Annotated in this window: 84 protein-coding genes and 3 pseudogenes; 37 read left to right on the forward strand and 50 right to left on the reverse strand. The window is 66.6% G+C overall.

Annotated elements, in window-relative coordinates; all coding sequences use genetic code 11:
- Positions 1-206: 206 nt before the first annotated feature.
- The 3 genes and pseudogenes from ACVBEQ_RS21890 to ACVBEQ_RS21900 form a co-directional block, all read right to left on the reverse strand.
- A pseudogene (locus ACVBEQ_RS21890) lies at positions 207-1,246 on the reverse strand (IS110 family RNA-guided transposase).
- A 1,570-nt stretch (positions 1,247-2,816) separates the two neighbouring features.
- On the reverse strand, positions 2,817-3,926 hold the full coding sequence (locus ACVBEQ_RS21895) for a transposase (RefSeq protein ID WP_447152410.1): 1,110 nt from the start codon (positions 3,924-3,926) through the stop codon (positions 2,817-2,819).
- Positions 3,917-4,261, reverse strand: a complete 345-nt coding sequence (locus ACVBEQ_RS21900) for a hypothetical protein (protein WP_447152411.1) — start codon at positions 4,259-4,261, stop codon at positions 3,917-3,919. Before ACVBEQ_RS21900 ends, ACVBEQ_RS21895 begins: the two co-directional genes overlap by 10 nt.
- A 603-nt stretch (positions 4,262-4,864) precedes the next feature.
- Here ACVBEQ_RS21900 and ACVBEQ_RS21905 point away from each other — a divergent pair.
- On the forward strand, positions 4,865-6,430 hold the full coding sequence (locus ACVBEQ_RS21905; RefSeq protein WP_447155522.1) for a GmrSD restriction endonuclease domain-containing protein: 1,566 nt from the start codon (positions 4,865-4,867) through the stop codon (positions 6,428-6,430).
- Between the two features lie 1,398 nt (positions 6,431-7,828).
- Here ACVBEQ_RS21905 and ACVBEQ_RS21910 read toward each other — a convergent pair.
- Entirely contained in the window at positions 7,829-9,220 is a 1,392-nt protein-coding gene (locus ACVBEQ_RS21910) for an IS1380 family transposase (protein WP_447152944.1), read from the reverse strand.
- A gap of 543 nt (positions 9,221-9,763) precedes the next feature.
- Between ACVBEQ_RS21910 and ACVBEQ_RS21915 the strand changes: the two genes are divergently transcribed.
- Entirely contained in the window at positions 9,764-10,177 is a 414-nt protein-coding gene (locus ACVBEQ_RS21915) for a hypothetical protein (RefSeq protein WP_447155523.1), read from the forward strand.
- Between the two features lie 581 nt (positions 10,178-10,758).
- Here ACVBEQ_RS21915 and ACVBEQ_RS21920 read toward each other — a convergent pair.
- The 3 genes from ACVBEQ_RS21920 to ACVBEQ_RS21930 form a co-directional block, all read right to left on the reverse strand.
- A complete protein-coding gene (locus ACVBEQ_RS21920) occupies positions 10,759-11,121 on the reverse strand; it encodes a hypothetical protein (RefSeq protein WP_447155524.1) in 363 nt (120 codons plus the stop codon).
- 266 nt (positions 11,122-11,387) lie between these two features.
- A complete protein-coding gene (locus ACVBEQ_RS21925; protein WP_447155525.1) occupies positions 11,388-12,953 on the reverse strand; it encodes a GMC family oxidoreductase in 1,566 nt (521 codons plus the stop codon).
- 2 nt (positions 12,954-12,955) lie between these two features.
- Positions 12,956-13,492 (reverse strand): hypothetical protein, encoded by a 537-nt coding sequence (locus tag ACVBEQ_RS21930; protein WP_447155526.1) that lies wholly within the window; start codon positions 13,490-13,492, stop codon positions 12,956-12,958.
- A gap of 144 nt (positions 13,493-13,636) precedes the next feature.
- On the opposite strand from ACVBEQ_RS21930, the gene ACVBEQ_RS21935 reads away from it, so the two are divergent.
- Positions 13,637-13,963: a putative quinol monooxygenase gene (locus ACVBEQ_RS21935; protein WP_447155527.1), complete on the forward strand. Its 327-nt coding sequence runs from the start codon at positions 13,637-13,639 to the stop codon at positions 13,961-13,963.
- A 213-nt stretch (positions 13,964-14,176) separates the two neighbouring features.
- Here the strand turns inward: ACVBEQ_RS21935 and ACVBEQ_RS21940 are convergent, their stop codons facing one another.
- From ACVBEQ_RS21940 to ACVBEQ_RS21955, 4 genes and pseudogenes are all read right to left on the reverse strand, one after another.
- Complete coding sequence (locus ACVBEQ_RS21940; protein ID WP_447155528.1) at positions 14,177-14,437, reverse strand: type II toxin-antitoxin system Phd/YefM family antitoxin; 261 nt, start codon at positions 14,435-14,437, stop codon at positions 14,177-14,179.
- Positions 14,438-14,858: 421 nt separating this feature from the next.
- A pseudogene (locus ACVBEQ_RS21945) lies at positions 14,859-15,128 on the reverse strand (IS30 family transposase); the annotation flags it as partial.
- A gap of 109 nt (positions 15,129-15,237) precedes the next feature.
- Positions 15,238-15,489: a hypothetical protein gene (locus ACVBEQ_RS21950; RefSeq protein ID WP_447155529.1), complete on the reverse strand. Its 252-nt coding sequence runs from the start codon at positions 15,487-15,489 to the stop codon at positions 15,238-15,240.
- A 107-nt stretch (positions 15,490-15,596) separates the two neighbouring features.
- The gene (locus tag ACVBEQ_RS21955; RefSeq protein ID WP_447155530.1) at positions 15,597-17,756 is read right to left on the reverse strand and encodes a DUF2357 domain-containing protein; all 2,160 of its coding nucleotides are present in this window, start codon (positions 17,754-17,756) and stop codon (positions 15,597-15,599) included.
- Between the two features lie 139 nt (positions 17,757-17,895).
- On the opposite strand from ACVBEQ_RS21955, the gene ACVBEQ_RS21960 reads away from it, so the two are divergent.
- On the forward strand, positions 17,896-19,287 hold the full coding sequence (locus ACVBEQ_RS21960; RefSeq protein ID WP_447155531.1) for an IS1380 family transposase: 1,392 nt from the start codon (positions 17,896-17,898) through the stop codon (positions 19,285-19,287).
- 156 nt (positions 19,288-19,443) lie between these two features.
- On the opposite strand, the gene ACVBEQ_RS21965 is transcribed toward ACVBEQ_RS21960, so the two are convergent.
- The 3 genes from ACVBEQ_RS21965 to ACVBEQ_RS21975 all read right to left on the reverse strand — a co-directional run bounded on the left by ACVBEQ_RS21965 (position 19,444) and on the right by ACVBEQ_RS21975 (position 23,516).
- Positions 19,444-21,483, reverse strand: a complete 2,040-nt coding sequence (locus ACVBEQ_RS21965) for an MrcB family domain-containing protein (protein ID WP_447155532.1) — start codon at positions 21,481-21,483, stop codon at positions 19,444-19,446.
- 448 nt (positions 21,484-21,931) lie between these two features.
- The gene (locus ACVBEQ_RS21970; protein WP_447155533.1) at positions 21,932-22,162 is read right to left on the reverse strand and encodes a hypothetical protein; all 231 of its coding nucleotides are present in this window, start codon (positions 22,160-22,162) and stop codon (positions 21,932-21,934) included.
- Between the two features lie 76 nt (positions 22,163-22,238).
- On the reverse strand, positions 22,239-23,516 hold the full coding sequence (locus tag ACVBEQ_RS21975; protein WP_447155534.1) for a vWA domain-containing protein: 1,278 nt from the start codon (positions 23,514-23,516) through the stop codon (positions 22,239-22,241).
- A gap of 83 nt (positions 23,517-23,599) precedes the next feature.
- On the opposite strand from ACVBEQ_RS21975, the gene ACVBEQ_RS21980 reads away from it, so the two are divergent.
- A complete protein-coding gene (locus ACVBEQ_RS21980; RefSeq protein WP_447155535.1) occupies positions 23,600-24,160 on the forward strand; it encodes a helix-turn-helix domain-containing protein in 561 nt (186 codons plus the stop codon).
- A gap of 217 nt (positions 24,161-24,377) precedes the next feature.
- Here the strand turns inward: ACVBEQ_RS21980 and ACVBEQ_RS21985 are convergent, their stop codons facing one another.
- Positions 24,378-24,623, reverse strand: a complete 246-nt coding sequence (locus ACVBEQ_RS21985; protein WP_447155536.1) for a ribbon-helix-helix protein, CopG family — start codon at positions 24,621-24,623, stop codon at positions 24,378-24,380.
- 406 nt (positions 24,624-25,029) lie between these two features.
- Here ACVBEQ_RS21985 and ACVBEQ_RS21990 point away from each other — a divergent pair, with 406 nt between their 5' ends.
- Entirely contained in the window at positions 25,030-25,425 is a 396-nt protein-coding gene (locus ACVBEQ_RS21990) for a hypothetical protein (protein ID WP_447155537.1), read from the forward strand.
- Positions 25,426-26,025: 600 nt separating this feature from the next.
- Here the strand turns inward: ACVBEQ_RS21990 and ACVBEQ_RS21995 are convergent.
- A complete protein-coding gene (locus ACVBEQ_RS21995) occupies positions 26,026-26,238 on the reverse strand; it encodes a type II toxin-antitoxin system Phd/YefM family antitoxin (RefSeq protein ID WP_447155538.1) in 213 nt (70 codons plus the stop codon).
- Between the two features lie 632 nt (positions 26,239-26,870).
- Between ACVBEQ_RS21995 and ACVBEQ_RS22000 the strand changes: the two genes are divergently transcribed.
- The 5 genes from ACVBEQ_RS22000 (at position 26,871) to ACVBEQ_RS22020 (ending at position 32,794) form a co-directional block, all read left to right on the forward strand.
- The gene (locus ACVBEQ_RS22000) at positions 26,871-29,231 is read left to right on the forward strand and encodes an RCC1 domain-containing protein (RefSeq protein WP_447155539.1); all 2,361 of its coding nucleotides are present in this window, start codon (positions 26,871-26,873) and stop codon (positions 29,229-29,231) included.
- 259 nt (positions 29,232-29,490) lie between these two features.
- Positions 29,491-30,072 carry a TOPRIM nucleotidyl transferase/hydrolase domain-containing protein gene (locus ACVBEQ_RS22005; protein ID WP_447155540.1) on the forward strand — a complete coding sequence of 194 codons (582 nt, stop codon included), beginning with the start codon at positions 29,491-29,493 and terminating at the stop codon, positions 30,070-30,072.
- A gap of 129 nt (positions 30,073-30,201) precedes the next feature.
- Positions 30,202-30,669, forward strand: a complete 468-nt coding sequence (locus ACVBEQ_RS22010) for a FitA-like ribbon-helix-helix domain-containing protein (protein WP_447155541.1) — start codon at positions 30,202-30,204, stop codon at positions 30,667-30,669.
- Positions 30,666-31,064, forward strand: a complete 399-nt coding sequence (locus ACVBEQ_RS22015) for a type II toxin-antitoxin system VapC family toxin (RefSeq protein ID WP_447155542.1) — start codon at positions 30,666-30,668, stop codon at positions 31,062-31,064. Before ACVBEQ_RS22010 ends, ACVBEQ_RS22015 begins: the two co-directional genes overlap by 4 nt.
- 131 nt (positions 31,065-31,195) lie before the next feature.
- Positions 31,196-32,794: an amidohydrolase gene (locus ACVBEQ_RS22020; RefSeq protein WP_447155543.1), complete on the forward strand. Its 1,599-nt coding sequence runs from the start codon at positions 31,196-31,198 to the stop codon at positions 32,792-32,794.
- A gap of 312 nt (positions 32,795-33,106) precedes the next feature.
- Here ACVBEQ_RS22020 and ACVBEQ_RS22025 read toward each other — a convergent pair whose 3' ends face one another.
- Both ACVBEQ_RS22025 and ACVBEQ_RS22030 read right to left on the reverse strand, forming a co-directional pair.
- The gene (locus ACVBEQ_RS22025; RefSeq protein ID WP_447155544.1) at positions 33,107-33,319 is read right to left on the reverse strand and encodes a hypothetical protein; all 213 of its coding nucleotides are present in this window, start codon (positions 33,317-33,319) and stop codon (positions 33,107-33,109) included.
- Between the two features lie 478 nt (positions 33,320-33,797).
- Positions 33,798-34,403, reverse strand: a complete 606-nt coding sequence (locus ACVBEQ_RS22030) for a hypothetical protein (protein ID WP_447155545.1) — start codon at positions 34,401-34,403, stop codon at positions 33,798-33,800.
- 244 nt (positions 34,404-34,647) lie between these two features.
- On the opposite strand from ACVBEQ_RS22030, the gene ACVBEQ_RS22035 reads away from it, so the two are divergent.
- The 6 genes from ACVBEQ_RS22035 (at position 34,648) to ACVBEQ_RS22060 (ending at position 38,563) form a co-directional block, all read left to right on the forward strand.
- Positions 34,648-34,866: a hypothetical protein gene (locus ACVBEQ_RS22035; RefSeq protein ID WP_447155546.1), complete on the forward strand. Its 219-nt coding sequence runs from the start codon at positions 34,648-34,650 to the stop codon at positions 34,864-34,866.
- A gap of 166 nt (positions 34,867-35,032) precedes the next feature.
- Positions 35,033-37,018 carry an ABC1 kinase family protein gene (locus ACVBEQ_RS22040; protein ID WP_447155547.1) on the forward strand — a complete coding sequence of 662 codons (1,986 nt, stop codon included), beginning with the start codon at positions 35,033-35,035 and terminating at the stop codon, positions 37,016-37,018.
- A gap of 170 nt (positions 37,019-37,188) precedes the next feature.
- Complete coding sequence (locus ACVBEQ_RS22045) at positions 37,189-37,398, forward strand: antitoxin MazE-like protein (RefSeq protein WP_447155548.1); 210 nt, start codon at positions 37,189-37,191, stop codon at positions 37,396-37,398.
- Positions 37,395-37,724 (forward strand): type II toxin-antitoxin system PemK/MazF family toxin, encoded by a 330-nt coding sequence (locus ACVBEQ_RS22050; RefSeq protein WP_447155549.1) that lies wholly within the window; start codon positions 37,395-37,397, stop codon positions 37,722-37,724. Before ACVBEQ_RS22045 ends, ACVBEQ_RS22050 begins: the two co-directional genes overlap by 4 nt.
- A 229-nt stretch (positions 37,725-37,953) precedes the next feature.
- The gene (locus ACVBEQ_RS22055) at positions 37,954-38,184 is read left to right on the forward strand and encodes a FitA-like ribbon-helix-helix domain-containing protein (RefSeq protein ID WP_447155550.1); all 231 of its coding nucleotides are present in this window, start codon (positions 37,954-37,956) and stop codon (positions 38,182-38,184) included.
- A gap of 7 nt (positions 38,185-38,191) precedes the next feature.
- A complete protein-coding gene (locus tag ACVBEQ_RS22060) occupies positions 38,192-38,563 on the forward strand; it encodes a type II toxin-antitoxin system VapC family toxin (RefSeq protein WP_447155551.1) in 372 nt (123 codons plus the stop codon).
- Between the two features lie 49 nt (positions 38,564-38,612).
- Here ACVBEQ_RS22060 and ACVBEQ_RS22065 read toward each other — a convergent pair whose 3' ends face one another.
- Positions 38,613-39,218, reverse strand: a complete 606-nt coding sequence (locus tag ACVBEQ_RS22065) for a GNAT family N-acetyltransferase (RefSeq protein WP_447155552.1) — start codon at positions 39,216-39,218, stop codon at positions 38,613-38,615.
- Positions 39,219-39,289: 71 nt separating this feature from the next.
- On the opposite strand from ACVBEQ_RS22065, the gene ACVBEQ_RS22070 reads away from it, so the two are divergent.
- Positions 39,290-40,207 carry an SEC-C domain-containing protein gene (locus tag ACVBEQ_RS22070; RefSeq protein ID WP_447155553.1) on the forward strand — a complete coding sequence of 306 codons (918 nt, stop codon included), beginning with the start codon at positions 39,290-39,292 and terminating at the stop codon, positions 40,205-40,207.
- On the opposite strand, the gene ACVBEQ_RS22075 is transcribed toward ACVBEQ_RS22070, so the two are convergent.
- The 4 genes and pseudogenes from ACVBEQ_RS22075 to ACVBEQ_RS22090 all read right to left on the reverse strand — a co-directional run bounded on the left by ACVBEQ_RS22075 (position 40,201) and on the right by ACVBEQ_RS22090 (position 44,427).
- Positions 40,201-41,280 (reverse strand): hypothetical protein, encoded by a 1,080-nt coding sequence (locus ACVBEQ_RS22075; RefSeq protein ID WP_447155554.1) that lies wholly within the window; start codon positions 41,278-41,280, stop codon positions 40,201-40,203. The two genes, ACVBEQ_RS22070 and ACVBEQ_RS22075, sit on opposite strands and share 7 nt — an antisense overlap.
- Complete coding sequence (locus tag ACVBEQ_RS22080; RefSeq protein WP_447155555.1) at positions 41,277-41,861, reverse strand: helicase-related protein; 585 nt, start codon at positions 41,859-41,861, stop codon at positions 41,277-41,279. The genes ACVBEQ_RS22075 and ACVBEQ_RS22080 overlap by 4 nt, the downstream gene beginning before the upstream one ends.
- Before the next feature lie 232 nt (positions 41,862-42,093).
- A pseudogene (locus tag ACVBEQ_RS22085) lies at positions 42,094-42,987 on the reverse strand (DEAD/DEAH box helicase); the annotation flags it as partial.
- 168 nt (positions 42,988-43,155) lie between these two features.
- Positions 43,156-44,427 (reverse strand): cytochrome P450, encoded by a 1,272-nt coding sequence (locus ACVBEQ_RS22090; protein ID WP_447155556.1) that lies wholly within the window; start codon positions 44,425-44,427, stop codon positions 43,156-43,158.
- Between the two features lie 145 nt (positions 44,428-44,572).
- Between ACVBEQ_RS22090 and ACVBEQ_RS22095 the strand changes: the two genes are divergently transcribed.
- Both ACVBEQ_RS22095 and vapC read left to right on the forward strand, forming a co-directional pair.
- On the forward strand, positions 44,573-44,782 hold the full coding sequence (locus ACVBEQ_RS22095) for a type II toxin-antitoxin system VapB family antitoxin (protein WP_447155557.1): 210 nt from the start codon (positions 44,573-44,575) through the stop codon (positions 44,780-44,782).
- Positions 44,779-45,189 (forward strand): type II toxin-antitoxin system VapC family toxin, encoded by a 411-nt coding sequence (gene vapC, locus ACVBEQ_RS22100; RefSeq protein ID WP_447155558.1) that lies wholly within the window; start codon positions 44,779-44,781, stop codon positions 45,187-45,189. The genes ACVBEQ_RS22095 and vapC overlap by 4 nt, the downstream gene beginning before the upstream one ends.
- A gap of 8 nt (positions 45,190-45,197) precedes the next feature.
- On the opposite strand, the gene ACVBEQ_RS22105 is transcribed toward vapC, so the two are convergent.
- The 3 genes from ACVBEQ_RS22105 to ACVBEQ_RS22115 are packed head-to-tail and all read right to left on the reverse strand — an operon-like array spanning position 45,198 to position 47,262.
- On the reverse strand, positions 45,198-45,956 hold the full coding sequence (locus tag ACVBEQ_RS22105) for an ABC transporter permease (protein ID WP_447155559.1): 759 nt from the start codon (positions 45,954-45,956) through the stop codon (positions 45,198-45,200).
- On the reverse strand, positions 45,956-46,678 hold the full coding sequence (locus tag ACVBEQ_RS22110; protein ID WP_447155560.1) for an ABC transporter ATP-binding protein: 723 nt from the start codon (positions 46,676-46,678) through the stop codon (positions 45,956-45,958). Before ACVBEQ_RS22110 ends, ACVBEQ_RS22105 begins: the two co-directional genes overlap by 1 nt.
- Positions 46,675-47,262: a TetR/AcrR family transcriptional regulator gene (locus ACVBEQ_RS22115; protein ID WP_447155561.1), complete on the reverse strand. Its 588-nt coding sequence runs from the start codon at positions 47,260-47,262 to the stop codon at positions 46,675-46,677. Before ACVBEQ_RS22115 ends, ACVBEQ_RS22110 begins: the two co-directional genes overlap by 4 nt.
- A 176-nt stretch (positions 47,263-47,438) precedes the next feature.
- On the opposite strand from ACVBEQ_RS22115, the gene ACVBEQ_RS22120 reads away from it, so the two are divergent.
- Positions 47,439-47,984 (forward strand): nitroreductase/quinone reductase family protein, encoded by a 546-nt coding sequence (locus tag ACVBEQ_RS22120; protein ID WP_447155562.1) that lies wholly within the window; start codon positions 47,439-47,441, stop codon positions 47,982-47,984.
- Here the strand turns inward: ACVBEQ_RS22120 and ACVBEQ_RS22125 are convergent.
- From ACVBEQ_RS22125 to ACVBEQ_RS22175, 11 genes are all read right to left on the reverse strand, one after another.
- Positions 47,948-49,240, reverse strand: coding sequence for a Wadjet anti-phage system protein JetD domain-containing protein (locus tag ACVBEQ_RS22125; protein WP_447155563.1), 1,293 nt, complete (start codon positions 49,238-49,240; stop codon positions 47,948-47,950). The two genes, ACVBEQ_RS22120 and ACVBEQ_RS22125, sit on opposite strands and share 37 nt — an antisense overlap.
- The gene (locus ACVBEQ_RS22130; RefSeq protein ID WP_447155564.1) at positions 49,233-52,634 is read right to left on the reverse strand and encodes an ATP-binding protein; all 3,402 of its coding nucleotides are present in this window, start codon (positions 52,632-52,634) and stop codon (positions 49,233-49,235) included. The genes ACVBEQ_RS22125 and ACVBEQ_RS22130 overlap by 8 nt, the downstream gene beginning before the upstream one ends.
- Positions 52,631-53,266, reverse strand: coding sequence for a DUF4194 domain-containing protein (locus ACVBEQ_RS22135; RefSeq protein WP_447155565.1), 636 nt, complete (start codon positions 53,264-53,266; stop codon positions 52,631-52,633). The genes ACVBEQ_RS22130 and ACVBEQ_RS22135 overlap by 4 nt, the downstream gene beginning before the upstream one ends.
- Complete coding sequence (locus ACVBEQ_RS22140; RefSeq protein WP_447155566.1) at positions 53,263-54,762, reverse strand: DUF3375 domain-containing protein; 1,500 nt, start codon at positions 54,760-54,762, stop codon at positions 53,263-53,265. The genes ACVBEQ_RS22135 and ACVBEQ_RS22140 overlap by 4 nt, the downstream gene beginning before the upstream one ends.
- Positions 54,763-54,927: 165 nt before the next feature.
- Positions 54,928-55,581: a copper chaperone gene (locus tag ACVBEQ_RS22145; protein WP_447155567.1), complete on the reverse strand. Its 654-nt coding sequence runs from the start codon at positions 55,579-55,581 to the stop codon at positions 54,928-54,930.
- An 83-nt stretch (positions 55,582-55,664) separates the two neighbouring features.
- The gene (locus ACVBEQ_RS22150; protein ID WP_447155568.1) at positions 55,665-57,068 is read right to left on the reverse strand and encodes a tyrosinase family protein; all 1,404 of its coding nucleotides are present in this window, start codon (positions 57,066-57,068) and stop codon (positions 55,665-55,667) included.
- A gap of 165 nt (positions 57,069-57,233) precedes the next feature.
- On the reverse strand, positions 57,234-57,755 hold the full coding sequence (gene msrA / locus ACVBEQ_RS22155; protein ID WP_447155569.1) for a peptide-methionine (S)-S-oxide reductase MsrA: 522 nt from the start codon (positions 57,753-57,755) through the stop codon (positions 57,234-57,236).
- Positions 57,756-57,919: 164 nt separating this feature from the next.
- The gene (locus ACVBEQ_RS22160) at positions 57,920-60,190 is read right to left on the reverse strand and encodes an RICIN domain-containing protein (RefSeq protein WP_447155570.1); all 2,271 of its coding nucleotides are present in this window, start codon (positions 60,188-60,190) and stop codon (positions 57,920-57,922) included.
- A gap of 46 nt (positions 60,191-60,236) precedes the next feature.
- Positions 60,237-61,460, reverse strand: a complete 1,224-nt coding sequence (locus ACVBEQ_RS22165) for an acyltransferase family protein (protein WP_447155571.1) — start codon at positions 61,458-61,460, stop codon at positions 60,237-60,239.
- Positions 61,457-63,280 (reverse strand): glycosyltransferase family 2 protein, encoded by a 1,824-nt coding sequence (locus tag ACVBEQ_RS22170; RefSeq protein WP_447155572.1) that lies wholly within the window; start codon positions 63,278-63,280, stop codon positions 61,457-61,459. Before ACVBEQ_RS22170 ends, ACVBEQ_RS22165 begins: the two co-directional genes overlap by 4 nt.
- A gap of 515 nt (positions 63,281-63,795) precedes the next feature.
- Positions 63,796-64,392, reverse strand: coding sequence for a helix-turn-helix domain-containing protein (locus tag ACVBEQ_RS22175; RefSeq protein WP_447155573.1), 597 nt, complete (start codon positions 64,390-64,392; stop codon positions 63,796-63,798).
- 91 nt (positions 64,393-64,483) lie between these two features.
- Here ACVBEQ_RS22175 and ACVBEQ_RS22180 point away from each other — a divergent pair, with 91 nt between their 5' ends.
- The 8 genes from ACVBEQ_RS22180 (at position 64,484) to ACVBEQ_RS22215 (ending at position 70,978) form a co-directional block, all read left to right on the forward strand.
- The gene (locus tag ACVBEQ_RS22180; protein ID WP_447155574.1) at positions 64,484-65,464 is read left to right on the forward strand and encodes an NAD(P)/FAD-dependent oxidoreductase; all 981 of its coding nucleotides are present in this window, start codon (positions 64,484-64,486) and stop codon (positions 65,462-65,464) included.
- 34 nt (positions 65,465-65,498) lie between these two features.
- A complete protein-coding gene (locus ACVBEQ_RS22185) occupies positions 65,499-65,747 on the forward strand; it encodes a putative antibiotic biosynthesis monooxygenase (RefSeq protein WP_447155575.1) in 249 nt (82 codons plus the stop codon).
- Between the two features lie 127 nt (positions 65,748-65,874).
- A complete protein-coding gene (locus ACVBEQ_RS22190) occupies positions 65,875-66,153 on the forward strand; it encodes a hypothetical protein (protein WP_447155576.1) in 279 nt (92 codons plus the stop codon).
- 1 nt (position 66,154) lies between these two features.
- Positions 66,155-66,940, forward strand: a complete 786-nt coding sequence (locus tag ACVBEQ_RS22195) for a DUF4386 domain-containing protein (RefSeq protein WP_447155577.1) — start codon at positions 66,155-66,157, stop codon at positions 66,938-66,940.
- Positions 66,937-67,860: an ABC transporter ATP-binding protein gene (locus tag ACVBEQ_RS22200; protein WP_447155578.1), complete on the forward strand. Its 924-nt coding sequence runs from the start codon at positions 66,937-66,939 to the stop codon at positions 67,858-67,860. Before ACVBEQ_RS22195 ends, ACVBEQ_RS22200 begins: the two co-directional genes overlap by 4 nt.
- The gene (locus ACVBEQ_RS22205) at positions 67,857-68,684 is read left to right on the forward strand and encodes an ABC transporter permease (protein ID WP_447155579.1); all 828 of its coding nucleotides are present in this window, start codon (positions 67,857-67,859) and stop codon (positions 68,682-68,684) included. Before ACVBEQ_RS22200 ends, ACVBEQ_RS22205 begins: the two co-directional genes overlap by 4 nt.
- 110 nt (positions 68,685-68,794) lie before the next feature.
- Entirely contained in the window at positions 68,795-69,772 is a 978-nt protein-coding gene (locus ACVBEQ_RS22210) for an NAD(P)-dependent alcohol dehydrogenase (RefSeq protein WP_447155602.1), read from the forward strand.
- 96 nt (positions 69,773-69,868) lie between these two features.
- Complete coding sequence (locus tag ACVBEQ_RS22215; protein WP_447155580.1) at positions 69,869-70,978, forward strand: DNA glycosylase AlkZ-like family protein; 1,110 nt, start codon at positions 69,869-69,871, stop codon at positions 70,976-70,978.
- A gap of 17 nt (positions 70,979-70,995) precedes the next feature.
- On the opposite strand, the gene ACVBEQ_RS22220 is transcribed toward ACVBEQ_RS22215, so the two are convergent.
- Positions 70,996-71,748 carry a DUF998 domain-containing protein gene (locus tag ACVBEQ_RS22220; protein WP_447155581.1) on the reverse strand — a complete coding sequence of 251 codons (753 nt, stop codon included), beginning with the start codon at positions 71,746-71,748 and terminating at the stop codon, positions 70,996-70,998.
- A gap of 99 nt (positions 71,749-71,847) precedes the next feature.
- Positions 71,848-73,593 carry a hypothetical protein gene (locus ACVBEQ_RS22225; protein ID WP_447155582.1) on the reverse strand — a complete coding sequence of 582 codons (1,746 nt, stop codon included), beginning with the start codon at positions 73,591-73,593 and terminating at the stop codon, positions 71,848-71,850.
- Positions 73,594-73,788: 195 nt separating this feature from the next.
- Between ACVBEQ_RS22225 and pcaF the strand changes: the two genes are divergently transcribed.
- From pcaF to ACVBEQ_RS22240, 3 genes are read left to right on the forward strand one after another with little or no spacing between them, the layout of a single operon-like run.
- Positions 73,789-75,006, forward strand: a complete 1,218-nt coding sequence (pcaF, locus tag ACVBEQ_RS22230; protein WP_447155583.1) for a 3-oxoadipyl-CoA thiolase — start codon at positions 73,789-73,791, stop codon at positions 75,004-75,006.
- 52 nt (positions 75,007-75,058) lie between these two features.
- The gene (locus ACVBEQ_RS22235; RefSeq protein WP_447155584.1) at positions 75,059-76,267 is read left to right on the forward strand and encodes an acyl-CoA dehydrogenase family protein; all 1,209 of its coding nucleotides are present in this window, start codon (positions 75,059-75,061) and stop codon (positions 76,265-76,267) included.
- Positions 76,268-76,272: 5 nt separating this feature from the next.
- Positions 76,273-77,208, forward strand: a complete 936-nt coding sequence (locus ACVBEQ_RS22240) for a 3-hydroxyacyl-CoA dehydrogenase family protein (RefSeq protein WP_447155585.1) — start codon at positions 76,273-76,275, stop codon at positions 77,206-77,208.
- A gap of 6 nt (positions 77,209-77,214) precedes the next feature.
- Here the strand turns inward: ACVBEQ_RS22240 and ACVBEQ_RS22245 are convergent, their stop codons facing one another.
- From ACVBEQ_RS22245 to ACVBEQ_RS22275, 7 genes are all read right to left on the reverse strand, one after another.
- Positions 77,215-77,859 (reverse strand): alpha/beta hydrolase, encoded by a 645-nt coding sequence (locus ACVBEQ_RS22245; protein ID WP_447155586.1) that lies wholly within the window; start codon positions 77,857-77,859, stop codon positions 77,215-77,217.
- On the reverse strand, positions 77,856-78,809 hold the full coding sequence (locus ACVBEQ_RS22250) for a ring-cleaving dioxygenase (RefSeq protein WP_447155587.1): 954 nt from the start codon (positions 78,807-78,809) through the stop codon (positions 77,856-77,858). Before ACVBEQ_RS22250 ends, ACVBEQ_RS22245 begins: the two co-directional genes overlap by 4 nt.
- Before the next feature lie 114 nt (positions 78,810-78,923).
- Positions 78,924-79,568: a 3-oxoacid CoA-transferase subunit B gene (locus tag ACVBEQ_RS22255; protein ID WP_447155588.1), complete on the reverse strand. Its 645-nt coding sequence runs from the start codon at positions 79,566-79,568 to the stop codon at positions 78,924-78,926.
- Entirely contained in the window at positions 79,568-80,308 is a 741-nt protein-coding gene (locus tag ACVBEQ_RS22260; RefSeq protein WP_447155589.1) for a 3-oxoacid CoA-transferase subunit A, read from the reverse strand. The genes ACVBEQ_RS22255 and ACVBEQ_RS22260 overlap by 1 nt, the downstream gene beginning before the upstream one ends.
- Positions 80,309-80,311: 3 nt before the next feature.
- Complete coding sequence (locus ACVBEQ_RS22265; RefSeq protein WP_447155590.1) at positions 80,312-81,382, reverse strand: maleylacetate reductase; 1,071 nt, start codon at positions 81,380-81,382, stop codon at positions 80,312-80,314.
- Positions 81,383-81,393: 11 nt separating this feature from the next.
- The gene (gene pntB / locus ACVBEQ_RS22270) at positions 81,394-82,827 is read right to left on the reverse strand and encodes a Re/Si-specific NAD(P)(+) transhydrogenase subunit beta (RefSeq protein WP_447155591.1); all 1,434 of its coding nucleotides are present in this window, start codon (positions 82,825-82,827) and stop codon (positions 81,394-81,396) included.
- 6 nt (positions 82,828-82,833) lie between these two features.
- Entirely contained in the window at positions 82,834-84,390 is a 1,557-nt protein-coding gene (locus tag ACVBEQ_RS22275) for a Re/Si-specific NAD(P)(+) transhydrogenase subunit alpha (protein WP_447155592.1), read from the reverse strand.
- A gap of 268 nt (positions 84,391-84,658) precedes the next feature.
- Here ACVBEQ_RS22275 and ACVBEQ_RS22280 point away from each other — a divergent pair, with 268 nt between their 5' ends.
- Together ACVBEQ_RS22280 and ACVBEQ_RS22285 are read left to right on the forward strand one after the other, a co-directional pair.
- Entirely contained in the window at positions 84,659-85,486 is an 828-nt protein-coding gene (locus ACVBEQ_RS22280) for a class I SAM-dependent methyltransferase (protein WP_447155593.1), read from the forward strand.
- Positions 85,487-85,576: 90 nt separating this feature from the next.
- Positions 85,577-87,106 carry a M1 family metallopeptidase gene (locus ACVBEQ_RS22285; protein WP_447155594.1) on the forward strand — a complete coding sequence of 510 codons (1,530 nt, stop codon included), beginning with the start codon at positions 85,577-85,579 and terminating at the stop codon, positions 87,104-87,106.
- A 28-nt stretch (positions 87,107-87,134) separates the two neighbouring features.
- On the opposite strand, the gene ACVBEQ_RS22290 is transcribed toward ACVBEQ_RS22285, so the two are convergent.
- Positions 87,135-87,398 carry an SCO4848 family membrane protein gene (locus tag ACVBEQ_RS22290; RefSeq protein WP_447155595.1) on the reverse strand — a complete coding sequence of 88 codons (264 nt, stop codon included), beginning with the start codon at positions 87,396-87,398 and terminating at the stop codon, positions 87,135-87,137.
- A gap of 365 nt (positions 87,399-87,763) precedes the next feature.
- Between ACVBEQ_RS22290 and ACVBEQ_RS22295 the strand changes: the two genes are divergently transcribed.
- Positions 87,764-87,889: a hypothetical protein gene (locus tag ACVBEQ_RS22295; protein WP_447155596.1), complete on the forward strand. Its 126-nt coding sequence runs from the start codon at positions 87,764-87,766 to the stop codon at positions 87,887-87,889.
- Between the two features lie 42 nt (positions 87,890-87,931).
- On the opposite strand, the gene ACVBEQ_RS22300 is transcribed toward ACVBEQ_RS22295, so the two are convergent.
- From ACVBEQ_RS22300 to ACVBEQ_RS22310, 3 genes are all read right to left on the reverse strand, one after another.
- Positions 87,932-88,519, reverse strand: a complete 588-nt coding sequence (locus ACVBEQ_RS22300; protein WP_447155597.1) for a DUF1707 SHOCT-like domain-containing protein — start codon at positions 88,517-88,519, stop codon at positions 87,932-87,934.
- The gene (locus tag ACVBEQ_RS22305; protein WP_447155598.1) at positions 88,516-88,965 is read right to left on the reverse strand and encodes a PadR family transcriptional regulator; all 450 of its coding nucleotides are present in this window, start codon (positions 88,963-88,965) and stop codon (positions 88,516-88,518) included. Before ACVBEQ_RS22305 ends, ACVBEQ_RS22300 begins: the two co-directional genes overlap by 4 nt.
- Before the next feature lie 281 nt (positions 88,966-89,246).
- The gene (locus ACVBEQ_RS22310) at positions 89,247-89,591 is read right to left on the reverse strand and encodes a VOC family protein (RefSeq protein WP_447155599.1); all 345 of its coding nucleotides are present in this window, start codon (positions 89,589-89,591) and stop codon (positions 89,247-89,249) included.
- 265 nt (positions 89,592-89,856) lie between these two features.
- Here ACVBEQ_RS22310 and ACVBEQ_RS22315 point away from each other — a divergent pair, with 265 nt between their 5' ends.
- Complete coding sequence (locus ACVBEQ_RS22315; RefSeq protein WP_447155600.1) at positions 89,857-93,210, forward strand: S8 family serine peptidase; 3,354 nt, start codon at positions 89,857-89,859, stop codon at positions 93,208-93,210.
- Between the two features lie 88 nt (positions 93,211-93,298).
- Positions 93,299-94,120 carry a PIG-L deacetylase family protein gene (locus ACVBEQ_RS22320; protein WP_447155601.1) on the forward strand — a complete coding sequence of 274 codons (822 nt, stop codon included), beginning with the start codon at positions 93,299-93,301 and terminating at the stop codon, positions 94,118-94,120.
- The last annotated feature ends 916 nt before the right edge of the window (positions 94,121-95,036 follow it).

Raw genomic sequence — 95,036 nt, forward strand, 5'->3', positions numbered from 1 at the left:
GCGTTGCTCTCATCAGTGCCGGTGTCCCGGCGATTCGCAGCCGTCGAACGGGGCTGCTCTTCATCCCTTCGCCGCACAGGTCGGCGGCATGATGGGGTCCGCGGTGCCTGCTGGTCGGTGGGGTCAATCAGAGGGAGCGACCACGCCACGGGTGGGGGTCATGAACTGCACGACCCGCACCGGCCAGCTGTTCAGGTGGCGGCGTGTCATGCCGCCACCGGTCTGGTGCCCTGCAGTGCGCGGACCCGGTGGTCGCGCAGGGCGTAGAAGACGAATTCGAGCTGCCGGCGGGCGGCCGCGACGACCCCGATGTTGCGGCCCCGACGGTCGCCGACCCGGTCCCTGATCCGGCCCACCACGCTGGTTCTGGGCAGGATTTGCACGGATTCGATCGCGGCCCACCGGACCAGCCGGGAACCTTGCTTGGTGATCCGTCCACGGTGCACATGCTTGTCGGACTCGTGGTGCTTTGGGCGTCAACCCGGCCCAGCAGGTCAGTTCCTCCGCCCGCGTGAACCGGTGGATATCACCGATCTCGGCCACGAACACCGCGCCCAGGATCGGACCGATACCGGGGATGGCCTGCACCGCCACGAACCCGGGATCGCGGGCCAACCGGCCCCGGACCTGCCCGGCGAACGCGTCGATCTCGAAATCCAGCGCACTGATGATCCGCCGCAGCGAGTTGATTCGCGCTGCATAGGGCTTGGGCAGCTCAAGCCGGTCCAGCAAGTCGGTGCCCGCCAGGCCGAACAGGTCGGTCATCAGTACCTGGATGCCGCACTTGGCCAGCACCGCGTGGATCTGGGCCTTGCAGTTGCTGCGCATTCCGACCAGCTTGGCCCGATGCCGCACCAGCTCCCGCAGCTCCCGGGTCGCAGGCGGGGCAATCCACGCCTCCGGTAGCCGGCCCATCCGGAGCAGGTCGGCCAGAATCGGCGGCATCGCGCTGGTCATTCTTCACCCGACGGTACTCAAATGCCTTGACCCCCAACGGATGCGCGAGATGCACCTGCGCGCCGAGGTCCTGCAACGCGTCGACCTCCCAGTACCAGCCGTATGTGGCCTCGAGCACCACCTCGGGGGCTTCGCCGGCCCGGGCCATGACCGTGGACAACCGCTCCACGTCGTTGCTGATCCGGATGGACTCCAACGGATCGCCTTCGGCTGTCATCCGGACGATCACCGACCGCCGCCGGTGCCGGTCGATTCCCACGAATTGCCGACCGGAATAGGCTTCGCTCACAAGGGGCCTCCTTCGTCGAACGGACGTGAGCACCCGCCAGTGTCCACCCAACCCACTGCGGAGTCCCACGAGGAGCGAGGCCCCGCTCCTTCATCGCATCAGATAGGCGAAAGCGTTCCGAAAAGTGCCACCACGGAACATCTCCTCGTGATCATCTACCGGTGGAGGCTCTTGAACCCAAGGAGTCGAGTGATAGTCATGTGTCCTGCGTCGCGGTTACGTCCCGAGAAATCCACGGCGCAACGCCAACGACAACGCAGGCCGTCTTCTTGGCAGCGCACTCTGGGTGCGCGGCCGGACGGTGCGCGGCCGTACCGTCAGGTGGGTTGGGGGTTTTTCGAGCATCGCCGCCAGGGCGGGACTAGCCGCCAGTGGAAACCGAAAGGACACAAGCCGTGTCTCAGCGTCACCAGATGGCCTTGTCCGCGCCATGCCGTGCGCCTGGAAGGAAGGTCCGCGTACTTACAGGATCAGCAACCACAGATTTCGTCCAGCCGGACCACCCGCAGCCTTATGCGCACAGCGCCGAGCAGTCACAGCGGCTTGATGCCCGATGAACATATGGTCCATTCTCCTTCTGGTATTCATCGCTTTCTGCGTTTTCGCCGTCATCTACTCGACTTTGGACGACCGGAAGATTATGCGGTCGGGCACGCCGGCCGAACAGGAAGAGGTGCTGAGGCGACGTGCGGCCCAGAGAGAGAAAACTCAACCCGCGACATTGCAGCATGGCGAGCCGCGCCGGCAGATAATATGCCCGCATTGCCAGGAACGCGGGGGTGTCAGGTGTAAAGCAATTAAGAACAAGAAGGGCATCTCGGGTGGCAAGGCGACCGGTGCGCTTCTAACAGGTGGCATTTCCATGCTTGCGACAGGTCTCTCACGGAAAGAGGCCGCTACTGAGGCCTATTGCCAGAACTGCCACAGTACGTGGCAATTCTGACGGTGGTCGCGATTTCGCGATTTCGCGATATCTGAATTCTGGTTGAGTACTCGCCTGGGATAGATCTCGTAGGTCTTGTTGAGGCGAGGTCCGATAGGCTAGCAGGAGCCAGCATGGCAGATTCAGCACACCGCGAACGACTCACACGCCGTCCAACTACTTCCAGGTGGCTCTCGACGGGGGGCAGCTGCATCGATGGACGGCAATCCGGTGATTATTCGATGATGTTGGAAGCCCGCGGGGAGCGACTGTGGAATGCTCTCGTTCAATGTAGTCCGGAGCTCGCGGACACGTCGAATCCGTCGAGAGGTAGCCATCTCAGCGTGTCGAGCGGCTGACCGGCTTGCAACCTTGGAGTCACGCTGCAGCGCCGTCGCACTAGGCGATCTTAGTACGGGCCGTCAGCTGCTCATCCGATTGCACGTCGAATGCCGTCGCCAAACTGCGTGCCTATTTGTCGTCGCTTTATTTAAGCGCCTGGCCCGCAGGGTCCTTGTCGACAGAGCTGAAGCTCTCCTGATTCAGGCGTACCGCGCGACATTCATCGACGACACCGACGTAAGCCGGGTGAGCACTCCAACGGGAGTGTGAGGTGTTTCTGAGTTAGCGATACAAGATCGCGTTGCATTAGACAACATCGCGGGGTCCTTCTGGGTGTCGCTGTTGATCATGCTGCCGGTTCGCCCGGTGGTGGGCAAGCCGGGTCCGTCGGGCTCGTTCCAATCCCGCCTCGCGGTCTTTGCGGATCTGCTCACCACGGCCCGTGTGCTCGTCGTCCGGGGTCACGTATCCCACGCCGGCGTGCAGCCTGACGGTGTTCCAATGGACCTGTAACTGATCAAGTTCGGCGTGCAGCACGGCGGGTTGGGTGATCTTGAGCAGGTGCGGGAACTCGGCCTTGAGGTGTCCGAAGAATGTTTCGATCCATGCCTGGTCGGTCGGTGTGCCTGGTCGCCCGAAATGTACGGCGATCGCGTGCAGCGCCATGAATTCGCGGGTTGACCCGGACGTCATCTGCGGGCCGTTGTCCGACACTGCGAGCAGGATCGGGCGGTGTTCGTCGTCAACGGTCGGGTCGGCGACGGTCCGCCCGTCGGGGCGGTCGATCCGTGCCAGCACGTCGTCCATCAGACCCTCGAGCTCGAGCGCATCGGTGAATACCAACTGCACCTGGGTGGAGGTCTCCTCACCCGAGACGATGTGCGCCAGCCACTTGCGGGAAACCAGGTCCTCCACGATGGTGGCGGCCACTCCGGGGGCGGTGAAGTGTGTCGTGTCGTAGATCCAGATGGAGTTCGGTCGGTACTCCGCCCACTCCGGGAACGGCCGGCGATGCGACCGTCCCGGCCGTGGCAGTGGCCGGAAGTGCCTGTCGTGCAACGACAGAACCCGACGCACGGTAGATGGGGAGGCCCAGAACCTGTGCAGGTAGGAGCCGCGGTGCGCGAGCTTGCGGTGCGAACGGTCGATCTCGGCCCACTGCTCGAAGACTGCAAGGATCTCGGCCTCTTCGGCCGGTAACAACCCGTGCACCGGGGATCCGCCGGGTCGGCGGTCGACGAGCTCGCCGAGCCCCGCCCGGAGCATCCACCGGTGTGCCCGGACCCGGCCAAGGTCCAAGACGACCGCTGCCGCCGATACCGACCAGCCCTGCTCGACCGCCCGGTTGAGCAACTCGAGCAGGGCAGACTTGGTGGCCGCATCGACCCGGCGGGGAATGCGGCCACCTATTCCCAACCGCCTTTTCCCTCGACCAGCATCAGCTTCACGGCCATTTCTTTGACCGTTTCCGACAACCGCGCGATCTCCGCTTTCGCCGCGTCCAGTTCGACATCCCGGGTCCCGGGCTTGATACCCGGTCGGGACTCCGCCAGCGCTGGCAGAGCGCCATCCTTGGCGACCTGCCGGATCCGCACCACCGTCGACCGATCCACCTGCGCGGCGGCCGCGGCCTCCGCCATCGTGACCTCGCCGCGAATCACCTGCAGATAAATCTCGTACTTCTGCATCGGCGTCAGGAACCGCTTCGGCCGTCGCCCAGCCCGGTCCCTCGATCGACCTTCCTCGTCCATGGCCAGATCCTCCTCGCTCGGTCAACGACCCCACGAGATGCTGTCTGATACCAAGATCAATCTGTATCGCTAACTCAGGCGCAAACCAGAGTGTGCGCCTTTACGTCCGACAAGACAGCGGCCACGAGATCATCGAGGGGATGAGTGGTTCCGATCATTCTTACGTGCGCGCCGCCCTCCGACAGCTTCTCGACTACGTCGTCTACGGCCTTCATTCGGTTGTGACCCTGACCGGGCTCTTCACCTCCCCGCCCCGGACGAACTCGACCTTGGGCTCCTCCACCGGTACGGGATCGACTGCGTCTACCGGGGCGACGACGGACAGTTCAGTCGGCTGCGCGCTGATGAGGCAAGGAGAAGTCCCATGGCGCAGATGTGGACTGGAGCGTCGAGTTGGACAACCTGCATGGGCACCGGGTTGGTTCAGGAGCGGGCGGGCTTGGCGTTCCATCTGCAGCCGCCCGAGGAGCCGAATGGGTGATGAAACCCTCTATTGAGCAGCCTGTCGCTGTCGGAAGGTAGTCTCATCCTGGCAGTGCAGGCGGTGGGGTTTACATCCAGAACTGCGTTGCCAGGGGAATCAGGACGCCAAGGGGGCGCACCGTGGAGGACTTCGAGCGCGCGCAAACGCCAGGGCCGGCTTCAAGTGGGTCGCATCCAGCGCCCAATACTGCCCGACTAAGGAACCTGCTTCGCAAGATCATCATTGGCGTTGTCCTCGCGTTCGTCCTGCTCGTGGCTGTCGCCGCGCAGGCAACCAGCGGGTTGTTCGGTGTTCTTGTTGTTGTGGGCCTGATGCTGCTCCTATTGGGATTGATCGCCGTGCTGTTGGGCCGGCGATTCTGGACTATGGCTGCTCCACGCAAAGCTGGCTTGGTTCTCGCCGGCGCAGGACTGGCCCTCGCCGTGTTGGGTGGGGCGCTCATGCCTCCGACCGCGCCTGAACAGAACACGGCAGAGCCGTTGGCAGCCCCTTCCGCAGAGTCGACCTCAAGCGAATCGCCTACCTCGCTGAGCGTGTCCGCCACCCCAACAACGAGCAGTGGGTTGACCGTCGATCAAGCCAACGCCATCATCGCGGCCGCGCGCCCAGGCACCGCAATGGCGCTGCTGGGGACTCTCGAAGTCTCGGATGAGACCATGCCGTCCGGCTACGACAGGAAGCAATTCGGGCAAGCCTGGGCCGACGCGAATCGCAACGGCTGCGACACCCGCAATGACGTCCTCGCCCGCGACCTCACCAACGTCGTCCGGGAACCAGGCACGAACGGCTGCGTCGTCACCGGCGGCTCCCTTCAAGACCCCTACACAGCAACAACATTGCCATTCAACGCCAACCAGGGCTCCAAGGCGACCGTCGCGATCGACCACGTGGTCTCACTATCCGACGCGTGGGCGGCAGGCGCTCACAGTTGGGACGCGGCCAAACGCGAACGGTTCGCTAACGATCCGTTCGAACTTGTAGCGGTCAGCGCAGAAGCCAACGGATCGAAAGGAGACAGCAACGCGAGCGGCTGGCTGCCGCCGAACGGTCCCTATCGGTGTCAGTTCGTCGCTCACCAAATTGCCATCAAGGCGAAGTACAAACTGACGGTCCGCTCAGAAGAACGCACCGCGCAAGTCGGCGTCCTCAGCTCATGCGTCGATCAAGCACCGTCCGCAGACACAGCGGCAGCAGACGCATCCGCTCAGTCTCGCGCATCCGCTCAGTCACGAGCTGCCGCCTCGTCCGCGGCCGCGTCAAAGGCGTCCCAGGAATCAGCCGCTGCCGCATCGCAGGCATCTCAAGAATCAGCCGCAGCCGCATCGAAGGCGTCCGAGGAATCAGCCGCAGCCGCATCGCAGGCGTCCGAAAAATCAGCCGCGGCCGCATCGGAGGCGTCCGAGGAATCAGCGGCGGAAAAAGCATCCCAGCAATCGGCCGCAGCCGCATCGCAGGCGTCCGAGGAATCAGCCGCTTCAAAGGCATCGGAAGAATCAGCCGCAGCCAGAGCATCCGAGGAATCAGCCGCCGCGGTCACCGAGACAGCAGACCAAGACACGTCGGTGTACTGGGAGAACTGTACGGAGGCCTACAACGCGGGGGTATCGCACATTCTGATCGGTACACCTGGATACCGCCCTGACCTCGATGGCAACAGTGACGGCGTCGCGTGCGAGGGCCGGTAGCCGGCCCCTTCATTGACGGTCAAGACATGATCACTCGTGCCCTAGCATGGCGGTTGCCCTGCCAGCGGCATCAGCATCCGTCGTTAGGCCGCTGCAGAGTCTCTGTCCTGCCGGCAATCCGATAATGCGGGTAATCCTCACCTGGTGAGGTGGTGCCCGTCCGCGTGGCTCGCGTGCATCGCCGCTCTAACTGGATTGGTACTCAATGGAAGCGCTGCACGAATAGCCGAGTTTTGGCCGTATGTACACGGATCATCCCGACCGTGGCATGGCTACGCTTAACGGTTTCCACCGGCGACGCCGCGTCGCGGCTGGCTAGCCGTGCCGATCCGGTCGGAGTGGACCCAACACGCGCAGTGTACGAGCAGGGGAACCACTTTGTGCCGGGGTTACCCCCTGGGCGGCGCCAGTCCATCACGCATCTATTTTTACGGGGGTAGTGCCGATCTAGGGCTTTACGGCTAATTGGCGGCGCCTATATAGGCGACCGCCCGGTCAAGCATTATCCGTCGCCGGGCAGTCGCACCTTCCCCGAATGATCCTCAATTGGGTTGAGCGGGCCCACCGAATCTTCAACCCGAAGCCTAACTGGACTGATTAGTGTGCGCGGTCATTAGAAGGTTTGTAGTTCACTACTTCACCCACGCGGGTCAGTGGAATCTTGTACCCTCAGATTCGTTGTGGTTGGATACGACGCCTAGCGGCGAGCCAAAGTCGATGGGAAGCAAGAGACGCACAGTCGCCGCTGGTATGCCACCACTGAGCACGCGCGCCCGACCGCAACTCTCCTCGGACTCACAGACAGCTAGACCACCGAAACGCAGCATGCTTCATCGACCACTCCGGGGTATTTCCCAACGAGTAGAACGGCACCCGTAACTAGATAATGCGATAGCCCGTGCTTGCGCTCCCGGGCGAATGCTGTCGAAATCCGCTCCGCGGGAAGCGGAAATGGGCCGGGCATTATTTCAGGCGGGATCGACACGACCGACATCGAGGGGGTGCAATGATGCGGGCAAACCCGCTTAACGCTGCCTTTGATGGACCCTGTGCCGACGCACCCGATGCCAAACACCATGTCGTCTTTTACGCCGAACGCCAAGTCTGTCGGTGCTGTCATCTGGCGTACGGACGCGCCGGCGGCGGCAAAGCAACGGCGGGCGACGTCAGGAGCGAGGGCGTGGCATCGGTCGCGATTGCGGACGGTGCGCGAGTCTGGCTGTTCGTGATAGGGGTCCTGGTTCTGCTTGCTGGCTTAGCCCGAATCCACCGACCGGCTTGTTAGTTGATCATGGGGTTGGGGAGTTGATCTTGGGCTGGGTTTGATTCTGGTTCGGGCGTGCCTGGTCTGCCGGTCTGCCGGCTTCTCCTGTTTCTGATAGGGAAATGGGCGGGTTGTCAGGCGGCTGTGGCGGGTGGTCCGCAGGTTCGGGTGAACAGTTCGGTCCAGCTGGTGTGCCAGGGCCACCGGGTCGGTAGGTGCAGGGTCAGCGTTCGTGCGGAGCCGGCGATCCGGGCCGGGACGACGATCAGGGTGCGGCGGATCGTGCCGGTGGTCGCCTTCGCCAACTTTGGCCCGGACAGGGCTGCCGCCGCCCTGGTCAGGTTGAAGGCGATGACGGCCAGCACCAGCCAGGCGGAATTGGCTGCGAACGATTTCGACGGTAAATGGGCCAAGGCCGAGCCCTTGAGGTCGGCGTGGACCTGCTCGATGATCGCGTGCCTGCGGTGGGTCTTGTCGGCGGTCACGGTGTCCAGGGTGCTGGTGGTGAAGAACGCGTGGAACCGCCACGTGTCGAACAGGGTGGGTTGCCCCGCAGTGGCTTTCGGGTTGAGGTCCGGGATCCTGCGGACCACCAGGCGGCCCGGGACCTGCTCACTGTTCTTCCTCGAGGTGAACGCGGTGAACCCGATCTCGGCGACCTCGGCGCGGGAGATCCACCGACCCGAGGGTTCGTCGAACACTGCTTGCGGGTACTTGATCGTCGCCCACGCACCATCTGGGATGGTGCTGATCGCGGCTTTGATGTGTGTGCTCTGCCGCACCGTGATGGACACGTCGGCCTTCGCGCGGCGGGCCGCGGCGACCACTTTGTGGCCGTAGAACGCCGAATCCGCCCGCAGCAGCACCGGCCCGGCGGCGCCGGCGCTGCGGAGCCGTTTCACGGTGGCCAGGGTGTCGGCGACCAGCCGGGCCGCGCCGCGGGCGGACCCGCAGGACCCTTTCCGTAGGCGTTGCGCAACGATCACCGGCGCCGCTGTCGGCGTGCTGACCGTGCCGATGACGCAGTTCAATCCCCGCACCTGGGTGTAGCCGAACCCGGCGCCCTGCTTGGCGTGCCCGTGGACCTCGATGATCGAGTCGTCCATATCGGCCAGCGCGTACTCATCGATACCCGGCAGCAGCGGTACCAGCTGACCCAGCCCGATCAGAGTGCGGGACGCGACCGCGTCCAACTGCCGGACGTGACCGAACCGGAATGTCCGCAGGAACGACCCGAGAGTCGACGGTGCGTAACAGGCGTCGAAGACCCGGCGCATCCCACCGTGCCGAAGGATGGCCATGTCGTCGATGCTGTCCGCCCCGGCGACCATCCCCGCGACCAGCGAGGTGACCTTCACACCAGCGTTCGCGCCCTTGTCCGTCGGTACCGTCAACAACCGATCCGCCAGCGCTTGCAGACCCGCCCGGTCGGCCAAGGCGACCACCGGGACCAACCCGGCCGCGGCCAGCAGATTCGGCTCATCGAACACCGCGCGGCGCACCGGCCGAGCATGAGATGCTTTCACCTGCGAGATGCCCTTCGTGACGCTCGAACCGGGTCCTAGACAAATCCGATTCTTCCAGCGCACAAGGGCATTTCGCCTGTCCAGCCCACGACAACACCCAGGTCAATCGGTGGATCCAGGCTTAGCTGTGGGGCTGATGTCGAGGGTGGAGGCACCGAAGGTGGGTCCCATCGCGGGTTCCCAGGGTGACGCCGGGTATTCGATTGTCTGCGGATCACCATGGGCGGGAGCACCCAATGGAGTAGCAGAGAACTATACGGACCCGGCTTCCTTCGGTCGTTACACCCTGGACCCGTCCGCCGCTTACGCCCGGAGGCTGTGGGTACCCGCCACCGCCCAAGAGAGGCAACAGAAAGAGTCACAGCAACGGTCCCTATGCAATGAAGCCCGCGACAAGGCAACCGACCCGCCACGGAAGATGATCGCGATCGGTGCCGGCACCATGTTCGCTGCATTCCTTCGGAGTCCGTTACCACCGCGCCGCCGGCCCGGCACAACCAATCGGTCATCAGCTTCGCGCGACCAACCACGTGGGAGCATTTGATGCCCGCGTCGAACGTGAGGTTTTGCTTATTTCTGTTGGGTCTGGCTTTTCTACCGCTTGCTGCGGGCTTTGGCATCTTTCAGGTGGTGCGGGCGCCGGTACTGGGCGCTAAGGGCAACATCACGATGGTCTGCGGTTCGCCGTGGGGGGCGGCCCAGAAATGGACGATGTATGACTACGACGACTACTTCGACTTCGATGGCAACGATGCCGTCGCCGCCGAGAGAGCCGCTCTGGCGGTAGGAGCTCAAAACAACCTGTGTGTCGACGCCCGCGCGGACGCCAACAACGCGACACCCCGCACCATGGCCGCAGCGGGCATATTCATGATGTTCATGTCCGGCCTACACCGTCCGATCGGCCGACGTCGAATCAAACGGAAGGGAGAGGCTCCGAAGCCGACCGACGCATAGATGGGTCGCGCCCGAACACGGCATTGTTCCACCAAGACCTACCGGCGTCCGAATCAACTCACCGAATCGAGTGAACCAAATTCCGGTAAAACGCACCTCCAGATCCCGGGTGGCAAAAGACCAGCGGACAGCCATTGTCATCTACCCGGAACGCTCGATCGGTACGTCCTATTATGGGAACCTCAGAGTCCGATACTTCGGAATCGCGCAGCACTGCGACGCGCGGGCGCGGTTGCAAGTGCACGCTGGGCCGGTCACTAGAGCAGGCGGGCCAACTGATGCGGGAGCTTGAGCAGGAGCGACCAGCCGGCTCCGCACCGATGGAGCTTGTCCATCGGTTCCACCGACGTGGCGCGATCCTGCAGCCTTCGACCGATGGTGACGGCGCGAAGGCGCTGCCTGGATGCCGGAGAAGACCCTCGGCAAGCATTCGACGACTTGATGGCACCGGTTCGACCACGTCCGCCGGCAATGGGCGCTGCTGCACGACCTCAGCGGGCCGACCAGCGCGCTCGACCTGGCCGCCATCGGTGTCGACTACGCGGACAGCCTCGACCGGGCACGGGCACGGGCCGAGGTCATCACTTCGAGCTGATGTGCACGTCCTGCACCCACTGCAGCACGGCGGCGGCCGGCGTGTCCGCAGGTAGGTCCCGATATGCCAGCCCGCACGCGCACGGCGCTCCCGCCAGCCCGCGCCGTCGGAGTTGCTTGTGCTCGATCGCCGGGTGACGGGGGTCGAGAGCGTCGCAGATCCGCAGCCGCATCTCACCGTCGATCACGTGCCCACGCCAGCGCAGCAGCGGGGTCATCAAGCCGAGCGTGCTAATCGAGCCGGACATCTGCTCGTACCACCGGCCGCCCGGGTGACGGGTGCCGGGCGCTTCACCGTGGTCGACGGCGCGGGCAGCGTGGTACCGCTCCAGCTCCGCCAGGAACGACACCGGCACCTCGCCCGGCTCGGTCGGCTCCTAATCAAACTCGCTGAGCTGCGTTGCGCCGGGTGCCTTCGGATCGAACGGGCGCCCGCTGGCTGGCTGCCCACTGCGGTGCACCGCCACCCGGCAGGCAGATGAGCAGTAGCGGGCGTCGCTCCGTTTGGCGATGAACTCAGTGCCGCAGCGCTGACACGGACGCGAGGCCGGCGTCACGGCGCGATAGGTGCGCATGAGACCCAATGTCAGAGGTAATGACCCCCGTCTACCGGGTGTCAGAGCCGGCCGGCCGCCAGCTCCGAGCAGATTTGGTCGGCTTGCCGGGTGGCCAGCGCGACGATGGTCAGGGTCGGATTCGCAGCGGCGCTGGTCGTCATCACCGAGCCGTCGCTGACGAAAAGATTCGGCACGTCATGCGCCTTACCCCAGCGGTCCACCACGCCGTCCTCCGGCCGCTCGCTCATCCGGCAGGTGCCGAGGTTGTGGGTGGACGGATACGGCGGGGTGTGGTGCACCGAGATCGCCCCGGCCGCGCCGTAAATGGAGTCGGCGGCCGCGTAGGCGTGGTCCCGCATCGCGGCGTCGTTCGGGTGATCGTCGTAGTGCACGTCCGGCACCGGAAGCCCCCACTGGTCCTTGACATCGGGGTTGAGGGTGACCCGGTTCGACTCCTGCGGCAGGTCCTCGCCGACCAGCCACATCCCGGCGGTGCGCTCATAGGCGTCCATCTTCTCGGTGAAGCTGCGCCCCCACTCCCCCGGCTCGATGAAGCTGGCCAGGAAGGCCGGGCCCAGCGAGAGGGTCTCCATGTAGTAGCCACCGGCGAACCCGCGGGAGGTGTCGTGCTTCGCCTCATCGGCGACGATCCCGGCCATTGTCTCGCCCCGGTACATCCGCACCGGCTTCTCGAACTGCCCGTAGGCGGAGCCGGTCATGTGCCGCATGTAGTTGCGGCCGACTTGCCCCGACGAGTTCGCGAGGCCGTCCGGATGCAGGGAGCTGGCGCTCATCAGCAGCAGTCGCGGCGACTCTATCGAGTTGCCCGCCACGCAGACCACTTTCGCGGCCTGCCGATGCAGAGCGCCTGCGGCGTCGAGGTATTCGACGGCGTTGACGGTGCCGCTGTTGTCGTGGGTGATCTTCACGGCCTGGCTCAGCGGGCGCAGGTCGAGATTGCCGGTGGCCATTGCCCGCGGGATCTCACGGACCAGGGTCGACCACTTGGATCCGTGCTTGTCGCCCTGGAAGTTGAAGCCGTCCTGAACGGAAGCGGGTCGTCCGTCGTACGGCTCGGCGTTGGTGGCGTACGGGCCGGTCGCGTAATAGCGGTATCCGGCCTTCTCCGCGCCGTTGGCCATCACCGTGTAGTTGTTGTTCGCGGGCAACGGTGCCCGGCCGTGCCGGTGGGTGCTGCCCATGGCGATCTCCGCCTTGTCGTACCAGGGCGCGAGTTCCTCCAGGGTGATCGGCCAGTCAAGCATGTTGGCGCCGTCGAGATCGCCGTACACGCTGCGGATCCGGAACTCGTGCTCCATGAACCGCGGGGTTGCCCCCGCCCAGTGTGTGGTGGTCCCGCCCACGGCCTTGACAATCCAGGTGGGCAGGTTTGGGAAATCCCGAGCCAGCCGCCACGAACCGCTGGTGGTCCGCATGTCCAGCCAGGCCATCTGGCTGAACGCCGGCCATTCGTCGTTGACGTAGTCGTCGGCGGTCAGGTGTGGCCCGGCCTCGAGCAGGACGCACTTGACGCCCTTGGTGGTGAGCTCGTGGGCGATGGTGCCGCCGCCGGCGCCGGATCCGATGATGACGACGACGGGGTCGTCGTGCTCGATGGTCGCCATGGTCAGGCCTCCGCTCGGTCGACGAGCTCGGGACGCGGCTCGTCGGTGTACTCGGTGATCCTGGCCTTGGGTAGCCAGTCCAGGTCGTCGAACCCGCGGCTCAGGTAGCCGCCCTTGTCGTACGAGGGGCCCTCATAACCGAGCAGGTTCCAGACCTCGCGGTCCTCGTACAGGGCCACCACGGTCGTCGAGTGCACGAGCTTGAAGAAGGCGCTGTCCGCGATCCGCTCAACGGCGGCGGTCGCCTCGGTGTCGGACAGCGAGCCGAAATCGCCGCCGGCAATATCGTCCAGTTCGGCCAGTCCGGCCGCGACCAGATGATCGGCGTCGGCGTCCTGAACCTTCTTGGCGGTCCGCTGGTACGGGCTGTCCGGAAAGCTCGGGTGCGGGTAGGCCACCCGAAGCAGGCGGACGAGGGCGGCGGCCTGCTCAGCGCTCAGCGCGGTCCCGGTCGCCGTGCTCACGGAGGTGTCGCGCTGCAGCTCGACCGGCTCTTGCGGGTCCTGCCGATTTTCCTGGTCAACGCCGCTGTCGCCCATGAATTTCTCCTCGCCGGCCCGCACAACGGTGTGCTCGCCTGGGCACACGGTAACCGCGGTTCGGCTGGACGGCGAGCGGGTCGGTCGCGAATCTTCGAAGTGGTGGTTAGCCTGGCCCGACACCGCCGGCACGGGAGGAACCCGATGTACTTCATCGTCGTCAAGTTCAAGACCAAGCCCGAGTGGACGGAGAAGTTCGTCGAACTGGCCACTCCGTTCACCACGGCCACCCGCGCCGAACCGGGCAACCTGTGGTTCGAGTGGTCCCGCAGCATCGACGAACCGGACACCTTCGTCCTGGTCGAGGCGTTCGCCGACGACGACGCGGCCGCCGCCCACGTCAACAGCGAGCACTTCGCCACCGCGACCCGGGAGACCCTTCCGCAGGCGCTGGTGGCCACGCCCAAGATCGTGAGTCGCAAGGTTGACGGCTCGGGCTGGGATGAGATGGGCGAGATCACCATCAGCTGAGCCTGACTTGGCCGCTGAACGTCGTTCATACGAGTAAACCCTTACTGGAGTCGATCGGATGAGCGAGAAGGTTTGGAAGATCGGTTGGTTGCAGTGTCTGGACCGATCGGACGCCGAGGGTCTGCCCCGGGCGTGAGCAACACTCGGATCGCGGCCTAGCGGGGTGGAGCTTGGCGATAGGGCCGCTGCACCGGTCGACGATGGCCGCGAGTCTTAGCGACGTTGCTCGCAGATGAGTTCGGACACCGACCCGTCCGAGCGAGCTCTGGTGGCGCCGCGGGCTCTAGGCCGTGTCGTGCTCACCCCACTCAACAAACCACGCCGGGTGGCTCGGTCGATCTGCGGCGTCGAGTCGACGGCGACGATCCGTGCCACCGGAATGCCACCATCGGTAACGACGACGTTCTCGCCGGCAATGGCACGCTCGATCCAGCTCGAGAGCTCCTGGTGGAGTGTGGTAATCGAAACATCCATAACCCAAGAATAGAACTCGATCTGACTGATATGTACAAGGTAAGGGCGAGCAGCCGAGAATGGTCTACCGATCGATGGGCATTGCTCAGACCACCACAAGGTCTAGCAGCGAGGGCATATGCGCCCAAGGAGTGGGTGCATCGGCTGCCGAACGAGCGATCAGCGTCCACACGACCAGACGATTGCCGCTACCGATCGGCCCGACCACCGATCATCGACATCGATCAATTCGGCAGTAGCCCGCTCCGTTTGCGAGGCTCAGGCCGACGGAGATCGAGACCCCTTTGCGATCGTCGCTTGCCGGCGTCATCGCCGGCGTCCCGAGGCAATACCCCCGGCGCAGATCCGACACGGCTCAAGGCCACGCTGCCGTGCGGAACCTCGAGTCATCGACGTCATGCGGGAGTTGCCGAAACCGGCCTCAAGGGACATCGAAGTATTGCCGGAGCAGCCCGTTCATGTTCTCGTTGGAGCCCCGTTCCCAGGGTGCATGGGCGTGGCAGAAGAATACCGGCGTGCCTGTCGTGGCCGTGATGTGGCGGTGCGCCGCCAATTCCTTACGTTGGTCCCAGGTCAGTGAACGGCGCAGCGAAAGGGGAAGCGATTCCAGTACTGGCACCAACGCTTGCGTCATGTCCGCGGTGGTTCGACGCCGAGGCAGGTGGACCAGGATCACGAACCTGGTAGTCCGCTCGACGAGGGTCCGATCGCGGTCCCGCCGTTGCGGCCGATGATCAGATCGCCCTCCAGATGCCCTGGCTGGACCCGGTCATTGGCCTCCTCCGGGCGGGCGTCGATCATTACCTCGGGCAGCAGGTGGCCGGGCCGGCGGCGCTGGTAGCGCAGCGGTCGACGACGCCGCCGGCCGCTGCGCAGACTCTCCGTGGCGGTGCTGTCAGGCCGTCGCGTTCGGGCTGGTAGACGGCCTGGTAGAGCGTTTCCACGGCCAGATGAGGGGCCAGGCTGTCCGGGAACTGGACGGTCAACTCGTGGCTGATCTGGTCCGGGCTGTGCCGTTTGGCCAGGCGCCCGTCGACGAACTCCCGGAGCACCGGGTCTGCTTGGCGATCCTGGTCGTTCTGGGTCGCAGCCGGCGGGTCGCCGCCAGCCGGTTCGGGGTGTGTGGCAGGTACCCGCCGCCGGCCGGGTCGAGGTTGCGTTATGAGTCTTGAGTCGACAACACCAAGTCGAGCCAGCTAGTCGTGAACGGTGCACCGAACGGGCGTCCTCTCGGACGCAAAGCGTCCAATGTGACGGCGTCGAACCACATTGGCAGACTTAGCTCGTCGACCGGCGCCACGAGATAGGTGTCGCCTCTGGGTTGCGGATACTGCAGATGCTCCATCTGGCTGCGCGTGACTGCTCGCCAAGCGCCCGTTCGGATGACGAGTCGATACGTCCTCAGTGGATCTGGGCTGAACAACAGGAGTAGCTGTGCCGTGAGCTCGGGAGCGTCATCTACCACAGCGCCGGGTCGCGTGCCGCTCCGCACGTTGTAGAGGTGCTGCTCAGTTATCCATTGCCATTGTTGTTCGGAGCGTACGTATCCGATGAGTACTGGAGTGTCGGCGGGGGGCGTGGACAGTCCAGGCGCGCCGACATGCACCATGTCCGAACGGGGTCCTTGATATGCAGTCCTCACCCAGTAGCTCGCCCGTCGATGACGGGTGGCATCACCGGCCGCATGAATCATCGCGCGGCGAATGAACGACTTAAGTCTGTCGACATCCTGTTCGGCACAGTCTGGTCTCAACGGGAAGGCTCCGAGACCAGGTAGGAACTCCGTGGAGTCGAGCGCAAACTGACGTTCACGCGAGCCCGGAAACAGCACGTACGATCCGGCCGAATCGCGAATCGCGTCGCGGTAAGCGTGCATTTTTAAGAGATCAGTCCGTTTGCTTTCGCCATGTCTTTCGGCTTCCTCCTCGTCGGCAACCTCGCCCGTCTCAAACGCCCGCGCCCAATCGACCTTGTATTTCGCGTCAAAGTGGAGCCACATGCCGACTTCATTTGGACGACGAATAAGGAGACTTGCATCAGGGCGCATAGGGCGTGTCCAGCTACTCGCAGAGCCGAACTCCTTGTTAAACATCAGATCGGCCACGATGTGTTGGCCTTCAACGTTGCCGTCGTACTGCAAACGAGTCGAGCCACGAGCACTCAGCACAAGTGACATGCCCGACGGTGACTTGCGGAAGAGCTCTCCTTGCCAGCCCCGGGAGCCGCATGCGGCGGCAACCGCTTGTGCCAGCCGAGTAAAGGTCCAGTACTCGTAGAGTGTCGCGACGCTGCGACGTGAGACGAGCAGGGGATCTTCGAGTTTAATATCCAAACCTAATGAACCATCGATCAGAGCTGCTGCCGCTGCGACCTGTCGGTAGCCATCCCGTCGGCGAAGTACTTGGTTGTCGCTCGGGAACACTGAGAGCGGCCGGACGTCACGAAAGAGTGGATTGCCCAAAAGCTCGTCGAGCTCGTCGCGAACCCTCGCAGCCTCGCGTTCGCCTCGAATTCGTGCTGACCCTTGTAGGGCCTTAACATTGCGAAACACGCTTTCCGCCAGCGCTCGCCAGCTCTCCAGAACAAATCTGAGGAAACGGTTCGGCACGGTATCGACCGTCTCGACTGTCCTTGCGACGTACATGCGCGCCGGAAGAGAGTTCAAAATCATCGTCGGACTGTTCACGCGGCGTCCGGGAGCTGCGAGCTGTCGGCTTAGTGACGACGAGCCGCGCAATGACTGCCCAGCTCGCCGGGACTCGAGCGAAGGTTCCCAGGAACGATAGGGGCGGGCCAGCACATGTCCCAGCGCCCAACGAAGGTCAGTGCCGTCTAGGAGACCCTTCAGCACGGCGAATTGTTGATACAGCAGACGAGGCGAAGATCCCGGGGCCATACCGAAGCGGCCGGCGCTCGCCGCGAACCCCTGATGAAGAGCTTCAATTGCGAGCTCTGCAAGGTCGGAGAGCATCCGGCCGAAGGCCTCTTCGTCGGCGAATTTCGCACTCCGCACGTCGAATTCACCCGTTAGCAGTCCTTGGTCGGTCGTAACCTCCACGCGGATCGCTCCCACGGCTTCCCTTGGCATGAGGCGACCAGAACGACACGTGGCGTCATCGAAATCGAACAGTTCGGCGGGCTGAACCTCGATTACCTGCCCGGCTACATCAAACTCGAACCGGTAGGTGCGAGCCTCTCGAACGATGAGCGTGAACGTGATTGGATCTGTTTCTAGAGGTTCGACGGCGTTTGGGAGGGCCGCGACACGGAGGGTGCCAGACGCGCCGGCCCCCGTAAGCACCACCTGGAAGGACCTCACTACCTAGTCCGTGAAACTAACCTCGCGCTTTCACGGTAATTCCGGGATGCGCCGGGCGGGGTCATGGGAAAGGTGCTCTGACCTGCGATGATGAGGGTCTTCGAGGTCCAGATCGTCGCGAGAGCGGAGCACCTTTCTGATGCGGAAGTCTACCCGGTGGCGGCTGCCCACGGTTGATGCTGGAGGACGCCGGATCGTGTCCTCGGCCGGTGGGGTGTTGATGGTCAGGACGGCCCGCACCACTGGTCTTGATCGGGCACTGACCGCGGCGTTGGCGCCGTGGCGCAGCCCGATGGCCCGGCACGATCCGGGCAAGGTCGTGTTGGACTTGGCGGTCGCGTTGGCGTTGGGCGGTGATTGCCTGGCCGATATCGCCCAGCTGCGTGCGGCGCCGGACGTTTTCGGTCCGGTCGCATCCGACCCCACGGTGTCTCGGTTGCTCGACGTGTTGGCTGCTGATGCACCGAAAGCGTTGTCGGCGTTGGCATCCGCCCGGCGGTCCACGCGTGCGCGGGTGTGGCAGCTGGCCGGCGGAAACGCCCCGGACCACGGCGTCGACGCCGGTCGCCCGATCGTGATCGACGTGGACGCCACCCTGCTCACCGCGCACTCGGAGAAAGAGTCCGCGGCGCCAACCTTCAAACGCGGGTTCGGGTTCCACCCGATCGGGACCTGGGTCGATCACGGCCCGGAAGGCACCGGCGAACCGTTGGCGATGTTGCTGCGGCCGGGGAACGCCGGCGCGAACAACGCCGCCGACCACATCACCGTCGTCACCGACGCACTTGCTCAACTCCCACTGCCGAGCAATGGTTCTCGACCGGGCCGGCGGGTCCTGGTGCGGGCCGACGGGGCCGGCGGCACGCACGAGTTCGTGGGCTGGTTGACCCGGCGTCGGGTGCAATACACGGTGGGGTTCGGGCTGACCGAAGCCATCGCCCGGATCGTCGACGACCTCCCCGCGGCGGCGTGGACACCGGCGTACAACGCCGATGGAGAAGTCCGCGACGGTGCCTGGGTGGCCGAACTCACCGCCGTGGTGAACCTGCGGTCCTGGCCCGCGGGTATGCGGTTGATCGTCCGCGCGGAACGACCCCACCCCGGTGCACAGTTGCGGTTCACCGATTCCGGCGGGCACCGGCTCACCGCGTTCGCGACCAACACCCGGGGTGGGCAACTGGCCGCCCTGGAACTGCGACACCGCCGCCGGGCCCGCTGCGAGGACCGGATCCGGGCGGCGAAATCCACTGGCCTGGGCAACCTCCCACTCCACGGCTTCGACCAGAACCAAATCTGGGTCGCGATCGTGATGCTGGCCTGCGAGCTGACAGCATGGCTGCAAATGCTGGCCCTGAGCGACGGCGACGCCCGCCGCTGGGAACCCAAACGGCTGCGCTACCGACTGCTCTGGATCGCCGGGCGACTCACCCGCCGCAACCGACGAACCCACCTACGACTCGCCGCCGCCGCGCCCTACGCGCACCTCGCCGTCACCGCCTACCAGCACCTGGCCGCACTCGACCCAGACTGACACCCACGACCAGACCGCCAGACTCTTCGTTTCAGAAAACACCGGCCAGTGGAACCGGCGCCCCGCCCGGCGGACATGGCAAGCAAACCCACACCCTGGGCAGAAAGGACACCGAAAACGATCTTGAACCCGACCTCTCAGCCCACCACGCCCGCATCACGAAAGATCGAGGCTAATGAACTGATTGATCTCTCCTGATCTGAGCATGCGCTGCAGCTTCGCCATGGTCATCGTGAGGGTTGCCGGCGTGTCGCTGCTCGGGTCGTAGGTCGAAGAGACCTTCGGGTTGACCGCGAAATCTATCAGGCGTTGGAGGACCGGCTCTGCCCGGCGACGCGAACCGTGGATGCGCGGAAGGATCTTCAGCAAGACCAGGTGATCCAGAATCTCGTCATCGTGGACCCCCAGTGACTCAAGCGCCACCGCGAGGCGTTGGCTTTCGTAGTAGACGCGAAAGCCGAACTCATCGTCGGTTAGAGAAAGTTCCGCATGAAGCCGCCTCAAGACCGGCGCCACGTGCGCGGCCGTCGGGTGCCCGACGTGCCATGAGTCGTCCAAGACATAACCGACGAGAGCCTGAAGGAGCGCTACATCTGCGGGCTCAACCGGGGCGGGCCGCACCGGATCCACTGCCAGCTCTGACGTATGAGTCCGGATCTCGAAGGTCGTAGCCCGGTCCAACACCTTCGGCGAGAACTGATAAGTCGTTTCGTCGACGTTGACGGTGCCGATCACGAACACATTCCGCGGAACTGGAATGCGCTGCTCCTCGCCAGGGTGATTTCTCCATTCGCCGTCCGCGCCCCGCTGCAGGTTGGGCACAACCGCATCCCGGCTTTCGATTCCAGACAGGAAGTCGGAGAAGTAGCGCTCCACATGCGCAAGGTTCATTTCATCAAGCAACAGCAAGTACGGCATGTCGGGCTCAGCGGCGGCGGCGAGCATGAAGTCCAGTGTCGGTGGCACGAACCACGCGGATCGCCCACCGACCGTGGGGCGAAGAGCGTCCTCATATCCGAACAAGGCCTCAGGACCCGTCCAGTCTGGTCTCACCGCTACCGGCAGGAACCGACGCACGCGAGGACCTGCTCCGAACCATTCCCCCAGGCGAAGGGCGAGCTGCGTCTTCCCGCTACCTGACAAACCCGAGAGGATCACGAACGGTTTTGTCGCCAAGGCGGCGACCAACGCTTTCACGCGGTCACCTCGACCGGCCGCTACCAGCAGCCCGGAGTGGTCGACGCTCTTGCGGAAGGCTGAGGCAATATCCGCAAGTGTGACGTCCGCCGGCCTTCTTGGCGGCGATGAAGTGCTCGCTCCGGCGTCTATGTACGTGTCCGCGAGTTCAAGCACGGCGTCGAGATCCTGAAAGAGCTCCGAGTCATCGGGGATCTCGCCCTGGTTGTAAAGCTTATACACAATCGTGCTTGCCTCGTAGTTCCGTGCCAGCCCTCCCGCACCCAAGGTGACGTCGTTGCCAACAGCAAAGCCGCGCGAGGTCAGGTCTTCGCTGATCATCGGGCGGATGAACCGCGCCGTTGAGTCCATTTTTTCAAGCAGGTACGCGCGGCCGTGCTCACGAGTGAGCTCAGTGGTTCCCTGCGCCAGCGTCAGGTAGACACCGCTCATGTCCTCCCGGAACAGGAGCACGGGGTAGACCCCGCGTTGGGTCGTCGTCGTCTCTCGTTTGTCCAGAAACGCGATCCACGGAGCCGCGGCCCAGTTTCCTTGTCCGGCCGAACCCCGAACATTTACCTGGGCGCGAACGGCGAGCGGTCCACTTTGCTCGAGGGTTTCCACAATCGACCTGAGCGTGTCCTGAACCGGTGCGGACCCGCTGAACTGACTCTGCCGAGCGGTGGGGTAGGCCTCCATGAAGGAATCGATCAGATCGCCGATCTTACGTTGACCCGGCACCGTCTTCAGGACCACGTCATAGCCCGCATCCCGATATGCGGGTCGCAGCTGAAGGCCACCGTTGAACTCCGTGTTCTTGAGCGTGCCCTCCTCCGGGTGGTCGAACCCGTACGCGACGCCAGCGATCGCCTTCGGGTCGTATTCGCGACCATCCACGACTAGCGCGTACTGAGTTGCACGCCCGAAACTGTGTTTGCTGAGAAACGCGTCTCGACCAAGCTCGTCATACTCGGCGATCGCCTGTTCTATCGACTGTCGCGACAGCTTCCCTAGCGGCATGCGCGAAGCCTAAGCGTTGCTGAACGCCGCATCGCGTCTATCGAAGCGCGGCGTTCATTCGGTCGCGGATATTCAGCACTATCTCACCCGAACGGGCGGCCCCTGAGTGTCAGGCTGAGTTGAGGCCCGCGGTTCGTAGGAAGTCCGCCTGACACGAAGAGCGAGGATTCTGAGGTCGCAGTGACGGCAATGTTGATGGTCCAGGATGAAGTGATGAGTACTCCTGGTCCGCGTGAGGGTGGTCCCCCGACGTCGTCGGGCGTTCACCATCGCCGAGAAGCTGCAACACCTGTTGTCGGGTGTGCCGATCTGGGGTTCGATCCCACTAATGAAGATCGCTGCCACGACCTGTCCGCCGGGGCGCGTCGTCCAACGCCGATCGCCACGCAGCGCCACCACTGTGGCCGTCGCCGGAGTACGTGGATGCAGCGATGCTGCCGGCAACTGCTCAGCGAGCCGCGGCAGCGTGGATGATGAAGATCCCGGCGATCCCCGGCCGACCGTCGATCACGCCGCGGGCCAGGTGCCGCCGAACGGACAGGCCGGCGATGTTGTTGGGGACGAGGATCGTCACCGGGGCGAGGGGGTCGCTGGCCTTCTGCGCAGCGACCAGCTCGCGAAGAGCGGCGAGCGCCGCGGCTCCGTATGGCGTTGCTACCGCCTCAACCGTCTTGATCACCCCCGCGATCCACGAAACCCACCCGACTCCATCCCGCCACGAAAGCCAATTCACGGATACTTTGCAGAGCTTCTTGTCAGGCCGGTCGACCGCTGCCCCGCCGCCTTGACTTGCGGGTCGTATCCACCGACGCCCGCTTCGCGGCTCGGGACAGGTCCCCGGACAGGGCCTCGTTCTGGAGTTCATCAATGACGCTGATGTCCTCCGAGAGCGCGTCCATCATCGCCATCGGCGCACTGGCACGGGCAGCGAACAGGATGCCGCGAGCCTCATCCAAATGGCGGGCGGCGCCGCCGACGTCGCCCTGCGACATCCGTTCCGTGGCCGCCCGCTTGGCCCGCTGCGTCCGCTGGAACGCCAGCTCGGTCCGGACGACCGGGTCCGGAATCCGGCCGGCCGCCTGGTCACCGGGCAACACGTTGACGTGTACCGGCACGGTGATCGAATGGTGCACCAGGGTCGGCAATTCCACCCAGGTGAAGTCGAGACGGGCCATCTGCGCCAAGCCCAGTGCTCCAATTCCAGGCACATCGAAGGTCACCACGAGTCTTCGAGCCTCACCGGAATAGAAGGAGCCGAGCTCGATGAGAACACCATCCGGGGTGTCCACCACAGACATATCGTTGATCACCATGATTCGCCTGCACACCGGCGTCATCCGAATCAGGACTGACGCAGCCTGGACGGCTTGAGCAAGCAGGCCGTCGAGTTCCTGGGAAATCGCGACCATTGCTTCGTCGGCGTCCTCGCCGAACAGTTCGCTGCCGTTGCCGCCGGCGGCAATCGCGCTCAGCAGGGTTTCGTCGCAGCCGAGTCCGAAACCGAGCGTCGATGTGACGATGCCGGCGCTGCTCGCTTCGGAAGCGACGCCGCCCAACCTCGCCGGGTCGGTGACCCCGGCATTGGCCTTACCGTCGCTGATCAACAGCACCGTGCCGCCCGCGCCAGCATCGACGCCGTCGACGGCGCGGCGTGCCTCCTGCAGGCCCCGGAGGTAACCCGCGGAGAGGTTGGTCATGCCACCCGGCTCAATCCCGGAGATCCGGTTCTTGGCCTTTGCCTTGTCGATGAGCGGTGCTGCGGCGATCTCCACCCGCACGTGGTCGTCGAAGGTGACCAAACCGAACCGATCCGCCGGGTCGAGGCGATCCACCAAGTCGAGCAGCGCCTTCTTCGCGCCGTCGAGGCGTTCGCCGGCCATCGAACCACTTCTGTCCAACACGACCACGAGGGTCCGGGACGCGGCCCGCTGACCGGAATCAGCTATCGGTGCCGTCATCTCGACGAGCAGGGACACGTGGTCGTCACTCTCGAGCGCGATGACGTCGACGTCCAACTGAGTGCTGATGTGCATGGGATCCCCCTGAATGATCGCTACAGCGGCTATGCTCTCAGTATTAGAGTAATGCAGCTGTAAGCATTATGCAAGGAGCATCGATGGCCGAATCGCCTAAAACCGGCAGCCGACAGTTCGGCGACCTGCTCCGGCGGGCACGGGAGCGCCGCGGCATGAGCCGGCGCGATGTGGCGGAAGCGACCGAGCTGTCCTACCCCTACATCTCCCAGCTCGAGACCGGTTACCGGCAACCATCTCCCGCCGCGATCCAGAGCCTGGCGAGCGCGCTGCACATCTCCCTGGATGAGATGTTCGACGCGATGGGCAGGCGTCCGGCCGAAGCCAATCCTGCAGCGACAGCCAGTTCTGGCTGGACACCGAACAGGAATTACTCTGCGGGCGGATCCGGGGCCGGAAACGTCCGGGGAGTAGGCGCTGTCGCCTCCGCACCAGCCGCTCCTGTACCCGACACGATGGCCCCCCTCCCCCGGGACGAGGCCGCCGATGACGACGGTGCCTCCGCCGACGGCGTCATCGCGGAAGTCATGAACGTCCTGGCCGCACTGTCACCACAAGAGCAGCTTGAAGCGGTCGCAGAGGTTCAGGCGCGGGTGATTCAGGCGGTCATCGACGAGGGGGTTGCAAGCCGGCGCCGCTCCTGACCGCACGCACAGCAGTCCAACCGTCGGCCTCGGGCCGGGGATGCCTTCCGCAGCAGAAGCCTGCGGCGCAGCCCACCCTCTGCCGACCAGTCAGGTCATCAGTGCGGAGGGGACGGGCGCAACTATTCCCTTGCGGTTAGATCGCACATTGTTGAGCCAATTTCTTGTACGGCGTGCTCGGGTGAGGCGTGAATCAAGATTCTGACGTCGGGCAGGATCACCGAAAATGCTCAGCGTCCAGTGTCGCGTAGAGCCGATTACGATCATCGATGTCCACCAGTGGGCGCGTGCTCGGCGACCCGTAGGTGGGCAGCACCTCTTCGTCCTCACGCAGATCCGCATCGCGAGCCAAGAATTCCAGGAGGGCTTGTTCGACCAGGCTGGTGACGGTGCGGTTGGAGCTCTCCGCCAGCACACGGACCTCTCGCATCAACGAGTCCGAAAGGTTGATGGTGGTCCGCATGCCCAAGAGCATGCGTGTCGAGATGCACGAGCACAACGTTATTGGCCGGAGCAGCTCACTGACCCAACCGGGAGGCGCGGGTACCCGAGTAGCGCCACCCTTGCGTCCCACTGCCGCCTATGAGCCCCCACAGCAGGAGCCTCCCGGACACTCCGGTGATGTCTGTGGTGACAGGGACAATTGACACCCGCCTCCTCGAGAGCTTCTCCAACCGCTGAACCTCGGGGCCGCGTTCACGGGCCTTGACCGTCCGGGCCCCGAGTCAACATCCGGATCTCGCGGACCGGTCTCGGGGACGAACGAAGCGCGAGCAAGCCGTAGACGCCCGGATTCACTGGGAGGCGGCGACAGCGCCCCTGATCGCCGTCGCCTCCAGACAACCGCCACGCAGCCACCATGCGGGCCGATGAAAGATCAAGGCCAGTGGCTTCCAGTCTATTTGACCGTTATTGTCGAAATATTTGTAGTATTCAGGATGTCGGTGGAGGTTGTCGATGCTACAACGAATGTCCTGCTCCGGTCGAATGAAACCACTGCTTTCCCCTTGAGCGAAGTGGCTTTCATGGTAACAGTAGCGACCGTCACTGCGCCGTTGACTGGCGGGGCGCCACCGGCGGTTCCGACGGCCAGCGCAGCGGTGTTCGAGGTGCAACTCCTCGCGGCCAATGTCGCCCACACTGCTGCCGGCGTGATCGTGGAGCAATCAAGCCGCGTGTCTGGGAATGCAAGAAAAAACTGTACGGCGTTAACGGGTTGGCCGCCGGTGTTGATGGAAACAGTGAGCGTTACGGTGCCGTTCTGAACCACAGTCTTCACCGTTGGGCTCAACGTCATCGTTACGGGAGTCGTTGCCTGCGCCGGCGCAGCGGTCAGCCCTATGGAGAGACCGGCCGCGAGCACTGCGGCGGCCGCGAGCCGGATGAACTTCTTGAGAAGCATTTAGTACCCCTAGCTGTTGATTAGTTCCCCAACGCGGCGCAGGCTGCGGCGGCTGGGCAGTCGCGATGAACCTACCGGGCTTTCAATTACCTGCACATGGTACTAATGGCCCGATCGAATGGACGGTTGCATACGGTTGGTAGACGACACCAGGGGAATGACCGCAGCAAACATTTGCCGATGGAATCGCCGGTGCATCTGCACTGGAAATCCCAAAAACCTGGCGTGCCGTTGCGATACGCCCGGACAATGGGTCGCAGGCTCCCCCTATGACCGGAGCCTGCCGGTGTCGCCATCACCCAGTTCATAGACACCTGGAACACGGACTGCCAGCCATTCACCTGAAGCAGGGCGGCAGAGGAGATCTCCCGCACACTGGAAAGGAATTCGCGCACCCCAGCACTCAGCGAAGGTGAATCCTGCGCAGCTCATAACAGAATGTCAGTGTCGAGCAGGTAGGCAGTCACTGGGTCCCGAACATCGTGGCGATCGCGTCCGCGCTCATCTCATCGAAATCGCCCGGCACGACAATCTCAGGTAGGAAGCCAATTCTTGGGGCGAGCTTCTCATCACGAATGGGCACGACCCGAGCGATAGGTCGTCCGTCGCGGGTGAGGATGAATTCCTCTTCGACGAGATCTTCCAGGTGGGCTTCTGCCTCACCCAGGTCAACCATTCGGATCATCTGACGCCCTTCCGATCCGGGGCTACGCCCCTTGGAAGGCACATTGTCTCATTTGCCAGAGACGGCATGCACAATGCCGCAAAAGCGCGTAGTGCTGGTCGATCCGAGCCCGTCCGGCGGAATCCAGCCGCGTAAAGCGCTCCGAGGGTCGGGCGCACGATCGGCACGGTCCACTGCATGCTTGCACCGGAGACATCGTCGTGGGTCTGCAGACTGTCGTCCTCGTCGAGGGGTCAGCGACCTGCGCGCGGTGCCAGCTTTGGCCGACGCTGGGGTCGCGACCTGGCGGCCGAGGGCGTCGCAATCCTGCCCATGCAGGCTCCACCAACATCGGCCATTTCTGCGGCAATACGGCCAGCACGGGCTCAACCTGGGGCTGGCTGGCCTAGTCCAGATCGCGCATTGCTGAAGGGATGTGAGTGCGGCGCGTCGAGCAGTGCCGGGTCACGACACCTGTTGACCGGTAGATCCTCTGGTCCACGCTGGTCGACCACGACGGGACGTTGGCCTCTGGCGGTTTTCGGCCGCACGCGGTGTGCTGATGGGGTCGGCTGAGCGCCGGCCCGTCCGGCTACCCCTGGGCGGGCGGTCCGACGCCCCATAGATCCGGGGGAGGCCTTGTCATGAAGGCCGTTGTCCGTGTGTTGATCGCTGTCCTGTCACTGCTGGTTGTCGCCGCTGTCATCGCTCCGGCCGTGTCCGCCGCACCTGCGATCAGATCCGTTGCAGCCGCGACGGCGGTGAGTCCCGCCGTGCCGGGCACGGTGGTGATGGTGCCGCCGAAGCGGGTCGTTGATTCCCGGGTCGGTTTGCAGATCCTCGGCCCCGTCGGCGCCTTCAGCACGGCGGTGGTACGCGTGAAAGGGGGAGCCGGGATCCCGGACTCGGGGGTGGTCAGCGTCATCGCGACGCTGACAGTCGTGCGTCCCCAAGCAAGCGGTCACATCCGGATCTGTGCGGCAGAGACCAACTGTCCCAGCACCTCCGCCTTGAACTTCTCGGCAGGGCAAACCACCTCCAACATGGTGCTGATGTCGTCCGGACTGGAGAACGGAGTTGAACTGTTCAACGGGTCCGGCGGGGCGGTCCATCTGGTCGTCGACGTGACCGGGTACATCCCGTACATCCCGCAGCAACCTTCGACCGCCGCCGGTGCGGCGGTTCCCGTGTTCCCGACGCGGATCGCCGATTCCCGGGTCGACCAGCAGATTTCCGGCCCAGTGGGTGCGGCGAAGACGGTTGGTGTGCAAGTCGGTGGGCGGGGCGGCGTCCCGTCCGCCGGCGTGGCCGCGGTCATCGCGACGATCGCCGTCGTGACTCCTCAACGGTCCGGGTATTTGACGGCATGGAAGGCCGACACCGCCCGGCCGCCCACCTCGAACCTGAACTTCCAGGCGCATCACACCATCGCGAATACCATGGTTCTGCCTCTGAGTAAGGCCGGAAAAATCCAGGTCTTCAACGGATCCAGTGGCGCGGTGCACATCATCGTGGACGTCAGCGCCTACATCCGAGCGGGCACGCCAACCACCGCCGGGACGGTCGCCACGGTGACCCCAGCCAGAGTCGCTGATTCGCGGGTCGGGTGGCAGATCCCGGGGGTGGTGCCGGCGGCGTCCACAGTCCCCGTGAAGGTCACCGGTATCGGTGGTATCCCGGCCAACGGAGCGTCTGCAGTCGTGCTGACCATGACGGTCGTCGCGCCGCAGGCCGCCGGTTACTTCAAGGTGTGGCAGACAGGGGCGCCCTGGCCGGGGACGTCGAACCTCAACTTCGCCGCGCGTCAAACCGTCGCGACGACCGTGATCGCGCAGGTCGGACCCGACGGGCAGATCCAGGTGCGAAATGGGTCTCCCGGCGCCGTGCACATGGCCGTCGATGTCACGGGCTACACCCTGTCGACCTCCACCGTTGCCGGCGGCGCCGCATGGGCGTGGGGTAACGCAAAGTGCGACCAGGCCGGCCGCTGCGGCGCATTGGGTAACGGCGGGACCGCTGACAGTGCACGGCCGGTGCCGGTGGCAGGCCCGAACAACGTCAAGGCCGTGGCCGGCGGGTCGGCCGGCGGCTACGCGCTCCATGGCGACGGCACGGTGTGGGCGTGGGGCTCGGGCTACCTGGGCCAGCTGGGTAACGGCGGCACGGCCGACAGCAAGTTGCCGGTACAGGTGTCCGGTTTGAACAGCGTGAAGGCAATCGCGAGTGGGAGCTCCACCGGCTACGCGCTGCGGAACGACGGCACCGTGTGGGCGTGGGGCTACGGCGGTATGGGCCGACTCGGTAACGGGCGCACGGCCGACAGCACGCGACCAGTGCCGGTGTCCGGGCTGAGTGGCGTCACGGCCGTCGCCGCGAACCTGGCGACCGGGTACGCCGTGAGCGACGGCAAGGTCTGGGCCTGGGGTTGGGGACAGTTCGGGCAGCTGGGCAACGGGCGCACTGCGGACAGCGCGGTCCCGGTGCAGGTGCCCGGGCTCACCTCCGTCACCGCAATCACCGCGGGCGGCCACAACGGGTATGCCCTCCGCAGCGATGGCACCGTGTGGGCTTGGGGTCCCGGGTTCTCTGGTCAGTTGGGCAACGACGGCACCACCGCAAGCCTTGTCCCGGTTCAGGTTTCCGGCTTGACCACCGTCAAACTCGTCGCCAGTGGTCACAGAGCCACGTACGCCGTCCGCAGCGATGGCACCGTGTGGGCCTGGGGCGACAATTTCCAGGGCTCATTGGGTAACGGCAGCACCACGCGCAGCCTGGTCCCGGTGCGGGTATCCGGCCTCACGACTGTCACCGCCGTCGCCGGCGGCAACTCCAACGGCTATGCGGTCCGCGGAGACGGAACCCTGTGGGCGTGGGGGTCGGGCCTGTCTGGTCAGCTGGGAAACGGGAGTACCGCTGACAGTGCGGTGCCGGTTCGGGTGGCCGGACTGACCCAGGTCAGCGCGATCTCCGCCGGCGACGGCACCGCCTTCGCCGTCACCCGCTGAGCCGGTACACGACCGCAGCACAGGCGTGATGTCGATTGACGGACTGGCACTTGCCCTGCAGCACACAGAATCCCGGCGGCGGTAGGTGCTCACCTCGGTGTCGCCGGAAATGTGGTCACCACGCGTCGCCGGCCAGGAACAAGTCCTGGCCGGCGACGTCCCTGCCCGGAAGTAACCGGACGTGGGCGGCACCATCCCTGGTGAGGCACCTGCGTTAATCCCCCTCCGGCTCAGTCGGCCGACCGGTACGGTCCACGCCATGCCTGCCCCGGACGAGGTCGTCGTCGGTCTGCGGACTGTCGTCCTCGTCGAGGGGGTCAGCGACCAGCGAGCTGTGGAAGCCCTGGCGGAGCGCTGGGGTCGCGACCTGGCCGCTGACGGTGTCGCTGTCCTGCCGATGCAGGGCGCGACCAACATCGGCCAATTCCTGCAGCGCTACGGCCCGCACGGACTCAACCTGGGACTGGCTGGCCTGTGCGACCTCGCCGAGATGCGCTTCTTCCAGACCGGGTTTGGGCGGGCGGGGCTGGGGACGGTCGCCAACCGCACCGAACTCGAGCACCGCCGTTTCTTCGTCTGCGACGCCGATCTCGAGGACGAGCTGATCCGGGCGCTCGGTGTCGAGGCCGTGGAACGCGTCTTGGAAGAGCGGGGTGACCTTGCGTCATTCCGGAAGTTCCAGCAGCAGCCCGCGCAGCAGGGACGGTCGGACCAGGCCAGGCTGAGGCGGTTCATGGGCACCCGCGGCGGGCGCAAGATCGAGTACGCACCGGTCCTGGTTAACGCGCTCCCCCTCGCGAACATGCCAGCACCGCTGGCGAAACTGATGGCCGCCATCTGACCGAGCACCACTCGCGCTCGAGCTGGCCCGGACAACGACGAAACACCCGACCAGCCCGGTGCGCGGCATAGGCGCGACAGAGGCGGGTGGCTCCACGGCCAGCTGATCGAGACCAACGCCACCAACATCGTGAAGGCGGCAATCCCGGTCCCCGACGAGGAGCAGCAGATCCGGAACCTGGTCCGGCTCGAGCAGCACTTCCTCGAGCGCGGCATTGTCGGCCTCGGCGATCTGCTGGCCGCAATGGTCCCCGATCCGGTCAGCACCTTCCGAGCAGCTGGAGAGCCCGGGCTGCAGGCACAGACCTACGGTCAAGGCTCGCTGCTTGCAAACCAGCAGCACAAGCAGCAGACTGCAGCTGTGCCCAAGTCAATCACGATCCGAGATATCCCGGACGAGACCAGCGAGGAACTGGCCGCCCGCGCGGCGTTGACCGGTCGCTCGCTGCAGGAGTATCTGCGGGCTCGCCTCGTCACGCTTGCGCAAGAGCCGGACGCCGAGGTGTGGGTGGCGCGGGTTCGCGCCCGCAAGAACACCACGGGCAGCGCGCTGAGCGTGGATCAGATCCTGGCTCATCGCGACGCCGACCGGGCATGACACTCGTCGTTGACTCGTCGGTCGTGGTCGCTGCCCTGGTCGACCGAGGTCCCCTGGGGCACTGGGCCGAATCACTGTTGAAGGGCGATCACTTGGCTGCCCCGCACCTGATGCAGGCGGACGTCGCCAACGTGCTCCGAAGGGCGGCCCGAGCTGCCGAGATCTCAACGGACGTCGCCTCACTCGCGCATGACGACCTCCGATCGCTGCGCGTCGAATTGTTTCCTTACAGTCTCTGCGCCGACAGGGTGTGGGAGCTGCGTTCGACGGTTACCGCCTACGACGCGTGGTACGTCGCACTCGCCGAAACCTTGGACGCCACCTTGGCAACGCTCGATGAGAAGCTCAGCCGCGCAACGGGACCCCGATGCACGTTCGTCGTGCCGCAGGGCTGATCCCCTCAGGCCGCCATCTGACCGAGTGCCTCCCGCCGCAGCACCAGTCCCCAGCACGATCGAACCCAAGGCGCAGCACGCCCAGCAGACAGCGTTCAGTAGGTTCAGCTGCTCAGGCAAAGGAGCGAGCATTGACCAGCCAGCTGTTCTTCAACGCCAAGGTGTTCACCGGACGCGGCGAGGACGACTTCGCCTCCGCGTTCCGCATCACGGACGGCGCGTTCTCATGGGTGGGCAACCAGGCTGACGTCAGCGGCGAGCCGGGGATCGACCTCGAAGGCCGCACGGTGGTCCCCGGCTTTCTCGACGTGCACACCCACCCGGCGTTCTTGTCGACGCTGGTGGACGCGGTGATGTGCTTCCCACCCGCGGTCACTTCGCTGGCCGAACTGCTCGAGACTCTGCGAACCCACCCCAATGCCGGACAGGGGCCCGACGCCTGGATCCAGGGCTTCGGCTATGACGAGTCGAAATACCTGGAGGGCCGCGGGCCGACCACCGACGACCTGGACCAGGTCAGCGCCAGCCAGCCGGTTCTCGTCCAACGTTGCGACGGCCACTCCTCCGCCTGCAACCACCGGGCTCTCGAGCTGGCCGGGATCACCGACGACACGCCCGACCCGCCCGGCGCAAAGTACGGGCGGGACGCGAACGGGCGGCTCAACGGCCAGCTCATCGAGACCAACGCGACCGACACCGTCGCGGCAACGATCCCGGCCCCCGACGACGAGCAGCAGGTCCGCAACCTGGTCCGGCTGAACCAGCACTTCCTCGAGCGCGGGATCGTCGGGGTCGGCGATCTGATGGCCACCATGGTGCCGTCACCGCTCACCACGTTCCGCGCGGCGGAACAGCAAGGGCTGCAGGTGCAGTGCGCCCTTTACTACGCCTGGCCGGCGATCGCCGAGAACGGAATAAGAGACCTCACCGACGACGACCGGACCGGCCGCATCAAGATCGCTGGGCTGAAGCTGTTCATGGACGGCGCCTACTCGAACCGCACCGCGTGGACCGAGGACCCCTACCCCGACTCGCACGACCACGGCATGCACACGCTGACCGACGAGGACCTCCGGGCGGCGGTAAACTGGGCGCGCCGCAACCACATTCAGGTCGCCGTGCACGCCATGGGCGACCGGGCGCTGAACCACGTCATCGACATGTTCGGCGACGAGGAGCCCTGGATGGGCGACCTGCCGTCCATCAGGCTCGACCACGCCACCCTGTTCTCCCCCGCCATGATCGATCGGCTGAACGCCTCGGAGATGACGTTCGCGGTGGTCAGCCACTCGATCTTCCTGTTCGCCGAGTACGACAGCTACGAGCGGAACCTGTCCGAGAGCCAGTTCGAGATCGCCTACCCCATCAGGTCCTTCTACGAGCGGGTGCCGTTCACCGCGCTGTCCTCCGACACCCCCGCCACCGCCTGGGCTGACGCGGACAACGTCTTCGTGTCCATCAAGGCCGCCGTGACCAGACGGGCCTACAACGGCGCCGACATCGGCCAGGCGGAGGCCGTCACCGTGCCCCAGGCCCTGCTGCTCTACACCGGCCGGCCCCGGCTGGTCGCCCCGCTCGACGGTGTCGGGGTCATCGACACCGGCTACGAGGGAAGCTTCGTCGTCCTCGATCGCGACGTTTTCGCCATCGACGCGGAGGACATCGACCAGGTCCAGGTCGCCGAAACCTGGCTCCGCGGCGAACGGGTCTACCAGCGTCCGCTGGCTTGATACAACCTTGACTTCGCGCTGCGCAATGGAATTCCTGAACGACCTACGACGCCTCCGGCGGTCACGTCGCCGGGCGGGTAGTCCTGCGGGGACTTCCTACCCGGACGCACCAGCCACACACCTGTAAGCCGGAGCCAACATGCACGCGCCAGGTTTACCGACAGTGAGGGTGCTTCCCCACGCTGAGCGCGACCAAGGCCGTGCACTAGGAGCCAGTCCATGCGTCCATCCGCTCGACCGGCGCCCTTCGAGTCTGGGGATGCGTGTGGCGAGTGGGCGACGTGCCCACTTGATACACGCCTCGTCGCCTGTCTAGTCGACGCAGTACCCAACTCCGCCTGTGGTGCGCTCTATCTCAGCGATCGTGTGCGCGTCGCATGCCCAGCCCTTGATTGGGACGGTGTGCCAGTCCGCGGCGTGCGCTGGCGGCGTCGAGGTCGACGACCCGCCGTCGTCGCCGCGGAATACGCCGACGATGATTGCGACGAAGACAATGACCGCGACCAAGCCGACAGCCGCCTTCATCGTGCGTACTTCGCGTTGTTGACCGGTCGGATGTATCCCTGGCGATCGTTGGAGCAGGTGTAAGGGGCGGTCATGGTTCTCTTTTCTGTGCGTGGTGGGTGCGGGGGAGCGTGTGGCGGTTTCTGAACTCTGTACCGGGCACGCCCGGAAACACGTAGTCGTCGGTCTCAAGTCCGGACGACATCTCGCAGTGTCGTTGTCGTTGAACAGCGTGTCGCTTATGAGACAGGTCCCGGATCCGCCCAGGTCAGTGACCAGCGGTGCCGGCGATCTCGACGAACTCGCGATACGCGCGGGTGATGGAGTCGCTAATCTTCAGCGCTCACTGAGCGCTCTTTATGTCGGGCATTCGCCTCAGCAGAGAGAATCGCATACCTGGGTGATCGGCACACCAACAGCGATCAGGTCTTTAACCCAACGGCCGCAGCGAACGTTCCGGTGAGATGAAAATTACGCCTGCTTAATGAAGGCTTCATTCTCACCGAGTGACCATATAACCCTCGTACTCGATATCAAAGTTGTCAACGGCGATGTCAAACCGAACTATGTCTGATTCAAATTGTGGGGTTTGGTAGGAGTCAGTAATCGAACTACCAATGTCCATCGCATCGCCATACGCGAGAACAGCATCCTGAGGCGACTGGGCGAGAGCCGGGTCATTGCAGTCGTCCAACAGATCCGTCGCTATTTCGATCAGATCCGTGGTCTCGCTGATATCTTCGGCGGCACTCTCAAGTTCACTAGGCGCAAATGAGTAGCCGTCGCTTACGTCATGGAATGCTTCGCTGCTGTTGTGCAGTGCACCGGAGGCGGACGCCAAGAGTGCGTCGACACCCGACAGATACACCTCGCACCCGGCCTCGTCAACAGCCCGGTCGTCTACCGAATCCGCTTCGGTAACATCCGCCGGCGCTAGAGAGGTTGCTGGTACCTCACGGCTGGACAGGGACGAATTTGTGGTGTCTGACGCACCACTAACCGGCACAGCCGTCCCTGAATACAGGGTTGAGCAGGCGTTGAGACTTCCGAGAATCGCTACCGCGGACAGAAGGGCAGCGGACCTCTTTGCGGCAACTTGCATCATTGGGTCACCTTCTTTAAGTTGCAAATGAGACGATCTCGCCAATCGTCCATCACGCCTATTGGCTGTGACATGCGACACATCGCCGGATTCTCCCAGCTTTTCTTCGGCAACGGAACTGACGCGGCGAGATTCTCCGCGCGCCAATTCATGGCTTTCTGGGCTCTCCTCTGCCGATCTTGCGGTCGCCTGGCAGGAAATCCGCAGGCCGGCCCCCGGGACCGTCGCCCCGCTCGACGGTGTCGGCGTGATCGACGGTGTCGGTGTCATCGACCCCGGCTACGAGGGCAGCTTCGTCGTGCTCGACCGGGACATCTTCACCATCAACCCAGAGGACATCGACCAGGTGCAGGTCGCCGAGACCTGCTCCGCGGAGAACGGGTCTACCAGCGCCCAGCCAACTGATCAGCCGGGCCCAGATCCGGACAGGCGGCAGATCGATTCGCCACTACCGGACCGTTCATGACGAAAACCAGGTCCGAACTTGGCGACTCGATCGCGGAGTCCCTCCCGCGCGCGCCTCGCAGCCCCAGCAACGCGTTTGAGATCGAACCCGACCGTATGCGTTGATAACAGAAGAGCCCGCGTCGCCTCACGCGTCGACTCGAGGCACCCAAGCGAAGGAGTCGCGGATGGATTGGCTGACCGCACCGGTCGGGTTCGTGTTGTCCATCGTCACCGCGCTGCTGTTCGGGTTCCTCGTGCAGCGCATGCTCGGTCTCCGGCTGGGGCCGATCCGGTTGTTGCTGGGCGGCGTGTTCGCCCTGATCGTCTACCAACCGATCCTCGTCGCCATCGCCGATTCCGTCGCCGACATCGACCCGACGGACGGCCGGCTGGGCTGGTTCGTGCTGCTGGCGATGATGTGCACGATCCTGGCCGCGATGCTGTTCCTGGTGGTCGGCGAGGCCTTCCTGCCGTACGGATCGGTGCCGCTTCACGGAGTCTGGGGCCGCGGGCTGCGCGGTCGGCTCGCCCGCGCCCGCCGGATCGCGCAGATCGTGAGAGTCCTGTTCCGCAATGGCATGTGGCCCTACGCGAGCGGTCGACGGCGCCGGGCACTGAGCACCCCCACCGGTCGCACCGAGTTCGGTCGGCGGTTGACCGCGGCGCTGAATGAGGCCGGCGTCACCTTCGTCAAGATCGGCCAGATCCTGTCTACCCGGCGCGACCTGCTGGCCGGCGAGGTGGTCGACGAGCTGCAACGCCTGCAGGACGACGCCGACCCGGTTCCGTGGCCGGCGGTGGAAGCAGTGCTGGTCGCCGCGCTGAAACGGCCCGTCCAGGAGGTGTTTGCCGAGATCGACCAGCAACCGCTGGCCGCCGCTTCGGTGGGGCAGGTCCACTCCGCCCGGTTGCGCACCGGCGAAGCGGTCGTGGTCAAGGTCCGCCGCCCGGGGATCGAGCAGACCGTGGAGCGGGACCTGGACATCGCACGCTGGCTCGCCGGCCGGCTGCAGGGATGGACCCAATGGGCCGGGTCGATCGGCGCGGGCGAACTGGCCGAGGGGCTGGCCTCCGCACTACGCGAAGAACTCGACTATCGGGTGGAGGCCGCCAACGTCGAAGCGGTGATGGGCTCGGCCGCGCTCCGGCGTGCCCAGCATGTCTGGGTTCCACGGATCTACCGGGCGTGGTCCGGGTCGACGGTGCTGGTGATGGAACGGCTGGTCGGGACGAAGTTGACGGACGCCGGGCCACTGTTGGATGCCGCGCGGGGCGGGCGGGCCGAGGTGGCCGAGCAGGTGCTGGACTTCTTCATCCACGAGGTCGTCGTGGATGGGCTGTTCCACGCCGATCCGCACCCGGGCAACATCATGCTGCTCGAGGACGGCGACATCGGCCTGCTGGACTTCGGGTCGGTGGGGCGGCTGGACCAACTGCTGCGCGAGGCCATCCAACGGCTGCTGCTGGGCATCGACCAGGCCGATCCGCTGGCGGTGTCCGACGCCTTGCTCGAGATCGTGCCGCGGCCGGAGGAGGTAGACGACGCGCAACTGGAGCGCGATCTGGGCCGATTCCTGGCCCGGTTCGTCGTCGGCGGCACCGCTGCGTCAGGTGGTAGCGCGCAGATGTTCGGGCAACTGTTCCGCATCATCACCGCGCACCGGCTGACGATCCCGCCCGAGGTGGCCGCCGTCTTCCGAATGCTGGCCACGATCGAGGGCACGCTCACCGGGCTTGCGCCCGACTTCGACCTGATCACCGAGAGCAGGGGCATCGCCGCCACCCTGTACACCGAGCGCGTCACCCCCGCGCTGCTTAAACAGACTGCGCTGGAGGAGCTGGCGGAGCTGACGCCCATCCTGCGGCGGCTACCGCGCCGGCTGGAGCGGATCACCAACGCAGCGGAACACGGCCGGTTCGCCGTCAATGTGCGGGTGCTCGCCGACGAGCGAGGCAGGGCCACAGTCACCGGTCTGCTGCACCAGGTGCTGGTGGCCTTCCTGGCCGGCGTCACCGGGATCATGGCGGTGCTCCTGCTGGGCGCCGCGGGTGGACCGCAGGTCACGCCGACGATCGGCCTGTACCAACTGATTGGCTACTTCCTGCTGGTCATCTCGTTCATCCTGGGATTGCGGGTGCTGGCGCCGGTTTTCCGCCGCGGGGGTGGCTGAAGGCGGCGCGCCATTGGGGAATCGAGTTGGCGATATTCGACCGAAAACCGCCCAACGAACGTCGGAAATCGCCAACTCGATGGCCCCGACCGGCCCGGTTCGGCGGTCAAGCCCACCAGCGGAGCATCGCCCGCGACCATCACCACGAGCGTTACGTGTAACATCGACGCATGGCCGTCAGGGACCGTGTCGCCGAACACCGGCGGCGTATGAGAGAGCAAGGCTTCCGGCAGATCCAGGTGTGGGTGCCGGACGTCCGGTCCGACTCGTTTTCCCGCGCAGCCCACGAACAATCGCTCCTCGCCGCCGCGGCGGACCGGGCGGACGACACCCAGGATTGGATCGACGACGTGGCGGCGGCGGACTGGGATTCGGAGTGAGCCGGGGGGACATCTGGACGGCAACCGGCGGCGTCTACGCCTCGAAGCCCCGACCCATACTCATCGTGCAGGACGATCGGTTCGACGGAACCGAGTCGATCACCGTCCTTCCCCTCACGTCGACTGATGGCGGTTCGATGCCGTTGTTCCGGTTCCCCGTCGCGCCCGGACCGACGAGCGGACTGACAGCGGAGAGTTGGGTCATGGTCGACAAGATCACCACTGTCCGTCGCGCTCGGATGGACCGGTACGTCGGGCGACTGTCAGCGACGGAAACGGTGGCGATAGAACGACTGGTGATCGTGTTCCTCGGCCTCGCTTCCTGAATCGACAACCCGACGGACTCGCAGGCCTTCGAGGCGGAATACCGTGCCGTCGCGAATCCCGCCGGTCACCACCCCGCAGGCCAGGGAGCTCTTCGGCCGACTCGGCGCCATGAATGCCGCCTTCACGGGCCTGTTCGTCGACGTCGAGGCATAGGGGCCGCAGCCGCTCCCTCCCCCGGCGGTCATCCGACCACTGGCGCACCGACGCTATTGGCGCCACCATGGCGCCATGCCGAGCGTGCAGATCAAGGGTGTCCCTGAAGAGACGCATGCGGTGTTGCGGCAGCGCGCCGCCCGGGCGCACCAGTCTCTTCAGGAGTACCTGCTCGGCCTTCTGGTGCGGGAGGCGGCCGCGCCCACACTTGACGAGGTGCTGGACCGAGCGGACCGGCGAACCGGCGGCGACTTCAGCCCCTTACAGGCAGTCGAAGCCGTCAGGGAGGACCGTGATAGTCATTGATGCATCAGTGCTTGCCGTCGCGTTGGGCGATGACGGCGAGCACGGTTCGGCGGCGCGGGTGCGGCTTCGGGGCGAGGTGCTGGCGGCGCCCGAGTTGATCGATCCGGAGGTCATTTCGGTCTTTCGGCGGTTCGCCATGTCCGGTCTGATGACGTCCGAACGCAGCGAGGCGGCCGTGGCCGACCTGACGGACCTTGCCCTGCGACGAGCACCGCACCGCCTGCTCTTGCAGCGCTGCTGGGAACTGAGACAAAACTTGACGAGCTATGACGCCTGCTACGTGGCGCTCGCCGAGACCCTGGAAGTTCCGCTGCTGACCAGCGACCGCCGCTTGGCGCGAGCTCCCGGAACACGCTGCGCTATCGAACTTTTCGCCTGACCGAGGGACAGAACAAGCTCTCGCCGTGGTCCGCCACTCGCCCACCAACTCAGAAGTCGAGCCGCATCACCACACGGCGCAGCGTCGGGCGGCTGACCACGGACAAACCGGCGTCGGCGAACACGGACACGGTGCCGACCAGGAGTTCCTCGATGATCACGTCTTTGGTGGTGATCGGATAGCCCTCGATCGCCCGAGCGCCACGGTCCCGGGCGAAGTCCACCGCCGCCCGCGCCAGCGCGCGGCTCACGCCGCTCTTGCGGTATCCGCGGCGGATGAAGAAACATGTGACGGCCCAGACGGTGTCATCGGACTTGTCCTCCTCGCGACCCTGCCACGGGACGCGATTGTTGCGCAGCAGGCCTTCGTAGTGACTCCGCGGTTCGACGGCGCACCAGCCCGCCGGCTCGCCGTCACGGTAGGCGACCAGACCGCAGGTCGTCTCGGAATCGGGATGGCCGGCATCGGTCTGCTGACGGAGCCGGTCGGCGCGCTCCTCGGCGGGGAATCCGTTGAAATACTCCTTGCGGCGCAGCTTGAACCGTTGGCAATGGCACCTGGCCGCCGGGCCGGTCGTACCGAAGACCGTCTGGATGTCCTCCCAACTTGCCTCGTTGGCGGGGACGACGCAGATTGCCGGTTCGGGTGCCGTCATCCGAACGATTCTGCATTCAGGCAGGGCGGCGCGCTCCACAGCCCTGTCCGCCGGGCTGTAGGTTTCGCCCGATGCGAAGTGCCACAGCCGACGATCCGAGCGAACCTGCCGATGACGCTTGGGCGAACCCTCGAGTCGGCGCCCTTATCGAAAGGGCTGAGCAACGCCAGCTCTCCGGTGATCACGCCGGAGCGTTGGAGGTGCTCGACGAGGTTGTCGCCGTCCCGGGCGCCGATGCCGCCTACGCCATGGCCGTGCGAGCGGCATCGCTGTTCGCACTCGACCGAGGGGCCGAAGCCCGCTCGCAGCTCGACGTCCTCCGGAAGCACAGGCCCTTCTCTGCGATCGCCTTCCACCGGGCGGCGGAGGCCGCCGAGACGAGCAACGACCAACGGCTCGCGCTCCGGTGGTTCGACATGGCAGTCTCGCGGAGCGTCGATCTGGTCGCGCTGGGTGGACCGAGTGACGCCGCGATGACCGCTCAGATCGCCCTGTTGGTCATCGGGCGCGCGCGGGTGCGAAAGTCCCTGGGCCTTCCCCCGGATGAGCTGGACAGCGCGGCCTCGACAGCTCCGGATGCCGCCTATCCCAACGAGCTGCCGCCGGGCGTGGCAACTCCGAAAACTGTGGTGCGAGTGCTCTTCTGGCCAAGGGACGAGATCGGGTCGGCCGCGGCACGATGGCCGGCCCTGGTGCAGACAACGGAGGTCGAATCGTTCACCCGACGGCGGGAACTGGACAACCGGAGAATCGTGTCCGAGGACGGCGCACGCATTGTCATGGTTCCCATCACCGTTGCCGCGCTGGAGGAATACTGCGCGCGGACGAACAGTGACGCGCTCGACCCGATGACGCGAACGAACCTGCTCCAGGATAGATATGACGAGGGATTCAGAGTCGCGTGGCCGCCAGCGCGCAACAGTCGCTGCTGGTGCGGCTCGGGGGTCAAGTACAAGAAGTGCTGCGGCTCAGCCAGTTTCGACTATTGAGTTGTCAACGGCACCATCCGTACCGGCTGGCAACCGCGGCACCCCAACGCCGATTTGCCTGCCACCAGGACGCTGGTCGACCCGCAGGCCGGGCATCGCATCGGGGCGAATCTGCGGAGCGCCAGCAGCCAGTCGAGCTCGACCGGGTACCGACGATTCCCACGGCGGATATCAAGCTCCACGCGCATGCAGGGAACGCCGACGACGTGGAGGCGGAAGGGCAAACAGCTGACCGCCGACCTGTACTTCTCGTCGATCTCCGCGATGCGCCGGTCACGCTCTGCATCGGTGCTCGCCAAACGCGTGCCGTAGGCCGCTACCTTGTCCGCGGCCGCGGACGTCATCCGCCGCCGCAGCGAATCGGCCACCTGCGAGTAGTAGTCGCGCGCCCGGGCTACTTCTTCGCGATGGGACCGTCCGACGTTGCCCGCGAGCAGATCTCGCCGTTTCGAAGCCCGGCGACTGATCTCCCGATCAGCCTCGGCCAGCGCCGGTAGCAGGTTCGGATCATCCGGTCGCAGCTGGTCCCGCTCGGTGTGCTCGCCCGTGAGCAGCGCAGACAGCGCGCCCCCGATGTCGTCGGGATAGGGCAGGCAGGAGGGGATGTCGACCCAGCACTCGACTTGTTCCTGAAAGTGATCGTCGGTCGAGAGCGCGTACGTGACCAGCGAGCTCACCCGCAGGATCGTTCGCACTGCGGGCCTGGGTCCGCCGATCAGGTCAATCCGTCCGTGGTCCACCGCGAGCTGATCACGAACCCGCGTCTGCAGGTGATCCGCGTCCGGCGGACGCACCGACGGGCGGGCGAGCCGCAGCGCGCCGACATCACCCTCGGCGAGCACCGCCTCTGCGGCCGCGGCCAGCAGCGGGTGGCCCGCCGTGAGCAGCAGTGCACCGTCCTCCCGGGCGATTTCGGGGTCGGTGGTGACCATCAGGTCCTCCGACTGCTCGTGCCTGGCCTGCAGCGCCTCCGGCAGCAGCACCAGAGTCGAATCGCCAACCCGCTCGTGCATGCCACCCTCGGCACTGACGTACTGCAGCCAGAAGTCCAGGCCGCGATCGGTGACCGTCATGACGCGTCGCCTCCGACCAACTCGTCCATTCGGCCGCGGGCATGGATGTAATCGCTCCGGGCACCGGCCAGCCTGCCGCCGAGATTCTCGAGCCGGACGCGGAAATCGGCATCGTCCCTGGCGGCCAGAAACGCGTCGAACACCGATGATTCGAAATCGAAGTCGTCATCGACCCGGCCGAGGATCATGTCCAACTCACCGACGACCAACTCGAACAGGTTGATCTTCGCCTCCAACACCGACAGGATCTGCTGTTCGATGGTGTCCCTGGCGACCAGGTTGGTGACCAGAACGTCGTTGACCTGGCCGACCCGGTGCAGTCGGCCGACCCGCTGCTCGATCTGCATCGGATTCCACGGCACATCGACGTTGATCATCACGTGACAGAACTGCAGATTTCTCCCCTCACCTGCGGATTCTGTGCTGAGCAACACCGCCGCGGTGTCCCGGAACTCCGCCATCGCGGCCTCCCTTGCGGAGCGCGTGAGGCTTCCGTGATACACCGCCGCGGCGATCCCTTGCCGATCGAGCGCGGTGGAAAGAGCCGCGAGGGTTTCCCGGAAGGCCGTGAAGACGAGCACCTCGGCCCGCCTCGACGTGCGGTCGCAGTCGGTGCACCAGCGCAGTGACCTTCGCCGGGTGCTCGATCGCGCAGGCCCGTTCCGCCAGATCGGTCCAGCCCAGTTTCGACAAGGTCGGCGCCGCGGCCATCGGGCTCGACCCGGCCAACCTGGCCACCGACCGTAGCGTGAGCCGTCGTCCCGCCGGCGCTTCGCGTCCGTCGTCGCGGATTCGCGCGGAGATCGCCGCGTACAGCTCGGATTCCTCCGAGGTGGGGGCGATCAATGTCGTTTCGGCAAGTCGGTGCGGCAACCGCAGCGCAACCTCGCTGCGCCGGTGCCGGATGGTGACCGCGGATACCTTGCGGCGCAGCTCCGGCAAACGCCGCGGTTCGGGTGTGACGGCGTCGGAACCGTAGTTCTTCCGGAAGTCCGCAGGAGTGCCGAGCAGCCCGGGACTGACCAGACTGGTGAGTTCGTACAGGTCGGACAGCCGGTTCTCCACGGGCGTCGCGGTCAGCAACAACAGGTACCGGGACGTGAGTTCGCGGGCGAACCGGCCCGACGCCGAGCGCGGATTCCGCAATCGGTGAGCCTCGTCGACCACGATGAGATCCCAGGAGGCACTGAGCATCGCGGACTTTGTCGGATCCCGGCGGGCCGTGGCGATGGAGGCGACCACCACCGGCGATTCCTCCGAGCTGTCCCATTCGCCACGCCGCGGGACCGTCCTCGGCAGGCCGAACTTGCGCTCCAGTTCCTCCCGCCACTGGTCGACCAGACCGGCCGGGGTGATGACCAGGACGCGGCGCGCCAGCCCCCGCAAGCGAAGTTCGGACAGCACCAAGGCCGCCTCGATGGTCTTGCCCAGGCCGACCTCATCCGCCAGGATCGCCCGCCCGCGCATGCGTCCCAACACGGTGGACACGGTCTGCAGCTGATAGTCGAACGGCTCGAACGTCAGGGTCGGTCCGGACATCAGGGTGTCGAACCCTGGTCGGCTCCACACCGCCGCCGCCGCGTCGACCAAACTGATCCGGTCCGGCCGAATCCGTGCGCCGCCGAGCAGTCGCTCGACCAGGTGCCCATACCCCGCCGGGGCCGACATCACCCGAGCGGGACCGCCACGATTCACCTGCGCGTCCATCAACTCCGTCGTCGCCAGCACCTCGCGACCCCCTCTCGGTGACTGGCAGAACCTTACGATCGAGCACCGACAACGCCTTGGAACCGAGGGTCGACCCGCGCGGCGTCGGTCACATGGGTCCTACCAGTCACAGCACACTCTCTGGCAACAGCCGGATTCCGCTCGCCGTTACCCCCGCCGGTCGGCGGCACCCGACGCGCGACGACGCTCGCCGACACTGACCGGTAGTCGGGCGTACCCGTGGATCGCCAACCCCTGTCGAGGCTCGGGGTCCCCGGCCAGCCGCAAGCCCGGGAACCGCTGCAGCAACCGGGGCAGCGCGACCTGGGCCTCCAGTCGCGCGAGGGGTGCGCCCAGGCAGTAGTGAATCCCACCGCCGAACGACAACGGTGGCGGTCCCTTCCGCAGGAGATCGAGCCGGTCCGGATCGGCGAAGACGGCGGGGTCGCGGTTGGCGGCGCCGAGCAGGGTCAACACCCGGGTGCCCGCCGGTACCTGGAGGTCCCCGATGGTCAGGTCCTCTGTGGCGGTCCGACCCGTGAGTGTCTGCACCGGCGAGTCATACCGCAGCAACTCTTCCACCGCGGCTGGCACCGACTCGGCCGGCCCGGACCGGAGCAACTCGGCCTGATCGGGGTTGCGCAGCAGGGCCAGGAGCCCGTTGGCGAGCAAGCCGGTCGTCGTCTCGAACCCGGCCCCGAGCAGCAGGGCCGCAGTCGATATGACGTCATCCTCCGGCAGCGGGTCCTCCGCGTTGACCAACGCCGAGATCAGGTCATCGGCCGGCCGGACTCGTCGGGCCATGGAAAGCTCGGCCAGGTAGTCCCGGATCTGAACGGCCGCCACATCCGCCCTGTCGACCGCCACCGGACCCAGCATCTCCAGGACCGATGACCAATCCCGGATCAATCCCTGGAACATGGGCCGGTCCGGCTCTGGAATGCCGAGCAATTCACCGATCACCGTCACCGGCAACGGAAACGCGAATCGCTCCACGAAGTCAACAGAGCCGTCCAACTGGTCGCACAATTCTTCGGCGATCCGAGCAATTGCCGGGCGGAGCGCTGCCACCCGGCCGGGGGTAAAGGCCGCTGACACGGTTCGGCGCAGCCTGGTGTGCTCGGGCGGATTGAGCGTCAGCATGCTGCCGAACATCATTCGCAGCGCCGGATGCTCCTGCCAATCCGGATACCCCAACGCCGTCAACATGCGCGCCGGAAACTTGCCGAGCCGGTGGTCTTTGAGGACCGCGGCGCACTGGGCGTAACCGGCCACGACCAACGCGTTGTCCGGTCCCACCGCTGCGGGCGCGACCGTGTGCAGCCGCGCGTACAGCGGGTAGGGATCGCGCTGCCCAGCCGGCGTTATGAGCGCCGCCAGCGTGTCGGCCACAACAGAAGGATCGTCACGACGATCGGTTGCCGCCCCCGCGTGGGTCATGCAGCCATCGTGGCGTAACCGGACGTTTGTGTACACGGAGTATCACGAACACTGCCTTACGCCGGTCGGCTCCGGGAACGGCATCGACCATCCGATCGGCATGCCTGGAATCGGGCACGCCTGCGCTCAGGTGTACGATAGGTGTATGGCGCGGCAGCGAACAAATATCGAGATCGAGGACGACTATGTCAACGCGATCATGAGCCGCTACGGAATACGAACCAAGACTGAAGCTGTCGACATTGCGCTCCGGCATCTGGCCGGCCAGCCCATGACCCGGGACGAGGCCCTCCAGATGCGCGGAGCGCATGCCATCGAAGTCGTCCCCGCAGATGTTGCTCCGGGCACTGAATGATCCTCGCTGACACGTCGGCATGGGTTGAGTACGACCGGGCGACCGGCAGCGCGGTTGACCGTCGTTTGACGTTCCTTATCGAAGCGGATGGACCATTGGCCGTGACGGAGCCGGTGATGATGGAGGTCCTCGCCGGCTCGCGCAGCGATCGTCAGGAAAGGGACCTTCGCCGACTCCTGTTGAGCTTTCGATTGCTCGGTTTCGATCCCGCTGCTGACTTCGATGCGGCCACCCTCATCTATCGGCGTTGCCGCAGCGCGGGTATCACACCTCGAGGGATGATCGACTGCATGATTGCCGCAGTCGCCTGGCGTCGGGAAGCGGCGTTGCTTTCATTCGATGTTGATCTCGACCGAGTGGCACGGGTGGTTGGAATCGAGATGGATGCCGCGTCTCTGCGGGCATAGCCAACGACCTACCGATCCAGTTGAAGCCTCCCCCACAGGCTGACCGTCGCCACGCCGAACAGGATCGGGACCGACGGCACCACCAGCAGCGTCAGGGCCGACGTCGCCGGCTGCAGCGCCCACATCGCCGGGGCCACGAATGGCACCCAGGAGGCGAAGTCAGCCAGCACGGCCACCTGGGCCAGCACGAGAATGCCGACGGCAACGGCGATCCCGGGGAGCAACCCGCGACCGAGGGATGCGGCCCAACCGGCCGGCACCGCGATCGACGCGGTGAGCACACCCAGCGCGAACTGCCGCCCCAGCCCCGCGAACACGGCACCGTCGGGAGCGCCCAATCCGATCGCGAGCCCCACGGCGAGCAGGCCGACCGTCATCATCAGCGAGATGAGCAGGGACCACCCGGCGAACACCACGAGCTTCGCGGCGGCGAGCCGGCCGCGGGACACCGGCAGGCCGAAGAGTCCGGACACCGTTCCGTCGGCGAACTCGCGCCCGTACAACCAACTCGCACCCACCCCGAAGGCGAGAAGGCCGCCGGCAGAGGTGATCTGGGCTGCGCCCGACAGCAGCGCGGTCCAGTCACCGGACGCTGCCTGCGGTCCGAGCTTGGCCAGCAGTTGGATGTTGCCGCTCTTCGCCGCGAGCACCATCGTCGCCGCCAGACCGCACAGGCCGAACACGAGCAACAGCCCGGTCGACCACAGCACCCGGGAGGAGCGGGCCTTGCGGGTCTCGACGGCCAGGCCGTCCAGGAACGTGCTCATCAGATCCTCGCCATCGCGTCGTGTACCAAGGTGAAAAAGGCCCGCTCGATGTCGACGCCGTCGGGATCGAGGGTGCCGATCATCCGGCCCTCGGCGATCACCGAGATGCGGGTAGCGATCCGCGCCACCTCATCGAGATGGTGGCTGGACACAAGGATTCCGGCGCCGGCGGACGCCCGCAGCAGCAGGGCTTCGCGCAGCCGGATCACCGCGGACGGGTCCAGGGCGTTGGTCGGCTCGTCCAGGATGATCAGCTCGGGATGGTGCTGCAGCGCCCCGGCCAGCCCGAGCCGCTGCCGGTTGCCCTGTGACAGCCGCCTGGCTCGTACGGACGCGTACCTGCCAAGGTCGAGTTCGGACAGGATGGCCTCCACCATCGGTCCGCGTTGCGCGGTCGCCACTCCGCGGAGCCGGGCGGCGAGGTGCAAATTCGTCCGGCCGTCCAGTTCGCCGTAGATGAGCGGGTGTTCCAGTAGCGCACCGACTCTGGACCAAGTCGTCGGACCAGCGTGGGCGACGCTGCTGCCGAGCACCTCGACGCGACCGGACGTCGAATGCAGCATGCCGACCATCAGTTTCATCAGTGTCGACTTGCCGGCCCCGTTGAGGCCGACCAATGCGTGGATCTCCCCGCGGCGAACCGACAGGTCGATCTCGTGGACCCCCGCGCCGCCGTGGTAGCTGCGGGACACGTTCGTCAGGGACAGCGCGTTCTCGGTCATGACGACTCCAGGACGTCGAGGGATCGTTCGATGGCGTGGGAGAGGAGGCCGCCGTCGCCGGCGGAGGCCCAGCGGAGCAGCCCGGTCATCAGGGCGGCCATCACGGCGGCCGCCGCCACCGCGGCGTCGTCGGCATCCGCGCCGTCCGAGGCCAACTGGTCGGCGATCGCCGTCTCGGTGGCCGCAGTCCCGGCCCGGACGGCGGGCATCAGGCTGGGGGTCGCCGCGACGATGGCCAGCCGCTCGCGGACGGGTTCCTCGTCGGTGATCGGCAGGTTGCGCCACGCCGACCGAACCCCCCTGGCGGCGCGGCGCAGCGGCGGTAGCGACCGGGGCTGCTCGGCGATCGCGGCCACGATCAGCGGGTCGTAGGGGTCGTCGACCAGCAGTTGGTCCTTCGAGCCGAAGTGCCGGTAGAAGGTCATCTCGGTGACGCCGGCGGCTGCGGCGATCTGAGCGACCGTCGTCTTCTCGTAGCCGCTGCGGTTGAAGAGATCAGTTGCGGCAGCGAGGATCCGGGCCCTGGTGCGCTGCAGTTTCGCCGACCTGACCGGGGGCGGACTGACAGTTGGTGGCGTAGTCACAACCGAATGTTAGTCCCTAACATTCTGGGCGCGCAAGTACCAGCTCAGTAAGAGGGCGAAGAAGCTGGGCATGACCCGATCGGCACGTGATTGCCGATCGGTCAGTCTCATCAAGGCCTCAGAAGTCGAGGCGTATCAGTGCCGCTCGCGGGTTCGGAAGCCTGACGAGGCTCCCTGTGGTGCTGCAGACTGTGTTCGTGGGACAGATGGAGTTCGAGACCGCGCCGGCTCCGCACCGCTTCATGCGGACCATCGTCTCGACAAGGATGGGATCCTGGTGCGCAGCCCACCTTTTACACCATCTCGACCGGGCCGCTTACCGCTTGAGCCGCGGACGGTACACCGTGACCGCGCTCGTGTCCGGGCTACCGGTCGTCATGCTCACCACCACCGGGTGCAAGTCGGGACTGACCCGGACCGTGCCAGTTCTTGGGTTTCCCGTCGGTTCGGAGACTGCTGTTGCCGCCGGTAACTTTGGGCGTCACCAACAGCCAGGCTGGTGCCTGAACCTGCAGCACGACCCGAAAGCGATGGTTGGCATCGATGGCCATCTTGGCACGGTGATCGCAGAGGAGCTTGTCGGCGAACGCCGCGAGCAGGTCTGGCAGCGTGCGATGGCCATCTATCCGGGTGCCAGCAGCTATGCCGACCGGGCCGGTGACAGGAAGATCGGGGTGTTCCTCCTTCATGCCTCCGGCGATAGCAGAAGAGCTCTGGAATGAATCGCCGTCGGTGCTGACCTCACACCGCTACCGGCAGACCGCAGTTCATTGGTGATCGCCGAGAACCTGATCCGCTCCTGCTCCAACCGGACGGCCGGTCCGAAGGAATTCTCGACCAGGTCCTGGTACAGGTCCGATTCCGCGGAATTCAGCAGTTCGAGCCGCTCACTGGTTGGATCGGGTTCGCGCACCCACTGACTCTCGTGATCCAGCAGCGTCTTTCGGTCCATCAACAGCGACCGGGTCTGCGGGAACCGCCGGCGCATGACGTTGAGTATCGCGAAGCCATGGGTGTCCAGGTCGCCCCAGTAGTGGAGTTCCCGGTCGCCCAGCCAGCGGAGTGCAGTCAACCTGCCGACGGCATACCCGCCGCCGAAGACGACCGCGGCATCCGGCACCGCGGGGAACGCCAGGTAGGTGATCTCGTTCTCCACCACGTAGATCCGGGACACCGGCAGCGGGCGGGACTGCATCTCGTCCAGCCGCACCGTCAGCTCGCTGAATCCGCCGAACCCGGTGGGCACACCGTCCAGGAACCGGAACCGCAGGTACTGCGGCTTTGCCCGAAACCGATACCTGCGAACCAGGTCCGATCGCTGGGCGGACTGATCGATCCGGGCAGGCTCGAGCTGAGCGTCCAGCAGCCGCGCAAGAATGCCCCGCCGTTCCTCGATGAACTTGGTGTCGACCCCGGGCAGGTCGATCTGCCGCAGATACGGGCGGGAGCCGTCGACCGCGTCCGGACCCGAACCATGTGCGTCGGTCCAGAGCACGATCGACACCAGCCTGTCCCACTCCGCAGCGGCGTCCAGTACTTGATGCGGGTTCGCCAGCATCCAGTCCACCAGTCTTGGTGCCCTCTCTCGTTCAGCGCGGACCAGCTGCAGGTAGGTCGCTGCCTCACCCTGCACGCCGAGCACCGTGAAGACCTGCTCGCGTCGGTCGAGCCAGACCCGCCGGGGCAGCTCGTTGACACCGACCCGCCGTCCGCCGACGGAGTGGAAATCCAGGCGTAGGCCGCCCTTCTGGGCGCGCCGCCAACCGGACACCCACCTCAGCACATCGTCGTAACGGTCTGCCAGGTCGGTCGCGGTCGGTCCGCGCAACGGCACCGCCACCGGCTCCCACGGTTGCGAGGTCGCCATCGCCGTCAGCCAGGTTCCGGCCCGCCAGCGGCGGCGCAGGACATCGAGCACATCCGCGGGTTCGGTCCAGCGACCCGCTGCAGCAGTCCGGCCGGGTCTGGCATCAGCCATTCGCCGGGGACCCCGCCGCCCCTAGAACATGAGCGAGCTGGCGGGCGCGGTATTCCTCGATGGTCAGGTTCTGCAACCGCGAATAGTCGCCTGTCAGATTGTCGACGAATCCGACCGCGGCCACGTAGGGCTCGATCACGTGAATCTTCTGCAGCGGCGTCACGATCAGCAATTGCAGCCCCAGCTTGCGGAACAAATCGAGCGCGAATCTGGTGGACGATTCCGATCCCCGGCCGAACGCCTCGTCGATGACGGCGAACCGGAACGTCTTGGACCGCACTGCACCCCATTGCAGCTTGAACTGGTACGCCAGCGAGGCCGCCAGGATCGTGTAGGCAAGTTTTTCCTTCTGGCCGCCGGACTTCCCGCCCGAATCGGTGTAGTTCTCGTACTCGGCATCAGTTTCGCGCCACCGCTCGGAGGCTGAGAACAGGAACCAGTTCCGGACGTCGGTCACCCGGCGGGACCAGAGGCGGTCGGCCTCGGTCTGCCCCTGTCGGCCCTTGAACCGCTCGACGATGGCCTTCACCTGGAGGAACTTCTGCTCCGAATACTGGTCACTGTCGTCGGCGGACACCGCGTCGTCGGTGCAGGCCCGCAGATCGCTGCGGAACTCACGGATCTCGGTGTTCGGCGTCACCGCACGGTCCAGTCGGATGTACCGGTCCGGGTTGTAGTCGATCTCGTACAAGGAGTCGTTGATGGTCTGGATGCGCTCCTTGATCTGTTCCAGTTGCTGGCCCAGTTTGGACGAGAACATCGCGATATCGCGGATCGTGTTGGTGTTCAGATACGTCTTGAATTCCGATTCGAACCGCGGCAGGTCGTCCTGGGCGAGCCTTCTGTGCAGTTCGCGGTACTCCCCGGCCGACGCGACGGAGTTGTCGACGTCGGCGGTTTCCAGGGGATACTCGCGGCGGAACTCGGCCATTCGTCCGGTGATCTTGTGGGTCAGCGTGTTCTGCCTGCCCATCCGTGTTTCCATGCTGCTGGTCAGCTTGTCGGACAGTTCCGTCTGCAGCCGGTCCGCAGCGGCCGGCGTGTCCGGAACGGCATTCCCGATCCGTTTCTCGAGCCGCGGGAAGTCGGCGGCGGCCGGCTCCGCGGCCGGTTGCCCGAGCACATCCTGCACCGACGCCAAGGTGGTGACCGCGTCGGCGCGGACTCGACCCAAACCACCGATGCGGGTATTGATCGCACTCTTCTCGTCGTCGGCTGCCTCGATCTCGGCCTGCACGCCGTGCAGCTCCTCGGTCAGGCGCTGCAGTTCCCGCGATGACTTCTGCAGTTCGCGTTGCTCGGCGACCAGGCCGGAGATCCGGTTGACCAGGCTCTGCCAGTCGATCTGCGCGTAGTCGCGGCACTCGTCGAGCCGGGTCAGCAGGTCCCGCCGGGCGGTGGCCTCACGGGTTCGGATCAGCAGGTGGCGCTGCTTGTCCGACAGGGCGTTCAGCCGGCTCTGCAGACCCGTCATCTGGTCCAGCAGGGCGTCGATCTTCTGCTGGTTGTCCCAGCCCAGCACGTACGATCGGCGGTCTCCGATCGAACGCCGGTCGTCCTTCTCGTGCCGCTTGTCGCTCTTGATCAACCCCTCACGCGTGACGGCATTGCGTTCGCGCCGGAACTCGGTCATGTTGTCGACGCAGACGTAATTCGCCCGTCGGAAGAGTTCGGCCTCGAGCCACCCGTAGAACGGTGTCGATTCCTTGATCACCAGGGATGCGTACAACGGCAGCGTGCCTGCGTCGACGGATGGACGGGGAGCGGGTTTGACGCCGGCCACCATCCGGAAGTAGACGAGACGGCTTTTCAGGTGGTGGTCGTTGATCCAGCCGGACACCAGCTGGTAGTGCCGGTCCGGGACCAGAAGGGACAGGCCGAAGCTGTGCAGCACCCGCTCCGCCGCCCCTTCCCATTCGTGTCGGTCTTCCCGGACCGCGATCAGCTCACCGGCGAACGGCAACTCGTCCTCGTCGATCTGCAGCGATCGCGCAAGCAACGAGCGCAGTTCGAGGCTGGCCCGCGGGATGTTGTTGCGCCGCTCGTGCAAGCTGGCCAGCTCGGCGCCGAGCTCCGCCGCCTGCGCGTCCAGATCCGACTTCTCGACCGCCAGTGCGGTGGCGTGATCATGGAATTCGGCCAGTTCCTCGTCGGTGCGCAGCAGGTCCGACGCGATCTCGGCCCGACGGTCGGTGAATTGTTCCATGGAGCCGACGGGCGCGAGACCGGCATCGGCGAGTTGCCCGGCGAACCGCTGGTCGGTGAGCTGCCGTTGATCCCGCTGCTGGATCGCGGCGGCCATCTCACGCTCGATCTCTGCCAGCCGGTTCCCTCCGTGCCCCGCCCGTTCCACCTCCAGACGGCTGGCGGTGGAACGCAAGTCGGCCAATCGATCGGTGACTGCCGCCAGTTCGTCGGCACGCCCGCGGAGGTCTTCATCGACCGCGGCGATCTGCGTACGGAGCAGGTCCTGCTTGAGGTTGGCCAGGTAGAACGGCAGGGCGGACCGCTCAGCAGACAGCTCCTGGATCTGCTGCCCCAGCGCGTCGTACTGGTCGCAATCGGCCAGCAGCGGTTCGAGTGCCGTGAGCTGCGCACGGGCCTTGAGCACTGCCTCATGTGACCGGGTCAGGTCCTCGAAATGCGCGACCAGCCGGTCGATCCACTGGTCGGCGTCGAAGGGTTCGAGCATGTGACTGCGGACGAAATCGTTGAGATTGCCGACCGACTTCATCGACACGGTCTGGTGGAACAGGTCCATCGCCTGCTCTGATTCGATGCCGAGTTGACGGCGGAAATCCCTGCCGTATTCAGGGAAATGATCGTGCGTGCGAGCCCCGGTCTTGCGCAGCCGCCGCTTCAACGCGGCGATGTCGGCGCCGAAATCCGCGAAGTCGGCGGTGATGGTCATCGCCCGGTCCGCGACGACGAAGAACCTGTCGGGTTGCCCCGTCTGACCCTCCCGCAGCCAGAAGACCTGTGCCAGAGTGACTTCCTGGCCGTAGGCCTCGTTGCTGAAGGTGCCGAGCAGCACCGAGAACGTGCTCCCGGAACGCACCCCGATGGGACGGGACGTGCCGCTGACCTCGTTGCTCTCCGACTTGTGGAATCCCAATACGTACGAGCGCAGGCTCCGTTCCCGGGTTTCCGCCCCGGCCGCCTTGTTGTAGGAAATGCGGTTGGCGGGTAACAGCAAGGTCGTGATGGCGTCCACCATCGTTGACTTGCCAGACCCGATGTCACCCGTCAGCAGACCGTTGCTGCCGCCCAGATCCAGCGTCCACACGCGGCGATTGAATGTTCCCCAGTTGAAGATCTCGAGGCGGTGCAACCGGAAACCAGCGCGGTTCTCGGGATCCTCGAGCGTCACGGCAGAAAACAGGCCATCCGTCATCCCGTATCCCCTGCCTCTGTGGCACTGTCGATCCGTTCGTCGCCGTGGATCTCAGCGACGTACCTGGCCAGTTGCTCATCGAAGCCGGCCAGCCACTGGGCATCGACGAAGGCCTTCAGGATCCTGCGGACCTCGTATGCGTCGGAGTCCCGGACCCGCCGGAGGAATCCGAGGTCGACGACCTTGGTGAGCGTTGCATCGATCTGGTCGACCAACCGCGCCTCGTTGTTGCTGCAGCCCAGGAATACCCGCGTCAGCTCGACGATCTGCGCCCTGGTCAGCACCAGCTTGGTGTCTTCGCCGCGAGCGTCGAACTCGGCCAGCTTCTTGCGCAGCAGCGCCAACAGCAAACTCACATGGAAGGACAGTGAGCGACGCGCGACCAGCCGCGGAATGGATGGTGCGTCACTGTTCTCGTCGTCGGGTCGGGAGCGGAGGAACGCGTACCCTTCCGCCTCGTCCACCACCACCGTCAGCCCGATGGTGGCGACGTAATCGCGTACGTGGGACTGCAGCGGCAGCAGGTGCCGCCAGGCCTTCTCGTGGCTGTCGCGGTAAACCACACCCTTCATCAGGCTGGTGACGACCAGCGACAAGTCCAGCTCCGACCGAGCCAATGCAGGGCTGGTCATGTTGTGCCCCGGTGGGTAGCAGTGCTGACAGGTGCGGTGCTGACAGGTGCGGTGCTGACAGGTGCGGTGCGGGTGAACGTCACCCTGGGAATGGTGGCGACGCGCGCGTTGCCGTCCGGGTCCGACCAGTGCACCTGTTCGGTGACCTGATCGTCGAAGACCACGGCGAACAGCTCGTCGGTGAGGGAGAGATAGGTGACGAGCTCGGACAGCCCCTGCTCCAGCGGCTGCGCTGCGATCACATCGGCCAGCCCGACCTGCGGTCGCCGTTGCAGCGACCGCCGCACCGTCTGCGAGAGCCGGGCCGGGTCGACGAAGAACTGCTCGTACAACACCGAGGCGTCGAACTCGTCCTCGCCTGCCGTCACCGACGAGCTGTCCATCGCCATTTTCGCCGACGAGGAATACAGCGGCCGTTCCATCGGCAGCGCGACCGTCGGTGCGACGCCGTCGATCTCCGTCGTCAGCTCGACCGGCCGGACGTGCCGGATCCGCAGGGCGTTGGCTTCGATGCTGCGCAGGATGTCCATCACCCGGCGGTTCTCCAACCACACCTGGTCGTCCAGGAACCGCCTGAGCTGTTCGGACAGCAACCTGACCGTTGCCTGGGTACGTTCCCCCGCGTCGAGCCAGTCGTAGTGGATGGTCCGCATCCGCGGGTCTGCCGACCCGATCGCGGCCAGCGACTGCACCCGCTCGAGAAGCTCCGTGAACTCCAACTGCTTGCTGGTCGAGAGCAGGAAATCATAGAAGGCGTGGAAGCTCCGCCCCTGATCGGACTCGGAAATGCTCGCCCTGTTGCCCAGCACGTCGTCCAGCAACTCGCCCTTGGACCCGGACCACCCGGCGATCCGCTCCCGCAATTCACGATCCAGCCGGCGGAAGTTGTCCTCGACCTCACGGAAATCCGCCAGCAGTTCCCTGGCCGTTGTCGAGAACTGCTGATAGCGGTCGCGTTGCGCGGCATCGTCGAGAACGTCGAGATGGCCGGCACGCAACCGTTCGATATCGAATTCGATCTCGTTCCGGCGACGCATCAATTCTCCGATCCGGACGTCCGGGTCGGTCTCGGCGCCGAAGGCCATCTGTCGCAGCAGCTCGAACACCGTGTTCAGCCGCGACTCGGTGCCGACGAACGACCGGGCCTGGAGCGACTCCACCCAGCCCAGCGCTTTCTCCACCGCGGGCGTGGCGTCGAAGTGCGGCTCGTCAGACCCCACCGGGTAATACTTGCGCAGCCAACCCACCTCGGGCCCGGCCCAGTCGTCGAGGTAGGCCTTCGCAGACTTGGGGAAGGTGCCATCACCGAGCCGACTGTTCAGCGTGTGCAGCTCGTCGTCCAGACGGCCGACGAGGTCGGCGGCCGAGATCGACCGAACGTTCTCCTCGACGAACACCCGGCCGAGGAAGGACAGCACCAGCGGCGCATTGTCCGCTCGGAGTAACCGCCACGCCGGGCTGTGCCGGCGCAGCGCGTCCAGATCGTCGTAGCGCACCGCCACCTCCTTGCCTTTGCACCGTCCCGACGCTCTCTCCGGGGTTCGCCGTCTCAGCTGTGGTGCTGATGGTAGGGCGGTGGTCCGACAATGCGGTCGAGGCGTGCCCCGGCGCAACACGGTGAAGCCTGGCCGGGGACTCTGCAGACTGTGAGCCGTCGAACCTCAAGCCCCGACGAACGCGAGGACCAGGCAGGCCGCAGCCGTCAGCGCGATGCCGGCGGCCAGGCGGCGCGCAACACGGACCGGCCGGTGCGCCACCCGCTCCGCGATCAGGCCGATGGTCAGCACGATCATCAACAGCAGTGGGTGCCCGGTGAGCGCCATCGCCACCATCGCCGGGCCGCAGGACACCACGCACCAGCCGCTGTAGGCCACCCCGGCAGTCAGCCGCCCGCGACCGTCGGCCACCCCGCGCGGGATCCGTATTGCATGACATCGGGCCAGGGCAGACACTTTTGACGCCGAGAGCTGCCAACCCGCGACGAGCAACCAGGCGACGCCGAACGCGACCGGTGAATTCCCCGCATCCAGCACCGGACTCACCGTGACCAGCCCGACGACCAGCACGCCGACCGCCGTCCAGATCAGTAGGGCACCGGTGAGGGTCTCGGCGATCGCGTGCGTTCGGGCCCGTCCGACGCAACACTGCGCGACGTGCCGGACCCGGGGCACCATCGCCGGTCCCATCATCGCCACCACCATCAGCAGCCAACTGCCGGCGGCGACCAGATAGGAGTCAGTGCCGGAGTGGTGTCGGCCCTGCAGTGCGCCGGGCATCCGGAGGATCAGCACCCAGGCCACCGCGGATACCGCCACGAGCCACCACTCCGGATGCCGCGCAGTGAAACGCGCTGCGCTGAAACTGATGTGGTCACGTGGACGGACCCGGGGCGGCGCCGTCATTGGTAGGCGATGCTGATGCTGCCGACCTCGATCGGGTCGATGTCCCTCTCGGCCGGCCGCCCGTCGTCATGCACGGGCCCGACCGGCTCGAAGATGACGTGCACGTCGGCCGGGTCCCAGGTGCCGTCGTCCCGCAGGGCCTGCACGATGTCGGTGACGTCGAACGCGTAGCCCAACGGGCTGCCCTCGCCGCCGCGACTGCTCTCGATCCCGAAGAAGGAGACCAGCCCCGCGAGTTTGCTGTCGTCGGCGACGTCACCGACATAGACCCCGTAGCTGATGCCGGGGTTGACCTCTCCGGTGATGTCCTCGACTGTCAGGAAGACCCGTTGCGGATCGGCATCACCGCGTCGGGCGTTGCGGAATTGCCGGGAAACTGCGCCGACCTGCATCGGGGCATCCACCCGTCCACCGCGCAGTTGCACCGCTCCCCTGGTCCCGACCACCTCCGGCGGCAGGTCGGGCGGCGGTGCTTCCGGGACCAAGGTGCGCCTCCTCGCCCGCCGTTCCACTCCCGGCGTGGGTGGCGCCGGTGTGCTGACGTCGTCATAGCGATAACCGAGTTGGTTGACGGTGTCAACGCATCCGTCGGCATTCACCTGCGCGGTGACGCCCGGCGCGGTGCGGAAGTCGAATTCCAGGGCCGCCCAGCCGGTGGGATCTGCGGCGTGGCCACGCACTTCCCAGTACCGGTCGATGTTGCAGTGGTGCAGCCAGAACACCGGATCGAGCCCGGCGGTGGCGAACCGCCACATGTTCCCGCCGACGAAGCCGTGCACGTCGTTGTGCGGGGTGCCCTCGACGCCGCCGGCGACCGCGCCGGGTTCCCGGAAGTGATGCCACCCCGACGCGGTGCCGCCGAAGGTCGCGATACCGGGAGCCGACGCACTGAAGGGCTGCGTCAGCACCCCCGGGCCGGGCACGGTCTGCACCGGCGCCAGGCCGGCGGTCCGGTCGTTGACCTCGGGAAGTCGGCTGTCGTCGTACAGCGGGTTGTCGCGGACGCCGTCCCACAGCTTCGGTGCGGCGAATTCCGGGGGCAGCTTCTCGGTGCCGGGCCGGCCGTAATTCCAGTAGGGCAGCGCCCAGGACTCGGCGATCTCCGCCGGGACCTCGGCGATCCCGGGCAGCAGCGAGCGGATGATCTGCTCGAAGTAATGCAGGTACCAGCGGTGCCACGGCAGGAAGTACCAGCAGTTGTGCTGGCATTGGCTGCGGAACTGGTCGGGCGGCGGGTCGGTCTCCGCTCCCACGCCGTGCACCGAGGCCTGGTAGGCAAGGCTTCTCGGGTCCTCGGCCGGCAGATTGCGCATCTCGCCGATGGCCAGGGCGTAGGCCCGCAGGACGGGGTCCCACTCCTGGCCGAACGAGTACACGTCGCGTCGTTCGATGGTCTGCACCAGGCCCCCTGTTCCGACATTCCGGTCGAATCAGGATAGAGCGGGCCGGTGGTCGGCGCAGGGTGTGCTCAGTCGGTGCCGGTAGACGATCGAGTCGGCGGCTCCGGTCGCTCCGCGGCTTCGGGACGAACCGTTTCCGCCGACTCGATGGCCGTCATGCAGGCGTCAGCGCTGGACGCTGTCCTCGCGCTTCGGCAGCTTCCAGCCCGGCCGCACGAAATGGCAGGTGTAGCCGTTCGGGTAGTTCAGCAGGTAGTCCTGGTGCTCGGGCTCGGCCTCCCAGAACGGACCGGCCGGGACCACCTCGGTGACGACCTTGCCCGGCCACAGGCCGGAGGCGTTCACGTCGGCGATGGTGTCATCGGCGACCCGGTGCTGCTCCTCGTCGGTGTAGAAGATCGCCGACCGGTAGCTGGCGCCGACGTCGTTGCCCTGCCGATTCTTCGTGGTCGGGTCGTGCACCTGGAAGAAGAACTCCAGCAGGTCGCGGTAGGACGTCTGCGTCGGGTCGAAGATGATCTCGATCGCCTCGGCGTGGGTGCCGTGGTTGCGGTAGGTGGCGTTCGCGTTCGTCCCGCCGGTGTACCCGACCCTGGTCGACACCACACCCGGGCGCCGGCGAATCAGGTCCTGCATGCCCCAGAAGCACCCTCCTGCGAGGATCGCCTTCTCGGTCGCTTGGGTCATCGTTGCTCCTTCGTTTTCCGCGCGAACGGTGCGCTGCGCGTTCTGCTGCGCGTCGCCGACCGCCACTCGGTCGGGCCGGCCACCGCCCGTCGCCTCTGTGCCAACGCACGCGCGTGGCCGGTCATTCCGGAACAATCCGCCCGGAGCCGAGCCGGCGCTGGGGCTCAGCGTTGTGGCGTCAGTCGGAAGGACTGCGAGGCGGTGCCATCACAGCGCTGTTGCTCCAGCCGGGCTCCGTTGGTCACCGCACCGGAGACCAGGTCGAGGCACTTGCCGCTGTGCCGGGCAACGAAGGCATAGGTGTCCGCACCCGTGATGACCTGTCGCCATTGCTGGTTGGCTGCCCGGGTCGGAGCCCACAGTTGGGCCCGCGCGCCGGCCGTGGTCGCTGCCGTGCCGCCCGCAATGTCCCAGGTCAACAATGGTGCGTGCCGGCCGATCACCCGTACGTAGCCGTTCCCGGCGTCCCGTAATTGCCAGTGCTGGTTCCGGCTGGCGTCAGAGCCGCATTGCCATTGTTGCAGCGGTGTCCCAGTGGCCGTCCCCCACTTCGTGTCGTCCACGCACTTGTCGCTGTGGGCGGACCGGATGGAGTACCAGGCGCCCGGGCTGAACCCTTGCGTCGTCGTCACGGCCGTGGTCACCGGGCGCGCAGCAGATGGCGCGGACCGGTTCCCGGCGGCATCGATGGCGGTCACCGTGAACTGGTACCTGGTGGCGGGGGTCAATTCTCTGACGGCCAGCGTCGTGCCGACCGTCGTTCCCACGGGCTGTCCATCGCGCGTGACGGCGTATCCCGTGACGGCGGTGTTGTCGGTGGCGGGTGGCCAGGACAGAACGGTTGACGTCGACGTCGTGCCCGATGCGGCGACCACCGGCGCGGTTGGTGCGGTGGTGTCGGAGGTGGCCGTCCAGGTGAGGGTCGACAGCGAGTCCGCTGGAGCCGAATAGGGAATCCGCTGGCCATTCCAGACGACGTTCAGCTGTTGATCGCTGCCGCTCGTGTTGTGGACGACCAGGGCGATCGACGAATCGGGATTACGGAACGCGACGGTGCGGACGAGGCCCGCGTCGTTGCTGGAGATGCGCACGGCACCCGGTCGAACAAAACGGCTGAAGTGGCCGAGCGTGTAGAACTCGGCGTTCCGGGTGACGGTCGAGCCGTCGACGGCGAGGACGCCGGAGCACTGCCCAGCGGGATCGTTGCCGCACCCTCCGTTGGTCGGTCCGCCGGCCGGATCCAGCGCGACGTTCCAGGTGATGACGCCCTTTGCCCAGTTGCGGGTCGCACCCAGCATCACGTTGGCCGCGTGCCAGCGGAAGGTGTCGGCGAAGTATCCGGCGAAGGATTGGCCGGTCGGGCGCCAGCCTGAACACTCCGTCAGCCACACCGCTTTGTCCGGGTACGCGTTGTGCAGTGTGGTCTGCGCAGCGACATCGCCCGCGTAGCAGTGGTAGCCGGTTCCCGCCAGCCAGGTGGACGCGGAACTCCGCAGCAGGTCGTGCGGATAGTTCGGCTCTGCCGGCACTCCCAGCGAATTTGCAGTGTTCACGTCGGCGGGATGTTCGGCCCAGTTGTGGTCGTAGCCGATCAGCTTCACCCGGGACAGGCCGGCCCGGTGCAGCATCGGTCCGAGTTGATTGATGACGGCCGCCTCCGTCGCGACCGGCATATCCGTTCCGGGATAGCCGTCGGGCCGCCGGTTCTGCGGCTCGTTTTGCACGGTCAACGCATAGATAGGCACTCCGGCTGCTTCGTAGGCCTGAACGGACTTCAGGAGATAGCGGGCGTACGCGGTCACGATCCGAGGGTCATTGATCAGCCGTCCGCCCATGGACGACCTGTTCGCCTTCATCCACGCCGGCTGCCCCCACGGGGTGGCGATCACCTTCAGTGCGGGGTTGAGGCGGCGTGCCTGCCGGAGCAGCGGCAGTATCTGTTCCTCGTCCCGGGCGATGCTGAACCGCGTCATGAATGGGTCCGTCTGGCCGGCCGGCAGGTCATCGAAGGTGTAGTGGTCGCCTTCGACGAAATCCGAGGAACCGAGGGGCTGCCGCAGCAGGCTCAGCCCGATTCCACCGGATGGACTGAACAGCGACGTCATCACGCGGTCTCGCTCGTCCGCCGGCAGGCGGGACAGGACCCGCGCCGAGGAATCGGTGATCGAGGCACCGAAGCCGTCGACGGTCTGCATCTGTCGACGTGCGTCCACCCTGATCGTCGCGCCGCCTGCCCCCCCGCTGCTGGTGAAGGCGATCGGAGAACCACCTTTGGCCAGTAGCAAGCCCCGGTCGCCGGTGGTCACCCACGACGACACGACGGGCCCGGTGGTGGCCTCGGCCTGACCCGACACCAGCACCCCTGAAGCGATCAGCACCATGACCACGACCTTGATCGCGGTGTCCCGCCACCGCCTGTCCTGCGAAGTCACCATTGCGTCACGGAAAGTCACACTATCAGTACTCACGGTAATGACCCCGTCATGAGCTCGCAGTGAGCGGTCGCGACAACGGGTCGCTGATGTCGTGCGCGTAGTAATTCCTGGGCCGACCGTCGGACCGGTACACGTCCAGCAGTTTCATGCCGTACCGCTCGATGGTCGCAGAGGTCAGCTTGGCAATCAGGATGGCCAAGGTGAGGACGACCGCGAAGGTGGCCAGAACGCCTCCCGGGCTGCCGGGGTCGGGCAGCACACCGGTGGACCGAACCAGTCGCATGATCGGCTCGTGCACCAGGTAGATGCCGTAGCTCAGCGCACCCACGCGAACAAGGGGACTCCAGGTGAGCCACCGCATCGCGGGCCCGTCGTTCAACACGATCGCGGCGACGAAGGCGCACGCGGCGACTCCGAACGTGAGATCGATCCACTTGTCGGTGTTACCGGGCATCTCCTCACGGAAAACGGTGCCGGCCAGCAGGATCGCTGCGCTGCTGAGGATGAGTGCGACCCGGCCGAAGCGCCGCCGGACGCGGGCACCCGCGGCGACCAGGACGGCCAGCACCAGACCGCAGGCAAAGAGCGGGGCCTTCGCCAGCGGATTGAACCAGACCGACCACGCGTCCCCCGGCTGCGGCGACACGTGGATCGCCCAGGTCAACCACAGCACACCGGCGACGATCATCGCGGCCGGCAGCGCGAGCAGCGCAGCGACCTGGCCGCGGCGTCCTGCCCCTGCCGCGATCCGTCCGACCAGCGGAATGCTCAGGGCGACCAGCAGATAGAAGTGGAACTCCACGGCCAGGGACCAGGCGGGACCCACGGTCCAGAAGATGTACTGGTCGCTGTAGACCTGGGTGAAGGTGACATGCAGGATCAGATCCTCCCAGTGCCCGGGCGGGCCGGGGTTGTTGATCACCCAGACGACGAGGATGACCACCAGGTAGAGCGGCACCAATCGCGCGGCGCGTCGCAGCAGCATCATCTTGGCGGACCGCTGCGGGCGGTTGGCGAGCAGAGAGGTGGCCACCGGGAGCCACAGCACGAAGCCGGAGATGACCAGGAACAGGGCGACGAGCGCGTCCGTGCTCAGCATCAGCTCGTGTGCGAATCCCGTCCAGGAATAGGACTCCGATCCGGCGACCTTGTTGTTCTGGTACGTGTGAAATCCGAGAACTCCCACCGCCGCGATCGCACGCAGAGCGTCGAGTGGATAGCGGCGGGTTCCCGACTGTGCCTGCGGTGCAGACGTGACCGGCGTGCTCATGCGGTTTCACCCACCAATCCGTGGACGGCCTGCGCGGGTGCCCTGCGCGGAGTGACGGCCCAATGCCGCTCACCCATCAGCTGCTTGATCTGCGCCACCCTGCCGATCAGGTTTTTGGCTTCCTGGTAGAACATCGCCGAGCAGAGCGCATACACCCACCACCACCGACGGTGCTGCCGGATCTCCGGTACGCCGAGCCGATAGGCGAACAGGACCTGGATCGGTCCGCAGGTGAGGGTGAACAGGGTGATGATCAGCAGTGCCGGCGAATTGAGCGGCAAAGACCCGTCACGCCACAGCGTGAAGGCCAGCACAGGCCACATCAGCGACGACAGCCACGGGTAGATCTCCCGCCAGCCCAGCAGAAATGCCATGCCGAACCGTTGCCTGGGTGGGAGGGCCGGGTCGACAAAGGCGCCACGGACATGGGTGAACGACACCTGGAACCATCCCTGCGCCCACCGCATCCGTTGCTTCCAGAGCGCTCCGGCGGTCTCCGGCGCCAGCTCCCGGCTGACCAGTCCCGGGTCGTTGACGATCTGCCGTCCCTCCCGGACCGCGCGGATCGAGGACTCGATGTCCTCGGTCAGAAACCTTGTCCGCAGACGTGTCTCGCGCAGCACCTGGGTTCGCCAGAAGCCGTTGGATCCGCCGAAGACGCCGAATCCGTGCACGGACTGCCGTCCGGGATGGCTGACCGCATAGATCTGCTCGAATTCGACGGCGACCAGTTGTGCGACCCGACTGTCGGAACCGTTGCGGATGACGCAATGGCCCTGGACGATGTCGACGCCGGATCCGATCCATCTCCAGGCCCGCTCGAATGCGCCGGTCATCGGGTGGTGGTCGGCGTCGAAGATCCCGACGAATTCGCCCTCGACCCGGCTGATCGCCGCGTTAACGTTCTGCGCCTTGGACGTGCTGTCCGTCACCGGCAGGAGCAGCAGGTCCGGGTGATCCTCGGCCAGTCTGCGCAGCTCCTGTTCCACTGGAAGTTCGTGCGGCGTGTTGTAGGCCAGAATGATCTGCAGGCCGCCGCTGTACCGCTGGCCCAGGAATGCCCGAAGGGTCTCGATGATGGTGTCCGCCTCGTTGGGCAGATAAGCGGCGATGATGGCTGTCGCCCGCGGTGCCGGCCGGCCACTGGGCTCCGGCAGGGACGGCGGGTTCAACGCGTGGAGCGCCTCGGCCCACTGCATCACCACCATCGTGCCGAACCCCGCCACCAGCACCCAATAGACGACGGCGGAGATGTCCCAGCCCTGCCGGTAGCCGGCGACCATGATCAGAAACGGCACCAGCAGCGACAGGACGAGCGAGAGCGAGACCTGAGCACCGGTCTTGCTGCGCCGGCCGCTCGACCGCCGGTCGGTGATCAGGTCGTCACGGACCATGAGGTCCCGACTGCTCAGCGACTCGTCGGCCCGACGGGTGGCCAGCACGGCAGCATCGGTCCGCCGCCCGTGCTCGGCCCAACCTGTTCCGACCTCGACATGGAACCGGCGATCCGCGACTGCCAGCGGCGAGCGAACGATCTCCTTGGTCATCAGCTCCATCCGGCGAAGTTGCCGCCGGCGGCCGCTGTCCCGCATGCGGACGACGATGCGATCGGGGCCCTCCTGGAGGGCTGTCTCACCGGCGGGCAGCATCCTGGCCACCCTGGCCGCCGCAGCGGCGGTGACTGCCTCGACGGCACCATCGGTCCCGTGCAGCGGGGAATGACCGGCCGTCACCGTGATCACCCCGACCGAGCCGGACGGCCCGGTGGCCTCTACTTTCGCACGGGCCGAAATCGGCTCGCGCTTATCAACCACACTCATCAGATACTCCGAAATATTCGCGCACAATTGCGCCCACGACGGCGAGATTTACGCAGCGTCGCGCTTCTCCGGACAAAAAAGGGTCGTGGTGATCGCCGGTGACTACACCGAAGGCGGCCGGTCCACACCAGGCGACCTGGCCTCTATGCCGGGTCGCGTGCTACTTGCCGCCCCCCGCGGCTGTAGCTCTCCGTAAGATTAGGGACAACCCAACGGCAAGGCAATAGTGCGTCACGTCACCCGGCTGGTGGTGCAACTTGGACGCTTCGTAACCGTCGTGTGCTATTTCTACCCCCAATGAGGCAACCTGCGCCTGGTCACGACGTCAGACCGAAGATTGTCGTAACACGTTCGGCGTACCTCACACGCGGCAAGGTTTCGGATCTGTTTCGGTCCGCTTCATCAGTGCTTCAAACAGTTCGCGGACGAATTCACACCGGCGAATACATCACTTGAAGCGCCCCGACCTTGAAATGGACAATTCCCGCGAAATTACCCGCCGCGGGAAGGCTTGATCAGTCCGGATTTCCTTGCCCACGCGGCGCGGCGCGGACATGAACGCGTTCGCCCTGCCGGCCGAGCAGGCTCAGGATCTCGACGGGTCGGTTGTCGGCCGGCCCGAACCAGTGCGGCAGCCGGGTGTCGAATTCCGCGACTTCACCCGGGCTCATGGTGATGTCGTGCCCCGCAAGGATCAGCCGCAGTTTCCCGGACAGCACATACAGCCACTCGTAACCCTCGTGGGTGCGCAGTTCCGGCTCGTTCTGCTCGGGCGGGATGATCGCCTTCCAGGCCTGCACGCCGCCGGGCTGCCGGGTCAGCGGGACCACGATGCGGCCGTTGCGATTGCGCGGGGTGAACCGCACGCGGGGGTCGCCGACCTCGGGTGAGCCGACCAGTTCGTCCAGCGGGATCTGGTGTGCCTGCGCGATCGGCAGCAACAGCTCGAGGCTCGGCTTGCGCTGCCCGGCTTCCAGCCGGGACAGGGTGCTCTTCGAGATCCCCGTCGCTGCAGCAAGTTCGGTCAAAGTGATGCCGCGCTGCGCCCGCGCCCGTTTCAGCCGCGGTCCCACCTGGGCCAGGGCGGTGGCGATCGCGGTTGAGCAGTCCATGCGGGCCAGTCCACTCCCCGTTCCCGGAATTGGCAACAAACATTGTCAGATCCGGGGCGCCGGCGAACCCTTGTTGCAGGAGGTGATCGCCATGGAGGCGAATCAATTCGACGTGGTGGTGGTCGGCGGCGGCGCGGCCGGATTGAGCGCGGCGTTGGTGCTCGGCCGGGCGAGGCGCCGGGTCGCGGTGATCGATGCGGGGGCGCCGAGAAACGCTCCCGCGGCGCACATGCAGGGGTTCCTGTCCCGGGACGGGATGCCGCCGGCCGAGCTGTTGGCCGCAGGGCGGGCGGAGGTGACCGGCTACGGCGTCCGGACCATCCAGGATCAGGTGGTCGGGATGGACTTCGGGTTCGTTGTCCGGTTGGCCGGCGGTGAGGTGCTGACGGCGAGGCGGATCCTGGTCACGACCGGCGTCCGTGACGAACTCCCTGACATCCCCGGGGTCCGCGAGCGGTGGGGCCGGGACCTCCTGCACTGCCCGTACTGCCACGGTTGGGAGGTCCGCGACCAGCCCATCGGGGTGCTGGGCAGCCACCCCGGTTCCGTGCAGCACGCACTGCTGGTCCGCCAGTGGTCCGACGACACCGTGTTCTTCGCCCACACCCACGAGCTGACCCCCGCAGAGCGCATGCAGCTGGAAGCACGGGGTATCCGGGTCGTCGATGGGCAGGTCGCGCGGCTCGTCGTCGCGGGCGACCACTTGACCGGCGTGCAGTTGGCCAACGGCAGGGTCGTCGAACGCACCGCGGTGTTCGTCCGGCCGGTCAATGTCCCGCACTCTGACGGCCTGCTGCCCGGCCTTGGCTGCGCGATGGATGAGGCCGGTTTCGCCGTCGTCGATGCCACCGGCCGGACCAGCGTCGCCGGCGTCTGGGCGGCCGGCAACGTCGTCGATCCCCGGGCCCAGGTCATCACCTCCGCGGGAGCCGGGTCCGCGGCCGCCATCGCCATCAACGCCGACCTGGTCCGGGAGGACGTCGAACACGCGCTTTCGGCGCGGGACGACGCCTTCTCCGCAGCCGGCGAGGCCCGTCTCACCGAGTCCGTGCTCGGCGACCGCCGGCACTGACTTGACCCCCTATCTGAATCTGAGGAGTCCCATCATGTCCACTGACCACCCACGACCCACTCCCCCGCCGACGAAACATCAACTGGCGCTGATAATCTGGCTCGCCGTCTTCCCCACCTTGACTCTGCTCAACCTCGCCCTCGGCGGCCTGCTGAGAGACACACCGATGGTGATGCGGACGTTCGTCCTCGCCACTGTGGCGGTGCCGATCGTCATGTACGGCGTCATGCCGCGACTCCACCGGCTCCGCGCGCGACTGGTGGCACGCCAGGCCGCGTCCTGAGCCCGTCACCGAACTCATCACCCGAATCATCAACTGTGGTGATGCCCGGTCATCACATCGCTCCCTAACTTTCACCCCAGCACAACATCCGCACAGCCGCGGAGATGCACAGGGTGAAGGAGGCGGGATGAGCAAGGAATGGAGCGCCGACCGAGGCGGCCGGTACGAGATCCGCCTCGAGGGACACCTCGTTTCGCGCTGGACGACCTGGTTCGACGGGCTCACCGTCACCAACGACCGCGATGGGATCACGGTCATCTCCGGCGACGTTGCCGACCAGTCCGCCCTGCACGGCCTGCTGCAGAAGGTCCGGGATGTCGGCCTGCCGCTGATCTCGGTCACCCGCACCGACGAATCCACCGTCGACCGATCGGCGTCGACACACCACGAACCCGAAGGGGAATGACATGGCAACCACCGCACCCACCGCGACAACCGCGACACAGAAGCGAGTACGGATGGATCCGCTGAGAAGAACCTCGCTCGTCGCCGGCGGCTTCTATCTGTTGTCCTTCGTCTCCATTCCGACCCTCTGGCTGTACGGTCCGGCGCGGAATGCGGACTTCGCGGCCGGCGCCGGCTCCGACAGCGGCCTTCTGCTGGCCGCATTCTTGGAAATCATCGTCGCCGTCGCCTGCATCGGCACCGCGGTGTCACTGTTCCCGGTGGTGAAAAGGCAGAACGAGGCCACCGCGCTGGGCTTCGTCGGCACCAGAACCCTCGAGGCAGCAGTCATTTTCGTCGGAGTCATCAGCATGTTGACGATCGTCACGCTGCGGAAGGACGCCTCCGGAGGGGATCCCGCGGCGCTGGCGGTCGCCGGGAAGACGTTGACCGGCATCTACGACTGGACGTTCCTGCTGGGCCAGACGCTGATGCCCGCGCTGAACGCACTCCTGTTGGGCTCCTTGATGTATCGGTCCCGGTTGGTCCCGCGGCTGATCCCGACGATGGGCTTGATCGGCTCCCCGATCCTGCTGACGTCGATCACCCTGGCCATCTTCGGTGTGCTGCCGAAGATTTCCGTCCTGAGCGGCATCGCCACCATCTTCATTGCCGGCTGGGAGTTGTCGCTGGGCATCTACCTGGTCGTCAAGGGCTTCCGTCCCACCCCGATCACTGCCGCGATCACCGCAGAAAACGCCGCAGCCGACCAGCGCGAATCCTCCGTCACCGAAAGGCAGATCCCGTGATCCAGGTCGAGAATCTCAGCAAGCGTTATGGCGACAAACTCGCGGTCGACGACCTCACCTTCACCGTCCAACCGGGAATTGTCACCGGTTTCCTCGGCCCGAACGGCTCCGGCAAATCCACCACCATGCGGATGATCGCCGGGCTCGACAAGCCGACCGCCGGCCGGGTGACGGTCAACGGAGCCGACTACCGGGCCGCTGCCGCCCCGATGGCAGAACTGGGTGTGCTGCTCGAGGCCAAGGCCGTGCACACCGGCCGGTCCGCCCGCAACCACCTGCTGGCGCTCGCCCAGACCAACGGCATCTCCGCCCGCCGGGTGGACGCCGTCATCGACCTGGTGGGCCTGCGCGAGGTTGCCGGCAAGCGGGTCGGCGGGTTCTCGCTCGGCATGGGCCAACGACTCGGCGTCGCCTCCGCGATGCTGGGCAACCCGCAGACCGTGGTGTTGGACGAGCCCGTCAACGGCCTCGATCCGGAAGGTGTCCGCTGGATGCGGACCATGCTGAAGGAACTCGCCGGTGACGGACACACGGTCTTCGTGTCATCCCATCTGATGAGCGAGATGGCCCAGACCGCAACACGTCTGGTCGTCATCGGCCGCGGCAGGCTGATCGCCGACACCACCGTCGACGACTTCGTCGCGAGCGCCTCGCATCACTCGGTCACGGTCCGCACACCGGAGGCCGCTCGGCTGCGCGAACTCCTCGCCGGCCCGGACGTCAGCGTCATTTCCGAGCAGCACGACGTGCTCGGCGTCGACGGGCTGACCGCGGAACACATCGGCACCATCGCCTGGCAGAACCAGGTCCCGATCTTCGAACTCACCGTCCGGCAGGCCTCCCTGGAAGAAGCGTTCATGACGCTCACCAACGACTCCGTCGAATACCGTTCCACCGACACCGCAGGAGCGACGTCATGACCGCGACACTGACTGCCGGTACTCCCTCAACTACTACTCCGTCGACCGGCCGGCTGCGCGTCACCCCGCTACGGGTTGTGCTGTCCGAGTGGACGAAACTCCGGTCGCTGCGGTCCACCGTCTACACCCTGTTCGCCGCGGTTGTGCTGATGATCGGCATCGGCGCGCTGTTCACCGCCGTCACCATCAACCAGCCCGGCGGCATGGAACCCGGCCAGACCGCGATCTCTACCTCGCTGACCGGAACCTTCTTCGCCCAACTGGCCATCGGCGTGCTCGGCGTCCTGCTGATCACCGGCGAGTACAGCACCGGCATGATCCGCGCATCGCTGACCGTGGTCCCGAAACGGCTGCCCATGCTGTGGGCCAAGCTGACCGTGTTCGCCGTCGTGGTCTTCGTGATGATGCTGGTCGCCAGCTTCGTGGCGTTCTTCGTGGGGCAGGCACTGCTGAGCGGGCAGGGCCAGGACGCTTCACTGTCCGATCCGGACGCGCTGCGGTCCGTCATCGGTGCTGCCCTGTACGTCACGGTGGCGGGTATGACGGCCCTCGCCCTGGGTGCGCTCCTGCGGAACACCGCCGCGGCCATCACCACGTTCGTCGCGGTGTTCTTCGTCGTCCCGCCGCTGACGCTGCTGCTGCCGTCCTCGCTGACCGACCACTTCGTGCAGTACCTGCCGTCCAACGCCGGCTCGGTGCTGACCGGCGGGAGCGGTCCGGTCGCCTACCCGCTGGAGCCGTGGACCGGGTTCGCCGTGATGTGCAGCTACGCCGTCGTCCTGCTCGGAATTGCCGCCTGGCGGCTGCGTCGGGCCGACGCCTGAGCGAAACGCCCATTCGAGTCGCCACTTGCGTGCCCTTCGCGTGCCTCGGAACGCACGCAAGTGGCGACTCGATGCTTGCAACACTCTCACCCATGACCTCGGAGGATGACATGAAAGCAATGGTGCAGGAGCGGTTCGGCCCGCCGGACACGCTTCGGTTCATGGAAACTGAACGGCCCGAGATCGGTTCGAAGGACGTTCTTCTCGCGGTACACGCCGCGGCTGTCAACCCGTATGACTGGCACATGATCCGCGGCGATCCGCGCATCGCCCGGCTGATGGGCGGCGTGGGCCTGACGAAGCCGAAGGCACGGATCGCCGGGGTCGACGTCGCCGGCGTGGTGGAGGCCGTCGGAGCCGAGGTCCGTGGCCTGAAGCCGGGAGATGAGGTCTTCGGCAGGTGCCGAGGGGCCTTTGCCGAATTCGCCGCCGCCGACGCGGCGATGCTGGTGCCGAAGCCGGCGGGCCTGACATTCGAGCAGGCCGCGGCGATTCCGATGGCGGCGGTGACGGCGCTGCATGCGATCCGCGACGCCGGCCGCGTGCAGAGCGGCCAGCGGGTCCTGATCAACGGCGCCGGTGGCGGCGTGGGGAGCTTCGCCGTTCAGATCGCCGCCGCGTCGGGCGCAGAGGTCACCGGCGTCTGCAGCGCACGGAACGTCGAGCTGGTGAAGTCGATCGGCGCGGCGCATGTCATCGACTACGCGGCGGGCGACTTCGCCGACGGGTCGGTCCACTACGACCTGATCCTAGACAACGTCGGGAACCGATCCCTCCGCGATCTGCGCCGAGCCGCGACGCCGAAGGGGATCGTGCTGGTCAACGGCGGTGGATCCCCCGGCCGGGTGATCGGCGCGGTGGGAAGTCTGCTGTCAGCGGCGGCGGTCAACCTGGTCGTCAGTCAGAAGATCGCGTTCGTTCCAACCGGCGAAACGCGCGACGACCTGCTGACCGTCGCAGGAATGGCGGCCGCCGACACCCTACGGCCGGTGATCGACCGAACGTTGCCGCTGGCCGACACAGCGGCGGCACTGCAGTACGTGGAGGCGGGACATACGAGCGGGAAGGTCGTCATCACGGTTGCCTGACATCGCTCGCATCAGATCGAGATGGTGAAAGCGGTCCCTCCCCGGCATCGGGAAGGACCGTTCTCGCCATCTCGATCGGGGAATTACCCTTCCCCGGTGACCGTCCACCAGTTGTCCAAGCGCGACGCGCGGCGGATCGCGGTCCGGGCGCAGCTGCTGGACGAGCGCCGGCCGACGGACCTGCTCGACGTGGTGAGCCGGCTGACCCTGCTGCAGCTGGACCCGACCGCTGCGATAGCCCCGAATGCGGATCTCGTCGCATGGAGCCGGCTCGGCTCGGCCTACTCCCCCGCACACCTGACGGCAGCGTTGACGAACCGCCGACTGGTCGAGCTGCAAGCGATGATCCGCCCCGCCGAGGACATGGCGCTGTACCGCGGGGACATGGCCGCCCGGCTGTCGCTGCCCCGCAACGAGTTGCCGGCCTGGCGCGCGTCGGTCCGCGACTGGGTCGACGCCAACGATGCGTGCCGCCGTGACATCCTCGGCCGGCTGGAGCGGTCCGGGCCGCTGCCGTCGCGCGACCTGCCGGACACCTGCGTGGTGCCGTGGAAGTCCACCGGGTGGACGAACAACCGCAACGTGACACAGATGCTGGAGATCCTGTCCGGGCGGGGCGAAGTCGCGATCGCGGGGCGCAGCGGGAAGGAACGGCTCTGGGACCTGGCCGCGAGGGTGTACCCGGACGACCCGATCGTCCCGAGCGACGAAGCGCTGAGGATCCGCAACGAGCGACGCCTGAAGGCGCTCGGCATCGCCAGATCACGGACAACAGCCCTGCCCGTCGAACCGGCGGACGTCGGCGAGGCGGGTGAACCCGCCGTCATCGAGGGCGTCAAGGGGACGTGGCGGGTCGACCCCGCCCAGCTGGCGCAACACTTCTCGGGCCGGGCAGCGCTGCTGTCACCGTTCGACCGGTTGACCCACGACCGCAAGCGCACGGTGGAACTGTTCGAATTCGAGTACCAGCTCGAGATGTACAAACCGGCCGTGCAGCGCCGCTGGGGGTACTTCGCACTCCCGATCCTGTACGTCGACCGACTCGTGGGGAAGCTCGACGCCGCCGCGGACCGGAAGGCCGGAATACTGCGGGTCACCGCCATCCATCAGGACGTGCCGTTCGACAAAGCCACCGCTGCTGCCGTCGACGAGGAGATCGGCGACCTGGCCCGCTGGCTCGGGCTGGACATCGCCCGGCCCGATTGATTCGACGACAACGCCATTCAGATACGTGACGCGGAAGCCGTACGCGCGGGGACATCGCCGGCGTGTTCGGTGTCAATCCTGCGCACCCTGACGGCCAGCGCGGTGACGAATGCCCAGGCCGCCACGGCGGCGATCGCATACCGGATGCTCGCGCCGTCCTGGCTCGGCCAGCCCGCCAGCAGAGCCGAGGCGATCGCGGTGACGACACAGTAGACAGCCCAGCCGCTCTCACCGGACGCGGCGAACCGGCGGGCGAACACCAGGCACGCCGCGACCAGGCAGCCGAATGCCAGGGCGAAGCCGACACCGTGCAGCATCGAGTGCGTACTGAGCTGGTCAGGGTTGCCCGCGGGCGCTCCGGCGGGGAAGCCCTGCGACGGGTCGGGCGGGAAGATCCCGGCGACGACCAACCCCGCGCCGTAGCCGCCGATCAGCAGCGGCCCCCAGGTCCGGCCCCGGCCGGACGCGAGAGTCCGACCCCGGCCGGACGCGAGAGCCCGACCCCTGCCCGACGCGAGCGCCCGGCCCCTGCCCGACGCCAGAGTCCGGCGCAGCCCGACCGCGAAGGCCAGCACGAGCAATCCGCTGATGATGAAGTTGGCGATCTGAATCCAGCCGGTGTCACCCAGGCTGAGCAGGCTCAGCGGCTGCCGGGCGATGTCGAAGCCCTCCACGGTGAAGACCTGCGCGGCAGCGACCAGCACGAACAGCGGGCCGGCGAGCACTCCGCAGCGCAGCAGGCCTGCGGTGCTTCGGCGGATATTCGACATGACGACTCCTTCGACGATCGGCGCGCGGTGTTTCCGCGCTTGTCACGACGTCGAACGGTCCGACCGGACATCGACATGCCGCCGAAGTCTGACCAACAATCACCCGGTGGGGTCGCGGATCTCCTTGATCACGAACCACCGACCGATGGGCACCGCCGACGGTGCCGTCCGGAACGGCGGATCACCGGCCCGGTTCACCCACTCCACCAGCGCCGTTCCGTTACTCCACTTCCCACCGGCCAGCACGTTCACATCCCCGCGCAGCGGCCACAAGTTCGTCGGTGAATCGGTGCCCCCGGCAAACACCAGATCCACGACGTGATCCATCTGGTAGGCGGGATCGATGGTGATCCCGTGAAGCGCGAGGTTGTCGACGAAGGCCTTCACCTCGCCGCCGCGCGAGTTGCCCTGCTTCTTGAGGGTCATTCCGACATACGGCCAGTTGTTGACGCCGAGCCCGATGTCAACGTTGTCGTTGGTGTATTCACGATGCGGGAAGCGCGCCGCGGCTTTGCGTTTGCCGAACTCGGCCTTCGGGAGCCGAATCGACGACAGGTAACGGTTGGGCGGCTTCCACCAGATCAACGGAATCGCCGTCGACGGGCTCTTACCGGTCTGCGGTGGCCCGTCGGAGAGCGCCAGCGCGGTGAACGGCATCTGCTTCGGCGACTCCTTCAGGAATGCGATCAGCGCTGCCGTGACGCTGCCGGGCTTGGCTTTCACCGACTTGTTCAGCACCTCGAACGGGGAACCCTTCGTCCCCCGGATCGGCACCTGACCGCCGATCGTCGTCGGCCAGCGGAACATCTGGAACGGGGCGGTGAGTTCGACGCTGTCCGCCGCATCGTCGGGCGGTGCGTCGCCCTTCCCGCCGAGGATCGGCAGCAGGTTGGCGGAACCACGAAGCTGCCCCGCAGCAGACAGCACCAGGCCGAGCGACGGTGTCACCACCGGATTGAGATCGAACTCGGTTTTCGACAGCCGGCCGTCACGGAAGATCAGCGCGATCGAGCTGCCCTTGAAATCCAGCTGCGGCGCAACCACGAGGCTCAGCGCTGTCGACAGCGTGGCGGTGACGTCGAAAAACCAGGAGAAGCCGACGGCACTGAGTGTCAGGGCGAAGGTCGGGTTGTAGTTCAGCTCGACATTGCCGGTGAGCGCACCCTGTTGGAGGGTGAACCGCACGAAATGATCACCCGCCGCCTGGCTACCGATCTCCTTGCCGATCTGTTGCCCGATCAGCCCGCCCAGCGGCCCGCCGAGTACCCCACCGACAGCGCCGCCGATCGTGGCACCGGTACCGGCGCCGATTTTCTCGTCCTTCCGGGTTTTCTCGACATCACCCGCGTCGAGCAGACCCTCGATCGGCGACAGTGTGACCGACGCGTTCGCCAGCCGCACCGGCTGATCCGCGGACACCGACACGGTTGCCTGGATCCCGCTCTCACCCAACGGGATCGCCGGCGACTCGAGCTTGCCGACACCGAGATTGAACTCCGAGAAGTCCTCCTTGGTGAGCACCAGCGTCTTCGGATTCTGGAGAAGCGGAATCCGCAGACCGGCCCCGGGAGGCGGCAGCAGCACCGGGGCGTCGTCACCCGGTCCTGCCGGGACGGTACCGGGAGCGGGTGGGGCAGGGCCGGGCGGTGCGGCGCCGGCCGCCGGGGCGGGGGTGTGCCGCTGGACGAGGGTCCGGACGGCCCGGTTGCCGACCGTCCGTTGCAGATTCAGCAGCGCCCGCGCGGCAGGAGACGGATGCCCGCCGACATCCTGGCGTGCTTCGGGCACCGAAGATCGCGGCCGCTTCTCCTCGAAGGCTTCCTGCGCCCGGGCGTCGGTACTCATTGCTCTTGATCGTTGCCGGTGGGGCTGGGCGATGTCGATGCCGCACGAAACGCCGACGGTGCAGACCGCGGTGCCCCTTCGGGCAGCATGGGACAGACCCGCGACGGGCGACCCCGCCGTCAGTCACCACCGACCCGGCACCGGCCACCGGTGGCAGGATCCAGGGAGGCCCACCGAACGAACGGAGGAAAAAGCATGACAACCGCCCCAGCATCGTCCACGGCGTACCTGGTCGCGGGCGTGCGCACACCGTTCGGCCGGTACGGCGGCGCGCTGGCGGCGGTGCGACCGGACGACCTGGCCGCGCACGTGCTCCGCGAGCTCTGCGGCCGGTTGCCGTCGGTGGACTGGGAGAACCTGGACGACGTGCTGCTCGGCTGCGCGAATCAGGCCGGCGAGGACAACCGCAACGTCGCCCGGATGGCCACCCTGCTGGCCGGGCTGCCCGTGTCGGCGCCCGGTGCCGCCGTCAACCGGCTCTGCGGCTCCAGCCTGGACACCGTCGCAATGGCTGCCCGCGCGGTCCGATCCGGTGACGCCGACCTGGTGCTGGCGGGCGGTGTGGAGAGCATGAGCCGCGCGCCGTTCGTCATCCCGAAGGCGGCCTCGGCCTACTCCCGGTCCGCCGAGATCTACGACACCACCATCGGCTGGCGGTTCGTCAACCCCGCGATGGCCGAACAGTTCGGCACCGACTCCATGCCCGAAACGGCGGAGCGGGTGGCCGCCGAATACGACGTCCCCCGCGAGGACCAGGACCAGTTCGCCCTGCGCTCGCAGGAGCGGACCGCCATCGCCATCGCATCCGGCCGGATGGCCCAGGAGATCACCCCCGTGCCGGTACCCCAAGTCCGTGGCGAGGACATCACCGTCAAGGCTGACGAGCACCCGAGGGCGACGAGCCTGGAAGCACTGCAACGCCTGCGGCCGATCTTCCCCGGCGGCACCGTCACTGCAGGCAACGCCTCCGGCATCAACGACGGCGCCGCTGCGGTTCTGATCGCCTCGGGACGCGCGGTCGAGCAGTACGGGCTGACCCCGCTGGCCAGGGTGACCTCCGGTGCGGCGGTCGGCGTCCCACCGCGGATCATGGGCATCGGGCCGGTGTACTCGACCCGGAAACTTCTGCAGCGCAACGGTTTGACGATGGCGGACATCGACCTGGTGGAACTGAACGAGGCGTTCGCCGCGCAGGCACTGGCGGTGGTTCGCGAGCTCGACCTCGCCGACGACGCCGAGCACGTCAACCCCAACGGCGGCGCCATCGCGCTCGGCCACCCGCTCGGAGCGAGCGGTGCCCGGCTGGCGCTGACCGCAGCGCTGGAGCTCCATGCGCGTGGCGCCGACCGTGCGCTCGCCACGATGTGCATCGGCGTCGGCCAGGGAATCTCCGTGCTGCTGGAGTCCCCGTGAGCAGCCACCCGACCGACTCTGCAAGAAGAAACAACCCAGGGAGACAGTCACCATGACGACCACCATCGATCCGGCGGCAACAACCGGACCCGCCGACCTGACCGAGCGCGCGCGGGACTACCTGAACCTTGACTCCCTGTTCAGCGCCGAGGAACTGGCGCTGCGCGACCGGGTTCGTGCGTTCGTCGACGCCCGGATCAAGCCGAACATCGCCGAGTGGTACGAGACGGCCGTCTTCCCCCGCGAGATCACCACCGAGATGGGCGGTCTCGGTCTGCTCGGGATGCACCTCAAGGGTTACGGCTGCGCCGGTCGGAGCGCCGTCGAGTACGGCCTGGCCGCGATGGAACTGGAGGCCGGCGACTCCGGACTCCGCACCTTCGTCAGCGTGCAGGGTTCGCTCGCGATGAGCGCGATCCACAAGCACGGCTCGGAGGAGCAGAAGCAGCGGTGGTTACCGGGCATGGCCAAGGGCGAACTGATCGGCTGCTTCGGGCTGACCGAACCCACGGCCGGCAGCGACCCCGCCGGGATGAGCACCTACGCCCGGAGAGACGGCGCCGATTGGGTGCTGAACGGCGCCAAGCGCTGGATCGGTCTCGCGTCGATCGCCCACGTCGCCGTCATCTGGGCGCAGACCGATGAAGGGATCCGCGGCTTCGTCGTCCCGACCGACGTGGAGGGCTTCATGGCCACCCCAATCGAACCGAAGTTGTCGATGCGGGCGTCCATCCAGTGCGACATCACCCTCACCGACGTACGCCTGCCCGCGGATGCGGTACTGGCCAACGTGGTCGGGTTGAAGGGCCCCTTTTCCTGCCTCAACGAGGCCCGGTACGGGATCATCTGGGGCGCCATGGGCGCGGCGCGCGACTCTTATGAGGTGGCCCTGCGGTACAGCCAACAGCGCACCCAGTTCGACAAGCCGCTGTCGGGATATCAACTCACCCAGCAGAAGCTCGTCAACATGGTGCTGGAGATTCAGAAGGGCCTCTTGGTTGCGCTGCACACCGGGCGCCTCAAGGACGCGGGAACGCTGTCCCCGGAACAGATCTCGTTCGGGAAGCTGAACAACGTCCGCGAGGCCATCGCGATCTGCCGGGAGGCCAGGACAATTCTCGGCGGAAATGGCGTCACCCTCGAATACTCCCCGCTCCGGCACGCGAACAATCTGGAGAGCGTCCGCACCTATGAAGGCACGGACGAGGTGCACACGCTGATCATGGGGCAGGCCATCACCGGCCTTCCCGCGTTCCGGTAACAGGCATGCCGCTCAACTCAGATGGACGGTCGGACGCCGATCCCGGCATCAGCACGCTCAGGAACATCCTGGTGGTGGGCGCCGGCGCGATGGGCTCACAAATCGGGATGGTCTGTGCGCTGGCCGGTTTCACGGTGACCGTCACCGACCCGGATCCCGCCGCGCTCGAACGCGCGGACAACCAGCTGCGGCAGCGGATGGCGCGCGACGTCGAGAAGGGCCGCCGCACCTCCGCCGACGTGGACGCCGCGTTCGACCGGCTGACGTTCACCACCGCCCTCGAAGCCGGAGCCGCGGACTACGCGATCGAAGCTGCCGTGGAGAAACTCGACGTCAAACGCGCCTTGTTTTCTGAACTCGACAGAAAAGCGCCAGCACATGCCATTCTCGCGACGAATTCCTCCAGCATCGTCTCCTCCCGAATTGCCGATGCCACCGGAAGACCGGACAGGGTCTGCAATCTGCACTTCTTCAACCCGGCGCTGGTGATGACCTGCGTCGAGATCGTGCGCGGCCCGCAGACGTCCGACGCGACCGTCGAGACGTCACGTCGACTGGTCGAGGCGCTCGGCAAGGTACCCGTCGTCCTGAACAGGGAGATCCCCGGTTTCATCGCGAACCGCATCCTCAATGCCGTCAGGGAAGAGGCGATCTTCCTGCTGGAGAACGGCGTCGCCTCCGTGCAGGACATCGACACCGCGTGCCGCACCGCGCTCGGCTACCCGATGGGGCCGTTCGAACTGATGGACCTGACCGGGATCGACATCGGGTACCTCACCAAGCAGGACCGGTTCGCCGATACCGGTGACCCCAGAGATCAACCCAGCAAGACTGTCTCCGAGCTCGTCGAACGGGGCGAGCTCGGGCGGAAGACCGGGCGCGGGTGGTACGAGTACGACGACAGCGGCACCCGGACGCCGCGGCCGTACCCACACCGGTAGAGCGGCTCAGCGGACCTCCCGCTCCGGCCGGCTGATGATCGTGGCGATCTGCGGTAGCACCGCGGGGTCGATCTGGTGACCGCCCCGATGCGGCAGCTCCACCACATCGGCGTTCCGCTCGCGGAATTGACCCGCGAGCTCGGACGTCATCCCGGCCGGGATCATCGGGTCCCGGTCGCCGTTGGAGATCACCACGACGGTTCCGGTGAGATCCGCGGCCGGCGGGTCGGCGAACGGGATCATCGCCGACAGCAGCGCGGCGGCGCCGATCAGCCCGGGGTGCTGCAGCAGCACAGCCGAGGCGATGTTGGCGCCGTTGGAGAAACCGACCGCAACCAGCGATCCCTCTGCGATGCCGTACTCGGCCGAAGCCGTCCGGACGAATTCGGCCAGCTCGTCCGCCCGGCGGCGCAGATCATCCTCGTCGAAGACGCCCTCCCGCAGCCGCCGGAAGAACCGCGGCATCCCGTTCTCCAGCACCGATCCGCGCACGGACAGCACCGCCGCGCCCGGCGACAGATTCTCGCGCAGCGGCAGCAGGTCGTGCTCGTCGCCGCCGGTGCCGTGCAGCAACAGCAGTGGCGATCCTGCTGCCGACTCGGTGGCGGGCAGGAAGACGTGCGGCCGGTCGAGGCTGGTCTCCGCGCTCACGGGACGTCCACGTCGAGCTGGAGCGGCGGCAGCGCGGCGGCGATCTGCTCCCGATCCGGCTCCAGCCACGGCGGCAGCTTGAGCTTGCGGCCCAGCTCGAGCAGCGGCTCATCAACGGCGAAACCCGGTGCGTCGGTTGCGATCTCGAACAGCACGCCGCCCGGCTCACGGAAGTAGATGGACTTGAAGTACTGCCGGTCGAGGATCTGGGTGACCGAGACGCCCTTACTCATCAGCTCCTGCTGCCAGCTGGTCATCGTTTCGAGGTCGGGTGCCCGGAAGGCGATGTGGTGCACCGTTCCGCCCGCCTGCAGGCCGCGGTCGGCGACACCGGCGGACACGTCGATGAGGGCGCCGGAGCTGCCCTCCGCCATGCCGAAGCGCGACCGGTCTCCCTCCTCGGAGGTGAAGTTCATGCCGAGCAGGTCGGTCAGCATGTGCGCCGACGGATCCAGCTGCCGCTCGGACAGGGTGACGGCATGCAGGCCGCGGACCGCGTGCTCTGCCGGGATGTCGGCGACGCCGTCCCACCCGGACCGGTGGTCTCCGTCGGAGGCAACGAGGTCGATCACCATGCCGTCGGGGTCGCGGAAGGTAAGGACCTCCTCCTGGTCCCGGGTCCGCGGCGCGTCGGCATCGATCTCGAGCCCGGTCAGCCGCTGATGCCACCAGCCGAGCGAGTTGCCCGGCACGCTGAACGCCGTCGCGGTGGTCATGCCCGCGCCCTGCCGGCCCTTCGGCACCCCAGGCCATGGGAAGAACGTGATCAGGCTGGACGGGCTCCCCTGCTCGTCGCCGTAATAGAGGTGGTAGCTGTCCGGCGCGTCGAAGTTCACGGTCTGCTTGACGAGCCGCAGACCGAGGGTCCTGGTGTAATAATCGACGTTCCGTTGCGGGCTGGTCGCGATCGCCGTGACGTGATGTAAACCCTGCGGACTGACCTGCGTCATGCTCTGCTCCTTCGTCGGTGGTCAGCCACTCGTGGCCGGCCGATCGTCCAACTAGTTTCTACCGAAACTACTTGGTGCCGGGTCAACGCTGTGGTCCGCCAGGTCATTCCCCGATCAGCTGATACGTGACAGCCTGAGGCCGGTGAGCCCACTCAGCATCTCGACGGTGCTGTCCCCGAACAGCTCACGGACGGCGAAGCCCGACGCGGTGACGTCGAAGACGGCGTGGTCGGTGTAGACCCGGGTGACGCACCGGACTCCGGTGAGCGGATAGCTGCACCTGACCACCAGCTTGGGGCGGCCGTCCCTGGTCAGCAGATCGGTCATCACGAACACCTGCCTGGCCCCGATCGCCAAGTCCATCGCGCCGCCGACCGCCGGGATGGCGCCGGATTCCCCGGTGCTCCAGTTCGCCAGATCACCGTTCTCCGCTACCTGCAGGGCGCCGAGGACACAGACGTCCAAGTGGCCGCCGCGCATCATTGCGAACGAATCGGCCTGGTGGAAATACGCGGCGCCGGGCAGTTCGGTGACCGGCATCTTCCCGGCGTTGATCAGGTCCGGGTCGACCTCCCCTGGACCCGGTTCCGGCCCCATCCCGAGCATCCCGTTCTCGGTGTGCAGGACGATCTCCCGGTCGGCCCGCAGATAGTTCGCGACCGCCGTCGGTGCGCCGATGCCCAGGTTGACGTAGGACCCTTCCGGGATGTCCGCCGCGATGCGGGCCGCCAGCTCATCCCGGGAGATGCGTTGCGGCATCAGGCTTCCCCGCCGGCCGGTGCAGTACCGGGCGCATCCGCGGCGCCGACGAAGACGCCGCCGCGGAGCCAAGGCCGCTCCCCCACCGGGACGACCCGGTCGACGTAGATGCCGGGCGTCGCCACACATTCCGGGTCGAGCGCACCCAGTTCGACAACCTCGTCCACCTGCGCGATCGTGACGGTCGCGGCGGTTGCCATGATCGGACCGAAATTGCGCGACGTCTTCCGGTAGACCAGGTTGCCCCAGCGATCACCGCGCCACGCGCTGATCAGCGCAACGTCGGCGTGGATCGGGTACTCCAGCACGTAGTCGCGCCCGTCGATCGTCCGCGACTCCTTACCGGCGGCCAGTTGGGTGCCGACACCGGTCGGGCTGAAGAAGGCGCCGATACCCGCTCCGGCGGCGCGGATCCGCTCAGCGAGATTGCCCTGCGGCACCAGTTCCAGTTCGACCTCACCGGCTCGGTACAGCCGGTCGAACACCCACGAGTCGCGCTGTTTGGGGAAGGAACACACGACCTTCCGCACCTGTCCGGCGGCCAGCAGCGCGGCCAGTCCGGCGTGACCGTTGCCGGCGTTGTTGCTGACGACGGTGAGCCCCCGGGCGCCGTGGGCCCGGAGCGCATCGATCAGTTCCACCGGCTGCCCCGCCCGGCCGAAACCGCCGATCATCACCACGCTGCCGTCCTGGATGTCGGCCACCGCTTCGGCGATCGGAGTCCGGACCTTCGAGATCATCGGCTACCCCGCCGGCCGCGGTTCGGACCCGGCCCAGGCCGCGCCCAGCAACCGCTCGAGGGTCTCCACCGTCACCGGGGCGGGGTTGTCCGCCGGCACCGCAGGGAGGATCGCCGCCGCTGCCGCACGGATGTCCTGCTCCCGGAAGCCGATGTCCCGCAGGGCCTTGGGCGCGTCGAGCCGCGCGCGCAACTCCTGGAGACCGTCGATGGCGGGGTCGGTGTCGAAGGCCGCGGCGAGCCGGCGCTCCGCGTCCGCTGCGGCGGGGGCGTTCAGCGCGAGCACATACGGCAGGACGATCGCATGCGTCTGGGCATGCGGGAGGGCGTACTTCCCGCCGAGCACGTGGCAGATCTTGTGGTGCAGCCCGGAGCCGGCTGAGGAGAACGCGACGGCGGAAAGGTAGGCGCCGTAGAGGGTCTGCTCCCGGCCGGCCAGGCCGGTGGGGTCCGCGACGACCGCCGGCAGGCCCAGCCGCAGGGCGCGGATCCCCTCGGCGGCGAGCGCCTGGTCGATCGGGTCGGTGCGCGACGCCCACATGGAGTCGACGCAATGTGCCAGCGCGTTCAGCCCGGAGGCCACGCTCGTCGGTACCGGCAGCGTGAGCGTCAACTCCGCGTCGTAGACCACCGAGCGGGGCAGCACACGCGGGTCGACACCGGTGGTCTTCGTGGCTCGTTCCGTCAGCCCCCAGACGGTGGTGCCCTCGGAGCCGGAGTACGTCGTCGGTACGGCGACGATCGGCAGGCCGGTGGTGAGCGCGATCGCCTTCGCCAGCCCGGTCGTCGACCCACCGCCAATGGCGAGCAGGGCGTCGACGCCGTGCCAGGCGGCAGCCGCCCGGGCTCTCTCGGCGACTTCGACGGGCACGTGCATCGCGATGTCGTCGTAGAGGACCGTCGCTTCGATACCCGCGCTGACGCGCTTCGCCAGGTCGCGCCGGGAGCTGGTGGCGATCACCATCACCGACCGTGCGCCCAACCTGGAGATCTCGTCGGCCACCCGATCGGTGGCCTCACCGGAGGCGAAAACCACGCGCTGCGGGAACGTCTCGTGTTCGAAGCGGACGCTCATCGCGGGCGCGCTCAGCTCCTCGAGGCGGCCAACTCGGGCGCGGATTCGCCCACCGCGTGCGCCACCCGCTCGACCTGTTCCTTGGCGTCGCCGAACAGCATGGACGCGTTGTCCTTGAAGAAAAGCGGGTTCTGCACCCCGGCGTACCCGGTTGCCATGGACCGCTTGAACACCACGACGTGCTTGGCCTTCCAGACCTGCAGCACGGGCATGCCGGCAATCGGCGAACCCGGATCCTCCTCGGCGGCGGGGTTCACCGTGTCGTTGGCCCCGATCACCAGCACGACATCGGTGTCGGCCAACTCGTCCTGGATCTCGTCCATCTCCAGCACGATGTCGTACGGCACCCGCGCCTCGGCCAGCAGCACGTTCATGTGCCCGGGCAGCCGGCCGGCGACCGGATGCACGGCGAACCGCACCTGCTTGCCCATCGCCCGGAGCTTCTCGGTGAGGTCGGCGACCTGGTTCTGCGCCTTCGCGACCGCCATCCCGTACCCGGGCGCGATGACGATCGACTGCGATTCCTCGAGCAGTTCGGCCAGTGCCGCGGTGGTGGTCTCGTGGTAGTCGCCGAGGTCCTGATCGCCCGTCGAGGTGCCGGACTCGGTGCCGAAACCGCCGAGGATCACCGCGATGAACGACCGGTTCATCGCCTTGCACATGATGTAGGACAGGATCGCGCCGGAGGATCCGACGAGGGCGCCGGTGATGATCAGCAGGTTGTTGCTGAGCATGAAACCCGCTGCCGCGGCGGCCCAGCCGGAGTACGAGTTCAGCATCGACACCACGACGGGCATGTCGCCGCCGCCGATCGCCGCGACCAAATGCAACCCGAGCAGCAACGCGATGACCGTCATCAGCAGCAGCGCCCAGATGTTCGGCGCCGCCACGAACCAGGCCAGCAGCCCGGCGCTGACGATCAATGCGCCCAGGTTCAGCAGGTTCCGGCCCGGCAGGGTCAGCGGCGCGGACTTGATCTTCGCGGACAGTTTCAGGTAGGCGATGATCGAGCCGGTGAACGTCACCGCGCCGATGAAGACCCCGAGGAACACCTCGACGACGTGCACGGTGTCGCTCGAGTCGGTCTCCGTCAGGTAGGAGTTCACCCCGACCAGCACGGCCGCCAGACCCACGAAACTGTGCAGGATGGCGATCATCTCGGGCATGTGCGTCATCTCGACGGTGCGCGCCACCCGGGTGCCGATGACGGCGCCGATCAGCAACGCCGCCGCGATCAGTCCCGCGGTCAGCGCCGGATTCTGCTGGGTTTCCAGCAACGAGAGCCCGACCGTCGCGGCCAGCGCGATGACCATCCCGATCTTGCCCGCGGTGTTGCCCGCCTTTGCGCTGCGCTGATGCGACAGACCCGCGAGCGACAGGATGAACAGCACGCCGGCGATGAGGTACGCGGCCTGGATGAGGGAATGCAGGGTTTCTCTGTCCATGGCTGCTCAGGCGTCCTTCCGGAACATCGAGATCATCCGGCCGGCGACCCCGAAACCACCGAAGATGTTGATCGAGGCGACCGTTGCCGCGATGAAGGCGAGCACCACCACCAGCACGTTCGTGCTGCCGAGTTGCAGCAGCGCGCCGACCAGGATGATGCCGGAAATGGCGTTCGTCTGGGCCATCAACGGGGTGTGCAGCGACGCGCTGACATTGGTGATGACGTAGAAACCGACGAAGACCGCCAGCACGAAAACGGTGAAATAGCCCAGGAAGCTGGGCGGCGAGAACGTCACGGCCGCACCGACCGCCACCGCCGCCAGTCCGTACAGCGCGTACCGGCGTTGTTGCCGGCGTTGCGCCCGCTCGGCCAGTTCTTCCGGGGTCAGGCTCGGAGCGTCGGGCACCGCCACCTCGGGGGTGGGCTTCGGGGCGGCGGACACCTGTACCGGCGGCGGCGGCCACCGCACCTCACCGGCCTCCGTCACCGTGATCGAGCGCTGGACGATGTCGTCCATGTCGAGGGTCAACTCACCGTCGCGGCCCGGCGTGAGCAGCTTGAGCAGGTTGACGATGTTGGTGCCGTACAGCTGCGACGTGTGCGCCGGCATCCGGCTGGTGAAATCGGTGTAACCGATGATCGTGACGCCGTTGTCCGTGACGACAGTCTGGCCGGGCACCGTCAACTCGCAGTTTCCGCCGCCCGACGCGGCCAGGTCGACGATGACGCTGCCCGGCTTCATCGCGTGCACCATCTCGGCGGTGATCGTCCGCGGGGCCCGGCCGCGGACCAGCGCCGTGGTCACGACGATGTCCGCCTTCGCCGACTCCTCGGCGTACATCCGTGCCGTCAGGGCCGCCTGGTCCTCGGTGAGCGCCTGCGCGTACCCGTCCTTGGAAACCTCCTGCACAGCGCCGCTCGCGGACACATAGGTGGCGCCCATCGACTCGATCTGCTCGGCGACCTCGGGCCGCACATCGAACGCCCGGACCTGCGCGCCGAGGTTGCCCGCCGCGCCGATCGCAGCGAGGCCCGCGACCCCCGCGCCGATGATGAACACCGTCGCCGGCTGCGTCTTCCCCGCTGCGGTGACCTGGCCGCTGAACATCCCGCCGTAGGACTCCGCAGCCTCGATGATCCCGCGGTAGCCGGAGATGTTCGACATCGTGGACAGCACGTCCATCGACTGGGAGCGGGAGATCCGCGGGATCGCGTCCAGCGACAGCCCGGTCACCCGCCTGGCCTGCAGGGCGGCGATCAGCTCGGGATGATCTCCGGGCGCCATCCGGGAGATCACGGTGCCGCCCTCGCGGAGCCGGCCGATCTCCTCAGGTGTCGGTTCATCCACCTTCGCGACGATGTCGCACTGCCAGACGGCGTCCCCCGAGGTGATGCCCGCGCCCGCCTCCCGGTAGGCGTCGTCGGGGAACTTCGCGTCAGCACCGGCGCCGGTCTCGACGTCGACCTGGTAGCCGAGCGCCAGCAACTTGCCGACGGTCTTGGGCGTGGCGGCCACCAGCGTCTGTCCGTGCCGGCATTCCTTGGGTATCCCGATACGCACCGGCCGTCTCAGTCCTTCCATCGAAGCGTCTGCGACCTCAGTATCGACCACAGCGTGTGCGTCGTTCCCGATGGCGGGCCGATGCGTCGGCCGGAGGGCAGCGTCGCAGGAACCTACCGTGAAACGCGCCGGGCCGGTGGCCGGGACACGTGGTCACCGCCGGCCGCCCCTCACGCGCGCGAAAACCGCTCGGCGACCGGGCCTTCCCATGGGAGGGTCGGAGCCCGGTGACAGGAAAGTCGCACACCGACCTGAGGAGGGTGACCCGGTGCAGGTGCCGCGCGATGTCCTCGAGCACTACCAGCAAGGCCTTGAACGTGATCGGTTGTCGAGCGGTGCAGGACGTCTCGAGGCGCTCCGCACGGAACAGCTCCTGCGGGGATGGCTGCCGTCCCCTCCCGCGGTCGTGCTGGACGTCGGCGGTGCGGCGGGCCGCTATGCGCTGCCGCTGGCGGCTGCCGGATACCAGGTTCACCTACTGGACCCGGTCCCGCTGCACGTCGAGCAGGCCGCCCGCGCCAGCCGTGAGGCGACCCACCCACTTGCGTCCGTGCAGGTCGGTGACGCCCGCGCGCTGCCGTTCCCGGACGCCTCGACCGACGCGGTCCTGCTGCTGGGTCCGCTCTATCACCTGACCGAGCGGGCGGATCGGCTGACGGCGTTGCGGGAGGCACGGCGGGTACTGGCACCCGGCGGAGTCGTCGTCGCGGCGGCGATCAGCAGATTTGCCTCGACCGCGGACGGCGTTGCCCGCGGACTGCTGCGCGACCCGGACTTCGCCTCCGTCGTCGCCGGCGGCGTCGAGAGCGGTGTTCACCTCAACCCGTCCGGCCACCCCGACTGGTTCGCGACCGCGTACTTCCACCGCCCCGAGGAGCTGGCCGCCGAGGTGGCCGAAGCCGGGCTGCTGCCCGACGGCCCGGTCGGTGTGGAGGGGTTCGGCTGGTTCGCGCCGGACATCGAGGCCCTGCTCGACGATCCGCAGACCAGGGCGCGGGTCCTGGAGGCGCTCCGCCGGGTGGAACGCGAGCCTGCCCTGCTCGGTGCCAGCGCGCACCTGTTGATCGCCGGCCGGCGTCGTCCGGCGGCCGGTTGAGCGGTGCCGGCCTTTTCCCAGCCGGCGATCTTCCGCCCGTCACAGTTGGCAATTAGGGTCTGCTGATCCACCGAGCGGGAGGCACGCGTAATGCGAGTTCGCAGGCAGTTGTCCGGGGCGTTGGTGGCGGTACTTATCGGGTCGGGCGCCCTCGTCCTGTCGCCGGGCGCCACGGCCGCCCAGCCTTCCGATGACCGGACCGCATCGTCCTTCGGAGGGCCGAGATACACGGCAGGCGCCCCGGGTGTTGGCGATCCGTACTTCCCATTCGCGGGCAACGGCGGGTACGACGTCAAGCACTACGGCTTGGACCTGAAGTACACGCCGCCGCATCCCGACCCGGCACCGCTCGTCGGCAAGCTCAGGGGTGTCGCGACGATCGACCTGGTCGCCACTCAGAACCTCGACCGCTTCAACCTGGACCTGCGCGGGATGGACGTCCGGTCCATCACCGTCAACGGGAAGCGACTCCGCGAGGTGGGCTCCTCGGCGGCCGGCGCCAGGCACGGCGGCCCGGCCTACTGGCAGGTCCAGGACGACGCCGCCCGCGTCTGGGAGCTGACCATCCAGCCCCGGCCGAAGCTCAAGAAGGGTCAGAAGGCGCGGGTCGTCGTCACCTACGGCGGGCAGACCACCCGGCCGACGGACATCGAGAATGCGCTGTACGGCTGGGTGACCAACCGCGACGGCGCAATGGTGGTCAGCGAGCCGGAGGGATCGATGACCTGGTACCCGGTCAGCGACCACCCGACCGACAAGGCCACCTACGACTTCAAGATCACCGTGCCGAAGGGCAAGGTCGCCGTGGCGAACGGAATCCAGGCGCGCAAGCCCGTCACATGGCGGGGGTGGACGACCTGGTTCTGGCACGCCCCGGACCCGCAGGCCAGCTACCTGACGACCGCCTCTGTCGGGGACTTCGAACTCCGGACGACCAGGACCGCAGGCGGGCTGCCGATCATCGACGCCGTCGACACGGACCTGACGACGGCCAACCGCGACATCACCAACACCAGCCTCGCGCTACAGCCCGAGATGATCGCTTTCCTCGAGAAGACCTTCACGCCATACCCATTCGTCGCGTTCGGGTCGATCGTGGACGACGACACCGTCGGCTACGCACTCGAGACACAGACCCGCCCCGTGTATTCGCGGCGGGCGAGCGAGGGCACTGTCCTGCACGAGCTCGCGCACCAGTGGTTCGGCGACGCGGTCAGCCCGCGGCGGTGGCAGGACATCTGGCTCAACGAGGGCTGGGCGTCCTACGCGGAGTGGCTCTGGAGCGAGAACCAGGGCAGGGACACGGCGCAGGCAAGTTTCGAGGACGTCATGGCGCGCCCCGCCGACGACGCATTCTGGAAGGTCGCGATCGCCGACCCCGGGCCGCTGGGCCTGTTCGTCGGTGCGGTGTACGACCGCGGGGCAGCGACCCTGCACGCACTGCGGCTCGAGGTCGGTGACGAGGCGTTCTTCGCCGGCGCGAAGCTCTGGCTGACCCGCTACGACAACGCCACCGGAACGACCGAGGACTTCCAGGAGGTCTACGAGGAGGTGTCCGGCAAGGATCTCGGCGAGTTCTTCGACGACTGGGTGCGGACCCCCAGCAAGCCCGAGATCTGACCCAGGTACGCGCCCGGACCCGTTACGTTCAGCGGGTCCGGGCGACGGTGGTGCTGTTCCGCAGTGCCAGCAGACCGCGCACCCCGACCACCGCGACCACCGTGCCGATGGCCAGTGCGGTCCCGATCAGCACCGCGTGCACCCACAGGAATGACGTCGCGGTCGATGACCCGATCGCGCCTTGCCAGGCGCGCTGGTCCTGCCAGATCGCGACCGTGAACCGGGGCCAGACCGCCCAGTTGAAGAGCCCGGCCAGCACTAGGAACGTCGACCATCCGCGCGTCAGGATCACCGGTCGAGTATGCCCACCAGCGTTGGTCGCGCGGGCGCAATCGCTATAGGCGCACACCCCCGTCGCCCTTGAACCGGGTGGCGCCGTCGCCACCGGTCCGTGCACGGTTCTTCATCCACGGTGTCGCGACCGTGGAGCCGGAACCTCCATCTCGATCACCCGGCGCGACCAACCCGGACCACCGACAGCAGATTGAGTCGGCGACGCCCCGGACCCACCCCGCACCCGGTCGAGATGGCGACTTCGGCTCTTGCCAGGGCCGAAGAGGAGCCGCAATCGCCATCTCGATCCCGCGGCGCGACCGACCCGGACCAACACCACTCACCGACCGATAGAACCAACCGACAGAGGAGTCACCCTCGACCTTGATCTCCCGCCGCAACCTGTTCATCGGCGGGGCCGCTGCGACCGCGACTGTCGCACCCGGGGACGTGCGCCGGAAGATCAAGCCGCTGATCGGCATGGAGCAGTTCGGCGCCGGTTTGCTCTGACCGGCCGCCCGATGGGGCAGCGCTGATCGACCTGCGGGTCGGTCAGCGGTGCTGCCAGTGCTCCGGCCGGTCCCACGGGCCGGGGCGCCGCCCCGGGCCCTGCCCGTATCCCGACCGCTGTCCGTATCCGGACCACTGACCGCTGTTGTATCGCTGCCAGTGCCTCCGACGGTGGCCGCCCACCGAGAGTGCGAAGGCGAGCCAGATCAGCGGGAACAGGAACAGTGCGTGAGTCAGCACGCCGATCCAGAAGAGCCCCACCACAACGGCCACGGCGATGAGCCCGCGCGGCGGCCCGCCCCGCGGAGGACCCCACGGCCGCGCCGACCGGTCCTGACTGCCCTGGGGAGGGGACCATCGCCCGTACCGTTCAAGGTTCCCGCCGACCGGCGCGAACGCCCGCTCGTCCTCCGGGAGGTCGACGAACAGCGCCGGGAACTCGTCGAGATACGTTGCTTTATAAGCCTTTCCCATTCGCTCGTCGAACTCGTCCGGCTCCAGCCGTCCGTCGGTGAAGTGCTGGGTGAGCCGGTCCACAGCCTTTTGCCGGTCCGTCGTGCCGGCCCGCATCCGGGGCGGCGTCATGCCCGAACCCGGCAGGTCCGCACCCGTCATGCCCAACCCAGTCATGCCCGATCACTGCCCTCGGAGCCGTCCGGGTCCTCGCCCAGAATCCGGTACAGGTCCGCCCTGGTTCGGGCCAGGACCTTGCGGGCCTCGGCCATCTGCTCGGGCGAGCCGGTCCGCGCGACATGCACGAATGCGGCGCCGACCTGGAAGATCAGGTCGCCGAGCTGGGTGTCGTCATTGCTCGGTGCAACGCCCTCCCACAGCGACGCGAACTCCTCGGCGCGTTCCGCGGCGACCCGGCGACCATCGTCTGTCAGTCCGTACACCCGCCTGCCGTCCTGCTCCTGCGCGCGGACCAGTCCCTCGTCCTCCAGTTGCTGCAGTGTCGGGTAGACCGATCCGGGGCTCGGCTTCCACGCTCCCCCGCTGCGCTTCCCGATCTCCTGGATGATCTGGTATCCGTGCATCGGCTGTTCGGCGAGCAGGGCGATCACCGCGGAACGCACGTCACCACGGCTCGCTCGCGGTCCGCGACTGCGCGGGCCACCCCAGCCCTCTCCCCCGGGAGATCCCCAGCTCCAGCCGCGGTGCCCCTGCCACGGCGGTCGAGTGCCACGTGGCGGGCCAAAACCGCTTTCTGCCAACGTCTTCCGGAGCCAGCCGGGCAGGTCCCACTCTGTTCCGCCACCACACGCGTAAGCGGTCATGTCGTCCTCCTGACGATCAGTCGCGATACATCGACGATATATCGTTCGATCGATCTGTCAAGACTTGCTGAGGGCGGAGATCAGCCCTGCTGCATCAGCCCGATCACGTTGCCGTCGGAATCCTTGACGCTCGCGATCAGCCGGCCGCCGCCCACGTCGCTGACCCCCTGAACTTCTTCGGCACCCGCCTCCACCAGCGCGGCCAGTGACTGCTTGATGTCGCTGACGGTCCAGTAGCTGACCGGCCCGGTCATGCCCTTCTGGTGGCCGTGCGGATCGAGACCCAGCTCGAGGCCGCCCACGCTGAACTGCACGTAGTAAGGCTGGTCCATGACGGGCTGCTCGCCGAGCAGGCCACTGAAAAGGGCCTTTGCGCTGTCGAGATCACGCACCGGGTAGATCACTGTCTGCAGTTTCGAGCTCATTTCTCCTCCTCGGAGTTCGGTTGCGGTGGGCTTCGCTTGCCGCGCCGCCATCCTTCTGACGAATGCCGTGCGCGGAATGTGACAGGCGGGCGCGGCGCCGATCGGACAGACCCTGCCGCACCGATCGGACAGACCGATGCCGCACCGATCGGATGAGTCATCGAGGTGGGCCGGGTATCCGTTCGTCATTCGCAATTCGTATTTCGAAGCCCTTTGCTGCCTCCGCATGGGTGACAGCACGTCCGTCCAGGGAGGGAGCACGGAAATGCATCAACAAAACTGGGTACGACGACTGATGCTCGGCACGGGGGTGGTTGCCGCACTGTCATTGGCGGTGGCGACACCCGTGGCCGGTCAGTCGGCGGCCCACGCGCCGAATTTGGCGCAACAGGCACCACCGACGGATCCGCAATCGGGAGACCCGGGGGAAGGGTTCTCCGGATATGTCGGATACCTGGGTGACGGTGGTGGCGGGGCCGCAACGGTCGACGAGACAGCCCCGAAGACAGAGCCTCTCGGGCCGATCGGCAGCACTGACGGGCACAGCCCGGACGTCCCGGGTGCGACCGGCACCGCAGAGGCACCGGAGCGCACGGCCGTCGCCATTCCCGCGGCTCCGGCCCCCGCTGAGGTGGCCGCCGTGGAGTCCGCCGTCGCCGCGGACGGCGCCGCGAGGGTCATCGTGCTGATGCGCGCACCGGTGCAACTCGAGGCCGGCTTGTCGGCGTCCGAGGTCGGCGCCCAGCGCGCCGCAATCGCCACGTCCCTCGACGGATTGGAGGACACCCTCGCCGGCACCGGCTCGAAGAAGCTGAGCGAATTGGAGGTCGTTCCATCCGCGGTGTACCAGGTCACGGACGCCGGGCTCGAGGCGTTGCTCGCCGATCCGGATGTCGCATCGGTGACGCTCGACGGTCAGGTGTCCGCGGAACTCGCGACCAGCACCGGCGTCATCGATTCCGACCTGCTCAATGCTGCAGGCGTTCTCGGCAACAACTTCGACGGCAGCAGCACGGGCGCCTACCAGGTTGCGATCATGGACTCCGGCGTCGACGGTCAGCACAACGCCTTCGCCGGGCGCATCGTGCGGCAGGCCTGCTTCGTCACCGACTCGTCCTGCCCCGGAGGGACCAATTCATCCGTCGGCGCCCCGTCCGGCGAGGAATGCACCCATTCCAACGACTGCGACCACGGCACGCATGTCGGCGGAATCGCGGCCGGTTCATTCTTCGCAGGTGGTCACGAGGGGGTGGCCCGCGGCGCGGGCATCGTCGCTGTCAAGGTGGCACAGGACAACCCTGCCAGTGCCCGTTGGACCGCCTTCTTCTCGTCCATCGACAATGGCCTGCAGCACCTGATCAACCTGAAGAACACCACCAACCCGAACCTTGTCTCGGTGAACCTCAGCATCGGCACCGATGCCGTGTTCACCGCCGACAACCCGGCCTGCAATGCCGTTGATCCGACGACCAACATCCTGTTCGGTCAGCTGCAGGCGCTCGGCGTCGCGGTGGTCGTGGCGGCGGGCAACAACGGCAGCAACACCGGAATGTCCTTCCCGGGCTGCCTTCCCAACTCATTTGCGATCGGCGCGACCACTGACGCCGATGCGCCGGCGGGCTTCACCAACTCGAACGCAGGTCTGCGCTGGTGGGCACCGGGTGTCAGCATCGACGCCGCGATTCCGACCGGCGACAACCACGGATTCAAGGACGGCACGTCCATGGCGACCCCGCATGTCACCGGGGCGTTCGCGCTGCTCCGGGAATGCGTTGACGGAAACGGTGTGCCGTTGAGCAATGCCGCCGTCGCGGCGAACCTGGACAACACCGGTGTGAATGTCACGCGCAACGGCGTCACCCGGAAACGGATCAACGTCCTCGATGCGGCGACCCGGACGGTCAACAACAATGATTTCGCCTTCCCGGAGGTGTTCGCGGGTGCGGGCCCGATCAATGATTTCGATTTCAACGTCTGCGCGGATTCGGAAGCCGGCGAGCCCGGGCCGTTCAGCGTCGACAACAGCGTCTGGTGGCAGTGGACGGCCCCGTCCGTCGGGACCGCGACCATCTCCACGGAGGACAACGGGTCTAACGTCACCACCTTCGACACCCAGTTGACGGTCTACACCGGCAACACGCTCGGCAGCCTGACGCCGGTCGCCTTCGACGACGACTCCGGCACCGGCCTGCGCAGCCTGACGGTGTTCCCGGTGAACGCCGGGACGGTCTACCGGATCAAGGTGGACGGGTTCGCCGCCACCAACGGTCTGCTCAACCTGCACATCCAGCAGGGCCCGCCGCCGCAGTGCTTCGGCGTCCCGGCGACCATCGTCGGCAGCATCAACGGGGAAACCATCAACGGGACGGCCGGCAACGACGTCATCGTGGCCGGTGACGGCAATGACGTCATCAACGGGCTGGGCGGGAACGACCGGGTCTGCGCCGGGAACGGCAACGACACGGTGAACGGTGGCCCAGGCGCGGACTTCGTCCTCGGTGATCCCGGCGCCGACACGATCAACGGCGACGCCGACGACGACACACTGGTCGGCAATGCCGGTGGCGGTGACGTCAACGACACCGGTGACACCATCAACGGCGGAACCGGCAACGACTTCATCGACGGCTGGGTCGGCAACGACCGGCTCGACGGCCAGGACGGTAATGACACGCTGCTCGGCGCGGACGGCAACGACCGGCTGATCGGCCGGTTGGGCAACGACAGCTACAGCGGCGGTACAGGTGTCGACACCGCGACGTTCGGGGCCTCCCCCGCCGCCGTCTCGGTGAACCTCACCGCCGGAACCGCGTCCGGTGAGGGCACAGACACCCTCAACGGGGTCGAGAACGTCGCGGGATCGTCGTTCAACGACGTCATCGTCGGGGACACCGCCAACAACGTCCTCGACGGCGGGCCGGGTAACGACCGGGTCGACGGACAGGTCGGCAACGACGCCGTCCGCGGCGGCACCGGCAACGACCGGCTGATCGGCCGGGCCGGCAACGACAGCTACAACGGCGGGACCGGGGTCGACACCGTCAGCTTCGGGGCCTCGCCAGTAGGCGTCGCCGCCAACCTGACCACCGGCACCGCAACCGGTGAAGGCAACGACACCCTTGCCGCTGTCGAAGATCTGGCCGGCTCGAACTTCAACGACACCCTGATCGGCAATGCCGGCAACAACGTGCTGGACGGCGGCGGCGGTAACGATCGGGTCGAGGGTCAGGCGGGGAACGACGGAGTTCGCGGCGGGACCGGCAACGACCGGCTGATCGGCCGGGCCGGCAACGACAGCTACAACGGCGGGACCGGGGTCGACACCGTCACCTTCGGCGACTCCCCAGCAGCTGTCACCGCCAACCTGACCACCGGCACCGCAACCGGTGAAGGCAACGACACCCTCGCCGCTGTTGAAGATCTCGCCGGCACGAACTTCAACGACATCCTGACCGGCAGCGCTGTTGCCAATGGCCTGAGCGGTGGCACCGGGGCAGACCGGATCGCCGCTCTGGCCGGCAATGACCGGCTCTCCGGTGGCGGTGGACTCGACCGGTGCGACGGCGGTACCGGGGTGGACACGGCGTCGACCTGCGAAACGCTGATCGGCATTCCGTAACCAGCAGACGCGGCGACGCGGCGGCGCCCTTGCGGCGCGGTCATGTCGTGCCAGGAAAGGGTCTGTTCCAGCGAGGAGCCGGCGGTCGATGACCGCCGGCTCCTTCGTCTGCGCCGATGTCGAGCTACCGTCTCCCGGGACGATGATCGACGGAGGCAGCCTGATGAGCACCGATACGACCGGCGAGCTGGGCAACATCCTCGGTGTGTGGGCGCACCCGGACGACGAGGCGTACCTGTCCGCCGGCCTGATGGCCCGCGCTGTGGATGCCGGCCGGCAGGTCTTCTGCCTGACCGCCACCCGGGGTGAGGCCGGCTTCCCGACCGACGACCCCCGATCGCTCGATGAGCGAAGGGCATTGCGGCAGAAAGAGTTGACCGCATGCCTGGAGATTCTCGGCGTCACCGAACACCGCAATCTCGGTCTCCCCGACGGAGGCTGCGCCGACATCCCGGACGAGGAACCGGTGGCGATCGTGGCGGCGCTGATCGAACAATTGAAGCCCGATACGGTGCTCACCTTCGGTCCCGACGGGGGCACCGGGCACCCGGACCACATCGCGGCCTGCCGGTGGGCGACCCTCGCCCACCAGCGGGTCGCACCGGCCGGCTGCCGCCTGCTGTATTCCACCAAGACGACGGCCTGGGAGGAACGCTTCCTCACTGGGGTCGATCGGTCGCAGATCATGATGGTCGAGGACCTGGACGCGGAACGGGTCGAACCGGAAGAGCTCGCCGTCTGGCTCAGCTGCGACGAGGAACTGCTCGACCGCAAGGTGGCCGCTCTGCTCGCCCAGGCCAGCCAGGTCGACACGATGGTCGGAATGGTCGGCCCGGAGGTCTACCGCGAACTGGTGCGGGAGGAATTCTTCCGCGACCGCCGGGACAGTGACCCGCGCGTCCCTCGCTGAGCGGAGCCGGGCCCCGACCTATGAGCCCTCACGAGCCGTGCAACTACATGCGCTGAGCGGGTCCGTATTCCAGCCTGGGGACCTGGCGATTCCCGTGGTCGCCGGCCTTCCGGAGCGAGCCCATTCCGTTCGGCCAGGTCTTCCGCGGCGTGGCATCGGAATTACCCGCTGCGATGCGATGAGAATCCGCAGTGAGAAGCGTCCATCTATCGAGAACCGAATCCGCCGTAGCTCCGTATCCCTCTACGAAGGACACCTGCACGACGCGGATCACCCACCGGCGATCGGCGGCCGATGCCCGGCCGCTGCGGCGAGAGACCCGCATGTCCGCCATCGCACGGCAGCCGACGCCCGGCTGCCGGTGGCGGGCCGGGTGCCTGTTCCGAATGGTGCGGTCAGGCCGCCGCGGCGACCCGCTGTAACAGCGCCGACGCCTGTACGGCCAGGGGACTCACCCGAACCCGGTCCCGACGGCGTCGGCGAGCAGACCGTGCATCCCGGGCAGGTCGAGGGTGCGGACCGCACGGCGGAGTTCGGAGCGGCTGTCATCACTGAACATCGTCGTTCCCGTCCGCGCCTTCTATCTCTACATCGCCGCGTTGGCCCTTGAAGACCCCGCTTCGCCTCATTGGGCAGTTCCTTGCCGAATACGGCGCAGCGACACCGGGGGCTACCTGAAGAACAAACCCGGCAGCGAAATGGCGGCTCTGGACCGAGCGGAACGCCGCCGAACAACCTAGCTTCAGCTGGCTTGCCTCAGATGATCAAGACGTTGGTCTGATCGTCGCCTCCCTCGCTTCGGCAGCGAGCAGGTCAAGTTCGCAAGCCCCCCCGCCGCGGCCGGACTGCCCCGCCGGCGGGTTTTAGCGTGTCCGGGGTTGGGCGGTGGATTTGCGGGGGGTGAGGGGGGGGGGGG

The sequence above is a fragment of the Nakamurella sp. GG22 genome (assembly GCF_052976845.2).

Coding starts and splice junctions, on each gene's coding strand:
- ACVBEQ_RS22065 (WP_447155552.1), bottom strand. CDS start 39,218: ATGACGGCACCCGAACCGGCAATCTGCGTCGTCCCCGCCAACGAGGCA.
- ACVBEQ_RS22190 (WP_447155576.1), top strand. CDS start 65,875: ATGAGCAAGGAATGGAGCGCCGACCGAGGCGGCCGGTACGAGATCCGC.
- ACVBEQ_RS21925 (WP_447155525.1), bottom strand. CDS start 12,953: ATGGCGACCATCGAGCACGACGACCCCGTCGTCGTCATCATCGGATCC.
- ACVBEQ_RS22225 (WP_447155582.1), bottom strand. CDS start 73,593: ATGAGTACCGACGCCCGGGCGCAGGAAGCCTTCGAGGAGAAGCGGCCG.
- ACVBEQ_RS22110 (WP_447155560.1), bottom strand. CDS start 46,678: ATGACCGAGAACGCGCTGTCCCTGACGAACGTGTCCCGCAGCTACCAC.
- ACVBEQ_RS21975 (WP_447155534.1), bottom strand. CDS start 23,516: ATGCACATCAGCACTCAGTTGGACGTCGACGTCATCGCGCTCGAGAGT.
- ACVBEQ_RS21900 (WP_447152411.1), bottom strand. CDS start 4,261: ATGGACGAGGAAGGTCGATCGAGGGACCGGGCTGGGCGACGGCCGAAG.
- ACVBEQ_RS22185 (WP_447155575.1), top strand. CDS start 65,499: ATGTCCACTGACCACCCACGACCCACTCCCCCGCCGACGAAACATCAA.
- ACVBEQ_RS22250 (WP_447155587.1), bottom strand. CDS start 78,809: ATGACGCAGGTCAGTCCGCAGGGTTTACATCACGTCACGGCGATCGCG.
- ACVBEQ_RS22045 (WP_447155548.1), top strand. CDS start 37,189: ATGGCCGTCAGGGACCGTGTCGCCGAACACCGGCGGCGTATGAGAGAG.
- ACVBEQ_RS21990 (WP_447155537.1), top strand. CDS start 25,030: ATGAAAGATCAAGGCCAGTGGCTTCCAGTCTATTTGACCGTTATTGTC.
- ACVBEQ_RS21935 (WP_447155527.1), top strand. CDS start 13,637: ATGTACTTCATCGTCGTCAAGTTCAAGACCAAGCCCGAGTGGACGGAG.
- ACVBEQ_RS22005 (WP_447155540.1), top strand. CDS start 29,491: ATGCCTGCCCCGGACGAGGTCGTCGTCGGTCTGCGGACTGTCGTCCTC.
- pntB (WP_447155591.1), bottom strand. CDS start 82,827: ATGGACAGAGAAACCCTGCATTCCCTCATCCAGGCCGCGTACCTCATC.
- ACVBEQ_RS22055 (WP_447155550.1), top strand. CDS start 37,954: ATGCCGAGCGTGCAGATCAAGGGTGTCCCTGAAGAGACGCATGCGGTG.
- ACVBEQ_RS22130 (WP_447155564.1), bottom strand. CDS start 52,634: ATGACGGATGGCCTGTTTTCTGCCGTGACGCTCGAGGATCCCGAGAAC.
- ACVBEQ_RS21940 (WP_447155528.1), bottom strand. CDS start 14,437: ATGGATGTTTCGATTACCACACTCCACCAGGAGCTCTCGAGCTGGATC.
- vapC (WP_447155558.1), top strand. CDS start 44,779: ATGATCCTCGCTGACACGTCGGCATGGGTTGAGTACGACCGGGCGACC.
- ACVBEQ_RS22165 (WP_447155571.1), bottom strand. CDS start 61,460: ATGAGCACGCCGGTCACGTCTGCACCGCAGGCACAGTCGGGAACCCGC.
- msrA (WP_447155569.1), bottom strand. CDS start 57,755: ATGACCCAAGCGACCGAGAAGGCGATCCTCGCAGGAGGGTGCTTCTGG.
- ACVBEQ_RS21995 (WP_447155538.1), bottom strand. CDS start 26,238: ATGGTTGACCTGGGTGAGGCAGAAGCCCACCTGGAAGATCTCGTCGAA.
- ACVBEQ_RS22315 (WP_447155600.1), top strand. CDS start 89,857: ATGCATCAACAAAACTGGGTACGACGACTGATGCTCGGCACGGGGGTG.
- ACVBEQ_RS22265 (WP_447155590.1), bottom strand. CDS start 81,382: ATGAGCGTCCGCTTCGAACACGAGACGTTCCCGCAGCGCGTGGTTTTC.
- ACVBEQ_RS22025 (WP_447155544.1), bottom strand. CDS start 33,319: ATGAAGGCGGCTGTCGGCTTGGTCGCGGTCATTGTCTTCGTCGCAATC.
- ACVBEQ_RS22135 (WP_447155565.1), bottom strand. CDS start 53,266: ATGACCAGCCCTGCATTGGCTCGGTCGGAGCTGGACTTGTCGCTGGTC.
- ACVBEQ_RS22105 (WP_447155559.1), bottom strand. CDS start 45,956: ATGAGCACGTTCCTGGACGGCCTGGCCGTCGAGACCCGCAAGGCCCGC.
- ACVBEQ_RS22320 (WP_447155601.1), top strand. CDS start 93,299: ATGACCGCCGGCTCCTTCGTCTGCGCCGATGTCGAGCTACCGTCTCCC.
- ACVBEQ_RS22180 (WP_447155574.1), top strand. CDS start 64,484: ATGGAGGCGAATCAATTCGACGTGGTGGTGGTCGGCGGCGGCGCGGCC.
- ACVBEQ_RS22210 (WP_447155602.1), top strand. CDS start 68,795: ATGAAAGCAATGGTGCAGGAGCGGTTCGGCCCGCCGGACACGCTTCGG.
- ACVBEQ_RS21980 (WP_447155535.1), top strand. CDS start 23,600: ATGGCCGAATCGCCTAAAACCGGCAGCCGACAGTTCGGCGACCTGCTC.
- ACVBEQ_RS22260 (WP_447155589.1), bottom strand. CDS start 80,308: ATGATCTCGAAGGTCCGGACTCCGATCGCCGAAGCGGTGGCCGACATC.
- ACVBEQ_RS21985 (WP_447155536.1), bottom strand. CDS start 24,623: ATGCGGACCACCATCAACCTTTCGGACTCGTTGATGCGAGAGGTCCGT.
- ACVBEQ_RS22030 (WP_447155545.1), bottom strand. CDS start 34,403: ATGATGCAAGTTGCCGCAAAGAGGTCCGCTGCCCTTCTGTCCGCGGTA.
- ACVBEQ_RS21960 (WP_447155531.1), top strand. CDS start 17,896: ATGCGGAAGTCTACCCGGTGGCGGCTGCCCACGGTTGATGCTGGAGGA.
- ACVBEQ_RS21915 (WP_447155523.1), top strand. CDS start 9,764: ATGCCCGCGTCGAACGTGAGGTTTTGCTTATTTCTGTTGGGTCTGGCT.
- ACVBEQ_RS22300 (WP_447155597.1), bottom strand. CDS start 88,519: ATGACTGGGTTGGGCATGACGGGTGCGGACCTGCCGGGTTCGGGCATG.
- ACVBEQ_RS22285 (WP_447155594.1), top strand. CDS start 85,577: ATGCGAGTTCGCAGGCAGTTGTCCGGGGCGTTGGTGGCGGTACTTATC.
- pcaF (WP_447155583.1), top strand. CDS start 73,789: ATGACAACCGCCCCAGCATCGTCCACGGCGTACCTGGTCGCGGGCGTG.
- ACVBEQ_RS22075 (WP_447155554.1), bottom strand. CDS start 41,280: ATGACGGTCACCGATCGCGGCCTGGACTTCTGGCTGCAGTACGTCAGT.
- ACVBEQ_RS22220 (WP_447155581.1), bottom strand. CDS start 71,748: ATGTCGAATATCCGCCGAAGCACCGCAGGCCTGCTGCGCTGCGGAGTG.
- ACVBEQ_RS22175 (WP_447155573.1), bottom strand. CDS start 64,392: ATGGACTGCTCAACCGCGATCGCCACCGCCCTGGCCCAGGTGGGACCG.
- ACVBEQ_RS22235 (WP_447155584.1), top strand. CDS start 75,059: ATGACGACCACCATCGATCCGGCGGCAACAACCGGACCCGCCGACCTG.
- ACVBEQ_RS22070 (WP_447155553.1), top strand. CDS start 39,290: ATGCGAAGTGCCACAGCCGACGATCCGAGCGAACCTGCCGATGACGCT.
- ACVBEQ_RS22015 (WP_447155542.1), top strand. CDS start 30,666: ATGACACTCGTCGTTGACTCGTCGGTCGTGGTCGCTGCCCTGGTCGAC.
- ACVBEQ_RS22240 (WP_447155585.1), top strand. CDS start 76,273: ATGCCGCTCAACTCAGATGGACGGTCGGACGCCGATCCCGGCATCAGC.
- ACVBEQ_RS22205 (WP_447155579.1), top strand. CDS start 67,857: ATGACCGCGACACTGACTGCCGGTACTCCCTCAACTACTACTCCGTCG.
- ACVBEQ_RS21930 (WP_447155526.1), bottom strand. CDS start 13,492: ATGGGCGACAGCGGCGTTGACCAGGAAAATCGGCAGGACCCGCAAGAG.
- ACVBEQ_RS22095 (WP_447155557.1), top strand. CDS start 44,573: ATGGCGCGGCAGCGAACAAATATCGAGATCGAGGACGACTATGTCAAC.
- ACVBEQ_RS22170 (WP_447155572.1), bottom strand. CDS start 63,280: ATGAGTGTGGTTGATAAGCGCGAGCCGATTTCGGCCCGTGCGAAAGTA.
- ACVBEQ_RS21965 (WP_447155532.1), bottom strand. CDS start 21,483: ATGCCGCTAGGGAAGCTGTCGCGACAGTCGATAGAACAGGCGATCGCC.
- ACVBEQ_RS22255 (WP_447155588.1), bottom strand. CDS start 79,568: ATGCCGCAACGCATCTCCCGGGATGAGCTGGCGGCCCGCATCGCGGCG.
- ACVBEQ_RS22310 (WP_447155599.1), bottom strand. CDS start 89,591: ATGAGCTCGAAACTGCAGACAGTGATCTACCCGGTGCGTGATCTCGAC.
- ACVBEQ_RS22125 (WP_447155563.1), bottom strand. CDS start 49,240: ATGGCTGATGCCAGACCCGGCCGGACTGCTGCAGCGGGTCGCTGGACC.
- ACVBEQ_RS22090 (WP_447155556.1), bottom strand. CDS start 44,427: ATGACCCACGCGGGGGCGGCAACCGATCGTCGTGACGATCCTTCTGTT.
- ACVBEQ_RS22000 (WP_447155539.1), top strand. CDS start 26,871: ATGAAGGCCGTTGTCCGTGTGTTGATCGCTGTCCTGTCACTGCTGGTT.
- ACVBEQ_RS22040 (WP_447155547.1), top strand. CDS start 35,033: ATGGATTGGCTGACCGCACCGGTCGGGTTCGTGTTGTCCATCGTCACC.
- ACVBEQ_RS22160 (WP_447155570.1), bottom strand. CDS start 60,190: ATGGTGACTTCGCAGGACAGGCGGTGGCGGGACACCGCGATCAAGGTC.
- ACVBEQ_RS22195 (WP_447155577.1), top strand. CDS start 66,155: ATGGCAACCACCGCACCCACCGCGACAACCGCGACACAGAAGCGAGTA.